The following is a 115,343-nucleotide window of genomic DNA, read 5'->3' as shown; positions in this document are numbered from 1 at the left end:
AGGTCTCCAGCTGGCAGGGGATGAATCTGGAACGTATCGTCGCCCTCAAGCCCGACCTGGTGCTGGCCTGGCGCGGCGGTAACGCTGAGCGGCAGGTCAATCAGCTAAGCTCGCTCGGGATAAAAGTCATCTGGGTCGAAACGTCGACCATTGAAGACATTATCGCGACGCTTCGCCAGCTGGCGCAGTGGAGCCCGCAGCCGGAAAAGGCGCAGCAGGCGGCGCAGAATATGCAAAGTGAGTACCAGAAGCTGAAAGCCCGCTATGCCAACGTGCCGAAAAAACGCGTTTTTTTACAGTTCGGCGCCAACCCTCTCTTTACGACCAGCAAAGGCTCGATTCAGGATCAGGTTCTGACGCTGTGCGGGGGAGAAAACATTTTTGCCGCCAGCCGGGTTCCCTGGCCGCAGGTTAGCCGTGAACAGGTGCTGGCAAGGCAGCCGCAGGCTATCGTTATCGCCGGCGATGCCAGTAAACTTCCCGCCGTTGAGCGCTATTGGCAGAATCAGCTAAAAATTTCTTTTATTGCGCTACATGGCGACTGGTTTGAACGCGCGAGCCCACGTATTATCCTCGCCGCAAAACAACTCTGTACTGCGCTCGAACAGGTAAAATAATCACCTGATAACCCAGGTGCTCAGAACCTATCCCACCAGGCGCTATTGTTGCAGACAGTCTGGAACACAGCGAGGAACAACCGCAGCGTACACGCAGTACGTGAGGTTCGTCAGCGCTGACCAGGGTCAAACTGGCAAATGAAATAGCCTGATGGGGTAGACTATAAGTGGGAACTGACGATGCTTGTCTATTGGCTGGATATTATTGGCACCGCCGTGTTTGCCATCTCTGGCGTCCTGCTGGCTGGAAAGCTGCGCATGGACCCTTTCGGCGTGCTGGTATTAGGCGTGGTGACCGCAGTGGGCGGCGGAACCATTCGTGATATGGCCCTTGCTAACGGCCCGGTATTTTGGGTTAAAGATCCTACCGATCTGGTAGTGGCGATGGTCACCAGCATGCTGACTATCCTGCTGGTGCGCCAGCCGCGTCGGTTACCGAAATGGGTGTTGCCGGTACTGGACGCCGTCGGCCTGGCAGTATTTGTCGGGATCGGCGTCAACAAAGCCTTCCTTGCTCATAGCGGACCGCTGGTGGCCATCTGCATGGGCGTCGTCACCGGCGTCGGTGGAGGGATTATTCGCGACGTGCTGGCGCGCGAAATCCCGATGATTCTGCGTACGGAAATCTACGCGACCGCCTGCATCGTTGGCGGTATCGTACACGCAACGGCGCACTACACCTTCCAGGTTCCGTTAGAAAACGCGGCGATGTCAGGGATGGTGGTTACGCTGGTGATTCGGCTGGCGGCAATCCGCTGGCACCTGAAGCTGCCAACGTTTGCACTTGATGAGAATGGACGGTAATAAAAGCAAAACGGTAACCTTAACGTTACCGTTTTTAATGTTTGCTCCCTCTCCCTGTGGAAGAAGGGGCTCACGATCGCACTATCTTTAGACGCTGAATGAGGAGCCGCAGCCGCAGGTGCTTTTCGCATTCGGGTTGGTCACGATAAAACGCGAACCTTCCAGTCCCTCGGTATAATCGACGGCGCCGCCGACCAGATACTGCAGGCTCATTGGGTCAACCACCAGGCCGACGCCCTGCTTCTCGATAGTCATATCGCCTTCGTTAACCTGATCGTCAAAGGTGAAGCCGTACTGGAAACCGCTGCAGCCACCGCCGGTGATGTACACGCGCAGTTTCAGGTTCGGATTGTCTTCATCCGCAATCAGGTCTTTTACTTTAATCGCTGCGGCTTCGGTAAACTCCAGCGGCAACGCTACGTCATCACTCATTTTATGCTCCCATTGATACTTCTGACCGGTTAAAGAATAACCCGACCTTTTGAGCCATTATCTAATACCCGAGTAAATCGTTCAAGTATTCTCCCCGCCGACAGGCTGCGCCCTGGCTTCCTGTTCCGCTTTTTGTTTTGCGAGAGTACGCTGCAGAATAGTCGAGTATAAAGGCTTACCGCCGAGGAATTGTGCCAATAGTGTTGCGCCGAGGCAGGTAATAATCATTGGCAAAATGAGCTGATAATTATCGGTCATCTCCAGCACCAGCACGATACCGGTCAACGGCGCGCGGACCGAGGCGGCAAGCAGCGCCCCCATACCGGCAATGGCAAAGGTTCCCGCATCCAGATGATACGCAGGAAACAGCGGCGTCGCTGCCATACCAAACGCCGTACCCAGCAGCGTCCCCAGCGCCAGCATCGGGGCAAAAATTCCGCCCGGCGCGCCGGAAGAGAAGCAGAGCAGCGTGGTAATCACCCTCGCGATAAAAATAAACAGCAGCAGGCCAACGGAAAAATTGCCCGCCGCGGCGATGGGGATCAGGTTAAATCCGCCGCCGGACGCTGCCGGCTGAATCAGTCCCAGCACGCCGCAGCTACCGCCGATCAGGCCGCCAATCAGCACCCATTTCTTGATGTTGCCGCCGTGAATCCGCTGGAACATATCCTGGGTACGCAGCACCAGCGTATTAAATAACGGACCCACGCAGCCAAAAATCATCCCAAGGATCAAATACAGCCACAGCGTGTTGACCGGCGCATTGCTGAGCTTACCGACCTCGATAACCGCTTTATCGCCATTGAAGATACGGAAAACGATGGTTGCCATAATCACGCCGGTAAACACGGCTTTAATGGAGATCAGGTTGTAGCGAAACTGCGGGCGCATCTCTTCAATAATAAACAGAATCCCGGCCAGCGGCGCGTTAAAAGCGGCGGAGAGCCCCGCGGCGGCGCCGGTCGCCAGAAGCGTATGACGCGCTTCCGGACTACGCATGCGGAAGACGTCCACCACCATGCGCCCAAGATTGCCCCCAAGCTGCACCATCGGCCCTTCGCGCCCCAGCACCATCCCCGCGCCCAACGTGCCCATGCCGCCGATAAACTTCACCGGCAGCACGCGCCACCAGCGAACGGGACGCAATTCCTCCAGCGCACCTTCAATTTCCGGGATCCCGGAGCCGCCTGCTTCCGGCGCAAAACGACGGACGAGGAAATAGCCCACCATCGCCAGCAAAGCGGAGAGGATAAAAGCCAGCGGCCAGACCAGAAACCAGTGGTCCGCCACCTCTACCAGCGCGCCAATGCGCACGTTTTGCACCCAGTTGACGCTTTTCTCAAACGCGACGCCAACCAGCCCCGCCAGCGTTCCGACAACGGCCGCCATCAATAACACCGCCAGCGGCGTTTTATCACGCTGAATCAACCGACGCACGGCATCGCTGCGGCGAACGCGTACGAACTGATGTGCTGAAAAAGAGGGATTTTCTGCTTTCATGCCATTATCAATGATTAGTAATACAAATAGAAAGAAGGGCATTCTAGCCAACCGGACAGGCTCCGTCGTCAAAAAAATGCGCTGCGCCCCCATTGTTTCAATTGGGCAAAACTTTCATAACCTTCCTGGAATAACTTAGAATAGTCGACAAAACATTTTTCACGAACCAGGACTCCGGTAATGAGCAAATCTGAAAATCTGTATAATGCTGCGCGTGAACTTATCCCCGGCGGCGTGAACTCTCCGGTACGCGCCTTCACCGGCGTCGGCGGCACACCGCTGTTTATTGAGCGCGCCGACGGCGCATATCTCTACGACGTCGATGGTAAAGCGTATATCGATTATGTCGGCTCCTGGGGCCCAATGGTGCTGGGCCATAACCATCCGGCAATCCGCAATGTGGTTATTGAAGCTGCCGAGCGCGGCCTGAGCTTTGGCGCGCCAACGGAGATGGAAGTTAAAATGGCGGCGCTGGTCACCGAACTGGTCCCGACCATGGATATGGTCCGGATGGTGAACTCCGGTACCGAAGCCACTATGAGCGCCATCCGCCTGGCGCGCGGCTTTACCGGTCGCGACAAAATTATCAAGTTCGAAGGCTGCTACCACGGCCACGCCGACTGCCTGCTGGTGAAAGCCGGTTCAGGCGCGCTGACGCTTGGCCAGCCGAACTCGCCGGGCGTGCCAGCGGATTTCGCCAAACATACCCTGACCTGCACCTATAACGATCTGGCCTCGGTCCGCGCTGCGTTCGAACAGTATCCACAGGATATTGCCTGCATCATCGTTGAGCCGGTGGCCGGTAATATGAACTGTATTCCACCGCTGCCGGAGTTTCTGCCGGGCCTGCGCGCGCTGTGCGACGAATTCGGCGCGCTGCTGATTATTGATGAAGTCATGACTGGCTTCCGCGTGGCGCTGGCGGGCGCGCAGGATTACTACGGCGTGGTGCCGGATTTGACCTGCCTTGGCAAGATCATCGGCGGCGGTATGCCGGTTGGCGCATTCGGCGGTCGCCGCGAGGTGATGGATGCCCTTGCTCCGACCGGCCCGGTTTACCAGGCAGGTACCCTCTCCGGCAACCCCATCGCCATGGCGGCAGGTTTCGCCTGCTTAAGCGAAGTGGCGCAGCCCGGCGTACATGAGACCCTAACTGAACTCACCAACCAGCTGGCTCAGGGCCTGCTGGACGCCGCTCGCGATGCCGGTATTCCGCTGGTGGTGAATAACGTCGGCGGCATGTTTGGCATTTTCTTTACCGATGCGCCAAGCGTGACCTGCTACCAGGACGTGGTGAAGTGCGATGTAGAACGGTTTAAACGCTTCTTCCACCTGATGCTGGAAGAGGGCGTCTACCTGGCGCCGTCGGCGTTTGAAGCGGGCTTTATGTCTATCGCTCATAGCGAAGAGGATATCGACAATACCGTCGCCGCAGCGCGTAACGCCTTCGCGAAGCTGTAACCCTGATTGCCGGGACTGCCCAGTCCCGGCAATATCTCTGTCATCTCGCCGCAAAGCCTCAATTTGCGTGGGTTCACGCATAACAATCTGCAAGCGCGATCGCTTCGAAAGATTGTCATCATCCCGCCTCGTAGAACCCAAAATCGTCGGCAGACAATGGGCAGGCAAAAGCAGATTCTCAGCGGAAACTCAGCCGCAAGGATTGCTCAGAATGACAACACAATCGTCCCCTACACCACATGACGCCATTTTTAAACAGCTACTGGTCCATACCAATATGCAGCACCGGCGTATTGCGATCCTGGAGCTCCTGCAGAAGCATATTCGCCAGCGGGATCTCATGTTGCTGCTCGAGCATGCTTAACGCGGGATACACCACCGCCGAGCAGCTAAAAGTGTTTTTTAGCTATATGGGGCAGCGTGGTCGTGACGGAAAACGAATTAGAGCAGTTGCAGAATTCCGCAGTTAGTCCTAACTGAATCCGGGCAAAAAAGGGATAACATCGCGACGCCCGCCGGGCATCGCGATGATGAAAAGCTACCGACTCTGCTTTCTCAACAGATAGATAAAGTACGGCGCGCCGATAAACGTCGACAGCAATCCCGCCGGGATCTGATACGGAAACATCAGCATCCGGCCGCACCAGTCGGCGAACACCAGCAGCACCCCGCCAATCAGGCCGGAAATCGCCATATGCGGCATCGTACGCCGGAATCCCATCATACGCGCAATATGCGGTGCCATTAACCCCACGAAGCTGAGGGGGCCAATCGTTAGCGTTGCGGCCGCGGTCAAACATGCCGCCAGCAGCAGTAGCCCGATACGTGACGGCGTCAGCGCCATGCCGACCGCCCTCGCCGCCTCGCCGCCCAGCGGCAGAATCGTCAGCCAGCGTCGGCAAAATGGCGTCAGCGTAAGCAGAGCAAGCATCACCGCACCGCTGCGCATCACGAGTTCCGGCGTGGCGCTGTAGGTTGAGCCGGAAATCCACGTCAGGATCTGCGCCATTCGCGGATCGCCGCTGGCCTGCAGCATCATCAGCAGCATGGTAAACGCCGTGCTCAGCGCCATCCCTGCCAGCAGCATGCGATGCGGCGAGAACCCGCCGCGCCCGGCGGCAATCAGGATGATCAGCAGCGTCGCCGCCGCTCCGAGGCTACCGGCGGGCAGCAGCCAGCCAAAGGCATTCCCCGGCACAAAGAACAGCATCACCACCACGCCAAACGCCGCGCCTGAGCTGATGCCGAGCACTTCCGGACTGGCCATCGGATTACCGGTCAAACGCTGGATAATGCAGCCCGCTACCGCCAGCATTACGCCAGCGAACAGCGCCGCCAGAATGCGCGGCCAGCGCCAGGGCATTAGCTCATCCAGTAGCGTACCGCTGGCCCAGTGCCAGCCCTGCGCATCGCGGCCGAAAGCCAGCGCAGCGACGATGGCCAGCAGCAGCAGCGCCAGCCCGCCCAGCGCGAACCACAGCACATGTTGCCGTTCAGCCTGCACCCTGGCGCCACCGTTCATCACCGGCGCGCTAATGCTGCGCAGGCGCGGCAGCAGCCATAGCAGCAGCGGCGCGCCAATCAGGGCGGTTACCGAACCGGTGGAGACTTCCATCCACACCCGGGCCAGCCAGAGGATAACCTGATCGGAGAGCCACAGCAGCAGCGCGCCAATCAGCGCCGCCAGCAGCAAGCGCGATAGCAGACGACGAGCGCCCAGCATCTTCGCCAGCAGCGGCGCGAACAGGCCGATAAAGCCAATAATCCCCACCGCATTCACCAACAGGGCGCTGATGACAATCGCCAGGGTCAACGCCCCCAGCCGTGCCAGCGAGAGCGCCAGTCCGAGGTTGCGCGCCACGCCGTCGTCCAGCCCCATCAGGGTCAGCGGACGCAGCAGCAGCAGCGTTAAAATGGCTCCGCCCAGCAGCTGCGGCCACAGTCGCTGCGCCACGCTCCAGTCGGTCTGGGTCAGGGTTCCGGTGCTCCACAGGAACATACTTTGCAGCTGATCGTGATGGAAGATCGCCATCAGTTGATTAAGCGCGCCGCAGTACAGGCTGACTACCAGCCCAGCCAGAATCAACGTCACCGGCGAGAGGCGTTTGCCCCACGACACACCAAACACCAGCGCGCCGACAATGCACGCTCCGGCAAGCGCGGCGAACTGCGACGCCAGCACGCCAGGGATCGCCCACAGCGTGGTGACCGTCATGCCCAGCTGCGCCCCGGTCGCTACGCCGAGCGTCGTCGGTTCCGCCAGCGGGTTACGTAGCACCTGCTGGAACAGCACGCCCACCAGCCCCAGCCCGGCGCCGACGAGCAACGATATAACCAGCCGCGGCAGCAGGCTGTAGTGGAACAGCATCTGAGCGATATTATCGATATTAGGCTGCCACAGCGCCTGCCCCCATTCGCTTCGCGGCAGCACCACGTTGAGGTTGAACAGCGTCAGCGCAGCAGCGACGATAAGCAGAGTTAACAGCAGAGATGTCGCCAAAGGCGAAATACGCGATCTCACACCGGGCCCCCCTGAGCGTCGGCCAGCACGCGGGCAAAATGCATCGCCGATAGCGTCGCGCCATAGAACCATACCGCCGGGACGCGCTGAAAACGCCCTGCGCGAACAAACGGCATCGCTTGCCACAGCGGCGTCGCCGTGAGCTGCGCCATCTCCCGCGCATTGCCGTGATCGAAGCAGATAACGTCGGCATCTCTGTAGGCCGCCAGCCGGTCAATACCGACGGTGACGCTGCCCCAGAAGGTGGTCTCGCCCTGCCAGGCATTTTTGATGGCAAAGCGGTCGAGCACTTCCTGGAACAGACAGTTCTGCGCAAAGACCAGCACGTGGCGGGTATCAAGCAGGGTAATCATCAGCAGCGGGCGATCGCCGCGGCGGGCAAAGCGCGGACGCAGGCTCTCCATCAGCGCGTCAAATTCCGCCAGATGGCGCTTCGCTTCCTGCTGCCTGCCGATCAGGTCAGCCATTTCGCTAAGCGACTGCTGAGCCATCATCAGCGGACGCTTGCCGTCGCTGAAGGTGAATCCTCGTCCGGGCGCAATAAGCGCCAGCTTTTCCGCCGCCGGGCCGTACCCTGCCGACCAGACCAGAAACGACGGCTTCATCTGGGTCAGCAGCTCCAGATTGGGTTCGGTGCGCAGCCCAACATCAATCACCGAATCAGGCAGCGCCGGTTCATTGACCCACAGCCTGTAGTTAGGGATATCGGCAACGCCGTAGGGCGTGACGCCCAGCGCCAGCAGCAGCTCTACCGGCAGCCATTCGAGCGCGACAATACGCTGCGGATCAACTTCCGCCGCCCGCGCGCCGCGCATCTGCCACAGCAGCGGCGACAGCGCCATCGCGGTCAGCAGGCGCCGCCGCGTGATGAGTGTGAGGTTTTCCATCAATAGACAAAACTTACCGGCGCTGCGCCAGCCGGATGCGGCAGGATCCCCATCGGGATACCGTAAATTTGTTCCAGAGTTTCGCTGCGCATCAGCTCCGCGGGCGTTCCCTGAGCGATCATTTCACCGCCGCGCAGCGCAACCAGATAGTCGCAGTAGCGCGCCGCCATATTGATATCATGCAGTACGGCGATCACCGTCAGCCCGCGCTGCTGGCTCAGGCGATGAACCAGCGCCAGCACATCCACCTGGTGGGCGATATCCAGCGCCGAGGTGGGTTCATCGAGCAGCAGGCAGCGGCTATCCTGGGCCACCAGCATGGCAATCCACGCGCGCTGGCGTTCGCCGCCGGAGAGGCTGTCCACCAGCCGATGGGCCAGCGGTTTTAGCCCGACCAGCGCAATCGCCTCTTCCACTTTTTCCCGGTCCGCCGCGCCAAAACGCCCCAGCGCCCCATGCCACGGGTAGCGGCCGATAGCCACCAGTTCACGCACCGTCATGCCTTCCGCCGGGGGCAACTGCTGCGGCAGATAAGCCACCTTGCGGGCAAAGGCTTTACTGCCCCAGCTATCGAGCGGCTGACCGTCAAGCAAAACCTCCCCGTCCGAAGGCGGCTGATGGCGGCCAAGCATTTTCAGCAGCGTCGATTTGCCGGAGCCGTTATGGCCAATCAGGCCCGTAACTTTTCCCGCCGGGAAGGTTAACGACAGAGGATGCAGCAGCGTTCGGCCGGGCACGCGGAAGGTCACGCGGTCCAGTGAAAACGTCGTATCGGAGTGCGGAATGTTTTCCTGCATAACGGAACCTGGTAAGAGGCGCGGCGAACCGCGCCCGTTAAGTGGTTAGAAACGGAAAGTCGCGGTCGCCACAACCTGACGCTCAGCGCCCCAGTAACATGCGTATTCGCTGTAGCAGCTGGAAACGTATTCACGATCGAACAGGTTATTGACGTTGACTCCGATCGACGAGCCCGGCAAACCAAAGCGCGCGAGATCGTATTTCACGGTGGCATCCATTAACGCGTAGCCCGCGACGTTGAAGGAGTCGTCTTTTTTCCCGGTCGAAGTATCGTTTTTGTAATAACTTACCGTTGAACCGACATAGCGAGCACCGGCGCCCACTGTCAGGCCGCTCAGCGCGGTTTCGTGGAAAGTATAATCTGCCCACAGCGAGGCCATATTGCGCGGGACTTCTGCCGGACGCTTGCCGTTAAAGGTGGTGTCGTGCTGGTACTGAGCATCCGTATAGGTGTAAGAAGCCGTCACGTTAATATTGGCATTAACCGCCGCTTTCGCCTCCAGCTCAATCCCGCGAGAGCGGATTTCGCCCGTCTGGATACTGAATGAGGCGTTGTTCGGATCCGCCGTCAGGTTTTTATCTTTGGTCAGCTGATATACTGCGGCGGTCAGCACCACCGGCATATCCTTCGGTACGTACTTCACGCCGGCTTCATACTGCTCGCCGTGGGAAGCATCGAAAGGTTTGCCATCCCGCGACGATCCGGAAACCGGCTCAAAAGACTGGCTGTAGCTGAAGTATGGCGAGATACCATTATCAAACAGATAGTTAATGCCGCCGCGCCAGGTGAATTGCTGATCGTGATTTTTGGCGAGGGTATTCGCAGGGCGCGTCAGGGTTGAAGCCATCGCATAGTCGTAGCGGCCCCCCAGCGTCATCACCCACTTATCCCACGCCATCTGATCCTGGGCATAGAGACCGGTCTGCTCCATACGGTTCAGCACTGAATAGGGGAAGTTAACGCTCACGTTTGCATTGCCATACTGCGGGTTCTGCATATCAATCGCGGAAGCCGTCCCGTAATCCGCGTTCACATCATTGCGCATGCGCGAATAGTCTACGCCGGTTAACAGGGTGTGCCCTACCGCGCCGGTAGCGAAATCAGACTGCAGCTGGGTATCAACGGTAAACGTATTAAGGTTCTCATCGGAGCGAACATACGCACGGTTTATTTTGCCTGTCGGCGTATATCCGTTGCCATAGACTGAACGATACAGAGTATGGACGTTGGCATAACGCAGGTTCTGACGCACGGTGAAAGTGTCATCGAACTGATGCGAGAAGCTGTAGCCAACCATCTGCTGACGGCGAGACATCTTATTATTCGCTTCGCCTTCGTTAAAGTCCGTCGGCAGCTTATGCGCCTTACCGTTGGCGTCGTAATAGGGTACTACCGTCCCTTCACGCGGCAGCCAGCCGTAATACCCGGCATACGGATCGCTCTGGAAATTACTCAGGAAAGTGAAGTCCGTTTTGTCATCCGGACGCCAGCTAAAGGAAGGAGCGACCGCATAGCGGGTTGATTTCGCCATCTGCTGCTGGGCATCCTGGCTGCGGCCTAAACCGGTCAGACGATATGACCACACGCCGTCTTCATCAATGGCATCGCTGAAATCAAAGCCCGTCTGCCACAGGTTATCGGTACCCATTTTAAATTGGATTTCTTTCAGCGGTTCAGTCGTCGGACGCTTGCTGACCATGCTGACGATGCCGCCAGGGTTGCTGTTGCCGTACAGCACCGACGTTGGCCCGCGCATCACTTCCACGCGTTCGAGGAAATAAGGGTCCATTGAGACTTCAGAATAGTTATTGCCCTGCAGCTTCATCCCATCCAGATACTGGTTGGTATTCACCGTCGTTGAGGTGGTGAAACCACGAATCGTCACCACATCATAGGTGGTTGAGCTGCCGCGGGTCGAGAATACGCCAGGGGTATAGGCCAGCGCTTCTTTGACCGTCGTCGGCTGCTTCATCTCCATTTCCTGGCGGGTCACCACGGAAATAGACTGCGGCGTTTTTTCGATGGGTGTATCGGTTTTTGTTGCGGTAGCCGAATGTTTCGCCGCGATGGTCGCTGCCGGTCCCCAGGCGCTCTCCTGCGGAGCCGGAGCGGCGGTTACGGTAATGGTTTCTTCTTTCGGTTCAACTGCCGCCTGTGCATAAACAGACATGCCGCTAACCGCCGTGGCTACTACAGCTGCGATTTTACGCAGCGAGTGATTTGGCTGAGCAGTTTTAAGACGCGCCATGGGTATATCTCTGATAGAAGTGAATGATAACGTAAACGAGAATTATTATTATAACGGCTGACATAATAGGCGAAACGAGCGCGGCAAGGCAAGAAATATGCCCCCTGCGGGCTATCAAAGGATGAATAAATAACCAGACGGTAATTGTGGGGTTATAAGGCTGTTAATTAATTTACAGATATAAAAAGGCCCTCTAATACTGAGGTATTAGAGGGCCACTATTCCTGCACCCATTCAACCAACAAGGCGCCGGCTTTCAGGATGCAACGACGAGTTAATTACCGCCGAACATATCTTTAATCCAGCCCGCTACGCCATCGCTCTTCTCCTGCTTCGGCGGTTGCTGCTGATTTTGCTGCTGTTGCCCGGACTGATTGAACGGATTATTCGCCTGCTGCTGCTGGAGCTGCTGCTGTTGAATCAGTTCGCCCTGGCGGCAAAGCGCGTCCGGCGAGGTCGTCCATACCGGAAGCGAACGCATGCCGCCGCTGCAGACAAAGTTACCGCTGCTATCGACGCCCATATCCACCACATCTTCCGGCGGAGTCAGGACCAGCGGAGTCGGCGTCTGGTTAGCCAGATAGCGCTGGTAAATCGACATTGCGCCGCTGGCGCCGTACAGCTTAGTCGGCTGGTTATTATCGCGTCCCACCCAGGTAATGGTCACCTGACCGCCGTCAATACCGGCAAACCAGGTATCAACGTTGTTGTTGGTGGTCCCGGTTTTACCCGCCAGATGCAGGCCCGGATACTTCGCGCCCAGCTGACGACCGGTACCGCGCTGCACCACCTGCTGCATAGTCCAGAGCGTCATATAAGCTGCCTGCGCCGGTACCGCCCGTTCCGCCTGCGGATAGCTTTGATAGAGTACGGTACCATCTTCAGCGATCACCGAACGCAGCGCTGACAGCGGCGCGCGGTTGCCACCGCTGGCAATGGTCTGGAACGCCTGCGCCACTTCAATCGGCGTCAGGTTCAGCGCCCCCAGCAGCATAGAAGGAACCGCATTCAGCTGATTCCTGGGCGCGCCCAGCTTAGTCCAGGTATCAACCACCGCCGGCAGGCCCAGCGCCATCCCGAGATTCACCGTCGGCACGTTCATTGAACGCGTCAGCGCGTCAACCAGCATTACCTTCCCGCTCTCGCTGTAGCGACGATCGTCGTTCTGCGGCGACCACGTCTGACCGTTAGACAGACGAATCGAGATAGGCGCATCGGCGATCCAGGTATTGAGACGATACTGATTCGGCTGACTTAGCGCGGTCAGATAGGTCGCCGGTTTTGCCAGCGAGCCAATCGAACGGCGCGCCTGCATTGCGCGGTTATAGCCAGCAAACTGCGGCTCCGCCCCGCCGACCATCGCCCGTACTTCGCCGGTGAAGCGGTCGACAACCACCATCGCGGTTTCCAGATCCGGTAGCTTACGCTGTTTCTTCAGCGCCGGAATACCCTCTATCGCCGCTTTTTCCGCCGCATCCTGCGCCACGGAATCGAAGGTGGTAAAGATCTTCACGCCGGAGAGATCTTTGACTTTATCGCCCAGTTTCGCCTGCAGCTCCTGACGCACCATCTGCATAAACGCCGGCTGCGGAGAGATCACCCCACCGCGCGGCTGTACGCCCAGCGGACGCGCGCTGAGCATGTCATACAGCTCCTGATCGATAACCTGCTGCTGCTGCAGAAGACGCAGCACGAGGTTGCGTCGCTCCAGCGCCAGCTTCGGGTTACGCCACGGGTTGTAAACCGACGCGCCTTTTACCATCCCCACCAGCAGCGCCTGCTGATCGAGGCTGAGCTCTTCCACCGGACGACCAAAGTAATAGAGGCTCGCCAGCGGGAAGCCGCGGATCTCGTTATCGCCGCTCTGACCGAGGTACACCTCGTTCATGTACAGCTCAAGGATACGATCCTTGCTGTAGCGGGCATCGACGATCAGCGCCATATAGGCTTCGTTAATCTTGCGCCAGTACGAACGTTCGCTGGAGAGGAACAGGTTCTTCACCAGCTGCTGGGTCAGCGTACTCGCCCCCTGCACCGTACGACCGGCGGTCAGGTTAGCCAGCACCGCACGGCCAATGGAGTAAAGGCTGATGCCGTCGTGTTCGTAGAAATGGCGGTCTTCCGTCGCCAGCAGAGTATCCACCAGCAGATCCGGGAAGCCGTTGCGCTTCACAAACAGACGCTGTTCGCCGTTAGCCGATTGCAGCATGGTGATCAGGCGCGGATCGAGACGGAAGAAACCGAACTGGCGGTTATTATCCATGTTCTCGATGGTGTCGAGACGATCGCCATTAAAGGTCAGACGCGCGCGCACCTGGCCTTCTTTACTGTCCGGGAAATCGAACGGACGGCGGATCATCTCGATACTGTTGGCCTGTACCGTATATTCCCCCGGACGCGTCATCGCGCTCACCTGGCGATACTGCGTCGCGTTAAGCAGGCGCACCATTTCGTTTTTGCTGATCTGCATATCCGGCTCAAGGTTGACCATCCGGCCATAAACCGCCGCGGGCAGATCCCAGACTTTCCCGTCAATGCGGCTGCGGATTTTCTGGTCAAGGTAGACGCCATAGGCGGCAATCAATACCGCACAGACGACCCCAATTTTAATCAGCAGCCACAGCCAGGTGCGTTTACGACGAGGGGGTTTACCGCCTTTGCCTTTTCCTTTCCTCGGCATCGGTTTTTCATCCTCATAGTCATCATCGTAATCGTCGTCGTAGTCCTCTTCCCGAACCCGACGGCGAGTTACCTTTTGTTTTGCCGGGCGCGAGGGTCTCCCCTTACGTCCGATCGGCTCGCGGTCATCTCCCGCCATGCTTTTTCTCCGCAACTTACAGGCGTAAAGGCCTGATTCTCAATGTTTCCCCGGATGGGGGAAAGAAGAAATCTCTCAAATTGCCGCCCGAAGGTGTTGTTTTTCAGGCAACCATTTATGGACTGCGCGACGCATTATCATGTCGCTCGCATGATTTTCACTTTAAAAATTCACCATACAAATCACATTGTTACACGCTTCATCGACAGAATTATTCGGGACACGGAACGGATTGTCCAGGGAATACAGGATAGCACTAAACCGCGACATTCTTAACCAGCATTTTACATCCTAGCCGGGCAACCTCAGGGAAATTGTGATGTTTTTTAACAACATAAAAATGTGCGCCCGTGACGTTCTGCTGGCTGCAGAAAAAAACCGAAGCAGTTAGGCCGGAAAATATTATTTCCGCCGGAAAACAGAAACGACCCAGATGAAAGAAAATGAGATTTAAAAGAGCGCAATGATAAAAACGCGAGCCACTTAACATTTATAATTTGGCAGATTTTCTGATGACTGCCGAAAAATATTTGTTAAACTGTCAGCCAATTAATTTTTCTGCTTAATAGATTATGCGCAACTTTATTATATTTCCGCTTATGGCGGTTGCCCTGCTCTCAGGCTGTCAGCAAAATCGTCAGACAACCCTGAGTCCTGCGGTTAGCGGTGAGGCTCAGCTTGAGCAGCTTGCCTCCGTCGCCGCCGGGGCGCGCTATCTGAAGAATAAATGCAACCGCAGCGATCTGCCTGCCGATGACGCAATTAACCGTGCGGCAATAAACGTCGGTAAAAAACGCGGATGGGCAAATATTGATGATAATCTGCTGAGCCAGCGCAGCGCGCAGCTATATCAACAGCTCCAGCAGGATAGTACCCCGGAAGCCACAAAATGCAGCCAGTTTAATCGCCAGCTGGCGCCATTTATTGATAGCCTGCGCGGCAATAAATAGCGATTATTTTAATTCCGCTCGCGCTATTTTTATTCTCCCTGCGGACTCTCCTCAATCGTCCCGCCCGGCCAGTCATCCAGCGCCGCGAGGGTAAACGTTTTACCGTTGAAGCTAAAGACGGTGAGATCCTGCTGGATCTGCTCGATAACCAGATTCGCCAGCGGCGAGTCGCCCTCCTTCCAGGATTGTCCGTTTAATACAATGCTGCGTTTCTCCGCCAGGGTGGCGTAGACGTGCGCGCTGTAGCGCAGAGGCGGCAGATGATCTTCATCGATCGGCGCCTCCGCAACGGCCTGCGTTTCTGGCCCGGCTTTAACCGGCTTGACGGCAGTTTTGACCGCCGGTTGATTCAGCGGCACTAACGCCGCATGGGCTACCGGCTGCGTTATCGGCTGCGGGACGGGTTTATTCCGCCACTGCTCGCCGCCAAACCAGCCGAGCGCAATCAGCAGCGCGGCATACAGCGGTACGGTCACGCAGGGGATTTGCACCATTTTCCCGCCCCCCGCCGGGGGACTGGACGGCGGGTACGGTTCTTGTTCACGAACAAGCACGGTTTTCTCCTTAATCAGGACACGCCATCCCGGCCCGCGGTTTGTACGCCGCGGGCCGGGAGGTTAAGGTCTTACTTGCTGCTGACCGGCAGCCCCGCGCCCTGAGCATCGCCCTGCGGCATTTCCAGCACCGCCACCGACCATGCCGGCAGGGTGACCGTGCCGTCTGCGGCAATCTGCACGCCGTGAGCCAGCGAATTTTCGCCCGCCGCCTGCTGGATCGCGCTCAGCTGCAGCGTCTCACCGGCAAACTCATTCAGCGTACGGCTTTCCGGCGCAGCGTTGATCGCCACCACCAGGCCGTCAAGACGGCTATCCAGACTGGCGCCCGCTTTCACCCCGTCATCCACGGTCATAATCAGCAGACCGGCCTGCTGGTCTGAACCGGTATTACGGAAATCAACGCGCTTCATCACCGCGCTGCCCTCACCTAAGGTGAACAGCGGCGAGGATTTACGCAGCTCGGTCAGCTCCTGGTAGAAGGCGGTCATCTGCTTAAGCTCCGCTTCGCCCGGAGCGGCAACCATATCTTTGACGCGCGAAATCACGTCATAGTTACTGCCGTCGTCGCTGATGCGCGGCATACCAACGTTGTAGTTATTGTCCTGCAGGGAATAATCCACGCGGTTGAACCAGTCGCCGGAGTCGTAGGAGTCGCGGGTAAAGGATTTCGAGCGCAGCAATTCAGAACCCTGCTGGTCGAAAGCGATCCCCTGCCCGAGCATCACCGTTGCCAGCGAAACGGCCTGCATGCGAACGCGGGTCGCCAGGTCGGCTTCCTGGGACGCTTTATAGCTGATCATATCCCACAGCGTCTGGTTGTCGTGCTTCGAAACATAGTTGACGACTTCCGTCGGATCTGCGGCATAGCCGCCAGGCGCGCCGTTATAGTCAATTTCGCTGCCTTTCTTCACCGCGCCGTCTTTGTCGATCATCACAAAGTCAGCAAGGTTACCGGCCATCCCCAGACGGGTCAGATCGGCCAGATGACGAACCTGATCATCGCTCAGACTGGTGAGCTCGTTTGGTAATACGCCAGCGCCGCTGCCAACGCCCTGGTTTTGACGCAGCGCATCGCCGGAATCAAACGGGCCGCCGCCGCGCACGGAGTCGCGCAGACGATCGGAGAACGTCCCGATACCGGTGCCTTTCAGATTGATCTGCGAGGCGATTTCAAAGCGGTCGCTCTGGTTTGAATCCCAGCCTTCACCAAAGAAGTAGATATCCGGATTCAGGGCTTTAATGCGCTCCCACGCCGAGAGAATTTGCGCTTTCGGGTGATAGCCCATCAGATCGAAGCGGAAACCATCGATTTTATAATCCGTGGTCCACACCGCCAGCGAGTCGGCGATCAGCCTGGCGAACATCCGATGCTCCGGCGCAGAGTCGGAACAGCAGGTGGCGGATTCAACGCTGCCGGTGGTTTCATTCAGACGCTGATAGTACCAGGGCACTATCTTATCCAGCACCGACGTGCGGTCGGTCGGACCCGCGGCATTGGTGTGGTTATATACCACGTCCATGATTACGTTCATCCCCAGATCCTGCTTGATCGCCTGAATCATGGTACGGAACTCTTTGATGCGCGTCGTGCCTTCCGGATCGGTCGCGTAGGATCCTTCCGGAACCGTGTAGTGGAACGGATCGTAGCCCCAGTTATAGGAGTCGGTCTGCGCCACCAGCGTATTCAGCGCCTGTACCTGCGGATTATCCTGGCTATCGCTCTGCCTGAGCTGGTTCAGCACCTCCTCCACGGTGGAGCCGCTGTCGCAGTATCCGGCGAACTCGCTGCTTTTCACCGCGCTGTTCACTTCGCACAGGCGGCTGAACGGCTGCTGAATATCGGCGACTTTGTCACTGAACTCGTTCACCGTCGCCAGATCGAAGACCGGCAGCAGCTCGACGTGCGTGACGCCTGAGGCGGAGAGCTTCTTCAGATGCTGTACCATATTGCTGTCGCCGGCGGTCAGCGCGAGATATTTACCGCGCAGTTCGGCCGGAACGGTCTGGTCCCAGGCGGAGAGATCGCGAATATGCGATTCATGGATCGTCATCTTCGCTAAATCCGCTTTTGTCTTCTGGGCATGCGGCATCGTCAGGCTATCCCAGCCGTCAGGCTTCAGGGCGCTGTCGTTGAGATCGACCACCTGGCTGTACTCCGAGTTGGTCGACAGGCTATGCGCATACGGGTCGGTGACTTCATACTGTTCAACCTTGCGCGACTGCGGGTGATAAACCGTCATCGCATAGCGGTAGAACGCGCCTTTCAGATCGCTGCCCCCCTGCCACGACCACGCGCCGGAAGCGCTGTCGCGGGTCATAGGATGGCTGCCAATCACTTTTTTGTCCGCGCTGTAGACCACCACATCCACCTGCTGAGCAGTCGGCGCCCAGACGCGGAAGGTGACGCCGCCGTCGGTCAACTGCGCGCCGTAGCTCAGCGCTTCCGCCGCTTCGGCATAGGTGTCATCCAGGACGCCCGCCGTCTGCACCTGGGTGGCGGAAATCAGGATCCCGTCCTCTGCGGCGGCAATGGCGACCGTTTCGCCCTGCAGCAGCTCGTCAACGTTCGCATTGTCCGGCAGTTTAAAAGCCGCATAGCTGGAAAGATGCGGGAAACGCATGCTGACCTGCTGATTGACCGTAGTCGGCGTCAGTTTTAGGTAACGGTCGGTAAATTTGCCTTCGCCATCCGCCGCCACTTTACTGCTGTGGCTGTAGTAGAGGCGCACAATGGGCTTGTCCTGTCCGCCCGGCCACAGCAGCGTATTTTTATCGACCCAGTGGGCTTCGGCCAGCGCGACGCCAAAAGCGGCGCGGAAAGCGTCGGCGCGGGAGTCATAGACCGCGCTGTTACCGGCGATCACCGATACCGTACGATCGGTGAAGTCGCCAAACGCCACCCGCAGATCGCTATCGATCAGTTTATTGGTGCCGTCGCGAACGATGACGTTGATACAACCGCTCTCTTTGTTGAGCGGAATCACCCAGTACGGGCCATATTTATCGCTGCCGCTCGGGGTGGTGCTGACGTCATTCCAGTCCGCTACCGGCGCGCTGAGCGCATCGCAGGTTTCGTTATTCCACAGATAGAGGTTTTTGCTGCTGTAGTCCGCCGCGCTGTTGCTGGTGATGCCGGCAATATCCACCAGGTGGATGACCGCCTGGTTTTCTGCCGCCGTGGCCGCTTCGCCGGGTACGGCAACGTCAGGTAAACGTACAACGACATCCTGATTACCAGGAGTGTCGGGATTTCCAGAGGAAGAAGAAGAGGATCCGTTATCGCAGCCGCTAAGTAAAACCAGCGATCCCAGAACCAGGGCATTACGGGTATATCTGAGCATTCGATAGTCCCTATACATGCTGATTAAATTATATGAAGTGATATATACACGAAACTATTCCTGGCGCATTTAAGCACCATAAAAAAATAACGAGCATATCTTTAAAGCGTCGATAATTAGATATTCTTGCTCTCTCCGGTTCAATCATCCGTTCGCTCATTGTGTGGGGGCGTAGGCGGCCGGAGGAGAAAAAATAAAAAGGGAATGACGACCGCAATAGCCAAACTCTTTATCATTCGCAGCGACCTACGCAGATTCCCGCAATAAGCACGCTCACCATAAAAAAAATCCCCACCAATATCGGTAGGGCGGTACCTTTTACTGAGGGAAATAGAATGAGCAAAGGAATAAAAATGCCTAATTCCGTGATGAGATTAACAATATCAAATAAAAAAATAATTAATTACGTACCTCATATTGTGACGTTCATCATATTATTTTTTATCTGCCAGCAGCTCGCCCAATTAACCTGGAAAATAATTCTCCCGGTAAACTTTACGGATAACGCATTAAGCTCTGCCGATACGACGGTGCCCGCCGCGCCCTCCCCGGAAAAGGCACTGCCGCGCTTTACGCTATTTGGCGTGGCGGAGAAAACACCCTCCTCCGCGCACGGCGACAACCTCGAGCAGGCGCCCGTTTCGGCGCTCAAACTGCGCGTAACCGGCCTGCTCGCCAGTACCGATCCCTCTCGCGCCATTGCCATCATGGTGCAGGGTAATCAACAGGTTAGCTTGGGAGTCGGCGATAATACGCCGGGCGGAGAGGCGAAAATTGTCGCCATTTCCCCCGACCGCCTGATTGTTAATTACCGCGGCAGAAATGAGGCTATCCCGCTGTTTAACGACCTGCCCGCCGCCGGCAAAAATAGCGCCGCGCCGCCAGCCGGCCAATTGGCGCAGGAGCTCCGCGCGCAGCCGCAAAATATTCTTCATTACCTCAATATTTCGCCGGTCATGGTCAACGACAAGCTCAGCGGATATCGCCTGAATGCGGGAAAAAAACCGGCGTTATTTCGCCAGGCGGGTCTCAAGGAAAACGATCTGGCGATTGCCCTGAACGGCCTGGATCTCCGCGATAAAGAACAGTCTCGCCAGGCATTAGCTCAGCTACCGGAATTAACCGAAATAACCCTTACCGTTGAACGCGACGGCCAGAACCAAGATATTTCTCTAGATCTGAGGGATGAATAATTGATCATCACCAACGTTACCCGCCCATTTTTCCTGACGCTGCTGATATTCGCCGCGCTGATATTCAAACCGGCCGCGGCGGAAGAGTTTTCCGCCAGCTTTAAGGGCACCGATATTCAGGAATTTATCAATACGGTCAGTAAAAACCTGAATAAAACGGTCATTATCGATCCCAGCGTACGCGGCACCATTACCGTACGTAGCTACGATATGCTCAACGAAGAGCAATATTATCAATTTTTCCTCAGCGTCCTCGATGTCTATGGCTTCGCGGTGATTAATATGAATAACGGCGTCCTGAAAGTCGTTCGTTCGAAGGATGCGAAAACCGCCGCGGTGCCGGTGGCGAGCGATGCCGCACCGGGTACTGGCGATGAGGTCGTCACCCGCGTCGTGCCGCTGACTAACGTCGCCGCCCGCGATCTGGCGCCGCTGCTGCGCCAGCTTAACGATAACGCCGGCGCGGGCAGCGTGGTGCACTATGAACCCTCCAACGTCCTGCTGATGACCGGCCGCGCGGCGGTGATCAAGCGTCTGTTGACCATCGTCGAACGCGTCGATAACGCCGGAGACCGCAGCGTGGTGACAGTTCCCCTCTCATGGGCCTCCGCCGCCGATGTGGTCAAGCTGGTGACTGAACTCAACAAAGATACCAGCAAATCGGCCCTGCCCGGCTCGATGGTCGCCAACGTGGTGGCCGACGAGCGCACCAACGCGGTGCTGGTCAGCGGCGAGCCCAACTCGCGCCAGCGGATCGTCGCCATGATTAAGCAGCTCGATCGCCAACAGGCGACGCAGGGCAACACCAAAGTGATCTATCTGAAATACGCCAAAGCCGCCGACCTGGTCGAAGTGCTGACCGGCATCAGCAGCACGATGCAGAGCGAAAAGCAGGCCGCGAAGCCAGTGGCGGCGCTGGATAAAAATATTATTATCAAAGCGCACGGACAGACCAACGCCCTGATTGTCACCGCCGCCCCTGACGTGATGAACGATCTTGAACGGGTAATCGATCAGTTGGATATCCGCCGTCCACAGGTGCTGGTGGAGGCGATCATCGCCGAAGTGCAGGACGCTGACGGTCTTAACCTCGGCATCCAGTGGGCCAATAAAAACGCCGGGATGACCCAGTTCACCAACAGCGGTCTGCCAATATCTACGGCCATCGCCGGGGCCAACCAGTACAACAAAGACGGCACCGTCAGCAGCTCCCTGGCCAGCGCCCTTAGCTCCTTCAACGGCATTGCCGCCGGCTTCTACCAGGGCAACTGGGCAATGCTGCTCACCGCACTCTCAAGCAGCACCAAGAACGATATTCTCGCCACGCCGAGCATTGTCACCCTCGACAACATGGAGGCCACCTTTAACGTCGGCCAGGAAGTCCCGGTGCTGACCGGCTCGCAAACCACCTCCGGCGATAACATCTTCAATACCGTCGAGCGTAAAACCGTCGGCATCAAGCTGAAGGTAAAGCCGCAAATTAACGAAGGCGATTCGGTCCTGCTGGAGATCGAACAGGAGGTATCGAGCGTGGCGGATGCCGCCTCCAGCACCAGTTCGGATCTCGGCGCGACCTTCAATACCCGTACGGTGAATAACGCCGTACTGGTCGGCAGCGGCGAAACGGTGGTCGTCGGCGGCCTGCTGGATAAAAGCGTCTCCGACACCGCCGATAAAGTCCCTCTGCTCGGCGATATCCCGGTGATTGGCGCGCTGTTCCGCTCCACCAGCAAAAAGGTCTCCAAGCGCAACCTGATGCTGTTCATTCGTCCAACGGTGATCCGCGACCGAGACGAGTACCGTCAGGCTTCATCCGGGCAGTACACCGCGTTTAACGACGCCCAGAGCAAACAGCGCGGCAAAGAGAACAACGACGCGATGCTGAGTAACGATCTGCTGGAGATCTACCCGCGCCAGGATACCGCCGCGTTCCGCCAGGTCAGCGCCGCCATCGACGCGTTCAATCTGGGAGGCAATCTATGATGCCCGCCGCTGAACGACGTCCGCTGCTCCCCTTCAGCTACGCCCGCGCGCACAACGTGATGCTCCTGAGCAACGGCGCAAGCTGCGAGGTTTTCTGCCTTGCCGCCACCGCGCCGCAGACGCTGCTGGAAGCTCGCCGGGTGGCCGGGATGCCGTTCAGCCTGGAACGACTGGAAGCAGAGGCGTTCGAAAAGCTGCTGGTGCTAAGCTATCAGCGCGACTCCGCCGAGGCGCGGCGCATGATGGCGGATATCGGCAACGAGCTGGATCTGTACACCCTTGCCGAAGAGCTGCCGGACACCGACGATCTTCTGGATAGCGAAGACGACGCGCCGATCATCCGCCTGATTAACTCCATGCTCACCGAGGCTATCAAAGAGAAAGCGTCGGATATTCATATCGAAACCTATGAACGCCACCTGCAAATTCGCTTTCGCGTCGACGGCGTACTGCGCGAAATCCTGCGCCCCCAGCGCCGCCTCGCCGCGCTGCTGATCTCGCGCATTAAGGTGATGGCGAGCCTTGATATCGCCGAAAAACGCATTCCTCAGGATGGGCGCATGGCGCTGCGTATTGGCGGACGCGCCGTCGATGTCCGCGTCTCCACCCTGCCGTCGAGCTACGGCGAACGCGTGGTGCTGCGTCTGCTCGATAAAAACAGCGTTAATCTCGATCTGCTGACCCTCGGGATGCCGCCCGCGCTGCTTCAGCAGGTAGATGGACTGATCGCTCGCCCGCACGGCATCGTGCTGGTGACCGGGCCGACCGGCTCGGGAAAAAGCACCACCCTCTACGCCGCGCTAAGCCGCCTCGATGCCCGCGAGCGCAACATCATGACCATTGAAGATCCTATCGAATATGAGCTGGAGGGCATCGGTCAGACTCAGGTTAACGCGAAAGTCGATATGACCTTTGCCCGCGGGCTGCGCGCCATTTTGCGCCAGGACCCTGACGTGGTGCTGGTGGGCGAAATCCGCGACGGCGAAACGGCGCAAATCGCCGTTCAGGCCTCGCTAACCGGCCATCTGGTGCTCTCAACGCTGCATACCAATAGCGCGCTGGGCGCCATCTCGCGCCTGCAGGATATGGGCGTCGAGCCTTTTCTGCTCTCCACCTCGCTGCTGGCGGTGATGTCGCAGCGGCTGGTGCGCCGGCTCTGCCCGCACTGTCGCCAGCAGGAGCCGGCCAATGCCGATACCGCCCGCCAGATGGAGATCGCCCCCGGCACGGCGCTCTGGCAGCCCCGGGGCTGCGCCGAGTGCGGCTTTACCGGCTATCGCGGACGTACCGGCATTCACGAACTATTGCTGGTGGACGATCGCGTGCGCATGGCTATCCACCGCGGCGAAAACGAGGTGACGCTGATCCAACAGCTGGGAGCGGACTATATCACCCTACGCCATGCCGGGCGGGAAAAGGCGCTGGCGGGGATCACCAGCTGGCAAGAGGTCCTGCGGGTCACCGAACAGCAGATCGCGGAGGCCTCCTGACATGGCGCTTTTTCGCTATCAGGCTGTTGATGAAAAGGGTAAAACCCGGCGCGGCATCCAGCAGGCGGACTCCGCCCGCCACGCGCGCCAGCTGCTGCGGGATAAGAACTGGCTGGCCCTGGATATTGCCCCGGCTGCCGGCGGCGGGCAACCGCGCTTTATCCGCCGGACTAACGCCCGCGATCTCGCCCTCGTCACCCGCCAGCTGGCGACGCTGGTCGCCGCCGCCATCCCGCTGGAAAAAGCGCTCGACGCGGTGGCCCAGCAGTGTGAGAAACCGCAGCTGAAAACCCTGATTGCCGGCGTGCGCGGCAAAGTGCTGGAAGGCCACGCGCTGGCGGAAGCGATGCGCGGCTACCCTGGCTGCTTCGACGCGCTCTACTGCGCGATGGTCGCCGCCGGCGAAGCTTCCGGCCATCTTGATGGCGTACTGAACCGGCTGGCGGACTACACCGAACAGCGCCAGCAGCTGCGCGCCCGGCTGCTGCAGGCGATGATTTACCCCATCGTGCTAACCCTGGTGGCGGTCAGCGTGATCGTCATTCTGCTGTCGACGGTGGTGCCGAAGGTTGTCGAGCAGTTTATCCACCTTAAGCAGGCGCTGCCGTTTTCTACCCGTCTGCTGATGGCGATGAGCGATATGCTGCGCGCCGCCGGTCCGTGGCTGCTGCTCGCCGCCATGCTCATGGCTCTGCTGCTGCGCTACCTGCTGCGGCAGCCGGCAAAGCGGCTGGCCTGGCACAGACTGCTGCTGCGCCTGCCGTTGATTGGCCGGGTCGCGCGCAGCGTTAACAGCGCCCGCTACGCCCGTACTCTGAGCATTCTCAACGCCAGCGCCGTTCCGCTGCTGCTGGCGATGCGCATCAGCGCGGAAGTATTAAGCAACGCCTGGGCTAAGCGCCAGCTCGAAGCCGCCAGCGACGCGGTACGCGAAGGCGTCAGCCTGCATCGCGCGCTCGAAATGACCCAGCTTTTCCCGCCGATGATGCGCTATATGGTCGCCAGCGGCGAACAGAGCGGCGAGCTCAACGACATGCTGGCGCGCGCGGCAGATAACCAGGACCGGGATCTGAGCGCGCAAATTCAGCTGGCCCTCAGCCTGTTTGAACCCCTGCTGGTAGTGGCGATGGCCGGCATGGTGCTGTTTATCGTCCTCGCCATTCTGCAACCGATACTGCAACTCAATACCCTGATGAGTATGTAATTGTTCTAATGGAGAAAAATATGCAACGACAGCGCGGCTTCACCTTACTGGAAATCATGGTGGTGATTGTTATCCTCGGCGTACTCGCCAGCCTCGTGGTGCCCAATCTGATGGGCAACAAAGAAAAGGCCGATCGGCAAAAAGTGGTCAGCGATCTTGTGGCGCTCGAGGGGGCGCTGGATATGTACAAACTGGACAACAGCCGCTATCCCACCACCGAGCAGGGGCTGCAGGCGCTGGTCAGCGCGCCATCGGCCGAGCCGCACGCGCGCAACTATCCCGAAGGCGGCTATATTCGCCGTCTGCCGCAGGATCCCTGGGGCAACGATTACCAGCTGCTAAGCCCCGGCCAGCATGGACAGGTCGATATTTTCAGCCTCGGGCCGGACGGCGTGCCGGAGAGCAATGACGATATCGGCAACTGGACGATTGGGAAAAAATAGTGCGACAGCGCGGCTTTACGTTGCTGGAGATGATGCTCATTTTGCTGCTGATGGGGGTCAGCGCAGGCATGGTGCTGCTGGCCTTCCCCTCCTCGCGCGATGATAGCGCGGCGCAAACCCTGGCGCGCTTTGAGGCGCAGCTGCGCTTTGTCCAGCAGCGAGGTCTACAAACCGGTCAATTTTTTGGCGTCTCGGTGCATCCCGATAGATGGCAGTTTCTGGTCCTGCAATCCCGCGAAAGCCATGAGCCCCCCTCTGTCGGCAACGACTGGAACGGCTATCGTTGGCTGCCGCTAAGCGCCGGACGCGTCGCCACTTCGGGTAACGTCGTCGGGGACAAGCTACGCCTCGCTTTTCCGCAGGGCGAGGCCTGGACGCCGGGCGACAACCCCGATGTGCTGATCTTTCCCGGCGGGGAGATGACCCCCTTTCGGCTGACCGTCGGCGAAGCCACGGGTATCGCGTTTAATGCGCGCGGCGAAAGCCAGCCTCAACCGCAGGAGGCGCCATGAAAAAGCAGGCCGGCATGACACTAATAGAAGTGATGGTCGCGCTGGTGGTCTTCGCCCTTGCCGGGCTGGCGGTGGTGCAGGCCACGCTCCAGCAAACCCGCCAGCTGGGGCGAATGGAGGAGAAAATTCTGGCCGGCTGGCTGGCGGACAATCAGCTGGTGCAGCTACGGCTGGAAAATCGCTGGCCCGCGCTGAGCTGGTCGGAAACCACGGTGCAGACGGCGGGCGTCAGCTGGCACATTCGCTGGCAGGGCGTGGAAACCGACCTCCCGCAGCTGCGAGCGCTGGACGTCGAGGTCCGCCATGCCAAAAGCGAAAAGATGCCCGTCTCTTCGCTGCGCACCTACGTGACGCCGCCATGATCCAGCGAGCTCACGGATTTACCCTCGTTGAAATGCTGCTGGCGTTGGCCATCCTCGCCGCGCTCAGCGTCGCTGCGGTCACGGTGCTGCAAAATGTGATGCGCGCCGATACGCTCACCCGCGATAAAGGCGAGCGCATCCAGACGCTGCAGCAAACGTTCAGCCAGATGGCGGCGGACTTTAGCCAAATCATTCCCCGCCGCAGCCGCGACAGCGCGAGCCTGTTTTTTGCCGGACGCTTTCAGCTCGGCAGCGACGACTGGGCGATCGCTTTTAGCCGCAACGGTTGGCCCAACCCTCTGGGGCTTCTGCCGCGTTCGGAAATTCAGAACGTCAGCTACCGCCTGCGCGGCAGCCACCTGGAGCGCCTGAGCTACGACCAGCAGGACCCGCTGCCAGGTAGTCTGCCTACGGTGACCGTTATGCAGCGCAACGTGCAGGCGTTTCGTCTGCGCTTTTACGCCAGCGGCCGCTGGCTGGATGAATGGCAGCAGCCGCAGAGGCTGCCCCAGGGGCTGGAGGTCACCCTGACGCTGGAGCCATACGGCGAGATCCGAAGGCTGTTTCTGCTTACGCCGGGAGGCAGCCAATGAATACCCGCCAGCGCGGCGTCGCCCTGCTTATGGTGCTGCTGATCCTCGCTCTGATGATGGTGCTGGCGAGCGCCATGACCGAGCGCAGCGCGCGGATGTATCAGCAAACCGCGACGACCCTCGATAACCTGCAGGCCAAATGGTACGCGCTGGGGGCGGAAACCCTGACGGCGGCGTTGCTACAACGCGACGCGCTCGACTCGCCGAACCAAACCCATCTGGCGCAGAACTGGGCCCAGCAGGGGCGACGTTTTACGCTCAATGACGGCGAGATCTACGCCACGATTACCGACGCTCAGGCCTGCTTCAACCTCAACGCCATTAACCAGCTCAGCGGCGACGAAAGCGTTGAAATCCCTTATCCCGCACAGGTTTTTACCCGACTGCTGGAGAATCTCGGCAGCGAGCCGCTGCGCGCCTTACAGCTGACCGCCGCCCTGCGCGACTGGGTGGACAGCGATCGCCAGCCGCTGCTGAACGGCGCGGAAGATGAAGTCTATATGGCGCAATCCCCCGGCTATCTGAGCGGCAATCAGCCGCTGCAGGATGTCAGCGAACTGCGCCTGCTGGCCGGGATGGACGCGACGCTCTATCAGCGTCTGCTGCCCTACGTCTGCGCGCCTCCGGACGATGCGCTGCAGGTGAACGTCAATACCCTGCAGCCCGCTCAGGCCGCGCTACTGTCGGCGCTCTTCCCGGCTGAACTCACCCTTGCCGAAGCCCGGCAGCTGCTGCAGGCGCGCGCGGCCACCGGCTGGAGCAGCGTCGCCGCTTTCCTGTCGCAGCCGATACTACAAAAAACCGATACCGCCGCCGCGCGTCCGTGGCTGACGGTGCGCAGCGAGCGTTTTATCGCCACCTTCAGCGTAGTGATGGGCAGCGCCCGCTATCAGCAACGTAGCCTCCTGCAAAAGCAGGGGCGAACCTTCGGCGTCGTCCAGCGGCGCTATGGAATCTATTGGGTAGCCGATGAATAACCACCATACCTCTTCCGCCACCGTGCTGATTATTCGCCTCAATCCTGATGCCGCGACGGCGATATGGCGGCTGGCCGCGCCGGGCGACGAGGCGCAGAGCGGAGAATGGCATCCTGACGCTGGCGATCCGACGCTCAACCTGCTGGCGCAACATTATCCGGCCTGGGTGCTGGTGCCCGCCAGCGACTGCGCGTTTCATCGCGTTACTCTGCCCGCCGGCGTGCGCCGAAATGCGCAGCAGGCCCTGGCGTTTTTACTCGAAGAACAGCTGGCAACAGAGGTCGAGGAGAGCCATTTTGCCCTGCTCCACCGGGATAAAAGCGATTGTGCCGTGGCGGTGGTCGGGCGGGAGAAGATGCGCGCCTGGCAGGCCTGGTGCGAACAACTCGGACTCAACGTGCTGGCACTGACGCCGGATGCCCTAACCCTGCCGCACAACCCAACCGGCTGGAGCGCCGTACGCTGCGGCGAGCAGTGGCTGTTTCGCCACGATTCGGAGAGCGGTATGGCGGTGGAAACCTCATGGCTCGGCGAACTGCTGGTTCACTGGCCTGACCTCGCGCCCATCGCCTGCTACTCGCCGCCGCCGGATATTGCCGCACCGTGGCAACCTCTGCCGACGCAGGATTTGCTGGAGCTGGCGGCGAGCAACCCGCAGGCGCGTAAAACCTGCTTATGCCAGGGCGATTTTGCCCCTGAACGCCGCCGGGCGCCGACGCCCCGACGCTGGCGCCCGGCTCTCGCCGCTGCGCTGGCGCTACTGCTGCTGTGGAGCGGGAATCGCCTCCACGACCATCTCGCGCTGGCGCGCCAGGCCGACGCCGCGGTACAGGCCAGCCGTGACTTTTACCGCCAGTGGTTCAAAAGCGAAAAAAACCTCGTCAATCCACGTCTGCAAATGCAGCAGCATCTGCGTCGGCTGGCAAGCACAAGCGCCCGGCCGGCGATCATCTCGCAGCTCGGCGCTCTGCAGCAAATCATTGCTGAAACGCCGGGCATTCGCCTGCGAACCCTGAGCTATGATGCCGGGCGCAACGCGCTGCAGCTGGAGATATCCGCCGTCTCATCGCAGGCTCTGGAGCAGTTCAGCCAGCGGGCGCGGGCCGGCTTCCGCGTGCAGAGCGGGGAAATGAAACCGCACGCCGACGGTATTGAAGGGCGTCTGACGCTGGAGGATAACGATGCATAACCTGATGACCTTATGGCAACAGCGTACGCGCCGCGAACGGCATCTGCTGCTGGGCATGGGCGTGATGCTGATTATCGGCCTGGTCTATTACGCTTTATGGCAGCCCTGGCAAAGTCGCGAGACGCAGTGGCGGCAAACGCTGACCCGAGAGCAGGCCAGTCTGCAGTGGATGCGCCAGCAGACTCCCCTTCTGCAGCAGCTTCGCCAGCAGAAATCGCCTGCCGCGCCGCAAGAGCCATCAACGGTGATTATGCGCGAAGCCGCCCGCCACGGGATCGCCATCGTTCGCCTGCAGCCGCAGGGAGCTCGCCTGGGCCTTAGCGTGCAGCCCGCCGATTTTCAGGCGCTGATGGCATGGCTCGACGCGCTGGGGCAGGTGGGGATGACCACCGTTACGCTGACGGTGGCCGCCGTGGCGCAGCAGCCCGGCCGGGTCACCGTCACTACGCTGGTGCTGGAGCGCAGCGATGAAAAATAAAATCACTATCGGCCTGCTGCTGGCGGCGGTCTATCTCTTCTGGCTGCTGCTTAGCGCGCCAGCGAGACTGCTGGCCCTGGCGCTGCCGGAAGGCGCGCGGCTCGGCGAAACCACGGGCACCCTGTGGCAAGGAGAAGCCCGTCAGGCCAGCTGGCGCGGTTTTGACATCGCCCATTTACGCTGGGAGTTTGGCTTTTCGTCGTGGCTTCCCGGCTGGCATATCGCGTTTAGCGCCCCCTCCGGCCTGCGCGGCCAGACCTGGCTGCACGGCCTGAACGAGTTTGTGGTGCTCGAGGGCCGACTCGTGATTCCGGCCCGGACGATCGGCCAGCGGCTGGCGCTCGGGATACCGCTGGAAGCTCGTGGCCAGGTGATGCTGACGCTACCGGAAGCCCGTTTTAACGCTGGCGGCTGCCGACAGATAAGCGCGGGCGCCGTGCAGTGGCAGGATGCGGCGCTCACCTCCCCCGCCGGTTCGCTCGAACTGGCCCAGGTTAGCGGCAAACTAAGCTGCACCCCGGCGGGCGCGCTGGCTATCGCCCTGACCCAGGATTCCCATCAGCTTAGCCTCACCGGACAGGGCGTTCTGACGCCCGACGGGCGCTATACGTTTAACGGCATGCTGCAAACCCGTCAGGCGGCTCCGGCGCTGCTGACGCTGCTGGTTGCGCAAACCGGCCGTAAAGATAAGCAGGGGCGCACGCCGTGGCAGTGGCAGGGACAGTGGCTATCCGAGGAGAAAAAATAGCCGTGGAAAACATCGCATTGTTACCCGAGTTCGCCGCGCAATTCCCGTTAATCTGGAGCGGTTTTTTATTCTTGTCCGGACTGGCGTTCGGCAGCTTTTTTAACGTCGTTATCCATCGTTTACCGCTGATGATGGAGTACGCAGGGGGAGTGAATCTCTGCTTCCCCGCATCGTTCTGTCCGCAGTGCCGTCAGCCCATCGCCTGGCGGGACAATATCCCGCTGCTGAGCTTTTTATGGCTCAAGGGGCGTTCGCGCTGCTGCAGGCGACCGATTTCACGTCGCTATCCGCTGATGGAGCTGGCGACCGGCGCGCTGTTTATGCTGGTCGGGTACCTGATCCCTGCGGGCATGACGCTGCTGGGCGGGTTAATTTTATTGTCGCTGCTGCTAATCCTCGCCGCCATCGACGCACAAACGCAGCTGCTGCCTGACAGGCTGACTCTGCCGCTGCTGTGGGCCGGGCTGCTGTTCAATCTTACCGATCTCTTCGCGCCGCTGGCGGAGGCGGTCGTTGGCGCGATGGCCGGGTATCTATCGCTGTGGTCAGTGTACTGGGTGTTCCGTCTGCTGACCGGTAAAGAGGCGCTGGGCTACGGTGATTTCAAGCTGCTGGCGGCGCTCGGCGCGTGGCTCGGCTGGCAGGCGCTGCCGCATACGCTGCTGCTGGCTTCCGCCAGCGGCCTGATCTGGACGCTGCTGCAGCGCCTGGTAACCCGTCGTTCGCTCGAACAGCCTCTGGCCTTCGGCCCCTGGCTGGCGCTGGCGGGCGGCGGCATCTTTTTGTGGGGCCAGGTATAAAATATCCCCTGCTCGCGCTGCGCTTAGCAGGGCTACGGGCGGTGCTGGTCGGGTAGCCGGGTAAGGCGTTTACGCCGCAACCCGGGAACTCTCCGGCTACGAATACTTTTTGGTGCGGCGGGTCGGGGCGGTATTGGCCGGATCGTCGGGCCAGACGTGCTTCGGATAGCGCCCTTTCATCTCTTTTTGTACCTCGCGGTAGCTCCCCTGCCAGAACGCGCCTAAATCACGGGTGATCTGCAGCGGGCGCTGCGCCGGCGAAAGCAGCTCCAGCACCAGCGGCACCCGCCCCTGGGCGATAGTCGGAGTGGTCGCCTCGCCAAACATCTCCTGCATTCGCACCGCCAGCGCCGGCGGGTTTTCATCGTGATAGCGAATCGCAATGCGGCTACCGGTCGGCACCGTATAATGCGTGGGCAGCTCGCTGTCCAGCTTCTGGCGCAGCGGCCACGGTAGCCAGTTTTGCAGCGCCTGACGCACGTCCAGCGCCTTCAGAGCCCGCAGCGAATGGACGCCCGCCATCTGCGGCAGCAGCCACTGTTCAAGCGAGGCCAGCAGCGACGCCTCATCAACGGCCGGCCACGCCTCCTCCGGCAGCCACTGCGCCGCGCAGTGCAGCCGCAGACGCAGCTGCTCCGCCTCCGGCGTCCAGTTGAGCACGTTCAGTCCCTTCTCGCGGATCCCGTTAAGCATCGCCTGATGCAGCTCCTCTTCCGCTGGCTTCGCCAGCGGCTGGGTCTTGATGACCAGGCGTCCGATACAGGTGCGCCGCCAGGCCTTCAGCGTGCCTGGCGCCTCATCCCACTCGACGATATCGGAACGCCGGACCAGCGCCGGACACTGCTCAATCAGCGCGTGAATATCGACCGGCAGCGCCAGCAGGATCCGCGCATCTGGCGATGCGCTCCCCTGCAGCAGCAGCGGCGCAATCAGCCATTCGTGGCGGCTCAGGGCATCATCGGCGTCAAGCATCGCCCCCATCCCGTTAGCCAGCTGGTAGCGCCCCTCCTGACCGCGACGATGGGCGATACGGTCGGCAAAAGCGGAGGCCAGCAGCGCCGCGATGCTGTCGGCGTCGGGCTGACCGCCGCGAACCGCCAGCCTTTTCATCAGCTGCTGCGCCCGCTGCTGCCAGTTGCCCTGCTGACGGGCAAACGCCGCGCTGAGATCGCTATTGCCGCCGCGCGGCGGCTCTTCAAGGATCGCCGCCAGCTTAGCCGCCGTGGCGGCGCCATCGGCATCCTCCGCGGCCGTCAGCATTGCCGCCAGACGCGGATCGTTACCTAACGCCGCCATTTTGCGCCCGTGCGCCGACAGCCGGTCACCTTCCAGCGCAAAAAGGTCAGTGAGCAGACGCCGGGCCGCCGCCAGGTTGGTCGCAGGCGGCAGATCCAGCCAGCTGAGCTGGGCCGGGTCCTGACATCCCCACTGCAATAGCTCCAGCAGTAGCGACGACAAATCGCTTTGCAGGATTTCCGGGTCGCCCTGCGCCGCCGCGCGCTCGGCCTGCTCCTTTGCCAGCAGATGCAGGCAGATACCCGGCTCCAGACGCCCGGCTCGACCGGCGCGCTGGGTCATTGAGGCCTGGCTGATGCGCTGCGTCACCAGGCGAGTGAGCCCGGTCCGGGCGTCAAAGCGCGCGACTCGCTCCTGAGCGCTATCCACCACCAGCCGAATCCCCTCGATGGTCAGACTGGTTTCGGCGATGTTGGTTGCCAGCACCACTTTGCGCATCCCTGCTGGCGCAGGCAGTATCGCCTTACGCTGCTCGCTCAACGGCAACGCGCCGTACAGCGGGCACAGCACAACATCGCTCGCCACCCGCTCCGCCAGCCGCTCCTGCACGCGCTGAATTTCTCCTACCCCGGGCAGAAATAGCAGCATTGAGCCGTTCTCGCTACGCAGCAGCTCTGCGGCGGCTATCGCCACCGCCTCGTCAAAACGCTGATGAGTCGGCAACGGCAAAAAACGCCGTTCAACCGGAAACGCGCGCCCTTCGGAAACGATAACCGGCGCCTCCGGCAGCAGCTTCTGCAGGCGTTCATTATCCAGCGTCGCCGACATAATCAGCAGCTTAAGATCGTCGCGCAATCCCTGCTGGACGTCGAGCAGCAGCGCCAGCGCCAGATCCGCCTGCAGGCTGCGTTCGTGGAATTCATCAAGGATCGCCAGCCCCACGCCGCTCAGCTCAGGATCGCGCTGGATCATCCGCGTTAAAATACCTTCGGTCACCACTTCGAGGCGCGTGTTCGGCCCGACGCAGCTCTCCGCGCGCATGCGATAGCCCACCGTCTCGCCGGGCTTTTCTCCCAGCAGTTCCGCCAGCCGCTGCGCCACGTTACGCGCGGCCAGCCGCCGCGGCTCCAGCAGGATTATGCGTCCGTTGATTTTACCTTCGGCGAGAATTTGCAGCGGCAGCCAGGTGGATTTCCCGGCGCCGGTTGGCGCGTTAAGCAAAACCTGCGGCGCATGCTGCAGGGCAGAGAGAAGTTCAGGGAGGACGGCGGCAACCGGCAATGAGGACACGAAGCGCTCCGGGGGTTAACATGTGAGGGCAAGCATTGTAGCATCCCGATAATTCATTACCGAGTCTCTATCATGTCCGAGCCGAAAAGGCTGTTTTTCGCCATTGAACTTCCTGGAGAAGTTCAGCAGCAGATCGTTCACTGGCGCGCCGCCAGCTTTCCCGAGGATGCGGGTCGACCGGTGGCGGCGGCTAACCTCCATCTGACGCTGGCCTTTCTTGGCGAAGTGAGCGCGGACAAGCAGCGGGCGCTGTCTGCAATGGCCGGACGGATCCGCCAGCCGGGCTTTACCCTGACGCTTGACGATGCCGGGCAGTGGCTACGTTCGCGGGTGGTGTGGCTGGGTACTCGTCAGCCGCCGCGCGGGGTTTTGCAATTAGCGAATATGCTGCGCGCCCAGGCCGCCCGCAGCGGCTGCTATCAAAGCCCGCAGCCGTTTCATCCGCACATCACCCTGCTGCGCGACGCGCGCCACGCGGTGCCTATTCCGCCGCCCGGATTTAGCTGGGCGTTTGCGGTCAACGAATTTGTTCTCTACCAATCCAGCTTTAGCCGCGGACGCACGCGCTATCAGGCGCTGGAACGTTACCCTTTCGACAAGGAAAGCTGATGCTGTTCACTCCTCCCCTGCAGTCCGCCATCCTGATTAAACGTTACAAACGGTTTCTCGCCGACGTCATGACCCCGGATGGACGCGAGCTGACCCTGCACTGCCCCAATACCGGCGCCATGACCGGCTGCGCCGCGCCGGGCGACACCGTCTGGTATTCCACCTCAGATAATCCTAAACGCAAATATGCTCACACATGGGAATTAACTGAAACCGTCGAGGGCGCGACAATTTGTGTTAATACTCTACGTGCTAATACGTTGGCGAAAGAGGCGATTCTGGCAGGTAAAATTCCCGAGCTTGTAGGCTACAACACGCTGAAAAGCGAAGTGAAGTATGGTGATGAAAGCAGCCGTATTGATATTCTGTTACAAGCAGATGACCGACAAAACTGCTATATTGAAGTGAAATCGGTTACGTTGGCGGAAAAGGAATACGGTTATTTCCCCGATGCGGTCACCGAGCGCGGCCAGAAGCACCTGCGGGAGCTGATGAGCGTGGCGACGGCGGGCGATCGGGCGGTGATACTGTTCGCGGTGCTTCATTCCGCGATCGACCGTTTCTCTCCCGCGCATCACATTGATGCCAGATACGCACAGCTATTGATTGAGGCGCAAAACAAGGGGGTGGAAATTCTCGCGTACAAGGCGGAACTTTCTACCGAGATGATGACTCTGAATAAGCCAATTACCGTGGTGTTAACCCCCGGTAAATAAACGGCTAAATAGTATTCGGGTCGCGAGCGCAAATACGCTTTTCCTCACAGGGTTGTCAAGTGTAACGTTTAGATAATTGCTATCCGGAAAAGCATCTGCTATTTATAGCGGCCTGATTTTTCCCCCAACACGGGGATCGATAGTGCGTGTTAAGGAGAAGCAACATGCAAGAAGGGCAAAACCGTAAAACATCGTCCCTGAGTATTCTCTCCATCGCTGGGGTGGAGCCGTACCAAGTGAAGCCGGGCGAAGAGTATATGAACGAAGCCCAGCTGGCGCACTTCAAGCGCATTCTTGAAGCGTGGCGTAATCAACTTAGGGATGAAGTGGATCGCACCGTAACGCATATGCAGGATGAAGCTGCTAACTTCCCGGACCCGGTAGACCGTGCCGCTCAGGAAGAAGAGTTCAGCCTGGAGCTGCGTAACCGCGACCGCGAACGTAAACTGATCAAAAAGATCGAGAAAACGCTGAAAAAAGTCGAAGACGAAGATTTCGGCTTCTGTGAATCTTGTGGCGTCGAGATTGGTATCCGTCGTCTGGAAGCGCGCCCGACCGCCGACCTGTGCATTGATTGCAAAACGCTGGCGGAAATTCGCGAAAAACAGATGGCAGGCTAATCACTTCGCTGATGCATCTCTGGCGGGAGCTTTCTCCCGCCCTGATGCTTTAGTCATATCATGAAAGATTCACACTATATCGGGCGCTTTGCCCCCTCACCCTCCGGTGAACTCCACTTCGGCTCATTAATCGCCGCGCTTGGCAGCTATCTGCAGGCTCGGGCGCAGAACGGTATCTGGCGCGTGCGCATTGAAGATATCGATCCGCCGCGTGAAGTCCCCGGCGCCGCTGAAACTATCCTTCGTCAATTAGACCACTACGGCCTGCACTGGGACGGAGAGGTACTCTGGCAGTCAAAACGTCACGAAGCCTATCGCGAGCGCCTGGCCTGGCTGCGCGAGCAGGGCCTCTGCTACTACTGCACCTGCACCCGCGCGCGTATCCACGGTATGGGCGGCATCTACGACGGTCACTGCCGGGATTTACGCCTCGGCGCGGAAAACGCCGCTCTGCGTCTGCGGCAAACTCGTCCAGTCCTTGAATTTTATGACCAGCTGCGCGGCACCATCGTTGCCGACGAGCCGCTGGCGCGCGAAGATTTTATTATCCATCGCCGCGATGGGCTGTTCGCCTATAATCTGGCGGTGGTGGTGGACGATCATTTTCAGGGCGTCAGCGAAATCGTCCGCGGCGCCGATCTTATCGAACCAACGGTACGGCAGATTTCTCTCTATCAGCATTTTGGCTGGCAGGCGCCGGATTATATCCATTTACCGCTGGCCCTCAACGCGCAGGGCAATAAACTGTCGAAGCAAAACCACGCTCCGGCACTGTCTGAAGGCGACCCGCGGCCAGAAATTGTGCGGGCGCTAACGTTTCTTAATCAGGATGTCATTCAGGAATGGCAGACGCTGAGCATTGAGGATTTACTCCAGTACGCGATAGCGAACTGGCGGCCGGAGCAAATCCAGCATTCTCAAATGCGTTCCGCTGAGCTATGATTAGCCGCTATTTTTTTGTCCTGAAGTCCGTCTGACACTACGAGGTGTACCATTTTTACCCGAGTCGCTAATTTTTGCCGTAAGGTGCTAAGCCGTGAAGAGCGCGAGGCAGAAGCCGCCGTCGAACAACTACATATGACGGTTATCCCGCGTGAGCAGCATGCAATTTCCCGCAAAGATATCAGTGAAAATGCCCTCAAGGTCATGTACAGACTCAACAAGGCGGGCTACGAATCATGGCTGGTCGGCGGCGGCGTACGCGACCTGCTGCTGGGCAAAAAACCCAAAGATTTTGACGTCACCACCAACGCGACCCCGGAACAGGTGCGTAAGCTGTTCCGCAACTGCCGTCTGGTCGGCCGTCGCTTCCGCCTGGCGCACGTGATGTTCGGGCCGGAAATTATCGAAGTCGCGACCTTCCGCGGCCATCATGAAGGCCACACCACCGATCGCATCACCTCCCAGCGCGGCCAGAACGGCATGCTGCTGCGCGACAACATCTTCGGTTCGATTGAAGAAGACGCCCAGCGTCGCGACTTTACCATCAACAGCCTCTATTACAGCGTGGCGGATTTTACCGTCCGCGACTACGTCGGCGGCATGAAAGATCTGCAGGATGGCGTTATCCGCCTGATCGGCGATCCGGAGACCCGCTATCGTGAAGATCCGGTGCGGATGCTGCGCGCGGTACGTTTTGCGGCGAAGCTCGGCATGAGCATCAGCGAAGAGACCGCCGAGCCGATCCCACGCCTGGCGACGCTGCTGCACGATGTGCCGCCGGCGCGTCTGTTTGAAGAAGTCCTGAAGCTGCTGCAGGCCGGCGACGGATATCAAACCTATATCCTGCTGCGCGAATATAATCTGTTCCAGCCGCTGTTCCCGACCATTACCCGCTACTTCACCGAGCGCGGCGATAGTCCGATGGAGCGTATCATCAGCCAGGTGCTGAAGAATACCGATAACCGTATTCGCAACGACATGCGCGTTAATCCGGCGTTCCTGTTCGCGGTGATGTTCTGGTACCCGCTGCTGGAAACCGCGCAGAAAATCGCTCAGGAGAGCGGGCTGGCCTACTACGATGCCTTCGCGCTGGCGATGAACGACGTGCTGGACGAAGCCTGCCGTACGCTGGCGATCCCGAAACGCATCACCACTCTGGTGCGCGATATCTGGCAGCTTCAGCTGCGGATGTCCCGCCGTCAGGGCAAACGCGCGTGGAAGCTGATGGAGCATCCAAAATTCCGCGCCGCCTACGATCTGCTGGAGCTGCGCGCCGGCGCCGAGAACAATGGCGAACTGCAGCGCCTGACCAAATGGTGGGGCGAGTTCCAGGTCGCCGCGCCGCCGGCTCAGAAAAATATGCTGGATGATTTGGGTGACGATCCGGCTCCACGTCGTCGCAACCGCCGTCCGCGTAAACGCGCGCCGCGTCGCGAAGGTAGCGCATGACGCTTGCTTATATCGCCATCGGCAGCAATCTGGCCTCTCCGCTGGAGCAGGTTAACGCTGCCGTCAACGCGCTGGCGGAGATTCCTGACAGCCGGGTGATAAGCGTTTCCTCTTTCTACCGTACACCGCCGCTGGGGCCGCAGGATCAGCCTGACTACCTCAACGCCGCCGTGGCGCTGGAAACCTCTCTCGCCCCAGAGGCGCTGCTCGACCACACTCAGCGCATCGAGCTGCAGCAGGGCCGTACCCGTAAAGCTGAACGCTGGGGCCCCCGCACGCTGGATCTCGATATCATGCTGTTCGGCGAGGAAGTGTTGAATACTCCGCGCCTGACCGTGCCGCACTACGATATGAAAAACCGCGGCTTTATGCTGTGGCCGCTGTTTGAAATTGCGCCTGAGCTACGTTTCCCCGACGGTTTGGCATTGCGCGATGTTCTGGCCACTCTCGGCGCAGAAAAACCCGCTAGCTGGTAATACCCCTTCATTTTTTAGCAATTACGGCGATCGTGGTAATCGGTTGCCTAAAACCATTGCCCCCCTGAATGCGGCTGCTAGAATGCCGGTTAAAATGACTTTCATCATCAGGAAACGTTATGAAACCGACCACTATCGCCCTGCTGCAGAAATGCAAACAGGAGAAGAAACGCTTCGCCACTATCACCGCCTATGACTACAGCTTTGCAAAGCTGTTTGCCGATGAGGGTATCAACGTGATGCTGGTCGGCGATTCGCTGGGCATGACGGTACAGGGCCACGACTCCACCCTGCCGGTGACCGTAGACGATATCGCCTACCATACCCGCGCGGTGCGCCGGGGCGCGCCAAACTGCCTGCTGCTCGCCGATCTGCCGTTTATGGCTTACGCCACGCCGGAACAAACCTTCGAGAACGCCGCCATCGTGATGCGCGCGGGGGCCAATATGGTCAAAATCGAGGGCGGCGCATGGCTGGCGGATACAGTGAAAATGCTCGCCGAGCGCGCGGTACCCGTGTGCGGACACCTCGGGCTGACTCCCCAGTCGGTGAACGTCTTCGGCGGTTATAAAATTCAGGGGCGCGGCGATGCCGGGCAAGTTCTGCTGGATGATGCGCTGGCGTTAGAAGCGGCGGGCGCACAGCTGCTGGTCCTGGAGTGCGTGCCGGTCGAGCTGGCGAAACGCGTCACCGAGGCGCTCACCATCCCGGTAATCGGCATCGGCGCGGGCAACGTCACCGATGGACAGATCCTCGTGATGCATGATGCCTTTGGTATCACCGGTGGTCACATTCCCAAATTTGCCAAAAATTTCCTGAGCACAGCGGGCGACATGCGCGCCGCGGTACGGCAATATGTTGCCGAAGTGGAGTCCGGTGAATATCCGGGCGAAGAACACAGTTTCCATTAAGGAGTATTGTTGTGCTGATTATTGAAACCCTGCCGCTGCTGCGCCAGCATATCCGCCGTTTACGTCAGGAAGGCAAGCGTATTGCGCTGGTTCCCACCATGGGCAACCTGCACGATGGTCATATGAAGCTGGTCGATGCGGCAAAAGCCAGTGCGGATGTGGTGGTAGCCAGTATTTTCGTCAATCCGATGCAGTTTGACCGCCCGGACGATCTGGCGCGCTATCCGCGAACCCTGCAGGACGATTGCGAGAAGCTGAACAAACGCAAAGTCGATTTAGTTTTTGCCCCTGCGGCGGCGGAAATTTATCCGCACGGCATCGAAAATCAGACTTACGTCGATGTTCCAGGATTGTCGACGATGCTCGAAGGCGCCAGCCGTCCTGGTCACTTCCGCGGCGTTTCGACCATCGTCAGCAAGCTGTTTAACCTGGTACAGCCGGATGTCGCCTGCTTCGGCGAAAAAGATTTCCAGCAGCTGGCGCTCATCCGCAAGATGGTGGCCGATATGGGCTATGACATCGAGATTATCGGCGTGCCGATTATGCGCGCTAAAGATGGGCTGGCGCTGAGCTCGCGCAACGGTTATCTCAGCGCTGAGCAGCGCAAAATTGCGCCGGGACTGCATAAGGTGATGAATAGCGTGGCGGAGAAACTGGCGGCCGGCGAACGTAATCTTGACGAGGTTATCGCGATTGCCGCTCAGGAGCTGAACGAAAAAGGCTTCCGCGCCGATGATATTCAGATCCGCGATGCCGATACGCTGCTCGACCTGACGGAAACCAGTAAGCGAGCGGTGATCCTGATGGCGGCCTGGCTCGGCGAAGCGCGTTTGATCGACAATCAGATCGTCGCACTCGCTGGCTAGACACGGGTTAAAAATCAGGCAATACTGCCAGGAATTTCCTCAAGGCGGACGTCATGTCCGCTTTGTTATCGTTAAGCTTTAAAGGTAGACGTTATGATTCGTAATATGCTGCAGGGCAAACTCCACCGCGTTAAAGTCACGCAGGCCGACCTGCACTATGAAGGCTCCTGCGCTATTGATCAGGATTTCCTCGATGCGTCCGGCATCCTTGAAAACGAGGCTATTCATATCTGGAACGTGACCAACGGTAATCGTTTCACCACCTACGCCATCGCCGCAGAGCGCGGGTCGCGAATTATCTCCGTTAACGGCGCGGCGGCACACTGCGCCAACGTCGGCGATATTTTGATTATCGCCAGTTTCGTCACTATGCCTGACGAAGAAGCCCGCACCTGGCAGCCGAAAGTCGCCTATTTCGAGGGCGAAAACGAAATGAAGCGCCAGGCAAAAGCCATTCCGGTACAGGTTGCCTGATCTACCCCTGCGGCTGATTGCTTATCAGCCGCGACATCGTCTCCAGCGAATCCGTTCTGAGAATATATAGCCTTTTTAATAAGAACGGATTGTCGCCCGGCTTTACCTTACCTCTCACGGTAGTCACCGCCAGATGAAAACCGGCGTCGTTCGCCGCCTGAACCGCCTTAGCGTTATAGCCGCCAAACGGATAAGAAAGATACAGCACGTGGGGATTAAACTGCGCCAGCGCCCGCCGCGAGTGTTCAAAATCAAACAGAATATTGTGATAGCTGCGGCTGAGCAGAATCGGATGACGCCGGGCATCAACCCGATGCAGGAAATGGGTATGTGACTGCACGTCGAAGACATCCTGAATCTGTTTTAACTCGGAAATGCTCATAAACTGCAGCGAGTTCGGCGCCCATTTCTGCGGATGGCGCTTGATGCGCGATGAAATAATAAAAGCCGTAGCGTGAAAGCCATATTGCTTAAGAATCGGGTACGCATAGCGGTTGACCGATTTCAGACCATCGTCAAAAGTGATCACCACCGAACGCGCCGGAAGATTCACTTTATTACGCAGATAACCTTCCAGTTGATACATGCTCAGCGTGGCATAGCCCTGGTCGCGTAGCCAGGTCATTTGGTTGCTGAAGGCGCGAACGGAAGTCGTGGTCGAGGTATGACGAAACCGGGTGTTTTCTTCGTCACGCAGAATATGGTGATAAGTGAGTATGGGGATGCCGTTATCTTCCTGCGCATCCAGACTGCTCACCCACGCCAGGCGGTTACCGATGCGTATCTGAAACCAGGTTTGATTCAACCGATCCCGGAGCTTGCTGATAATCGGATAGCGCAAATTATTCGCCAGGGTGCCGAACGGCGCGCTGCCAGCAGAGGGGCCATCATAGACGGGCGTATCTTTCCAGGTAATGAGATTCTGGTTGCTCAGAGGCTTATGCAGGTCGCCGAGGCTATCCTCAACCCGCTGCTTGCCCTGCACCGGCCCAAGGTGGCCTTTATCGATAAAGCCGGTCGCAAAGCCAAAATTAAACTCGTAGTAATCGGCTGCGGTCGGCACTACCGCCAGTATTTGCCCTGCCCGTACGTTGCCGACGCTCACCACCTGGTTGCCAACCTGCGCCCAGATATCCGCATCTTCGGTCGTTTGCATATAGCGCGCGGGGGTGCCCTGCTGGCTTAACAGGCTGGCGGAAGCGCTGCACGCCGTAAGCAGAAGGAGTAAAACAAACATTCGGGCAAGCATGCGCATCGAACCGGTAGATAAAAACTGCCGTCATTGTAACAAAAGCGCGATCAATACCAATGCTTAATTCCCGTACGGCTCATACAGCAGCCGGAAGGGTGGATTCTTTTGCTGCTGATGCCAGAGACTGCTCACCGCCGGGCCTCCGGCGCTGACAATGGCGTGTCGGAAGGCTTCGCTGCTCAGGCTCTGGCGCAGCAAATACATACTTTCCAGTAATGAATAGTCGATCCCGGAAATCACTTCACAGTGGGTGTGCTTATGGCTCATCAGCGCCGCCACGCAATAAGGCGCCGCGCCGGATTTATCGGTCAGGAAAATAACGCCTTCGCCGCTGTCCGTCTCATGTAGCGCATCGCACATCATACGGCTCAGCATGTTGCTGCTGAGATTGCGCCAGTAGTTGACCGCCCGGCACTGCGTCAACGGCCCAAACTTTTTCTCCAGACGATCCAGCATCTCCTGCGCCAGCTCATCATGACAGGTAATCACCCAACCTAACATCGCCTACCTCCTTAGCAGGCAAACAATTTAGCAAGGCAAATGATGAATATCGGTGATGGCAATCAAATTGTTGGCTGGCGCTTTGCCTCAGTGAGCAGCAAAGCGCCATCGGTGGTTAAATTAGCTGCGCAGCCCGCGTCCGCGCTGGATCAGATACCAGCACAGGAGATAAAACGCGACGATAAACACGACCAGCACGCCGAAGGTCGTCGCCAGCGGAACATCGTTAATTCCGAGGAAGCCGTAGCGGAAGCCGCTGATCATATAGACGATCGGATTGAGATGCGACAGCCCTTGCCAGAAGGGCGGCAGCAGGGTCAGGGAATAAAAAACCCCGCCGAGGTAGGTCAAGGGCGTCAGCACGAAGGTCGGAATAAGGCTGATATCGTCAAAGGTTTTAGCAAACACCGCGTTCAGCAGGCCGGCCAGCGAGAATAGCACGGCGGTCAGTATCAGGGTCAGAGCGACAAATACCCACGAGTGGACCTGGAACGGAACGAAAAATAGCGAAATCGCCGTCACCAGAATCCCGACGCACAGACCGCGGGCAACTCCGCCGCCCACATAGCCGGCGATCACCACGTGCGTGGGGACCGGCGCGACCAGCAGTTCTTCAATATTGCGCTGGAATTTGGCGCTGAAGAAAGAGGACGCCACGTTGGCATAGGCGTTGGTGATCACCGCCATCATGATCAGACCCGGCACGATAAACTGCATATAGGTAAAACCGTGCATCTCACCGATGCGCGAACCGATCAGATTGCCAAAAATGACAAAGTAGAGGGTCATGGTTATCACCGGCGGCACCAGCGTCTGGACCCAGATACGCATAAACCGATGGATCTCTTTGGTCCAGATGCTTTTCAGCGCGACCCAATAAAGCTGCATCATGCTGATTCTCCTTTCCGGTCATGCACCAGCGTGACAAACAGCTCTTCAAGCCGGTTTGCTTTGTTACGCATACTTAATACCTGTATTCCCTGCGCGCTCAGCTGAGTGAACACGCTGTTAATCCCCTGCTCGCGCAGCACTTCTACCTCCAGAGTCGACGTATCGACCAGACGATACTGATAGCCTTCCAGCACCGGCAGCGGGCTTTTGGGAGCCAGGTCGAGAATAAAAGTTTCTGATTTCAGCTTGGCCAGCAGCGCTTTCATCGATGTGTTTTCCACCAGCTCGCCGCGCTGAATAATGCCGATATTGCGGCACAGCATTTCGGCCTCTTCCAGATAGTGGGTGGTCAGGATAATCGTCGTGCCTTTATCGTTGAGATCTTTCAAAAATCCCCACATCGAGCGACGAAGCTCAATATCCACTCCCGCCGTGGGCTCATCGAGGATCAGCAGCTTCGGTTCATGCATCAATGCGCGGGCGATCATCAGGCGGCGCTTCATGCCGCCGGAGAGCATCCGCGCGCGCTCGTTGCGCTTTTCCCATAGGTCGAGCTGTTTGAGGTACTTTTCACTGCGGACGATCGCTTCTTTGCGCTCAACGCCGTAGTAGCCCGCCTGGTTGACCACAATCTGCTGCACGGTTTCAAACGGGTTGAAGTTGAACTCCTGCGGCACCAGACCGAGCTGGCGTTTGGCGTTCACCACATCCTTTTGCAGATCGTAGCCAAAAACATTCACCTCGCCGGAGGTTTTATTTACCAGCGAACTGATAATGCCGATAGTGGTCGATTTCCCCGCGCCGTTAGGCCCCAGGAGCGCGTAAAAATCGCCCGCTTCGACCTGCAGATCGATTCCGCGCAGCGCCTGAACTCCACCGGGGTAGGTTTTCTTGAGCTGTTTTAGTTCCAGAGCAATGGTCATTAAAGGTCTCTTCTCGTGTCGCGACACGCGATGGGTTGTTTTAAAAAATGTGAGGTTACCCTATATTAGCGCAACGCACTTACTTGGTTACAGGCCCGTAAACATCCATGAACGATATAGATACACTCATCAGCAACAATGCACTATGGTCAAAAATGCTGGTGGAGGAAGACCCCGGTTTCTTTGAGAAGCTGGCACAGGCGCAGAAACCGCGCTTTCTGTGGATTGGATGTTCCGATAGCCGCGTCCCCGCCGAACGTTTGACCGGCCTGGAACCCGGCGAGCTGTTTGTACACCGTAACGTTGCAAACCTGGTGATTCATACCGACCTGAACTGTCTTTCCGTGGTGCAGTACGCGGTTGATGTACTGGAAGTCGAGCACATCATCATCTGCGGCCACTACGGCTGCGGCGGCGTGCAGGCAGCAATTGAAAATACCGAGCTTGGCCTGATCGACAACTGGCTGCTACATATCCGCGATATCTGGTTTAAGCACAGCTCATTACTGGGTGAGATGCCCGAAGAGCGTCGCCTTGATACGCTGTGTGAATTGAATGTGATGGAGCAGGTTTACAACCTGGGTCACTCAACGATTATGCAGTCGGCGTGGAAGCGCGGACAGAAAGTGACCATCCACGGCTGGGCTTACGGCATTCACGACGGCATGTTACGCGACCTTGACGTGACCGCCGTCAGCCGCGAAACGCTGGAACAGCGCTATCGCCAGGGTATTTCCAACCTTAAAAGCAAGCACGTCAATCACAAGTAATTCACGCGCTCCTCTTAATTATTATCCCGGGCCGCCGGGATAGATAATCCGCTTTATTCGTCGAGCAGGGTCACTTTGCCGATATAGGGCAGGTGACGGTAGCGCTGAGCATAGTCAATGCCGTAGCCCACGACGAATTCATCCGGGATCGCAAAACCGACGAACTCTACCGGCACGTTAACTTCACGACGGCTTGGCTTATCGAGCAGGGTACAAATCGCCAGGGATTGAGGTTCACGCAGGCTAAGAATTTCACGCACTTTTGACAGCGTGTTGCCGGAGTCAATGATGTCTTCCACGATCAGCACATCTTTACCGCGGATGTCTTCATCCAGATCTTTGAGGATTTTGACGTCGCGGGTGGTGGACATGCCGCTGCCGTAGCTGGATGCGGTCATGAAATCGACTTCATGGGGTACCTGAACTTCACGGCACAGGTCGGCCATAAACATAAATGAACCGCGTAATAGCCCCACCAGCACCATTTCGCTGCCGCTATCCTGGTAATGTTCATTAATTTGACGACCGAGCTCAGCAATACGGGCTTTGATCTCAGTTTCCGGGATCATCACTTCTACAGTATGTTTCATAAAACTAACCATTTGATTCTTAATGTAAATCATCAATGCCGCTGCGATTGCACCGACGTTGACCGGCAAGCCACGCAGTATACCAGCAAAAAGAAATATGCGATGCAGTGATTAATAAAGCCCATTTTGTGATTCCGATCACACTTGTTAAATCCTATAATTAATTGCAGGTAAAAAATTAACAATCAAACGAGTGTCTTTCTATGGCAGAAACAAAATCTCAACAATCACGGCTACTCGTGACGCTGACGGCTCTTTTTGCAGCGTTCTGTGGCCTCTATCTTTTAGCGGGCGGAGCCTGGCTGGTCGCCCTCGGCGGCTCCTGGTACTACCCTATCGCAGGTCTGGTGATGCTGGGCGTCACCGTCCTCCTGTTCCGCGGTAAGCGCTCTGCGCTTTGGCTTTACGCCGCGCTGCTGCTTGCCACGATGATTTGGGGCGTCTGGGAGGTTGGTTTTGACTTCTGGGCGCTGACCCCACGCAGCGACATTCTGGTCTTCTTCGGCATCTGGCTGATTCTTCCTTTTGTCTGGCGTCGCCTGCCGATTCCCTCCGCTGGCGCCGTTGCCGGGCTGGTCGTCGCCCTGCTGATTAGCGGCGGCATCCTCACCTGGGCCGGCTTCAACGACCCGCAGGAAGTCAACGGTACGCTGAGAGCGGATGCAACGCCAGCAGCGCCTATTTCCGACGTTGCCGATGGCGACTGGTCAGCGTATGGCCGTAATCAGGAAGGACAGCGTTACTCGCCGCTGAAGCAGATCAACGCCGATAACGTGAAGAATCTGAAAGAAGCCTGGGTCTTCCGTACGGGCGATCTCAAGCAGCCTAACGATCCGGGCGAAATTACCAACGAAGTTACGCCGATTAAAGTGGGCGACACGCTCTATCTGTGTACTGCCCACCAGCGCCTGTTCGCGCTTGATGCGGCCACCGGTAAAGAAAAATGGCATTTCGATCCGCAGCTCAACGCAGATCCCTCTTTCCAGCACGTGACCTGCCGCGGCGTTTCATATCATGAAGCGAGAGCGGACAATGCGCCGGCAGATGTGGTTGCCGACTGCCCGCGTCGTATCATTCTACCGGTCAACGATGGCCGCCTGTTCGCCATCAATGCCGAAACCGGTAAGCTGTGTGAATCCTTTGCTAATAAAGGCATTCTCAATCTGCAAACCAACATGCCTGTCACTACGCCGGGTATGTACGAACCGACTTCACCGCCGATTATTACTGATAAAACGATCGTTATCGCCGGCGCCGTGACCGATAACTTCTCGACCCGCGAGCCGTCTGGCGTTATCCGCGGCTTTGATGTGAATACCGGTAAGCTGCTGTGGGCCTTTGATCCGGGTGCGAAAGATCCCAACGCGATTCCGAGTGATGAACATCATTTCACACTGAATTCACCTAACTCCTGGGCGCCAGCCGCCTATGATGCGAAGCTGGATTTGGTCTACCTGCCTATGGGCGTGACCACCCCGGATATCTGGGGCGGCAACCGTACGCCAGAACAGGAACGCTATGCCAGCTCCATCGTGGCGCTAAACGCCACCACCGGTAAACTGGCGTGGAGCTACCAGACCGTGCACCACGATCTGTGGGATATGGATATGCCGTCGCAGCCGACGCTGGCGGACATCGACGTCAACGGTAAAACCGTACCGGTAATTTACGCTCCGGCAAAAACCGGTAATATTTTTGTCCTCGATCGCCGTAACGGTGAGCTGGTTGTCCCGGCACCGGAAAAACCGGTTCCGCAAGGGGCGGCGAAAGGTGACTACGTCTCAAAAACTCAGCCTTTCTCCGATCTGAGCTTCCGCCCGAAAAAAGACCTGAGCGGCGCGGATATGTGGGGCGCCACCATGTTTGACCAGCTGGTGTGCCGGGTTATCTTCCATCAGCTGCGCTATGAAGGCATCTTCACCCCGCCGTCAGAACAAGGAACTTTGGTGTTCCCGGGTAACCTGGGGATGTTCGAATGGGGCGGTATCTCCGTCGATCCGAACCGCCAGGTGGCGATTGCTAACCCAATGGCGCTGCCGTTTGTGTCAAAACTGATCCCGCGCGGCCCCGGCAACCCGATGGAGCAGCCGAAAGACGCCAAAGGTTCCGGTACTGAAGCAGGTATTCAGCCACAGTACGGCGTTCCCTACGGCGTTACGCTAAACCCGTTCCTGTCACCGTTTGGTCTGCCTTGCAAACAGCCGGCCTGGGGCTATATCTCCGCGCTGGATTTAAAAACCAACGAAGTGGTGTGGAAAAAACGTATCGGTACCCCGCAGGATAGCCTGCCGTTCCCGATGCCGATTAAACTTCCGTTCACCATGGGTATGCCGATGCTGGGCGGCCCTATTTCTACGGCAGGCAATGTGCTGTTTATCGGCGCGACCGCAGATAACTACCTGCGCGCGTACAATATGAGCAACGGTGAAAAATTATGGCAGGCCCGTCTGCCGGCGGGCGGCCAGGCGACGCCGATGACCTATGAAGTGAATGGCAAGCAGTACGTTGTCATCTCTGCGGGCGGTCACGGTTCGTTTGGCACGAAGATGGGCGACTATATCGTCGCTTACGCTCTGCCGGACGACGCGAAGTAATTCCGCTTTGCCTTCTGAGCCCCTTCCCTTGTCTTAGAGACAGGAAATAAAAAAACGCCCTTTACGGGCGTTTTTTTCAGTCGAGACCAGAGTTACTTCGCGAACTGCAGGGAAAGCAAAGAGGCTTTTGCCGCTTCCTGATACTGTTCAACTAAATCTTTGGTCATATTAAACGTCATCTGCACCGCCTTATTATCCTGCGATGTGATTAACATCATATTGAGAATTTCAGTATCCGCAGCATGCGAATAGAAGGTGAGTAACCACCCCTTATGACCATCAACGGTAACGGCCTCGGCCTGCGGTTTTAAACTCTCCAGCATCTTAAGCATCATCTCTTTAAATGCATCGAGCTTCTCCGCTGGTAACGGATTGCGCCCTGCGGTAACCCCCAGCGATGCTTTGCCTTTCTCATCGCCATAAATGACCTGTGGACGGTTTTCGGAAGGGTATTTGAGCTTTGCCATCTCTTCAGACATTGGCGTCAGCCCCTCGGGGATTTCAACACTAAGCTTTAAATCGGGTATGTCCTTGCGTTCCATCGTCATCCCGGCATGTGCGGAAAGCGTAACAAATAGCGCCAGCGATGCGGCAATCACTTTGCGGTAAATATCCATTTCAACCTCGTTGATTATTAAGCAATCGCGACAGTATATGCGTGATTTTATTAATCAACACCCTCGGTAAGGACTTTAAGAAAAGTGCCCGCCCGCCGCGCAGGGCGAACGAGCAGGAAACGTCCTCAGGCAGTCGTAAAGGCCAACATCATTCCCGTATCTTCATGTTCCAGCAGATGGCAGTGCGCCATATAGGCAAACTCCTTCGGGGCATCATGGTCAAATTTCACCAGTACTTCACTCACTGCGCCTTCCACCCGAACGGTGTCTTTCCAGCCGCTGCGATGCGCTGCAGGCGCCTTGCCGTTTTCAGATAAAATACGGAACTGGGTACCGTGGATATGAAACGGATGCAGCATCATGTCGCCCTTACCGGAAATCACCCACCGCTCATACTGCCCTTTCGCCGCCGCAAACATGGGGACATTCATATCAAATGCTTTCCCGTTGATGCGGTTAGCGTTATGGAAATCAAAATCCTTATTACCGTGCTTCATCTGCGTCATGCCGCCATGATTCATATGTTCCATGTCGCCGTGGTTCATAGTGTTCATATTCCCCATCTCGCCATGGTTCATCATCGCGCCGTGGTCCATTCCGGACATCGCCTGATCGCCGTATTTTTGCATCAGCGCCTGCATGCCCATCATATCAAGCATCGGATCCATAGAGAGCTGCAGCGTACGCTGGGTTAGCCCTTGTAAGGAAGGTAGCGCTGGCATGGCGGCAAGGACATCCGGCAGCTTACCGGAAGCCGGAATCGTTAGCGGCTGAACGCGTAATACTGGCTGCGGTTTATCGAATGGCGTAATAGCCATACCCATCTGACTCACCGGCAGCGTTATCAGATCAAAGGGTTTACCGTCCGTCGTATCCACCAGCACTTCAAACCGTTCCCCCATCAGCACCGGCAGCTCGTTAACTTTTACCGGCTCAGCAAGCAGACCGCCATCGCTTGCCACGACGTACATGGGCCGCTTATCGCTGGTAGAGAAATTTAAAGAACGCGCGTTGCAGCCGTTAAGCAGACGCAAACGCAGCCAGCCGCGAGGAGCGGCATGCTCCGGATAAAGCGCGCCGTTGGTCAGCAGCGTATCGCCAAACCAGCCAACGGCGGCGCTCATGATATCGAGCTGGTAGTCAATCTGGCCTTCCGGGGTGAATTTCTTATCCTGCACGATCACCGGCACATCATCGATTCCCCACTGCTTTGGCAAGAGCAGCTTTTCACTTTCTGCATCAGAAATGAGCACCAGACCGGCCAGCCCCATCGCCACCTGTCTGCCGGTTTTACCGTGTTGGTGAGGGTGGAACCAACAGGTCGCCGCCCGCTGCGTTGGCGTAAACGTCACGGTACGGGAACCTCCTGCGGGAATCACCCCCTGAGGGCCACCGTCAACGACGCCGGAAACCTCCAGACCGTGCCAGTGCACGGTAGTCTCCTCCGCCAGACGATTATGAATATCGATGGTTGCCGCCTCGCCTTGCTTAAGCTGCAGGGCCGGCCCCAGCAGGCTACCGTTGTAGCCCCAGGTCGTCGCCAGGTGAGAGCCGAACTGCGTTTTTCCGGCCTGAATGGTTAAGGAGATGCGATTGCGCGCGTCAGCCATCAGCAGTTCCGGCACGGGCAAAGAGGGACGACCGGCAGCCAAAACCGCGCGGCTCCAGAGCGGCAATGCGCTGGCTACGCTGACCGCAGCGGTTAATTTAAGAAATTCACGACGTTGCATTTTTCACATCCTTTTATTCTGCAGGTGAATAAATGAGCTTAAACCCTCCACCAACGGGAAGGTCAAGCGGAAGAGTAAGAATAAAGCTCAGCGTAGTGTAAAGAAGTATGCTAACTTTGTTTGTCAGTGATTCAATGGTAGAAAAAATGAAGACGCTTTTCAGAACAATAGTGCTTGGCAGCCTGCTTACTCTCTCCGCCAATAGCTATGCATTAAGCGAGTCCGAAGCGGAAGATATGGCTGATTTGACGGCGGTATTCGTCTTTCTGAAGAACGATTGCGGTTATCAAAATCTGCCTAACACGCAGATTCGTCGCGCTCTGGTGTTTTTTGCTCAGCAGAACCAGTGGGATTTAAGCAACTACGACAGCTTCAATATGAAAGCGCTGGGCGAGGATAGCTATCGGGATCTCAGCGGAATCAAAATTCCTACCACCAAAAAATGTAAAGCGCTGGCTCGCGACTCGCTAAGCCTGCTCGCCTACGTGAAATAATCACGCTTCTGATTTAACAAGTTTAATAGCCGTTTAAATACGGCTATTGCGTTATTAGTAATAGCAATTCACTTTACAGCGACGACTAATTCATATCTCAATTCAAAAACCTCACCGATAATTCATTAAGTGTTTAACTAATTAATAAAACTAATACTAATAAACTCTAAAAAAACAGCAGCCATATTATTGCAATCTCCTTTTTTGCACATTATTATCGCCCGATAACGACCCTTTTTATCAATGGAATGAAACCTTGAACATATCCTTATTTACCCGCATAGCACCTCTGGCCGTCATTTTATTAGTAGGTTGTCAATCAACACAATCCCGACAATCCGCCAGATTAATGAAACCTTTACCTGACGCGACATTAAATCAACAGCAAACTGAACAGCAGAGAATTGCCGAGGAGCAAGCGCGCATTGAGACTTGCCGTAAAGCGCTGGAGTCACTGAAAGAGGTGAATCCAAAGCAGGCAGCTAAATTAGGGAATGAGTTCACCGCCCTGCTCAACGCCGCATCTCAATATAATTCTGTGCGCAGCAAAGTTGCAGCGCCAACTAAACAGGGTATCGACTCCATGTACCAGTTCAAATCAATCAAGCTATGCGCGGATATTGAAAAGGAACTGATCGATAGTCTGGTTAAACGCGGTGAAAATGTTCAGCCATGAACGGAAAAATAGCTATTAACTTCAATTCGATATCGCTGGCAGCAGCGCTTGTGCTGGCGCTGTCGCCATCACCCGACGCTCGCGCGGAAAAAGAGGCGCTGATACATGTTACGGCAAATTCGAATAGTGACGCTTCAGGGCCGGCATTTTTAAATTACGCTAAAGAGCAGCAGACTCAGAAAGATCGCGAGCCTGCAAAGTCCGTTGAAGAAAAAAACGCTATTACGCAAACAACGAATAAAAAAAACGAGCAGAAAATCACTGAACTTTCACGCCAGGCTGCAATAATTGCTCAAAAAGATAAAATCATCCGGCAACTTCGGCAACAGCTTTCAGCAAAGCCAGATACGGTTTATGCCATACAGGACAATCAAAAAGATCTGACGGATAAAATTCGCCAGCTTGAGAAAGCATTAACGGTTGCCGTAGCAGAAAAACAACGCTTAATAGACAAAGAGCTCTCCGCCGCCGCTGAAATGAAACAGAACCAGGGGCAGCTCAATGCCACGGAAAATAAAATTCTGCTACAGGAAAAAAAGCTAGCTTCTGCGGAATCAGCGAAACAAAAGCTTGAATCACTGCTAACGGAAGCCACCGCTGAAAAGCAAACGCTGTTAAAGAAACTCGCGGCTGAGGAAAAACAACAGCAAGATATCGCCTCTAAGCTTGCTGCCGCTGCATCAGACAAGCAAGCGCTCGCTGCAAAGCTCGTCGCCGCAGAAACCGCACAGCGGGAACTCAAAACAAAACTGGATGCGGGAGAAACCGGCCGGCAAGCGCTGGCGGCGAAACTTGCTGCCGCAGTAGCGGAAAAGCAGGATTTGGCGGTAAAACTGGCGGCCACGGGGGTAGAAAACCGGGCGCTCACGGCAAAACTGGACTCCTTCACCATCAGCAGGCAGCAGCCAGCGCCTCAGGAAAATGCGGTCAGCCCGCAGGCAGATGAAAACAACGCCCTGCTGCAGGCCAGCGCTGATGAGATAAGCCAGCTAAAGGCCCGGCTTGCTGATGCCGAGACGAAATCAGGTAAAAACCCGGCGGCTATCGATCTTACCAGAGAGCCTCAGCAGCAGGCTTACTCTGTCGGCGTATCGATGGGCGAGGAGGCGCTAAAAGTGTTGTCCACCCGCAGTTCACAGGGCATAAAAATCAGTAAAGATACCGTTCTGCAGGGCATTCTGGATTCCTTTTCAGGGAAAATCGCCCTCGACGAGAAAGCGCGCAATAAGGCTCTGTTCGATGTGTCGAAAAAGGTCTTTCAGCATCTGCATAAGATAGAACAGCAGATGGTTAACGAAGGGAAAAAATACCAACAAAAATTCGCGAAACAAAAAGGTGTGGTATTTAAAGATGGGGTATACAGCCGTATCGACTATGCCGGCGAAGGTAAGATCCTCGACAGCGATACCGTCACCGTAACCATCAAGGAGACGCTAATCGATGGAACCGTTATTAACGACATGGAAGCGGAAGGCAAAGTCTGGTCTCAGACCCTAAAATCCTATCCTCCTGTCTTCCTCGGGCCAATAAAGCGCCTGGGGAACCACGGTTCTATTACGGTGGTTATCCCTCCTGAACTCGCCTATGGTAGCGAAGGCCGGCCACCCAAAATCCCGCCCGGAGCGACCATGGTGTATTCAGTCAGAATCGTAGACGCCACGGCGGCACAGCCCCAGGCTAAAAACCCCTGATCCTCACGCCTCCTGACAGGGAGGCGTGTTTCCCTTTTCTTGAAAGGTTATGCCCCACGCTTCATTTGCTGAAATATCCACCGTGCATCATCTTCTATAGTTGGCTATGATGTTGCGCTCATTTTTAATGGGTGTAACAGGTGTTAACAAAGGAGGATCTGCCCGTGGCCGATAGCAATCTGTGGCATGAAACGCTGCACGACCATTTTGGTCAGTATTTCAGCGTTGATAACGTACTGTATCATGAGAAAACCGATCATCAGGATTTAATCATATTCGAAAACGCTGCCTTTGGCCGCGTGATGGCGCTGGATGGCGTAGTGCAAACCACCGAACGTGATGAGTTTATCTATCATGAAATGATGACCCATGTTCCTTTGATGGCCCACGGCCAGGCGAAACATGTATTAATCATCGGCGGCGGCGATGGCGCAATGCTGCGCGAAGTCTCCCGTCATCGCAACATCGAAACCATCACTATGGTTGAAATTGACGCGGGCGTAGTTTCATTCTGCCGCCAGTATCTCCCTAATCATAATGCTGGCGCGTACGATGACCCGCGCTTTACGCTGGTTATTGGCGATGGCGTCAATTTTGTTAATCAAACCGCGCAAACGTTTGACGTCATTATCTCCGACTGCACCGATCCTATCGGTCCCGGCGAGAGCCTGTTCACTTCCGCCTTTTACGAAGGCTGCAAACGCTGCCTCAATCCAGGAGGAATCTTCGTTGCTCAGAACGGCGTTAGTTTCCTGCAGCAGGATGAAGCCGTCGATAGCCATCGTAAGCTCAGCCATTACTTTGGTGATGTAAGCTTCTATCAGGCGGCGATCCCAACCTATTACGGCGGCATCATGACCTTCGCGTGGGCCACGGACAATGAAGCCCTGCGCCATCTTTCCAGTGAAATCATCCAGGCCCGATTTCACAAGTCAAACCTGAAGTGTCGCTATTACAACCCGGCAATTCACGCGGCGGCATTTGCTTTACCGCAATATTTACTGGATGCGCTATCCACCGTTAAGTAAGGGGGTGATCTAAATTGAAAAAATTGAAGCTGCACGGCTTTAACAATCTGACCAAAAGCCTGAGTTTTTGCATTTATGATATCTGCTACGCAAAAACGGCAGAGGAGCGCGATGGCTACATCGCCTATATTGATGAACTCTATAACGCCAACCGCCTGACGGAAATTTTGTCGGAGACCTGTTCGATTATCGGCGCCAATATTCTTAACATTGCCCGTCAGGATTATGAACCTCAGGGCGCCAGCGTGACTATTCTGGTCAGCGAAGAGCCGATCGACCCGCAGCTCATCGATCAGACGGAACACCCGGGTCCACTACCGGAAACCGTCGTGGCGCATCTCGATAAAAGCCATATTTGCGTTCACACCTACCCGGAAAGCCATCCTGAAGGCGGGCTGTGCACCTTCCGCGCCGATATTGAAGTCTCAACCTGCGGAGTCATTTCGCCGCTGAAAGCCCTGAACTATCTGATTCACCAGCTTGAATCCGATATCGTCACCATCGATTACCGCGTTCGCGGCTTCACCCGTGATGTGAACGGTATGAAGCACTTCATCGATCATGAAATCAACTCCATTCAAAACTTCATGTCCGAGGATATTAAATCTTTGTATGACATGGTGGACGTGAACGTTTATCAGGAAAATATTTTCCATACCAAGATGTTGCTGAAGGAGTTCGACCTTAAGCACTACATGTTTCACACCAGGCCGGAAGATTTAACGGAAGAAGAGCGCAGGGTCATCACCGATCGGCTCTGGAAAGAGATGCGCGAAATTTACTACGCAAGAAATATTCCGGCGGTGTAACGCCCGGCGGAGCACGGAGGCTCCGCCAGACTTAGCGCTGCTGCATAAACTCCCGGTAGGCAGCAACGACCTGCAAAAAATCTTCAACGCCGCAGAGCGAGAGGCTTTCTTCGTCATAATAGCTCATCCCCTCTTCTATCTCATCGCCGGAAAAATCCAGCTGATTAGCGCGGATCATCACTTCTTCACCATCCAGCCATAGCGTGTATTCATGGCCGGCACGTTGCCAAGAACGTTCGCTGCCTTTAATGGTACGCGCAGCCTGCTCTACTTCATCCAGCAGGGCAAGGTTGCCTTTAACCTCCTCGTTGAACCAGTGGCCGAGCGCCTCATGGTCCATCGACATTCGCACCTTTACCACTCCGGTAATATCGCGCAGAAATTCGTAATCCATAGTCTTTTCCTCTGCAAGGGCAGTGCGTCACCGCTGCACTGTACCCATAACGTCATTATCGCAGCAGTCAGAGAGAAAAAAAGCGTCGCTGACGGAGGGATTGGAAATAAAAATGCCCGGTGATGCAATGTTCACCGGGCATTGAAGGGATTATGTACAACGCTGACTTATTGCGTTATACCGCGGTCTGGAAAATCACCCCATCAGCCTTCTCAGTATACTGACCCAGCTGATCGAAGTTCAGGTAGCGGTAGGTATCCGCCGCGGTTTTATCCACCTGAGCAACGTAGGTCTGATACTCTTCCGGTGTCGGTAGCTTACCAATCAGCGCCGCAACGGCCGCCAGCTCCGCAGAAGCCAGGAAGACGTTAGCGCCGGTACCTAAACGGTTCGGGAAGTTACGGGTTGAGGTTGAAACCACCGTCGCACCGTCGGCAACGCGCGCCTGGTTACCCATACACAGGGAGCAGCCAGGAATTTCAATACGCGCACCGCTCTTACCGAACACGCTGTAGTAGCCTTCTTCAGTCAGCTGCGCAGCATCCATACGGGTTGGCGGCGCCACCCACAGGCGAGTCGGCAGTTGGCCTTTGTGGCTGTCCAGCAGCTTACCGGCCGCGCGGAAGTGGCCAATGTTGGTCATGCAGGAACCGATAAAGACTTCATCGATCTTCTCACCCTGCACGTCGGACAGCAGACGCGCATCGTCCGGATCGTTCGGCGCGCAGAGGATAGGCTCTTTGATATCGGCCAGATCGATCTCGATCACCGCCGCATATTCTGCATCCGCATCGCCTTCCAGCAGCTGCGGATCGGCCAGCCATTTTTCCATGCCCTGAACGCGACGCTCCAGCGTACGACGATCGCCGTAACCTTCGGCGATCATCCACTTCAGCAGGACGATATTGGAGGTCAGATATTCAACAATCGGCTCTTTGTTCAGCTTGATGGTACAGCCGGCAGCAGAACGCTCGGCGGAGGCATCGGTCAGCTCAAACGCCTGCTCGACCTTCAGATCCGGCAGACCTTCAATTTCCAGAATGCGGCCAGAGAAGATGTTTTTCTTCCCTTTCTTCTCAACGGTCAGCAGACCTTGTTTGATTGCGTACAGCGGGATCGCATGCACCAGATCGCGCAGAGTGATACCCGGCTGCATTTTGCCTTTAAAGCGAACCAGTACTGATTCCGGCATATCCAGCGGCATAACGCCGGTTGCTGCGGCAAACGCCACCAGACCGGAGCCCGCCGGGAAAGAGATACCAATCGGGAAACGGGTATGCGAGTCACCGCCGGTGCCCACGGTATCCGGCAGCAGCATACGGTTCAGCCAGGAGTGGATAACGCCATCGCCCGGACGCAGCGATACGCCGCCGCGGTTCATAATGAAGTCCGGCAGCGTATGGTGCGTTGTCACGTCAACCGGCTTCGGATACGCAGCGGTGTGGCAGAAGGACTGCATCACCAGGTCGGCAGAGAAGCCCAGACAGGCCAGGTCTTTCAGCTCATCACGGGTCATTGGGCCAGTGGTGTCCTGAGAGCCTACGGAGGTCATCTTCGGTTCGCAATAAGCGCCCGGACGGACGCCGGCAACGCCGCAGGCGCGGCCAACCATTTTCTGCGCCAGCGAGTATCCGCGGCTGCTTTCCGCTACATCTTTCGCCTGACGGAAAACATCGCTGTGCGGCAGACCCAGCGCTTCACGCGCTTTGGTGGTCAGGCCGCGACCGATAATCAGCGGAATACGGCCACCGGCGCGGACTTCGTCGATCAGCACGTCGGTTTTCAGCTCGAAGTTCGCCAGCAGCTCGCCGGTTTCGTGGTTACGCACTTCGCCTTTGAACGGATAAACGTCGATGACGTCGCCCATATTCAGACGGTTTACGTCAACTTCAATCGGCAGCGCGCCAGCATCTTCCATGGTGTTGAAGAAGATAGGCGCAATTTTGCCGCCGAGAACCAGACCGCCGCCGCGTTTGTTCGGCACGTTCGGAATATCGTCGCCCATAAACCACAGCACCGAGTTGGTGGCGGATTTACGCGATGAACCGGTACCGACGACATCACCAACGTAGGCCAGCGGGAAGCCTTTTTGCTGCAGGGCTTCAATTTGCTTAATCGGGCCAACGACGCCAGGCTGATCCGGGTCGATACCTTCACGGGCGTTTTTCAGCATCGCCAGCGCGTGCAGCGGGATATCCGGACGGGACCAGGCATCAGGAGCCGGAGACAGGTCATCAGTATTGGTTTCACCGGTCACTTTAAAAACGGTCACGGTGATTTTATCGGCCAGCTGAGGACGGCTCAGGAACCACTCAGCATCTGCCCAGGATTGCATCACCTGTTTGGCATATGCGTTGCCCGCTTTGGCTTTCTCTTCTACGTCGTAGAAATTATCGAACATCAGCAGGGTGTGGGACAGCGCTTTGGCGGCAATCGGCGCCAGCTTTGCGTCGTCGAGCGCGTCAATCAGGGGATGAATATTGTAACCGCCCTGCATGGTGCCCAGCAGTTCGATAGCTTTTTCAGGGGTAACCAGTGGGGAGGTCGCTTCGCCTTTAGCGATCGCGGCAAGGAATCCGGCTTTAACATAGGCGGCTTCGTCGACGCCTGGCGGTACGCGGTTAATTAACAGGTCTAACAGGAATTCTTCTTCACCCGCAGGCGGGTTTTTCAGCAGTTCTACCAGCGCGGCCATTTGGGTTGCATCTAAGGGTTTGGCAACAATCCCCTCGGCGGCACGCTCAGCTACGTGCTTACGGTATTCTTCTAGCACGACGGTTCTCCTCGCTCTCATTGTAAAATGCGGTAGGCGATTCTCTTCACGCTCCTGTGAGACAGCAGTTTGTAGGGTAAATGCCCGATACCGCGTCGGCAGCATAGCAGGATTTTGGCGGGGTGTTAATCTGTTTACAAAAAAGCAACATTAAAAATTAGCTGAATCGTTAAGGGCAGAATATTGCAGGTTTTATGTCAGTTTAGCGGAAGATAAAATTAATTCTGTTACACATAACTGACCACAATCCCAACAAAAATCAAAAACGCAAATGCGCCCTCCTTAATACTCAGGCACTTCTCCGTCGTTCGACAATAGTCAGTCGAAACGGGCCAACTTTTGTGTCGGGAGTACTCATGACGCTGCCTTTCAAACCCCACGTGCTCGCCCTGCTTTGCAGCGCCGGGCTACTCGCCGCCGCGGGTACGCTGTATGTAAAAAGCCGGGAACCGCAAACCGCTGCCGAGCCCCCTGCCGTTACGCAGACGGCTCAGGCAACCGCCGCCGCTCAGCCGGTGACTACCGCCTTAACTCCCGCGCAGATAGATCAGTGGGTCGCGCCGATTGCGCTCTATCCCGACAATCTACTGTCACAGGTGCTAATGGCTTCGACTTATCCGGGCAACGTCGTGCAGGCGGTGCAGTGGTCGCAGGATCATCCGACGATGAAAGGCGATTCGGCGGTACAGGCGGTGGCAAATCAGCCCTGGGATCCCAGCGTAAAATCGCTGGTCGCCTTCCCCGCTCTGCTGGCGTTAATGGGGGAAAACCCGCCATGGGTGGAAAACCTGGGGAACGCATTTCTTGCCCAACCTCAGGACGTAATGGACTCGGTGCAGCGCTTACGCGCCATTGCCCGGCAAACCGGAACGTTAAAATCCACGCCGCAGCAGAAAATCATTACCGCCACCAGCTCCGCGGTTCCGTCAACGTCAACGACCACCGCTTCCCGCAGTAGCAGCGCCGTCACCTCCTCCGCCCCGGCGCCAGTGATTATTAAGATCGAATCCACCGATCCGAATGTCGTGTATGTGCCGGCCTATAATCCCTCGGTGGTTTATGGCGCCTGGCCTGACGCGGCCTATCCACCGGTCTACCTGCCGCCGCCTCCCGGCGAGCAGTTCACCAATAGCTTTGTAAAAGGTTTTGGTTTTAGCCTCGGCGTCGCCACCACCTACGCCTTATTCAGCAATATCGACTGGGATGACAATGACCATCATCATGATGACGATCATCACCATCACGATGATGATCATCACGGCGACTACTCGCACAACGGCGATAACATCCATATCAACGTGAATAATTTCAACCATATCACCGGGCAAAACCTGCCGGGGAATCATGCCAGCTGGCAGCATAATCCCACCTGGCGCGGTAATATTCCGTACCCAAACGACAACATTGCGCAGCAATTCCATCAGACCACTGTTCCCGGTGGGCTGAGCGCGACCCGACATCAGCCAGTCGATCGCAACGCACAGCGTCAGGCTGCAATGACTCAGCTGCAGCAGCGTACCGGCCCGGCGTCAGCAGCAGGTCACTCGAACGCACATGCGCCTTACCGCGATGCCCAGCGTCAGGCCGCATCGCAGCAGCTGCATCTGCTGACCCAGCGCAATAACTATCGCGGCTATGACCAGGCGCAGGCGGTTAATCATAGCGCCGTACAACCGCAACATCGGGAAGCGCTAAAAACGCAAATCCAGACTTCCACAGGGCAGCAGCAGCGCCGCGAACAGTTGCGGACCGCAACGCCCGAGCAACACCAGCAGAAGCTAAATGACCTCCACGTCAATGCACTCAGCGGTAACGACATCCGCTCTCCCGACTGGCAGTTGCAGCGGGAACGCGGCCTGCAGAGCCGTCATATCTCAGGTTTAAACAGCGAGCAGCGCAGCGCGGTCAGAGAGCACTTATCCGCCCATCGTGAACTGCGCCATCGCTGAGGATACGCAAATGAAAAAATTATTAAAAATGACGCTGCTGGCCCTGGCCCTGGCGCCCGGCATGGCGCTAGCTCAGCAGCAGTTTTCCTCCCCTGATGAGGCCGCAAGCGCGCTGGCTGAGGCAATCGGCAGGCATGATGAATCTGCTCTTAACGAGCTGCTCGGCGATAGCTGGCAGCAATTTTTACCGCCGGATGGCATCGACCCTGACGCCGTCGCTCGCTTTCAGCGTGACTGGAAGGTTGGCCACCGTATCGTTCTGCAGGAAAATACCGCCTGGCTGGAGGTAGGCCGGACAGAGTGGCGTCTGCCGATACCCATCATCAAAGATAACGATGGCTGGCATTTTGATATGGCCGCGGCTGAAGATGAGATTCTCACGCGCGCAATTGGTCGTAATGAACTGTCAGCCATTCAGGCTATGCACGCTTACGTTGACGCTCAGCAGGATTTTTATCAATTAAACCACGCCTGGGCGCAGAAGATTATCAGCAGCGACGGCAAGAAAGATGGGCTCTACTGGCCCGTCGCGCCGGGAGAGGCATCCAGCCCGTTAGGGCCAGCCTTTAGCCCCGTTGAACCCGGTGAGGGCTATCATGGCTATCGTTTCCGTATTATCAAAGATGGGGGCAATCATGGCGTCGCCCTGCTGGCATGGCCCGCGACATGGGGGAAAACCGGCATCATGAGCTTTATGGTCAACCAGGATGATTGCGTTTATCAGGCTAATTTAGGTGAAGAAACGCCGAACAAGGCGCAGGCCATTTCTCAGTTTTCACCTGATAATGGCTGGCAGGCCATCGATCAGTAAAAAAGCCCGGCGCGCGATAACGCCGCCGGGCCATATCGCCGTGATGAGTTAGCCCTGATGGGGCATCAGAGACGGGTCGCCCGCAAAAGCCGGTTTAGTGCTGCTCAGCGCCGCTTCGTCAGCGCTGATGCTACCGGAATTGGCCGCCCACACGCCTTCGCGAGTCTTCGTAATCTGCTGATGCTGCATATTTAAATCCTGGCCCATAGCCGCAATATGCGTACTTTCAGTACCGCCGCTGTTATCAGCCCAGGGGATAACGGCATCAGCTGCGCAGGCCATGCCCGAAACTAAGGTTACGGCCAACAGCGTCGTCGTTAAAAATCTTTTCATCACACACCTCACATATAGTTAATTAGCTATAAGTTTACAGAGTTACTATTTTTCAAGGATTAATAAGGTATGCAATTTTATTAACAGCGACACAGTTCTAAACATCAGGCATAAAAAAAGCGGCTCACTGAGCCGCTTCTTCATTTTGCCTGAAAGAAAAACTTACTTTTTCTTCGCTTTCGCGTTCGGCAGGTCGGTGATGCTACCTTCAAAGACTTCCGCAGCCAGGCCAACGGACTCGTGCAGAGTCGGGTGAGCATGGATAGTCAGCGCGATGTCTTCAGCGTCACAGCCCATTTCAATCGCCAGACCGATTTCACCCAGCAGCTCGCCGCCGTTGGTGCCGACAATCGCCCCGCCGATAACGCGATGAGATTCTTTGTCGAAAATCAGTTTAGTCATACCGTCAGCGCAGTCAGAAGCGATAGCGCGGCCAGAAGCCGCCCACGGGAAGGTGGCGGTTTCATAGCTGATACCTTTCTCTTTCGCTTCTTTCTCTGTCAGACCAACCCATGCAACTTCTGGTTCGGTATAAGCGATAGACGGGATAACTTTCGGGTCGAAGTAGTGCTTCATACCGGCGATAACTTCTGCGGCAACGTGGCCTTCGTGAACGCCTTTGTGCGCCAGCATCGGCTGACCAACGATATCGCCGATCGCGAAGATGTGCGGCACGTTAGTGCGCAGCTGTTTGTCGACGCGGATAAAGCCACGCTCGTCAACTTCAACGCCTGCTTTACCGGCATCGAGGTTTTTACCGTTCGGCACGCGGCCGATAGCGACCAGAACGGCATCGTAGCGCTGCGCTTCAGCCGGGGCTTTTTTGCCTTCCATGGAAACGTAGATACCGTCTTCTTTCGCTTCAACGGCGGTCACTTTAGTTTCCAGCATCAGGTTGAATTTCTTGCTGATGCGCTTGGTGAAGACTTTCACCACGTCTTTATCGGCAGCCGGGATAACCTGGTCGAACATTTCAACCACGTCAATCTCTGAACCCAGCGCGTGATATACGGTGCCCATTTCCAGACCGATGATACCGCCGCCCATAACCAGCAGACGTTTTGGTACGGTTTTCAGCTCCAGCGCATCGGTGGAGTCCCATACGCGCGGATCTTCATGCGGAATGAACGGCAGTTCAATCGGACGGGAACCCGCCGCGATGATAGCGTTGTCGAAGTTGATCACGGTTTTGCCGTTTTCGCCTTCCACTTCCAGGGTGTTAGCGCCGGTAAATTTACCCAGACCGTTAACCACCTTCACTTTACGACCTTTGGCCATGCCAGCCAGACCACCGGTCAGCTGAGTGATGACTTTTTCTTTCCAGGTGCGAATCTTGTCAATGTCGGTTTTCGGCTCACCGAAAACGATGCCGTGTTCGGCCAGCGCTTTCGCTTCTTCGATAACTTTTGCAACGTGCAGCAGTGCTTTAGAAGGGATACAGCCGACGTTCAGGCAAACACCGCCGAGGGTGCTGTAACGTTCTACGATGACGGTTTCCAGACCTAAATCAGCGCAACGGAAGGCAGCAGAATAACCTGCGGGACCTGCCCCAAGTACCACGACCTGAGTTTTGATTTCAGTACTCATCATGACCTCTGTAATTTGTATCCGGCGGGTCTGACGCTATAGTTTTTACGCCCATGTCCACCGGGACGTTCTATCCGCAAGCATTTTACAAAATTGTTAACAATTTTGAAACAACAAACGGCAAACGATTTTGTCCTTTATTGCTGGTAACTTCAAAACGCAGAAGAGATTACCAGAAAAAAGCCGGCCGTCAGGCCGGCTTTTCGCTTACATCACCAGGCGGCGAATGTCGCTCAGCATATTGTTGATGATGGTGATAAAGCGCGCACCATCAGCACCGTCGATCACGCGGTGGTCGAAGGACAGAGAGATCGGCATCATCAGACGCGGAACAAACTCTTTACCATTCCACACCGGCTCCATCGCGGACTTGGACACGCCGAGGATAGCCACTTCCGGCGCGTTAACGATCGGCGCGAAGTGGGTGGTACCCAGGCCGCCGATGCTGGAGATAGTGAAGCAACCGCCCTGCATTTCGCCAGCGGTCAGCTTACCATCACGCGCTTTCTTAGAAATCACGGTCAGTTCACGAGACAGCTCGGTTACGCTCTTCTTGTTCACATCTTTAAAGACCGGAACCACCAGACCATTCGGGGTATCAACCGCCACACCGATGTTGATATATTTCTTCAGCGTCAGACGCTGGCCATCTTCAGAGAGCGAGCTGTTGAAGCGCGGCATTTGCTCAAGCGCAGCGGCAACGGCTTTCATGATGAAGACAACCGGAGTGAATTTCACGTCCAGTTTACGCTTCTCAGCTTCGGCGTTCTGCTGTTTACGGAACGCTTCCAGATCGGTGATATCGGTTTTGTCGAAGTGAGTAACGTGCGGGATCATCACCCAGTTACGGCTCAGGTTAGCACCAGAGATTTTCTGAATGCGGCCCAGTTCAACTTCTTCCACTTCACCAAACTTGCTGAAGTCCACTTTCGGCCACGGCAGCATGCCCGGGATACCGCCACCGGTTGCCGCAGGCGCAGCTTCAGCGCGTTTAACCGCTTCTTTCACGTAAGCCTGAACGTCTTCGCGCAGGATACGGCCTTTGCGACCCGTACCTTTCACTTTCGCCAGGTTGACGCCGAACTCGCGCGCCAGGCGACGAATCAGCGGCGTTGCATGAACGTACGCGTCGTTTTCAGCGAACTCAGATTTGCCTTCCGCTTTAGCAGCAGGAGCTGCAGCAGGTTTCGCCGCCTGAGCCGGAGCTGCCGCAGGTGCAGCGGCTTCTTGCTTAGCCGGAGCCGCTGCAGGCGCTGCGCCTTCCACTTCGAAGACCATAATCAGGGAGCCGGTTGAGACTTTGTCGCCGGTGCTGATTTTGATCTCTTTCACGGTGCCCGCAAACGGCGCCGGAACTTCCATAGAGGCTTTATCGCCTTCTACGGTGATCAGCGACTGTTCAGCGGCAATCTTATCGCCCACTTTAACCATCACTTCAGTGACTTCAACTTCATCACCGCCGATATCCGGAACGTGAACTTCTTTAGAACCCGAAGCTGCCGGTGCAGCAGCAGCCGGAGCGGCTTCCGCTTTTGCCGGAGCTGCGGCAGGCGCTGCGCCCGCTACTTCGAAGATCATGATCAGAGAGCCGGTTGAGACTTTATCGCCGGTGTTAATCTTGATCTCTTTCACGGTACCCGCGAACGGCGCCGGAACTTCCATAGAGGCTTTATCGCCTTCTACGGTGATCAGCGACTGTTCAGCGGCGATGGTGTCGCCCACTTTAACCATGATTTCAGTGACTTCAACTTCATCACCGCCGATATCCGGTACGTGAACTTCTTTTGCGCTCGCGGCTGCAGGCGCAGCGGCGGCCGGAGCGGCTTCTTTCTTCTCTTCCTGCGCAGGTGCAGCGGCTGCTGCACCATCGGCGGAATCGAAAATCATGATCAGTTTACCGGTCTCGGTTTTGTCGCCGACGGAGACTTTAATCTCTTTAACAACGCCAGCCTGCGGAGACGGGACTTCCATAGAGGCTTTGTCGCCTTCTACGGTGATCAGCGACTGTTCAGCTTTAACTTTGTCGCCAACTTTGACCAGAATCTCGGTGATTTCAACTTCATCAGCCCCGATGTCCGGTACTTTGATTTCGATAGCCATTATTCTTTTACCTCTTACGCCAGACGCGGGTTAACTTTATCTGCATCGATGTTGAATTTAGTGATGGCTTCCGCAACCACTTTCTTATCGATTTCGCCACGTTTAGCCAGTTCGCCCAGCGCTGCTACCACCACGTAGGAAGCATCAACTTCGAAGTGGTGACGCAGGTTTTCACGGCTGTCAGAGCGACCGAAGCCGTCGGTACCTAGTACGCGGTAATCATCAGCCGGTACGTAAGTACGAACCTGCTCAGCGAACAGTTTCATATAGTCAGTAGACGCAACTGCCGGAGCGTCGTTCATCACCTGAGCAATGTACGGAACGCGCGGAGTTTCCAGCGGGTGCAGCATGTTCCAGCGTTCACAGTCCTGGCCATCGCGCGCCAGTTCGGTGAAGGAGGTAACGCTGTACACGTCAGAGCCTACGCCGTAGTCGTTGGCCAGGATCTGCGCTGCTTCACGCACGTGACGCAGGATAGAACCGGAGCCCAGCAGCTGAACTTTACCTTTGCTACCTGCAACGGTTTCGAGTTTATAGATACCTTTACGGATACCTTCCTCGGCACCTTCCGGCATCGCCGGCATATGGTAGTTTTCGTTCAGCGTGGTGATGTAGTAGTAAACGTTCTCTTGCGCTTCACCGTACATACGTTCCAGACCATCCTGCATGATGACCGCAACTTCGTACGCGTAAGACGGATCGTAAGAGATACAGTTCGGGATAGTCAGAGACTGAATGTGGCTGTGGCCATCTTCGTGCTGCAGACCTTCGCCGTTCAGCGTGGTACGACCGGAAGTCCCGCCGATCAGGAAGCCGCGAGCCTGCTGGTCGCCAGCCTGCCAGCACAGATCGCCGATACGCTGGAACCCGAACATGGAGTAGTAGATGTAGAACGGGATCATCGGCAGGTTGTTGGTGCTGTAAGAAGTCGCAGCAGCCAGCCAGGAGGCGCCGGCACCCAGTTCGTTGATACCTTCCTGCAGAATCTGGCCTTTTTCGTCTTCTTTGTAGTAAGCAACCTGCTCACGGTCCTGCGGAGTGTACTGCTGGCCGTTCGGGCTGTAGATACCAATCTGACGGAACAGACCTTCCATACCAAAGGTACGCGCTTCATCGGCGATGATCGGCACGAGGCGGTCTTTGATGGATTTGTTCTTCAGCATCACGTTCAGGGCACGTACGAACGCGATAGTGGTCGAGATCTCTTTGTTCTGCTCTTCCAGCAGCGGACGGAAATCTTCCAGGGTCGGCAGCTCCAGCTTCTCAGTGAAGTGGGTCTGACGGCTCGGCAGATAGCCGTGCAGTTTCTGACGCTGGGCGTGCAGATAAGTGTGCTCTTCGGAACCTTCCGGGAAGGTTACATACGGCAGTTTTTCGATATCAGCATCGGCAACCGGCACATTGAAACGATCGCGGACGTAGCGTACGCCGTCCATGTTCATTTTCTTAACCTGGTGAGCGATGTTTTTACCTTCGGCGGTGTCACCCATGCCGTAACCTTTGATGGTATGGGCAAGGATTACGGTAGCTTTGCCTTTGGTTTCCTGCGCTTTTTTCAGTGCAGCATAGACTTTCTTCGGATCGTGACCGCCGCGGTTCAGGGCCCAGATTTGCTCGTCAGTCCAGTCGGCAACCAGCGCTGCGGTCTCCGGATATTTACCGAAGAAGTGCTCACGCACGTAAGCGCCGTCTTTGGATTTGAAGGTCTGGTAATCGCCGTCAACGGTTTCTTCCATCAGCTGGATCAGTTTACCGCTGGTATCTTTACGCAGCAGCTCATCCCAGCGACCGCCCCAGATAACCTTGATAACGTTCCAGCCAGCACCGCCAAAGATGCCTTCCAGTTCGTTAATGATCTTGCCATTACCGGTAACCGGACCGTCGAGGCGCTGCAGGTTACAGTTGATTACGAAGACCAGGTTGTCCAGCTTCTCACGGGTTGCGATGGTGATCGCGCCTTTAGATTCCGGCTCGTCCATCTCACCGTCGCCGAGGAAAGCGTAAACGGTCTGTTTAGAGGTGTCTTTCAGGCCGCGGTGTTCCAGATATTTCAGGAATTTAGCCTGATAAATCGCACCGATTGGGCCCAGACCCATAGAGACGGTCGGGAACTGCCAGAATTCAGGCATCAGTTTCGGGTGCGGATAAGAGGACAGACCTTTACCGTGAACTTCCTGACGGAAGTTGTTCATCTGCTCTTCAGTCAGACGACCTTCCAGGAAAGCACGCGCATAGACGCCCGGAGAGATGTGGCCCTGGAAGTAAACCAGGTCGCCGCCGTCCTGCTCGTTGCGTGCGCGGAAGAAGTGGTTAAAGCACACTTCGTAGAAGGTTGCGGAAGACTGGAAAGAAGCCATGTGGCCGCCCAGTTCGAGATCTTTTTTCGATGCGCGCAGAACGGTCATGATGGCGTTCCAGCGGATCGCAGAACGGATACGACGTTCCAGATCCAGATTACCCGGGTATTCCGGCTCATCTTCAACGGCAATAGTGTTCACGTAGCCGCCGGTCGATGCGCCAGCAGCCACTTTCACCCCGCCTTTGCGGGCTTCAGAAAGGAGTTGGTCAATAAGATACTGAGCGCGCTCAACACCTTCTTCACGGATGACCGATTCGATCGCCTGTAGCCAGTCGCGAGTTTCGATCGGATCCACGTCATTTGGTAAACGTTCTGACATGGGGGGTATTCCTTATCTATCTAATCGTTGATTAATCTGGAACCTGTCCCATTGCGCTCTTTGTTCTTCATGCTTCTGGCTGTCTCTTTGTTGGCTTCGCTACCTCACTCCAGTCGCATAGTTCACTATGCTCCCGGGGATTCGCGCGCTTGCCGCCGCGATACACCCAAAATTATTTTGAACAACTAAAAGTGCAATAAGACAGGTTCTGCGTTTAGTTGCCGCGCTCTAAAAATGGCGCTTAAGAACCGGAGTTCTCATCCTTTCGTTGCTGTAAACGACGCAGTGAGCGTTCACGACGGCTCTGCTCACGGCTACGATCCAGCAAAATTTCCTCTATGAACGCCAGGTGACGATGCGAGGCTTCACGCGCCTGCTCCGGCTCCCCGGCGATTATCGCCTCAAAAATTCGAGTGCGATGATTGCTGACCTGCGGGAGCATTTCCCGGCGGGCGTACAACAATTCAAAATTCTGGCGAACGTTCTGAGCCAGCATTGGCTCCATACAGCGTAGTAGATGGAGCAGCACAACATTGTGCGCCGCTTCGGTGACGGCTATTTGATACTGGACGACGGCATCGGATTCAGCATCAAGATCGCCCGACTGCTGAGCCCGCTCGATAGCCTGATGCAGCTCGCGAATGCGTTCACGATCTTCATCATTGCTGCGCAGCGCTGCGTAATATGCGGCAATGCCTTCAAGCGCGTGACGGGTTTCCAGCAGATCAAATTGGGATTCAGGGTGGTCGGACAGTAGCTCTACCAGCGGGTCGCTGAAGCTCTGCCACAGGCGGCTTTGTACAAACGTTCCGCCCCCCTGGCGACGAAGCAACAACCCCTTAGCTTCGAGGCGTTGAATAGCCTCACGTAGCGAGGGTCGGGAAACGTCGAACTGTTTTGCCAGTTCACGTTCAGGCGGGAGCTTTTCACCGGGGCGCAACGTCCCCTCAAGGATTAAAAACTCCAGCTGCTGCTCTATCACATCGGATAGTTTTGGTTGGCGGATCTTGCTGTAGGCCATATTCCCTGTCTCTGCCATTAGCCCGGAGTCAATTGGTCTTACCAATTCATAGTTCGTATCGCTAAAGTAACAAAGTATTCACCTTCTGTCCATACAGGTTTTGATTGAAATCATTAAACCCGGCACGTTTTAACAACCTTACAGAAATAACATTTCATAAATGTAACTTTGCACAAATGTTGTGTTTACTCACAAGGAGGTAGCATTAACTAAATGGAAACGAAAAATTACGCTATCTGAACCGATTCAACGCCTTTTTTAATGAATATAAATTCACTTAACATGAATAACAGAGAAGAAAGGAGTAGATGCGGAGTATGCTGGCATAATTTACAAATGGTTTCTTTTTGCTCGCTTCGTCATCATCCCTTCATAAAGCAGGTGCATTCAGCGGCGCTTATCACTATTCTCCATGTTACGAAAGGCCTTTTCATGAATTACCCTCTCTGCCTTGCGTAAACAAATAAGTACACATACGGAATTTGATAATTACACACATACAATAATATGTGCGCTACATCACTCGGGGCAAAACGGGGCGCAGGCTCAGTGAAACTTCGCTGACTATGCTATCAGGCAGGGATGGACAGCGAAGAAGTCACCTGATGGATGACGCATACAAACATAATAACCATAACCACACACGAGGTTTCATGATGGAAGGTCAACAGCATGGCGATCGGCTAAAGCGCGGCCTTAAAAACCGCCACATTCAGCTTATTGCGCTGGGAGGCGCTATCGGTACCGGTTTGTTTCTGGGTAGTGCATCCGTCATCCAAAATGCAGGTCCCGGAATTATTCTGGGCTACGCAATTGCCGGTTTCATTGCCTTCCTGATCATGCGTCAGCTGGGCGAGATGGTGGTAGAAGAGCCGGTAGCCGGTTCATTTAGTCATTTCGCCTATAAATACTGGGGCGGCTTTGCGGGCTTTGCTTCCGGATGGAACTACTGGGTTCTCTACGTTCTGGTGGCCATGGCCGAGCTGACCGCGGTCGGGAAATACGTTCAGTTCTGGTGGCCGGAAATTCCCACCTGGGTTTCTGCGGCTATTTTCTTTATCGCCATCAATGCTATCAACCTGACTAACGTCAAGGTGTTTGGCGAAATGGAGTTCTGGTTCGCGATCATTAAAGTTGTCGCCGTTGTGGCGATGATCCTGTTCGGCGGCTGGCTGTTATTCAGCGGCAACGGCGGTCCGCAGGCTACCGTACGCAACCTGTGGGAGCAAGGCGGGTTCCTGCCGCACGGCTTCACCGGGCTGGTGATGATGATGGCAATTATTATGTTCTCCTTCGGCGGCCTTGAGCTGGTGGGTATTACCGCCGCAGAAGCAGATAACCCGGAGCAAAGTATCCCGAAAGCGACCAACCAGGTTATCTACCGCATTCTGATTTTCTATGTAGGATCGCTGGCCGTTCTGCTCTCTCTGCTGCCGTGGAGCCGCGTGACCGCCGATACCAGTCCGTTCGTCCTTATCTTCCACGAACTGGGCGATACCTTCGTCGCTAATGCCCTGAATATTGTGGTATTAACCGCAGCGCTTTCCGTTTACAACAGCTGCGTATACTGCAACAGCCGTATGCTGTTCGGTCTGGCCCAGCAGGGGAACGCGCCAAAAGCGCTGATGAGCGTCGATAAACGCGGCGTGCCGGTTAATACGATCCTCGTTTCCGCGCTGGTCACCGCGCTGTGCGTACTGATTAACTACTTCGCGCCGGAATCCGCGTTTGGTCTGCTGATGGCGCTGGTGGTTTCTGCGCTGGTGATCAACTGGGCGATGATTAGCCTGGCGCACATTAAATTCCGCCGCGCTAAGCAGCAACAGGGCGTGGTCACCCGCTTCCCGGCACTGTTTTATCCGTTAGGCAACTGGATCTGCCTGCTATTTATGGTCGGGGTGCTGGTTATTATGCTGATGACTCCGGGGATGGCGATTTCCGTCTATCTGATCCCGGTGTGGATTGCCGTTCTCGGCGTCGGTTATCTGTTCAAGCAGAAAACCGCCAGCGCCGTTAAAGCATAATCATACATCACCTGAATCTGTGCCCGCCCGCCGCTGGCGGGCACAGCGCATTGTTATCTGCTTCACACTTTCCTCGTCATAACCCATTTATCCATATCGTCGACCCTATCCTGCAACGCAATCATCTCTTACCCGACTAATAATCCTCTCCATACCGCAACGGGGAGATCGTCGCTATGAATGGCAATAAGCTTTCAGTTAAAGAGAAAATAGGCTACGGAATGGGCGATGCCGGATGTAATATTATCTTCGGCGCCATCATGTTGTTTGTTAACTATTTTTATACGGATATTTTTGGTCTCGCACCGGCGCTGGTCGGGGTGCTTCTGCTTTCCGTACGCGTTATTGATGCCGTGACCGACCCGATTATGGGGGCAATGGCAGACCGTACCCGCAGCAAATATGGCCGTTTTCGCCCGTGGCTCCTGTGGATCGCCTTCCCGTACGCGCTGTTCAGCGTCCTGATGTTTACCACACCGGAATGGACGTACAATAGCAAGGTTATCTATGCTTTCGTCACCTACTTCCTGCTCTCTCTGACCTACACCGCGATCAACATCCCCTACTGCTCATTGGGTAGCGTGATTACGAACGACCCGCAGGAACGCGTGGCCTGCCAGTCATATCGTTTCGTATTGGTCGGCATCGCTACCCTGTTGCTCTCCCTGACGCTGCTGCCGATGGCGGACTGGTTCGGCGGCGAGGATAAAGCCAAAGGCTATCAGATGGCGATGACCGTGCTGGCGATTATCGGTATGTGCATGTTCCTGTTCTGCTTCGCCACCGTCCGTGAACGCGTAAAACCCGCAGTCCAGACCAACGACGAGCTGAAAAAAGATCTAAAAGACGTCTGGAAAAACGACCAGTGGGTTCGCATCCTGCTGTTAACGCTGTGCAACGTCTGTCCGGGCTTTATCCGTATGGCTGCGACCATGTACTACGTCACCTGGGTTATGCAGCAAAGCACCCACTTCGCCACGCTGTTTATCAGCCTCGGGGTTGTCGGAATGATGATCGGCAGTATGCTGGCTAAAGTCCTGACCGACCGCTGGTGCAAACTGCAGGTGTTTTTCTGGACCAATATCGTCCTGGCGATTTTCTCCTGCGCGTTCTATTTCTTCGACCCGCACGCCACCATGATGATTATGGTGCTCTACTTCCTGCTGAACATTCTGCACCAGATCCCGTCGCCGCTGCACTGGTCGCTGATGGCCGACGTTGATGACTACGGCGAATGGAAGACCGGTAAGCGCATCACCGGCATCAGCTTCTCCGGCAATCTGTTCTTCCTGAAAGTCGGCCTGGCCATCGCCGGCGCGATGGTTGGCTTCCTGCTATCCTGGTACGGTTACGATGCCGGCGCGAAGCAGCAAAGCGCTTCCGCGATTAACGGTATCGTATTGCTGTTCAGCGTTATCCCCGGCGTCGGCTATCTGATTACCGCCGGCGTGGTGCGTATGCTGAAGGTAAACCGCGAATTTATGCGGCAAATTCAGTCCGACCTCGAAAAACGTCGGATTAACTACAGCGAGCTCAACGACTATCAGGAACTGAAAACCGGCGAACATGTAAGGAAAGCATAATGAAAAACTGGCCGAACCCATTTATTGAACAACGCGCGGACCCCTATATTCTGCGCCATCAGGATAGCTACTACTTTATCGCCTCGGTACCGGAGTATGACCGTCTGGAAATCCGTCGCTCAGCCACCCTTGAAGGCTTGCGCGACGCGCAGCCGGTGATCGTCTGGCGTAAGCCGGACAACGGCCCAATGAGCCAGCTCATATGGGCCCCGGAGCTGCATAAAATTAACGGCAAATGGTATATCTACTTTGCCGCCAGCCACACGCACGATCTGGATGCGCTGGGTATGTTCCAGCACCGAATGTTCGCCCTGGAATGCGCGGACAGCGACCCATTAACCGATAAATGGCAGGAAAAAGGGCAGATTAAAACGCCGCTTGATACCTTTGCGCTGGATGCCACGACTTTCCGCCATCAGGGTAAGCAGTGGTATCTGTGGGCGCAAAAAGATCCTGAAATTAAAGGCAATACCAACCTCTATCTGGCTGAACTGGAAAATCCGTGGACGCTAAAAGGTCAGCCGGTCATGCTGAGTCAACCCGAGTTTGACTGGGAGTGCCGAGGTTTTCTGGTGAACGAAGGCCCGGCGGTACTGTTACATGGCGACAAGCTGTTCGTCAGCTATTCCGCCAGCGCCACCGACGAAAACTACTGCATGGGCCTACTGTGGATAGACGTCAGCGCCGACCCTCTCCGCCCGGAAAACTGGCATAAAGCGCCGCAGCCGGTATTTCGTACCAGCTATGAGAATCGTCAGTATGGGCCAGGCCACAATAGCTTTACGCAAACGCCGGAGGGAGAAGATGTGCTGGTGTACCATGCGCGCAACTACACCGAAATCGAAGGCGACCCGCTGTATGATCCGAATCGCCATACGCGCCTGAAGCTGATTCGCTGGCAAGAAAACGGGATGCCTGATTTTGGCATCCCGGCAGCAGACACGAATTAAAAGCGGAACCTGCCCGCCAGCGGGCAGGTGCTTAAATCAGCGTACCGTAAATCGTCAGCAGCGCCATAATCACGACCACCACCAGCGATGTTTTTTTCGCCATTGAGACCGCCGCCTTCGGCGTTGCCACTTTATCCACATGCGGCTCGCGCGCCAGCGAATACTGCGCCAGGCGCGTCAGCACCTGATACTGCGAAGAGTGGCGGTCGCCCAGCGAAGCAAACCACGCAGGCAAAGCCTTTTCCCCGTGTCCAATCAGCGCGTAGACCACGCCGACCAGACGTACCGGAACCCAGTCGACTACGTGCAAAATGCCGTCAATCCCCGACTGTAAGCGATGACGCGGCGTCTGATAACGCGCCAGCCAGGTCTGCCAGGCCCGCAGCGTACAATAGGCCACCAGAGTTAGCGGCCCCCACGGTCCGCCGACAACGAACCAGAACAGCGGAGCGAGATAGTAGCGGTAGTTAATCCACAGCAGCGCGTTTTGCAGCTCGCTCAGATATTCACGCTGGTCGCAGCCGGGCGGCACGCCGTGGATCAGGGTGAGCTCGCTGGCCATCGCATCGCAGGCGCGGCTATCGTCGCGCGCCGCGGCTTTCAGATAGGCGTGATAGTGCAAACGCACTTTACCTGCGCCAATACACAGCAAACCAAGCAGGATCCAGAACACCAGCAAAGGAACGTTAAACAGCTGCCCTTGCAGCAGGCGCTGAATAACATACACGACCGCCGCCGCCGCTGCCGTCATCAGTACGGTGGTCAGCAGGGAATAATGCTTAACCCGGCGAAACAGCACTTCCAGTCGGTGATCGAGCTGCCAGTGCTCGCCAAGCTTAAACAAACGCTCGGCTATAAGTACTAACAGCGTAGTGAACAACGTCATGGCATCTCCTTATTCTGACGACGGGGTTAACAGACTGCGAAATTTAGCCCAGTCAAAGGCCGGACCGGGATCCGTTTTACGCACGGGCGCAATATCGCAATGGCCGGTGATATGGTCAGCTATCGCCGGATAAAGCAAGATAAGCTGACGGGTAACCGCAACCAGTTGCTGATACTGCGCGTCGGTATAGGCCAGCGTATCGGTCCCTTCCAGCTCAATACCGATGGAAAAATCGTTGCAACGTTCTCGGCCGCGGTAGCTGGAAACGCCCGCGTGCCAGGCACGCTTATCAAAAGGGACATACTGCACGATTTCACCATCGCGGCGAATCAGACAGTGTGCCGAAACGCGAAGTTGAGCTATTTCAGCAAAAAAAGGGTGCGCATTCGGATCGAGCGTCCCGCTGAACAGGGCATCAATCCATGGCCCGCCAAACTCACCTGGCGGCAGGCTAATATTATGCACCACCAGCAACGAAGGGGTTTCATTATCCGGGCGGCTATCGTAGTGCGGCGAAGGAACCCGACGCGCTTCTACCAGCCATCCCCCGTTCAATTGCATGTTGATCTCCTTATTACTAGCTTATGCATTCGCGGCACCGTGGCCATCGCATCCCCGGCATCATTTGCGCTCTTCTTCAGTTGGCTAACGCCAAAAACTCAACGCTGAAAACCACCGGCGAAATGAAGCGGATGTGGTACGGAAACGTTGTTCAGGTTAGCATGTTTCCCACTTCTGAATCTTATCTATCTGGAGCTTTCTCATGACGCCTCGTCGCTACAATCCCGACCGCCGCCGTGACGCGCTGCTGGAGCGTATTAATCTTGATATTACCGATGCCGTGGCCCAATCCCTGCGGGAAGATTTAGGCGGCGAAGTGGATGCCAATAATGACATTAGCGCCCAATTATTGCCGCAGGACGCACGCTCGCACGCGGTAGTGATCACCCGTGAAGACGGCGTATTTTGTGGCAAACGCTGGGTGGAAGAGGTCTTTATTCAGCTTGCGGGCGATGATGTTAACTTCACCTGGCATGTTGCCGATGGCGATGCGGTAAAAGCCAATCAGCCGCTGTTCGAGCTGGAAGGCCCTTCGCGTATTTTGCTTACCGGCGAACGTACCGCGCTTAATTTCGTGCAGACACTCTCCGGTGTGGCAAGCGAAGTTCGTCGCTATGTCGACCTGCTGGCCGGTACTAAAACTCAGCTGCTCGATACGCGCAAAACGCTGCCTGGACTGCGCACGGCGCTAAAATATGCCGTTCTTTGCGGCGGCGGCGCCAACCATCGTCTGGGTCTCTCCGATGCCTTTCTGATTAAAGAGAACCATATTATCGCTTCCGGCTCGGTACGGCAGGCGGTAGAAAAAGCGTTCTGGCTGCACCCGGATGTTCCGGTAGAAGTCGAAGTTGAAAACCTTGAAGAGCTGGATGAAGCGCTGAAAGCCGGTGCCGACATTATTATGCTCGATAACTTCACTACCGATATGATGCGCGAGGCGGTCAAACTCACCAATGGCCAGGCAGCGCTGGAAGTCTCCGGCAACGTCACATTCGACACCATTCGTGAATTCGCTGAAACCGGCGTCGATTACATTTCCGTAGGCGCATTGACCAAGCACGTCCGCGCTCTTGATCTCTCTATGCGTTTCCGCTAATTCCCTCGCCCCGGTTTGCACTTCATGCCGGGGCGCACTTTTGCGAACCGACTCGCACGCCAGTAATCTCTCGCTGCAACCCGCAAAAAAAGCCTGGAAGCCTGCTTCCTTAGGCGCGATCCGCTGCTCGTATCGCAGAATAAACCCCGGCAAAGTGCTCCCGAAGATAACAAGGAGCAACTTATGGACAAACAACGTGGTTTTACTTTAATCGAACTGATGGTGGTCATCGGAATCATCGCGATACTCAGCGCAATCGGCATTCCGGCTTATCAGAACTACCTACGAAAAGCAGCGCTTACCGATATGCTGCAAACCTTCGTCCCTTTCCGCACCGCCATTGAGCTTTGCGCGCTTGAGCACGGCGGCATAACCACCTGCGATGGCGGCAGCAACAGTATCCCTTCGCCCGCGACTACTCGCTATGTCTCGGCCATGACCGTGGCAGCAGGCGTTGTCACGCTCACCGGACAGGAAAGTCTCAATGGCTTAAGCGTCACGATGACGCCGAACTGGGATAACGCTAACGGCATTACCGGCTGGCAGCGCGTGTGCAATATTACCGCTGATAGCGCACTCAAGCAGGCCTGTGAAGACGTGTTCCGTTTTAACTGAGGCCGCAGCAATGAAAACTGAACAATTAATACCTCTCTGCCAGCGCTATCACGCCTTGCTGCTTGACAGCAATGAACACACTATCGCTATCGCCGTGGTTGATGCCCCTGCCCCGGAGCTGCTGGAGGCGCTACGTTTTGCGACTCAGAAAAGGATTGATATCGAATGCTGGAGCCAGGATCGGATGGACAAGCGGCTGCAGGCACCGGGAATAGCAACGCTTGCCCCGCCTGTCGAAGCGTCAGCCAGCATCGTTGAACAGGTCAATAATCTTCTGGAACAAGCTCTGCGCCAGCGCGCATCGGATATTCATATCGAGCCAGGCGAACAGCAACTGAGAATTCGCCTGCGGGTAGATGGCGTACTACATTCTCTGACGCCGCTGGCCCCGGAACTTGCCGCACCTATTACCGCCCGGCTTAAGGTGCTCGGCAATCTGGATATTGCCGAACATCGAACGCCGCAGGACGGCCAGTTCACCCTTACGCTCTCAGATCGTCCGATCTCGTTTCGGATCGCTACGCTTCCCTGCCGTGGAGGAGAAAAAATCGTTCTGCGCCTGTTACACCAGGTCGAGCAGACGCTGGACCTCGAAGCGCTGGGGCTCTCTTCACAACAGCTTGCCGCCTTTCGCTCGGCGCTTAACCAACCTCAGGGACTGATACTGGTCACCGGTCCGACGGGAAGCGGAAAAACCGTCACTCTTTATAGCGCGCTGCAGGCGCGAAATCGTGATGAGGTCAACATCTGTAGCGTGGAAGATCCGCTGGAGATCCCCATCGTGGGAATGAATCAAACGCAGATTAACCCACGCGCGGGGCTCACCTTTCACAGCGTGCTGCGCGCCCTGCTACGTCAGGATCCCGATATCGTTATGGTGGGAGAGATACGCGATGCTGAAACCGCGGAAATTGCGATAAAAGCAGCGCAAACCGGGCATCTGGTACTCTCAACGTTGCACACCAATTCAACGTGTGAAACGCTGGTTCGCCTGCAGCAGATGGGCGTTGCGCGCTGGATGGTCTCATCCGCGCTCTCGCTGGTTGTCGCTCAACGCCTGGTACGGAAACTGTGCCCGCACTGCCGCCGTGAAACCGGCAGTTCGACCAACGTCCCGCATAGCCTGTGGCCGCGATCGCTTCCTCAGTGGCAGGCTCCGGGCTGCCAGCACTGCTATCACGGCTACTACGGTCGCCTGGCACTCTTCGAACTGCTGCCGGTTAATACCGCACTGCGGCAGGCGATTACCCAGGGCCTTAGCGCTGAGGAAATCGAAACGCTGGCGCGGGAATCCGGCATGATGACGCTATTTGAAAGCGGCTGTCTGGCTGTAGAGCGTGGGATGACAAGTCTGGAAGAAGTGGTACGCGTTTTAGGGATCCCGCATGGCGACTAAACGACTCTGGCGCTGGCACGGTATCGATGGTCAGGGGATGCCCTGTCAGGGAACGCTCTGGCAGGATAATCGCCCTGAGGCATTGCAAAGCCTGGAGCGAGAGCGAATCATCCCGCTTACGCTGCGCCGCTGTAGTGTGCAAAAGTCCCTCTGGCATCCACGCTACAGCGGTGAGGTTATTCGCCAACTGGCCGCCCTTCTCCAGGCCGGTCTTCCCCTTGCTGAGGGGCTTGGACTGCTGGCGCAGCAGCAGCCTAACGCGCAGTGGCAGGCATTGCTGCAAACCCTGGCTGAAGATCTGGCGCAAGGCATTTCGCTTTCAGGCTCCCTTGAAAAATGGCCCGAAGCTTTTCCTCCGCTCTATCTGGCAATGATCCGCACCGGAGAACTTACCGGTAAACTGGAGCTATGCTGCGCGCAGTTAGCTCATCAGCAGCGAGAACAGCTACTGCTTAGTGAAAAAGTCAAAAAGGCCCTGCGCTATCCTCTGATTATTTTGTCCCTGGCGCTACTGGTGGTGATGGGAATGCTGTGCTTTGTTTTGCCAGAGTTTGCTGCCATTTATCAAACCTTCAATACCCCGCTACCGCTGCTGACCCGCGCGGTCATGGGCATTGGCGAAGGGTTAACTCACTATTGGCCATTGCTCGCTGCGCTGCTCGTTTTACCTGCGATACTCAACCGACTGATTTGCCAGAGGCCCGACTGGCTGCTGTATCGTCAGAAACTTCTCCATAAGCTGCCGGTGTTTGGCAAACTGCTGTGCGGTCAGCGGCTTAGCCAGATATTTACCGTACTCGCATTGACGCAAAGCGCCGGTATCAGCTTTCTGCAGGGCCTGCAAAGCGTGGAAGAAACCCTGAGCTGTCCGCTATGGCGACAAAGGCTGCAGCAGGTTTCCCGGCAAATCACTCACGGCGCGCCCATCTGGCAGGCGCTCACTGACAGCGGAGGATTCACGCCGCTCTGTTTGCAACTGATACGTACCGGTGAAGCTTCGGGTTCGCTGGATACCATGCTGGAAAATCTGGCTCGCCATCACAGTGAGCAGACGCAACAGCAGGCGGATAACCTGGCCACCTTACTGGAACCGATGATGCTGGTCGTTACCGGAACGATTGTCGGCGTGCTGGTAGTCGCGATGTATTTACCCATTTTTCATCTGGGCGACGCCATTAGCGGGATGGGGGGATAGCGCTGGCGCAGTCGCGCCAGCGAGTTGCGTTACAGGCTGTTGAACACGCGGTTCTCTTGTTCCTGTACGCGAATAAAAGTCGTGCGTTTAGTCAATTCTTTCAGGCGTGAAGCACCAACGTAGGTACATGCGGAACGCAGGCCGCCAAGGATATCGCGCGCGGTATTTTCAACCGGGCCGCGCAGAGGCAGCTTAACGGTTTTGCCTTCAGCCGCACGATACTGCGCTACGCCGCCAACGTGACGGGTCATCGCCGACTCGGAGCTCATACCGTAGAACAGCATAAATTTTTCGCCGTTCTCTTCAACTACGGTACCGCCGCTTTCTTCGTGACCGGCCAGCATACCGCCAAGCATCACGAAATCCGCGCCGCCGCCGAATGCTTTAGCCACATCGCCCGGCATAGTACAACCGCCGTCGCTGATAATCTGTCCGCCCAGGCCGTGCGCCGCGTCGGCGCATTCAATTACGGCGGAAAGCTGCGGGTATCCGACGCCAGTTTTTACGCGAGTCGTACATACGGACCCCGGACCAATGCCAACCTTCACAATATCGGCGCCAGAAAGAACCAGCTCTTCACACATTTCACCGGTCACAACGTTACCCGCAATAATAGTTTTCTGCGGCCAGGCTTCGCGAGCTTTGGCCACAAACTGCACGAAGTGCTCGGAGTAACCATTCGCCACATCAATGCACACAAAGCTAAGCTGCGGGTTCTGCAGCAGTATCTGCTTCGTTTTTTCGAAATCCGCATCGGAAGTGCCGGTTGAGACCATGACATGCTGCAGGACATCCGCAGAAACGCCCTGAACAAACGCCTGCCACTGTTCAACGCTGTAATGCTTATGAACTGCAGTCAGAACGCCAAAAGAAGCCAGCGCTTTGGCCATAGCAAACGTGCCCACCGTATCCATGTTGGCGGCAATGATCGGCACACCAGACCAGGTCTGGCCAGAATGTTTGAAAGTGAATTCACGTTCCAGCTGTACATCAGAACGGCTTTTGAGGGTAGAGCGTTTCGGGCGGATAAGAACGTCTTTAAAACCAAGCTTCAGATCTTCTTCAATACGCATGTGCGAATTCCTGGGGTTAATTGCATTATTGTGAGAGCACAACTCCAGTGACGTTATCATACGCACGAATCATGGCCGCGCAAGACTGCGATTTTCACTTTTTTTACGCTACAATCGTATAAATTTACCTGGTGAATAGACAAAAGCGAACCCGCGATATTTAATCGCCAGCGTATCATTTTCAACCACTTGATTTACATGTGTAAAAAGAATCAGAATGCGTGGTGACAGCAGATTATCGGTTCGATATTACGTCGATAAAACAGCTGCGGCGTCGCTGTCATGTCGTAAATAACGGCGCTGTTTATTGAAAATATGCATGTAGTCAGTTTCAGGATCGAGGTGTATGACGTACACGGTGGCGTTAACAGGCGGCATTGGCAGTGGTAAAAGTACCGTAGCCGATGCGTTCGCACAGCTCGGCGTTAACGTTATTGATGCTGACATTATCGCGCGCCAGGTGGTGGAGCCCGGTACACCGGGGCTAAGCGCTATTGCTCAACGCTTTGGTGCGCAGATGCTCAACGAAGATGGTACCCTGAACCGTCGTGCTCTGCGCGAGCATATTTTTGCTCATGACGAGGATAAGCGCTGGCTAAACGCGCTGCTGCACCCGCAAATTCAGCAGGAAACGCGTCGGCAGATACAGCTTGCCACCTCGCCTTATATTCTCTGGGTTGTACCTCTACTGGTCGAAAATGGTTTGTCCGCCAAAGCCGACCGCGTACTGGTTGTCGATGTGCCAAAAGAGACGCAAATTGAGCGTACGATGCTTCGCGATCGGGTCAGTCGGCAACATGCGGAACATATTCTTGCCGCTCAGGCGACGCGCGAGCAGCGCCTTGCCGTAGCGGATGATGTTATTGAAAATATGGGTTCACCTGATGTCATAGCATCAGCTGTCGCCCGCCTGCATGCAAAGTATCAACGTCTGGCATCGCAGGCCGCCTCACAGGAAAAACCGTAATGCATACCCCTGTTCTTTTTGAACATCCGCTTAATGAAAAGATGCGCACCTGGCTACGCATTGAATTTTTACTTCAGCAGTTATCCGTTCATCCGGCGATTACCACTCATGCGGATGCGCTGCATTTCTTCCGCAATATCGGCGATCTTTTAGATGTTTTAGAACGCGGTGAAGTCCGTACCGATCTGATGAAAGAGCTGGATCGCCAACAGAGGAAACTGCAATCTTGGGCAGAAGTACCTGGGGTCGATCAGGATCGCATCAATGAATTACGCCAGCAGCTAAAACAATCCGGCAGCACATTAATGTCCGCCCCGCGGATCGGCCAGTATCTGCGAGAAGACCGTCTGATCGCCCTGGTGCGCCAGCGCTTAAGCATCCCAGGTGGCTGCTGTAGCTTTGACCTCCCGACGCTGCATATCTGGCTGCATATGCCGCAGGCATACCGCGATGAGCAGGTCGGTAAGTGGCTGACCAGCCTTGAACCTTTAACGCAATCCTTGCTGCTTGTTCTCGATCTCATCCGCAACTCGGCACCTTTCCGTAAGCAGACCAGCCTGAACGGTTTTTATCAGGACAACGGCGAGGACGCCGACCTGCTGCGTCTGCGCCTGGATCTTGCCAGCCAGCTCTACCCGCAAATTTCAGGTCATAAGAGCCGTTTTGCCATCCGCTTTATGCCGCTGGACAGCGAGCACGGTATTGTGCCGGAACGTTTTGATTTTGAACTGGCCTGCTGTTAAGGAGCGAAAATGTCAGAAGAGATAACCGTTAATTGCCCAACCTGCGGCAAAATTGTGATCTGGAATGAGCAGAGTCCACATCGTCCGTTCTGCTCCAAACGCTGTCAGCTCATTGATTTAGGCGAATGGGCGGCGGAAGAGAAACGCATCCCGAGCAGCAGCGATCTATCAGATAGCGATGGCTGGAGTGAGGATAAAGAGTAAAACCGGGCTAGCCCAAAGATACCTTGCCGGATCGCGGTCTCGCCCGGTCCGGCTTACCTCCCGCCCGCTAGTTTTGTTATCACGGGTTCATTTGCCGGAGGAAAATCTTCGGCGACGAGCGCGCTTTGCGCTATCCAGCGCCCTGGCTGCCCCTCTTTCCCCCACGGCTCGCCATCCCAGCTTTCCACCAGCCAGAACCACAGCGTTATATGACGGTCGGGAAACTGATACTCCAGCTTATCGAACAGGCTGGAAGCTCTCACTGTAATACCCACTTCTTCCTGTAGTTCACGCACTAAGGCCTGCTCTGACGACTCGCCCTCTTCAATTTTCCCACCAGGAAATTCAAGCTTATTCGCCATATGCGCGTCGGCAGCTCGCTGGGTGATGAAAATTTCGCCTCGCGCATTGCGGATAATACCGACGGAAATCTGTAGTGTTTTCATTGTGCTTCTTCCATAAAAAAGGCGCAGATATCTGCGCCCTTGTATTCAACGTTGTTGAGCTTAGCTCAGACGACCGTGGCACTGCTTATATTTTTTACCAGAGCCGCACGGACAAGGATCGTTACGGCCCACTTTACGCTCGCCGGTTTGTTCAGCCAGCGCGGCCGCAGCTGCGCTCTCATCGTCCTGATGGCTCAGCTGTTGCATCTGCGCCAGACGCTCAGCGTCTTCACGACGCTGCTGCTCCATCGCCTCCACCTCTTCCGGCATCCGCACCTGAACTTTGCTCAGCGTGCTGATCACTTCGTATTTTAGTGATTCCAGCATTGCAGCAAACATAGAGAAGGATTCACGCTTATATTCCTGCTTCGGATCTTTCTGCGCATAGCCGCGCAGATGGATACCCTGACGCAGGTAGTCCATCGCCGCCAGATGCTCTTTCCACAGTGAGTCCAGCGTTTGCAGCATGACGCCTTTTTCGAAGTGACGCATCATCTCAGCGCCAACCACTTCTTCCTTACGCTGATAGGTTTCAATGGCGCTCTGCAGAATGCGCTCGCGCAGCGTTTCTTCATGCAGCTCCGGTTCTTTATCCAGCCACTCTTTGAGCGGTAGATCGAGGTCGAAGTCATTTTTCAGACGTTCCTGCAATCCTTCCACATCCCACATTTCTTCCAGCGACTGCGGAGGAATATGGGCATCGATAGTGGCTTTAAATACGTCTTCACGAATGCTGTTAATCGTTTCGCTCACGTCGGTCACGTCGAGCAGTTCATTACGCTGGGTGTAAATAGCGCGACGCTGGTCGTTGGCCACGTCATCATATTCCAGCAGCTGCTTACGGATATCGAAGTTGCGGCTCTCGACTTTACGCTGGGCATTGGCAATCGCCTTGGTCACCCAAGGATGCTCGATAGCCTCACCCGGCTTCATGCCCAGTTTACGCATCATGCCGGACACGCGGTCAGATGCGAAGATACGCATCAGGGCATCTTCCATCGACAGATAGAAACGGGAAGAACCCGCATCCCCCTGACGACCTGAACGGCCGCGCAGCTGGTTATCGATACGGCGAGATTCATGGCGCTCGGTCCCGATGATATGCAGGCCGCCGGCGGCCAACACCGCATCGTGGCGAACCTGCCAGTCGGCTTTGATCTGAGCAATCTGTTCCGGCGTCGGGTCTTCCAGCTGGGCGACTTCCGCCTGCCAGCTACCGCCGAGCATGATATCAGTACCACGGCCCGCCATGTTGGTCGCAATGGTCACTGCTGATGGGTAGCCCGCCTGAGCAACGATGTCCGCTTCGCTGGCGTGGAATTTCGCATTCAGCACGTTGTGCTTGATGCCCGCTTTCGTCAATTCTTTGGAGACCACTTCTGATTTTTCGATTGAAATGGTACCCACCAGCACCGGCTGACCCGCAGCGGTACGCTCTTTAATATCTTCGATAATGGCCTGAATTTTTTCCGCTTCGGTCATATAAACCAGGTCCGCCATGTCTTTACGAATCATCGGGCGGTTGGTCGGAACCACAACGGTATCCAGCTTGTAGATCGAGCTAAATTCAAACGCTTCGGTATCGGCGGTACCGGTCATCCCTGCCAGCTTCTCGTACAGGCGGAAATAGTTCTGGAAGGTAATTGAAGCCAGCGTCTGGTTCTCGTTTTGAATCTCAACGCCTTCTTTCGCTTCAACCGCCTGGTGCAGGCCATCAGACCAGCGACGTCCCTGCATCGTACGGCCGGTATGCTCGTCGACGATGATAACTTCGCCATCTTTAACGATATAGTCAACATCACGGGTAAACAGCACGTGCGCGCGCAGCGCCGCGGTCACGTGGTGCATCAGCATGATATTGGTCGGAGAGTACAGCGACTCGCCTTCATCCATAATGCCTTCATTGACCAGCAGCTCTTCAATCAGCACCAGGCCGCGTTCGGTCAGGTTGACCTGGCGCGCTTTCTCATCAACGGAGAAATGCCCTTCGCCGGTAAAGGTCTCGGAGTCTTCTTTTTCCTGGCGGATCAGATGCGGGATGATTTTGTTCACTTTCTTATACATTTCCGAACTGTCTTCAGCCGGGCCGGAAATGATAAGCGGAGTACGTGCTTCATCGATGAGGATGGAGTCGACTTCATCCACCAGCGCATAGTGCAGTTTGCGCTGTACGCGTTCTTCAGGGCTGAACGCCATGTTATCGCGCAGATAGTCAAAGCCATATTCGTTGTTGGTGCCGTAAGTAATATCGGCGGCGTAGGCTTCGCGCTTGGCTGGCGCAGGCAGGCCAGACATGTTAATCCCAACGCTCATACCGAGGAACTCAAACAGCGGACGGTTGTTCTCTGCATCACGCTGCGCCAGATAGTCGTTGACGGTGACCACGTGAACACCTTTGCCGGTCAGCGCATTAAGATATGCTGGTAAGGTGGCGGTCAGGGTTTTACCTTCACCAGTGCGCATTTCCGCAATGCAGCGCTCGTTGAGGACCATGCCGCCCAGCAGCTGAACGTCAAAGTGACGCATGCCGAAGACGCGCTTACTGGCCTCACGTACAACGGCAAAGGCTTCCGGGATCAGGCTCTCAAGGCTTTCACCTTTTTCCAGACGCGCGCGGAACTCAGCGGTTTTCGCTTTCAGTTCGTCATCGGAAAGTTTTTCCATGGCCGGTTCCATGGCATTGATAACGTTGACGGCTTTGCGCATACGACGCAGCGTACGGTCGTTACGGCTACCGAATACTTTAGTTAATAATTTGATTAGCATAATAAAATCTCAAACGCCCCGCTGTGCGGAGTCACAAAAAAATGGAATGGTCCGTATTTGTTTCAGCTGAGACGTTGAGGCCCGGCGCGTATGCCCGTAACCTGGCTTATCCAGGTACAGACGCGAAACGCACATTGGGAGAAGGTGGGATTGTATGCCACCAGGTGAACGATGACCGGAGGTTTACTCTCCTGCGTCAACAGCGCGCTAAGCGTATCGAGGAGCGCGAGATGCTGCGCCTGGAGCGGTGAAGACTCCTCAGCTACCGGCAGCGCCTGCGGTACCATCGCAAAAGAGAGATGGCGGATGACCGTACGAATGGCATGCTGATGCCAGTAATCAACGGTAAAATTTGGCCGACGACTGGAAGATTCCAGTAGCGCGAGCTGAGAAAAATTGACTTTAGCAGGGTTGTGGTTGCTGGAAGTTGTTTTTGCCGGCGACGCGGTCTCATGCTCATGGCCGTTGCTAAGCGCAGGCAGGCCAAGGCTAGCCGCGACCATCCCCAACAGGAGATGCGGCCAGAAATACCTTATGCCAAACTGTCGCCAGCGCGTCAGCAATCCACTCACTTAACTTACCTTTTGTTGGTAACAACCCTGAGAAATATTTTGCATCCAAATACTAACATTAATACGCCATCACGGCAGCAGGAATGAGGGCTCGGGCGGGGTAAAAACGTCTAAAAAAGGAACGAACGCGCAGTAAAGACGGGTAAAACTGGAAGCTGGATGCAGCGGAAACGCAAAAAGAAAACGACTGGTTCCCTGGCCGGAGAGAGTACCAGGTTACCAGTCGAATTTACTACAGGATCTGGCTTATGCCAGAACCAGTGTCGGCGCGCGGAACGCCAGCGGCATCTCTGCGTCGTCCTCGAAGGTCACATACTCCCAGGCTTCCTGTTTTGCCAGAACAGCCTGCAGCAGTTTGTTATTCAACGCATGACCGGACTTGTACGCCGTAAATGCACCGATAATATTGTGACCGCACATAAACAGGTCGCCAATCGCATCCAGCATTTTATGACGGACAAATTCGTCTTCAAAGCGCAAACCGTCTTCGTTCAGTACGCGATAATCGTCAACAACGATGGCACAATCGAAGCTGCCGCCCAGGCACAGGCCGCGGGACTGCAGATATTCGATATCGCGCATGAAACCAAAGGTACGCGCACGGCTAATCTGGCGCATAAACGCATCGGCCGAGAAGTTCATTGCGTAGCGCTGGCTGCTGGAGTCAATCGCCGGATGGTTAAAATCAATGGTGAAGTCCAGTGAAAAACCATTATACGGTTTGAATTCAGCCCATTTATCGCCATCTTCGACGCGAACGGTCTCTTTGATACGCACAAATTTCTTAGCGCAGTTCAGTTCATCGATGCCGGCATCCAGCAACAGATAAACGAACGGAGCCGCACTACCGTCCATAATCGGGACTTCCGGGGCATCGACTTCAATAATAATGTTGTCGATACCTAAGCCAGCCAGGGCAGCATTAAGGTGCTCAACCGTCGATATCCGCACGTCATGCTCGTTGACCAGGCAAGTACAGAGCATGGTATCACGCACAGATTTGGCATCAGCCGGAAAATCAACCGGTGGATTCAAGTCGGTGCGACGATAGATGACCCCGGTATTTGCCGGCGCAGGGCGTAACGTCAGGGTGACTTTCTTGCCGGTATGCAAACCGACGCCAGTCGCCTGAACGATACGTTTAAGAGTCCTTTGTTTGATCATCGTATAATCTCGCCAAGTTACCTATCCAACCGAAGTGTACTATACATTCGGCAGGCCAGTTTAGCACAAAGAGCGCAGATGCCCAACTTCCAGCCAATTCTTAATCGGCTTGCTTACGCAGGAAGGCTGGAATATCCAGATAATCCGGCTCTTTTGCGGTTTGCGGCGTATTGTCGTTTACCACTTTCGAAACCGGTTTCTGCTCTTGATTCAGTGGGGACATACCGTGCTGCTGGTAACGATCCATCACCGGCTGCTGAACCTGCTTGTTGGTGACCAGGGTAATTTCCGGACGTTTGTCCATACCGATACCGGTGGCAACCACGGTTACGCGCAGTTCGTCGTTCATATCCGGGTCCAGAGAGGTACCGATAACCACGGTCGCGTTATCCGAAGCAAATGCACGGATCGTGTTACCCACGGTTTCGAACTCATCGAGACGCAGATCGAAGCCAGCGGTGATGTTAACCAGGACGCCGCGGGCACCGGACAGATCGATATCTTCCAGCAGCGGGGAAGAGATAGCCATTTCAGCCGCTTCTTCCGCACGGTCTTCACCGCTCGCTACGCCGGAGCCCATCATCGCATAGCCCATTTCAGACATCACGGTACGTACGTCCGCAAAGTCGACGTTCATCAGGCCTGGGCGCGTAATCAGTTCAGCGATACCCTGCACCGCGCCTTTCAACACGTCGTTAGCCGCACCGAAAGCGTCGAGCAGCGAAATACCGCGACCCAGAACTTTCAGCAGCTTATCGTTCGGGATGGTGATCAGAGAATCCACGTGCTTGGACAGCTCGGTGATACCCTGCTCGGCGAATGCCATACGCTTCTTGCCTTCAAAATTGAACGGCTTAGTCACGACGGCAACGGTCAGGATGCCTAAATCTTTGGCGACTTCAGCAACCACGGGCGCAGCACCGGTTCCGGTCCCGCCGCCCATACCTGCTGCGATAAACACCATGTCGGCGCCATCAAGAGCGGCACGCAGCGCTTCACGGTCTTCATCCGCTGCGTTACGGCCCACTTCCGGGTTTGCGCCTGCGCCCAGCCCCTTGGTAATACCGCTGCCGATCTGGATAGTCTGGCCAACAGCCGTTTTGCGCAGTGCCTGCGCGTCGGTGTTCACCGCGAAAAATTCAACACCCTCAATGCGCTCGCGCACCATGTGCTCAACGGCGTTACCGCCGCCGCCACCGACGCCGATGACTTTAATCACCGCGTCGTTGGTCAGTTCCATAGGTTCAAACATAATTTCTCTCTCCGTTGTGCCTGTCGCCTGAGAACGCTAATTTTCTGCGTTCTCTTAAAAAATTAAAACTCTTTTCGCAACCAACTGTTGAGTCGTTTGATCCACGACCCGACCGTTACGCGTTTTTCCACTTCTGCTTCACCACTGAGATGAGATTCCTTCCCGTAATGCAGCAGCCCAACCGCCGTCGAGTAATACGGTTCCTGGGCATAATCCGTTAATCCGGTAATGTTCAGCGGCGCGCCAATTCGCACCTGCGTGTGAAACACGCGCTGCGCACAGGCGGCAAGCCCTTCAATTTGCGCCGCACCGCCGGTTAATACAATCCCTGCCGCCAGATGATGCTTGACGCCCTGCTGACGAAGCTGTTCCTGCAGTTGCAGAATCTCTTCATTCACGAGGTTGAGCAATTCGGTATAACGCGGCTCAATAACCTCTGCCAGAGTCTGACGCTGCAGGCTGCGGGGTGGACGCCCACCCACGCTCGGCACTTCGACGTTTTCATCTTTACCAACGATGGAGCCCAGCGCGCAGCCGTGGCGCACTTTAATGGCTTCGGCATCGCTCGGCGGCGTACCGAAAGCGTAAGCAATATCGCTGGTCACAACGTTCCCCGCATAAGGGATCACTTTGGTATGACGCAGCGCGCCGCCGGTATACACCGCGATATCCATTGTACCACCGCCGATATCCACCACGCAGACACCCAGTTCACGTTCATCTTCCGTTAATACGGAATAGCTGGCGGCTAAACCGGCGAAAATGAGCTGGTCGACTTTCAGACCGCAGCGCTCCACCGCTTTGACAATATTTTTCGCCATATCGTTATGGCAGGTAATCAAATGCACTTTTGCCTGCATACGTACGCCAGACAGGCCGACGGGGTTTTTTATCCCCTCCTGGTAGTCAATAGCGTACTCTTGCGGAATAACGTGCAGAACGCGGTGTTCATCGCGCACGCGAACCGATTTGGCGGTATGCACCACGTTCTCGACGTCATCCTGAGTGACTTCTTCTTCAGAAATCGGCACCATACCAATTTCATTTTGACAGCTGATATGCTTGCCTGAAAGCGCCAGATAGACTGACGAGATCTGGCAATCCGCCATCAGTTCGGCCTGGTCAATGGCGCGCTGTACGCATTTCACCACGGATTCCAGGTCGTTCACTCCGCCTTTATCCATACCACGCGATGGGCAACTGCCCACGCCAATGATATTAATCATACCGTCGGGCAGAACTTCCCCTACTAAAGCGGCAACCTTAGCGGTGCCAATCTCCAGTCCAACTACCAGTTTTCTGTCCGTCGCCTTGATCATTGTTGTTCTGCCTGTGCCTGATTCTGTTGTTGATTAGTTTCCTCTGCGGGAACCGGTACCCAACCGACTGCCGCTCCCGAGTCATAACGCAAATCAACGTAGCTTATCCGTTTGCCGTCGGTCTGCGCCTGCTGCTGAAGAACCGGGTAGAGTTCCATAAAGCGCTGAAGCCGTTTCATGGTGTCGCCTCGGCCAAGATTGAGCTTAATATCGTTATTAAGCGTCAATTGCCAGGAGCGACGCGCGGTCATTGCCGCCACTTTCAACGTGAATTTATCCTTTGCCAGCACCTGCCCCATGTCACGGTACCCCTGAAGAACTTCGTTCTCACTACCTTCCGGGCCGTATAACATCGGTAAATTCTGTTTACTGGTGCGATCTGACGGCACGCTGAAAGAATTGCCTTCGACGTCTACCATATGCTGATCATTCCAGCGCGCAATCGGCACATATTCAACCAGATGAATCTTCAATTCGTCCGGCCATTGCTTTCTGACGCTCGCCTGCTTAATCCACGGCAGGCGTTCAATCTGGCTTTGAATAATATTGACGTCCTGAGTCATAAAGGTGCCCGGCGACCCCAATGCCAGTATCGCCTGACGGATATCATCGTTGCGCGTGTAGTGACGCTCTCCGGTGACGACCATCTTCGACAGCGGTAATCGCTGTGCATCTTCCATCCAGCCCAGAACCATCCAGCCGCTGACCAGCACGGTACAGAGCACCGCCAGCAGGAAGAAAATACCTGCCAGACGAGAGCCATTACTTCGACGCGAAGAAGATTCTTCTTCCTCTTCGTGGTTCCGCGTATTCAGCGCAGCCTGCGACATATCACCCCGCCAGGTCCAGAATTCGTACAACAAGCTGCGAGAAGCTCATCCCTGCCTGACGCGCCGCCATCGGCACCAGGCTGTGGCTGGTCATGCCAGGAGAGGTGTTAGCTTCCAGCAGATAAAACTGGCCATCGCTGTCCAGCATCACGTCAATTCTTCCCCATCCCTTGCAGCCAAGGCTATCCCAGGCTTTTTGCACCAGAGCCTGGATTTCTGACTCACGCGCTGGATCTTCGAAGCCTGGGCAGAAATATTGCGTCTCATCAGAGAGATACTTTGCTTCATAATCATAGAAGGTTCCAGCCGCCTGGATACGTATTGACGGCAAAATTTCTTCTCCAACCATAGCGACGGTAAATTCCGGGCCACTGAGCCATTTTTCAATCAGAACTTCATCATCATGCTGAAAAGCCAGCGCCAATGCATTTTGTAATGCGCAACTTTCGCTGACTTTTGACATACCGACGCTGGAGCCTTCCCGGCTCGGCTTAACAATCAGCGGCAGTCCGAGGGCCAGGAGTTGCTGTTCAACGTCAGCAGAAAGCCCTGCCTCGAACTGTTTACGGGTTAGCGCAACCCACGGCGCAACCGGCAGTCCGGCGCCCTGCCACAGTAATTTGCTGCGCAGCTTATCCATTGAGATCGCTGAAGCCATCACCCCGCTACCGGTGTAGGGAAGCTGAATCAGCTCCAGCAGCCCCTGCAACGTACCATCTTCACCGCCGCGACCATGCAAGGCAATAAACGCTTTCTTAAAGCCCATATTTTTCAATTGGGTAATATCAACGTCGCGCGGGTCGACCGGGTGCGCATCAACGCCGGCTTCACGCAGGCCGGCGAGCACCGCAGAACCTGAATTGAGAGAGACTTCACGTTCAGCGGAGGTTCCGCCAAAGAGGACCGCGATTTTATCAGCCATGGCGCTCCTCCTGCGTTTTTTGCGGTTGCAATTTGATTTCCGCCAGGTGACGGGCGATTTTACCGATATTTCCCGCCCCCTGCACCAGCACCAGATCGTTGCCGGTCAATACTGATGCCAGCATCTCTGCCGCTTGCGCCGGATCGGAAACCAGAATCGGGTCCACTTTCCCGCGGCCGCGAATCGTACGGCACAGCGAGCGGCTATCAGCGCCAGGAATGGCGGCTTCGCCAGCAGAATAAACGTCCAGCATCAGCAGAGCGTCAACCTGGGTCAGTACGTTGGCAAAATCGTCATACAGATCGCGCGTACGGGTAAAACGGTGCGGCTGAAACAACATCACCAGATTTTTATCCGGCCAGCCCGCTCGCGCCGCTTTGATAGTGGCATCCACTTCCGTAGGATGGTGGCCATAATCATCGATCAGCATCGCGGTTCCCGTTTTACCGTTAACCTCAGCTAACGGATATTCGCCGAGGAAATCAAAACGACGCCCGGTACCCTGGAAGCTTTCCAGCGCGCGCAGGATCGCTTCATCATCAATGCCCTCTTCCGTCGCAACGGCCACCGCTGCCGCTGCGTTAAGCGCGTTGTGGCGACCCGGTGCGTTCAGCGTCACCTGAATGACGTCTTTATCCTGACGGACCAGGCGGAAATGCCCCTGAGCGCCGACCTGACGATACTCTTCCACGCGAACGTCAGCATCATCGCTAAAACCGTAGGTGGTGAGCTGGCGACCAACGCGCGGCAGCAGCTCGCGAATCACCGGATCGTCCACGCACATCACCGCGCGTCCATAGAACGGCAGGTTATGCAGGAAGTTGATAAACGTCTGCTTCAGGTTTTCGAAGTCGCCGTGGTAGGTATCCATATGATCGGCTTCGATATTGGTCACGATAGCAACCATCGGCTGTAAATGCAGGAACGAGGCGTCGCTTTCATCCGCTTCGGCAATCAGGTAACGGCTGTGTCCAAGGCGCGCATGCACGCCAGCGGCTTTCACCAGACCACCGTTCACGAAGGTCGGATCAAGTCCAGCCTCTGCATAAATACTTGAGACCATCGCCGTAGTTGTGGTTTTGCCGTGCGTGCCGGCAATGGCAATGCCGTGGCGAAAACGCATCAGTTCCGCCAGCATTTCAGCGCGACGAATAACTGGAATACGCGCTTCGTGAGCGGCGACGATTTCCGGGTTATCCGCAGAAATCGCGCTGGAAACCACGACAACGCTCGCATCGCGCACGTTTTCAGGGCGATGATTGAAATAAATCGTGGCGCCAAGCTGAGTCAACTGTTGGGTCACCGGATTCGGCGCCAGGTCGGAGCCGCTAATCTGATAACCTTCATTGGCCAGAACTTCGGCAATACCGCCCATGCCGGCACCGCCAATGCCAACAAAGTGAATGTGCCGGACGCGACGCATCTCGGGCACTATGGAACGCAGTTTTGCCAGATCTTGTGTATTCATTCTTTACGCCATCAACTTCTTTATTCGGACGGTGATCATCACCGCGATTAGCGCGCCAGTGCTGCGGCGCTCACTTCTTCCGCTACCCGTTCGGTAGCATCCGGAATCGAGGCTCTACGCGCTCGCTCCGCCATATCCAGCAGCGTTTCGCGATCCCAGCCCGCCAGGGTTTGCGCGACGGCATCCACGGTAAACTGCGGCTGCTCGAGGATCTTCGCTGCACCTGCCTTCTCTAACGGCAGGGCATTCCAGTACTGCTGACGATCTTTGTGCTGGAAAGGCACAAACAGCGCCGGTAAACCCGCGGCGGCAATTTCGCTCACCGTCAGCGCCCCGGAACGACACACGACAACATCGGCCCAGGCGTAAGCCGCCGCCATGTCGTCAATAAATTCGGTCACTTTGTGCTGCGGCTGCCCGGCATCGGAATAGGCCCGCTGTACGGTTCCCTGCCCACCTTTACCGCTCTGGTGCCAGATGGTGACAGTAGAGCCCAGCTTCGCCGCCACCTGCGGCATCGTCTGATTGAGCACGCGAGCGCCCTGCGAACCGCCGACGACCAATACGCGAATTGGCCCCTGACGCCCGACTAAGCGCTGTTCCGGCAGCGGGAGCGCCAGCACATCGGTGCGAACCGGGTTGCCCACAACATCGGCATGCGGGAAAGCGCCGGGGAATGCCTGCATCACTTTTTTGGCAATTTTCGCCAGCCACTTATTCGTCAGACCGGCAATTCCGTTCTGTTCATGCAGGACCACCGGGATCCCCAGCGACCATGCCGCCAGTCCGCCGGGGCCGGACACATAGCCGCCCATTCCCAGCACCACGTCCGGTTGAAAACGCTGCATAATCGCCCGCGCCTGGCGCCAGGCGTTGAATATCCTAACCGGCGCCAGCAGCTGCGCCTTCAGGCCTTTGCCGCGCAGGCCGGAAATCTGAATGAAGTCAATTTCAATGCCGTTCTTCGGCACTAAATCCGCTTCCATACGATCCGCGGTACCCAGCCAGCGAACCTGCCAGCCCTGGTCCATTAAATGGTGCGCAACCGCCAGCCCCGGGAACACGTGTCCTCCGGTACCGCCCGCCATCACCATTAACCGCTTTTCCTGACCGCTCATCGAACACCCCGTGTAAACGCCTGGGCTTTTTCCAGACGCGTTTCATAATCAATTCGTAACAGCAACATGATGGCCGTCGACATAATCAGCAGGCTCGAGCCACCGTAGCTGATCAGCGGCAGCGTCAGGCCTTTAGTTGGCAGCATTCCCGCTGCCGCGCCGACGTTAACCAGCGCCTGAAAGCTGAACCAGATCCCAATGGCGCAGGCCAGAAAACCGGAGAAACGGTGGTCAATCTCCAGCGCTTTGCGGCCAATGGACATGGCGCGAAAAGCGACGAAGAATACCATTAAAAGTGCGAGTACCACACCGATATAACCGAGTTCTTCACCGATAATGGCGAAGATGAAATCGGTGTGCGCCTCGGGCAAATATTCGAGCTTCTGGACTGAGTTACCCAGGCCCTGCCCCCACATTTCACCGCGGCCAAAGGCCATCAGCGACTGGGTGAGCTGGTAGCCGCTGCCGAATGGATCTTCCCACGGGTTCCAGAAAGAGGTCACGCGGCGAATACGGTACGGTTCAGCCAGAATCAGCAGTACGACTGCCGAAAGCCCCATCCCGATAATCGCGATAAACTGCCACAGCTTGGCCCCCGCAAGGAACAGCATGGCCAGAGTCGTGACAAACAGCACCACAACGGTACCGAGGTCAGGCTGCGCCAGCAGTAAAATCGCCAGCACGAAAATCACGCCCATCGGCTTTAAGAAGCCGCGCAGGTTGTTACGCACTTCGTCGCCTTTACGCACAAGGTAGTTGGCGATATAGCAGAACAGCGACAGCTTGGTGAACTCCGCAGGCTGGATACGCAGCGGCCCCAGCGCAATCCAGCGCGAGGCCCCGTTAACCGAGCTGCCGACCACCAGAACAATCAGCAGCATGACGATAGAAGCAATCAGCATTGCAGTACTGTGGCGCTGCCAGAACTCCATTGGCAGGCGCAGCGTCACCATCGCCAGCCCTAGCGCCAGCAGAATGTATAAGCCATCGCGCTTGGCAAACAGAAACGGATCGTTCGCCAGACGCTGGCCTACCGGCATTGACGCCGAGGTCACCATGATGAAGCCGATTGCGGCCAGGCCAAAAGTCAGCCACAGCAGCATCCGGTCATACATTACCAGGCTATCGGTATCTTTTTGCCGCGAGCCCATCACCCAGCCTTTCAGCGCGGCGAACAGCCATGCGAAAATAAGCATTCCCGGCAGACGCGGCAGTCTTAGCCGTGGCATTTTCAGGCGCGGGAGTGATAAACGCATCAACCTAACTCCTTCGCGAGGCGAGCAAAGATGTCGCCGCGTTGTTCAAAGTTTTTAAACTGATCGAGGCTGGCGCACGCGGGAGACAGCAGCACCATATCGCCCGGGACAACCTGCGGCGCAATCTGGCGCATCGCCTGCTCCATCGTTTCCGTTTGCACAGCGACATCCGGGCGCAGCGCCGCCAGCTGCGCGCCGTCGCGTCCGAAGCAGTACAGGCGAATGTTGTCGCCGGTCAGGTAACGGCTTAACGGCGTGAAATCAGCGGATTTACCGTCTCCGCCCAGCAGCAGATAGAGCGTTCCATCAAGATGCAGCCCATTGAGCGCCGCTTCGGTACTGCCGACGTTGGTGGCTTTAGAATCGTTGATCCAGCGCACGCCGTTGTGCTCCAGCACCAGTTGGAAACGATGCGCCAGCCCGGTGAATGTGGTTAGCGCTTTCAGGCTGCTGGCGCGCGGCAAACCCGCGGCGTCAGCCAGGGCCAGGGCCGCAAGAGCGTTACTGTAGTTGTGCTGGCCGCTAATCTTCATCTCTTTGACGTTAAGCACTTTTTCGCCTTTGACGCGCAGCCAGGTTTCGCCCTGCTGGCGGTTCAGGTGATAGTCGCCAACGTCAACGCCGAAGCTGATGCAGCGCTCGTCCGCGCCGCGTACCGGCATGGTTAACGCATCGTCGGCATTGACGATACAGGCCCGCGCATTCTCGTAAATTCGCAGTTTGGCGGCGCGGTACTGCTGAAGCCCCAGCGGATAGCGGTCCATATGATCTTCGGTGACGTTCAGGATCGTCGCCGCAACCGCCCGCAGGCTGGAGGTAGTTTCCAGCTGGAAGCTTGAAAGCTCCAGAACATAGAGTTCGCGTTCAGGATCCAGCAGCATCAGCGCCGGCAGGCCAATATTGCCCCCAACGCCAACGTTCATACCCGCTGCTTTCGCCATTTCTCCCACGAGGGAAGTCACGGTGCTTTTACCGTTAGAGCCGGTGATCGCAACGACAGGCGCCTGCGCCTCGCGGCAAAACAGTTCGATATCACCGACAATTTCCACCCCTGCATCCGCCGCGGCGCTCAGGGAAGGATGCGCCAGAGCGATACCCGGACTGGCGACAATCAGGTCTGCCGTCAACAGCCAGTCTTCATTAAGACCGCCAACATAGCGCTCAACAGCTTCCGGCAGTTTATCCAGCCCCGCCGGCGCAACGCGGGTATCCATCACCCGCGGCGTCACGCCGCGAGCCATGAAAAAGTCCACGCATGACAGGCCGGTCATACCCAGCCCAATAATGACGACTTTTTTACCCTGATAATCTGCCATGATTAACGTACCTTCAGCGTCGCCAGGCCAATCAGCACCAGCATCAGCGAAATAATCCAGAAACGCACGATAACGCGCGGTTCCGGCCAGCCTTTCAGTTCATAGTGATGGTGAATCGGCGCCATGCGGAAAATGCGCTGACCGCGCAGCTTGAAGGAACCGACCTGCAGAATCACCGAGAGCGTTTCCACCACAAATACGCCACCCATAATCACCAGCAGGAATTCCTGGCGCAGCAGCACGGCGATAATACCCAGCGCGCCGCCGAGTGCCAGCGAACCCACATCGCCCATAAAAACCTGTGCCGGATAGGTGTTAAACCACAGGAAGCCCAGACCCGCGCCAACAATCGCGGTACAGACGATCACCAGTTCACCAGCGTGACGCAAATAAGGGATATGCAGGTAGTTGGCGAAGTTCATGTTACCGGTCGCCCAGGCCACCAGCGCGAAGCCGGCGGCAACGAATACGGTTGGCATAATCGCCAGCCCATCGAGGCCGTCGGTCAGGTTGACCGCATTACCGGTCCCAACGATAACAAAATAGGCCAGCAGGACGTAGAACAGGCCCAGCTGCGGCATCACGTCTTTAAAGAACGGCACCACCAGCTGAGTCGCCGGCGTATCTTTACCCGCCATATACAGCGCAAAGGCAACGCCCAGCGCAATCACCGACATCCAGAAGTACTTCCAGCGAGCAATCAGACCTTTGGTATCTTTTCGCACCACTTTGCGATAGTCATCGACAAAGCCGATGATGCCGTAGCCGACGAGAACCGTCAGTACGCACCAGACGTAGGGGTTGGATGGGTAAGCCCACAGCAGAACGGAGACAACAATGGCGGTCAGGATCATGATCCCGCCCATGGTTGGCGTACCGCGCTTACTAAAGTGAGATTCCGGGCCATCGTTACGTACAACCTGGCCAAAGGAGAGTTTTTGCAGACGGGCGATCATGCGCGGGCCCATCCACAGGGAGATGAACAGCGCGGTCAGCAGGCTGACAATGGCGCGAAACGTCAGGTAGGAAAAGACGTTAAAGCCTGAATAATATTTGACCAAATGTTCGGCCAGCCATACTAACATGTTCCGTTCTCCTGTAATGCGCGTACTACCACTTCCATGGCGGCACTACGTGAACCTTTCACTAAAATGGTCATAATTTTATGTTCTGCGGTAAGCTCGCGCAGGCGAGTCACCAGCGCGGCCTTCTCGCTAAAATGTTCGCCAACTCCGCTGGCGCCGCTGATTTCTGCGCTCAGCGTACCGACGCTCAGTACGCGATCGAGCCCGGCCGCTTTTGCCGCTTCGCCCACCTGACGATGGCACGCCTGGCTTTCCGCGCCGAGTTCAGCCATATCGCCGACGACCAGTACCCGATAGCCCGGCATCTCAGACAGCACCTGTACCGCGGCGGTTAGCGAGCCAACGTTGGCGTTATAGGAATCATCCAGCAGGAGCTGGCTGTCGGTCAGTTGGATCGGGAATAAACGCCCTGGTACTGCTTGCAGATCTTTCAGACCCACTTTGATCGCCTCATGCGTCGCACCAACCGCCATTGACAGCGCCGCTGCGGCCAGCGCATTAGCGATGTTATGGCGCCCCGGGAGCGGTAGCAGGACATCAACGCTGCCCGATGGGGTTTGCAGGGTAAATTCAGTCCCATGCGACGTCACGTGTACGTTGGTTGCCGTGAAATCGCTGTTGGCGGCATTCGGCGAAAAACGCCAGGTTTTACGCTCGCCAATTACGCTTTGCCAGTTCAGCCAGTCATTATTGTCGGCGTTCATAATCGCGATGCCGTTGAGCGGCAGGCCGGTGTAAATTTCGCCTTTAGCTTTCGCCACGCCTTCCAGAGAGCCAAAACCTTCCAGGTGGGCAGCGGCCAGGTTATTCACTAACGCGGCTTCGGGGCGGGTCAGACTAACGGTCCAGGCAATTTCGCCCTGATGATTAGCGCCTAACTCGATGACCGCGTAGTCATGTTCCTGGGTGAGGCGCAGCAGCGTCATCGGCACGCCGATATCGTTGTTCAGGTTACCTGCGGTATACAGCGTATTCCCGCACTGGCTCAGAATCGCCGCGGTCATCTCTTTGACCGAGGTTTTTCCGGAAGATCCGGTCAGCGCGACTACGCGCGCCGGAACCTGCTGACGCACCCATGCGGCCAGTTCGCCGAACGCGAGGCGCGTATCCTTCACCACTACCTGCGGTAAATCGCAGGCAAGCTGACGACTGACCAGCAGCGCGCCCGCGCCGGCAGCTTTCGCCTGTTCGGCAAAATCGTGAGCATCAAAACGCTCGCCTTTTAGCGCCACGAACAGGCAGCCCGCCGTGACTTTACGGGTATCGGAGGTGACGTCATCAATCGCCACATCGCGGCCGTGCAGCTCGCCGCGCGTGATGTCGGCGAGCTGGCTGAGAGTCAAGCGAATCATGCTACCGTCCCCAGCAAACGCGCCACGGTGACGCGGTCAGAATAATCGAGCCGGCGATTGCCGACGATTTGATAGTCCTCGTGGCCTTTGCCCGCCACCAGAACGACGTCGTTTTCTTTCGCCTGCATCACTGCATTCGTCACCGCTTCCGCACGCCCCTCCACCGCTCTGGCATGGCCCGCGTCCAGCATGCCGGCCAGAATATCGTTAATAATCGCCCGCGGCTCTTCAGTGCGCGGGTTGTCGTCGGTGACAACCACAATATCGGCAAACTCTTCGGCGATAGCGCCCATTAGCGGACGCTTGCCTTTGTCGCGATCCCCACCGCAGCCGAATACGCACCACAGTTTACCGCTGCAGTGCAAACGCGCCGCCTGCAGCGCCTTTTCCAGCGCATCGGGCGTGTGGGCATAATCAACGACCACGGTCGGTTTACCCGGCGCGGCGAACACTTCCATACGCCCGCATACCGGCTGCAGGCGCGCGGCGGTTTTCAGCAGATCGGCAAGCGGATAACCCAGCGCCAGCAGGGTGGCTAACGCCAGCAGCAGATTGCTGACATTAAAGGCGCCCATCAAGCGGCTTTCTATCTCGCCGTTACCCCAGCTGGAAGCAAACTGAACGGTTGCGCCGCTGTCGTGATAGTTCACGGCAGTGGCTTTGAGCCAGCGGCCATGGCAGTTCGGGTTAATGTGATCTTCCATTGATACGGCAACCGCATCCGGCAGTTTCGCCAGCCAGCGGCGACCGACTTCATCGTCCGCATTAACAATCGCCTGACCGCAATGGTGAGTTGAGTAGAGCAGCCATTTTGCCGCTTCGTAATGCTCCATATCACCGTGGTAATCAAGGTGATCGCGGCTCAGGTTGGTGAAGACCGACGCGGCAAACTGCAGCGCGGCGACGCGGTGCTGCACCAGGCCGTGAGAGGAAACTTCCATCGCGGCGAACGTTGCCCCCTGCCCTGCCAGGCCAGAAAGGACGTGCTGAACGTCAACAGCCGAACCGGTGGTGTTTTCCGTTGGGATAACTTTCCCCAGCAGGCCATTGCCTACGGTTCCCATTACCGCACTGGTTTCGCCAAGCAGCTGCGCCCATTGCGCCAGCAGTTGCGTCGTGGTGGTCTTACCGTTAGTTCCGGTGACGCCCACCAGGCGCAGTTGTTCTGAAGGCTGATGATAAAAACGCCCGGCCAGCGCGGATAAGCGCTCGTTGAGTTGGCTGAGATAGATAACCGGCACCCCATGCATTTCACGGATCTCGCCGTCATGGGCCTCATCTTTGGCCTCAGCAATAATGGCAGCAACACCTTGCGCTATCGCCTGCGGGATATAACGACGCCCGTCCGCCTGATGACCTAAAACCGCGACAAAAAGATCGCCAGAAGCAGCCACCCGGCTGTCCAGCGTCATTTCTCGCAGAATTCGCTCCGGCGCATTTGGCACCCACGGAGCGAGAAGGTCGCGCAAATTACGATCTGCCACCTGTTCCCTCGCCTTGATTAATCACTAATTCACTTTTTTCAGCCGTTGCCAGCGCATCCGGTTCAATGTTCATGGTACGCAGCACGCCGCCCATGATGGCACCGAAGACCGGCGCGGAAACGGCGCCGCCGTAGTATTTGCCCGCCTGCGGATCGTTGATCACCACCACCAGCGCAAAGCGCGGATGGCTGGCGGGCGCAACGCCTGCGGTGTAAGCAATATATTTGTTGATGTAGCGGCCATCCGGCCCTACTTTTTTCGCCGTACCGGTTTTAATGGCGATGCGATAGCCTTTGATCGCCGCCTTCACGCCGCCGCCGCCGGGCAACGCCACGCTTTCCATCATGTGAACAACGGTACGAACGAGTGATTCCGGGAAGACGCGCTCGCCCGGAACCGGTGGATCAACTTTGGTAATCGACAGCGGGCGATAGATGCCGTAGCTGCCGATCGTTGCGTAGACTCGCGCTAACTGTAACGGGGTTACCATTAGCCCATAGCCGAAAGAAAAGGTGGCCCTCTCTATGTCAGACCACCGTTGTTTTTGAGGGTATAAGCCACTGCGTTCTCCGACCAACCCCAAATTGGTCGCTTTTCCAAGCCCAAAACGTGAGTAAGTATCTACTAACGCTGAGGACGGCATCGCTAACGCCAGCTTAGAAACACCGACGTTACTCGACTTCTGTAGCACCCCGGTCAGGGTCAATTCGCTGTAGCGCGCCACGTCTTTGATTTCGTGGCCGTTAATTCGGTAAGGAATGGTATTCAGCACGGTATTTTCGTTAACAATGCCGCGCTGAAGGGCCGTCATCACCACCATCGGCTTCACCGTTGAACCCGGCTCAAACACGTCGGTAATGGCGCGGTTACGCATGGTATCTTTAGACGTGCCGGCGAAATTATTCGGGTTGTACGAAGGACTGTTAGCCATTGCCAGCACTTCGCCGGTGTTGACGTCGACCAGAACCGCTGTGCCTGACTCCGCCTTGTTGAACGCCACTGCATTGTTCAGTTCGCGATAAACCAGCGCCTGGAGGCGTTCATCGATGCTCAGCGCCAGGTTATGCGCGGCCTGGCTATCGGTGGACGAAATATCTTCTATTACCCGGCCATAGCGGTCTTTACGTACGATACGCTCGCCGGGCTGGCCGGTGAGCCACTTATCGAAGCTCTTCTCAACGCCCTCAATCCCCTGGCTATCAACGTTAGTGAAGCCAATGAGGTGAGCGGTTACTTCGCCCGACGGATAGTAGCGGCGGGACTCTTCCCGCAGGTGAATCCCCGGCAGCTTCAATTTACGGATGTAGTCGGCCATATCAGGGTTCACCTGACGCGCCAGGTAGATGAAACGCATCCGTGGGTTGGTATTTATGCGCGATGCCAGCTGATCCAGCGGCATATTCAGTGCATCGGCCAGCGCCTTCCAGCGGTTGTCCAGGGTGACGCCGCCCGCTTCATGCAGCTCTTTCGGGTCAGCCCAGATCGCTTTTACCGGTACGCTCACCGCCAGCGGACGGCCGGAACGATCGGTTATCATTCCGCGCGCGGTAGAAACCTCCTGCACACGCAGAGAACGCATATCGCCCTGGCGTACCAGCATGTCCGGGCTAATCACCTGTAGCCAGGCCACGCGGCCCAGCAGGAAGCCCAGCGCCAGCAGAATACAGCCGCACAGCAACGCAAAACGCCAACTGATAAAGTTGGCCTGTTCTTCCTGACGTTTTGCTTTTGGCGTTTTCGGCGCTGCTTTCATGCGTCGCAATAATCCTTATTTCTGTACAACGATATTTTCTTGTGATGGATCGACGTGCTGCATCTGCAGCTTCTCGGTCGCGATCCGCTCAACCCGACTGTGATCGCCGAGAGCATTTTCTTCGAGGATCAGGTTGCGCCATTCAATATCCAGCGCGTCGCGTTCCAGAACCAGTTGTTCGCGCTGCGCCGTTAAGAGGCGAGTATGGTGCGCCGTTGTCACCACCGTAATCGCCGTAATAATGATGCAAATGAACAGGCAGAGTGGCAGCTTCCCGAACCGCAGAAGGTCGTCTCCGATCACGCCAGGCAAAGCATGGCGCTCGTTGCTTCCTATCGACCCTTTAACCTTGCTTAGGGCTTCTGTCACTCTGCCGATCATGCGTTCGTCCTCTCTGCAATACGCAGAACTGAACTACGGGCACGAGGATTTTCAGCTACCTCTTTTTCACCCGGCATCAACTTGCCTAATGCTCTTAGCTCACGGCCGCCCAGTTTTTTAAGCTGCTCTTCGGTCATCGGTAACCCAGCCGGAACCTGCGGACCGCGGCTTTGCTCGCGCATAAAACGCTTCACAATACGGTCTTCCAGCGAGTGGAAACTAATAATTGAGAGCCGCCCGCCCGGGGCAAGCACGCTGAGCGAGCTTTTTAGCGCCTGCTCTATCTCCTCCAGTTCACTGTTTACCCAAATGCGCACCGCCTGGAAGGTACGGGTCGCGGGATGTTTGAATTTGTCTTTCACCGGCGTTGCCGCCGCAACGACCTCCGCCAGCTCTTTGGTGCGCGTCATCGGTTCGATGCGGTTACGTTCGACGATGGCGCGGGCAATACGTTTACCAAAACGCTCTTCACCAAAAGTTTTGATGACCCAGGCGATATCGGCTTCGTCGGCGGTTTGTAGCCATTCAGCGGCAGATTGGCCGCGCGTCGGATCCATACGCATATCCAGCGGGCCATCACGCATAAAAGAAAAGCCGCGTTCAGCGTCATCCAGCTGCGGCGAGGAGACGCCAAGATCGAGCAAAATACCGTCGATCTTGCCGGTCAGGTTGCGCTCGCCTACATAGTCGGCCAGCTGAGAAAATGGACCATGAACGATGGAAAAGCGGGGATCATCGATAGTTTTCGCGACGGCGATAGCCTGTGGGTCACGATCGATCGCCAGCAGGCGTCCCTCCGCACCCAGTTGGGAGAGGATCAGACGTGAGTGACCGCCGCGGCCGAAGGTACCATCAATGTAGATACCGTCAGGACGAATATTCAGGCCGTTAACGGCTTCATCCAGAAGTACCGTAGTGTGTTTATAATTTTCCATCATTTTACAAAGACAAATCCTGCAGGCGCTCCGACAGTTCCCCGGAAGCGGACTGCTCAGCGTCGATATCTTCCTTGACCCGTTGATACCAGGTCGTTTCATCCCACAGCTCAAACTTATTGAACTGCCCGACCAGCATCACTTCTTTTGTCAGCCCGGCATGTTGCCGCAGCACCGGGGCTATTAATAGCCTCCCGGCGCTATCCATCTGACATTCGCTGGCATGTCCCAAAAGCAAACGCTGTACGCGCCGCTCGGTGGGGTTCATGCTCGATAAACGCGATAATTTTTGCTCGATGATTTCCCACTCAGGCAAAGGGTAAAGCAGCAGGCATGGGTGATGGATGTCAATGGTGCACACCAATTGACCGGAAGCGTCCTCGATCAGCCCGTCGCGGTAGCGAGTCGGCACGGCCAAACGGCCTTTACTGTCAAGATTGACTAACGTTGCCCCACGGAACATGCCAGCCTCACCCCTTTTCGCCACTTTACCCCACAAATTCCCACAAGAAGGAGTTTACGGAGCGGAGGAAAAGCTTGTCAAGCCAGCACGAATCCCAACAGAGCTCAAAAACCCATTATTTACAGCCGATATTCGCCCTGAGGAAAAATCAACCAACAAACGAGGCAAATTAACGTTATGAATATCGGTAAGAAAACAACCAACAAACTTGTAACAGTTAAAAGCAGCAAAATATCTTCTGAGGGAAAATATAAAGTGTCAGTTTGCGACGCGAGCGGCATTTTAGGCCATTCTGATGACCGTTAACAGCACCAGTTTTCATTGGGGAGGCTCTCTTACTGCGGGGTACAGCGCTTTTGGCGAGCATAAGCGTGAGGAAATGAGTGTTAATTCAGCAACTCATCCGCCGAATGTAACAAAATAATACAAATAAATACGCTAATCCTTTTATCGGTTAATTAAACCGCTAAATAAATGGCGCTAAGAATAGAATTAAAAGAGATGTCAGGAAGATTAAGGATTTGTCTGAAAGATCCTTAACCCTGCAATTTTTACGTCATTTATCCAGATTATCGCCAGACGCGTCTCCGTCTGGCGAATTTTCTACGAATAATCCTGGTATTGCGCTCAGCGACGGTTCAGGCTGCCGCGACGATAAAGGTTGCGCCGTATGCGGCTTAAACCCGGTTTGGGCTTCCGCGGTTCATCAAGGCTGGCAAGCACGATCTCCAGCACGCGTTCCGCGACATCGCGGTGGCGCTGAGCCACGGCCAAAACGGGGCACTGGAGGAAATCCAGCAGCTCGTTATCGCCAAAAGTGGCAATGGCCAGTTCAGAAGGCAGCTTCCCTTCCCGGCGCAGCGTGACGTCCATCACCCCCTGCAGTAACGGAAATGAAGTTGTAAACAGCGCCTGAGGCATCGGATGAGTTTCCAGCCACTTTTCGAAAAGCTGGGCCGCGGCTTCTCGCTCATAGCTATTTGCATAGAGGAAATGTACCTCTCGGGGATCGTCCTTCCACGCCGTACGGAATCCCTGCTCGCGCAGGAAGCTCACGGAAAGCTCCGGCAAAGCGCCGAGATACAGCACCGTTTCAGCGGGAAACTTACGCAGCTCCGCACCAAGCATTTCGGCATCATCCTGATCGGCGCCAACTACGCTGGTGAAGTGTTCTCGATCGAGAGCGCGGTCGAGGGCGACAATCGGGAAAGGATCGTTAGCCCAGCGCTGATAGAACGGATGTTCAGGCGGTAATGAGGTGGAAACGATAATCGCGTCGACCTGTCGCTGCAGCAGATGCTCAATACAGCGCATTTCGTTATCCGGCTGATCCTCGGAGCAAGCGATCAATAGCTGATAGCCGCGCTGGCGCGCCTGACGCTCCAGGTAATTAGCGATGCGCGTATAGCTGGTGTTTTCCAGGTCCGGGATAACCAAACCGATAGAACGCGTACGTCCTGCACGCAAGCCTGCAGCAACCGCGTTGGGGTGATAGTTGTGCTCACGAACGACCGCCATCACCTTCTCAACAGTTTTATCGCTAACGCGATACTGCTTCGCTTTACCATTAATCACATAGCTAGCGGTCGTTCGCGAGACGCCGGCCAGCCGGGCGATTTCATCCAGTTTCACAATTGCCCCTTGGGTAATAAGTACAGAACATAACCATTCTTCAGGTACGAGCTCGTTTTTATAACATCTAAGCGCAGAAAAGTAAGCGCAGCAACCGCTTTAGTCCACAGTTCCCACCGAATTCGCAAAAAAATAGCCCGTCACGCTGTGTCGGGCTATTTTTACGTCAGTTTCAGGGTTCAACGCATGATTTTGTCACCGCGAGATAAACCAACCACGCCCGAGCGGGCGACTTCAACAATTCGCGCCACGTCGCGCAGAGAAGCCAAAAACGCATCCAGCTTGTCGCTGGTTCCCGCCAGTTGAACAGTATAGATAGATGGCGTGACATCGATAATTTGCCCGCGGAAGATTTCCGTATTGCGCTTCACCTCATCGCGTCCATAGCCGCTCGCCTGCACTTTCACCAGCATAATTTCACGCTCTACGTGCGCGCCTTGCCCAAGCTCGTTAACGCGCAGAACGTCGACCAGCTTATGCAGCTGCTTTTCGATCTGCTCAATGGCTTTCTCATCACCAACGGTTTGAATCGTCATGCGGGATAGCGTCGGATCGTCCGTCGGCGCTACCGTCAGACTTTCAATATTATAACCACGCTGGGAAAAGAGGCCGATCACGCGGGATAAAGCACCCGATTCATTCTCCAGTAATACTGATAATATCCGGCGCATAATCAGGTCCTCTCCGTTTTGCTCAGCCACATCTCGTCCATACCGCCGCCGCGGATCTGCATAGGGTATACATGCTCACTGCCATCAACCGTCACATCGACAAAAACCAGTCGATTGTTGCGCACCTGCGCCAGCGCCTCAGCGAGTTTCGCTTCCAGTTCCTGCGGGTCGCTAATACGAATGCCCACATGGCCATAGGCTTCCGCTACGCGGGCAAAATCAGGCAGTGACTCCATATAGGATTGCGAATGGCGGCCCGAATAGAGCATATCCTGCCACTGCTTCACCATCCCGAGGTAGCGGTTATTCAGGTTCAGCACGAGCACCGGCAGCTCGTACTGCAGCGCGGTGGAGAGCTCCTGGATATTCATCTGGATACTGCCATCGCCGGTGACGCAAATGACCGTCTCTTCCGGCAGCGCCATCTTCACGCCAAGCGCAGCAGGAAGGCCGAACCCCATGGTTCCCAGACCACCCGAGTTGATCCAGCGCCGCGGTTTATCGAAAGGATAATAGAGAGCGGCGAACATCTGATGCTGACCGACGTCGGACGTTACGTACGCATCGCCGTTAGTCAGCCGCCAGATCGTTTCAATAACCGCCTGCGGTTTAATCTTGCCGCTTTGCGTGTCGTATTGCAGGCAGTGACGCGCGCGCCACTGTTCAATTTGCTGCCACCAGTCGCGAATTTCATCGAGTGGCTGCTGTGTCTCCTCGTGTTCGAGCAGCTCCAGCATCTGTTCCAGCACCAGGCGAGCGTCACCCACAATAGGCACGTCGGCAGGAACGGTTTTGGATATCGAAGTCGGATCGATATCAATATGCAGCACCGTAGCGTTCGGACAGTAGCGGGCCAGGTTATTCGTCGTACGATCGTCAAAGCGCACGCCAACGGCGAAAATCACGTCGGAATTGTGCATGGTCATATTGGCTTCATAGGTCCCATGCATGCCCAGCATCCCTAATGCCTGCTGGTGCGACGCAGGGAAAGCGCCCAGCCCCATCAGCGATGAAGCTACCGGTAACTTCAGTTTCTCAACCAGCGCGTATAGCTGCGGTTCACATTGCGCATTGATCGCCCCGCCCCCTACATAAACGACCGGTTTTTTTGCCGCTATCAGCGTCTGCAGCGCTCGCTTAATCTGCCCTTTATGACCGGACGTCGTCGGATTATAAGAACGCATGCTAACCGTATCCGGCCAGCTGTAGGGCAGTTTTTTAGCCGGGTTGAGAATATCTTTCGGTAAATCCACGACGACCGGACCAGGGCGCCCGCTGGCGGCCAGCCAAAACGCTTTTTTCAGTACGCCGGGAATATCTTCGGTTTGCTTAACCAGAAAGCTGTGCTTTACCACCGGTCGGGAGATGCCAACCATGTCGCACTCCTGGAAAGCATCGTAACCGATTAAGGAGGTCGCGACCTGGCCGGAAAGAATCACCAGCGGGATGGAATCCATATAAGCCGTCGCAATGCCGGTGATGGCGTTGGTCGCCCCCGGGCCCGAGGTCACCAGTACCACTCCGACTTCGCCCGTTGCGCGAGCAAGACCATCCGCCATATGAACGGCCGCTTGCTCATGACGGACCAGAACGTGATCGATTCCGCCAAGGGTGTGTAACGCATCATAGATATCGAGGACCGCGCCCCCGGGATAACCGAACACCTGCTTGACGCCCTGATCGACCAGCGACTGGACGACCATTTCGGCTCCTGACAACATCTCCATGGTTTGCCTCCCGGCTTATTGTTTTTAACGACAGCGGAATCCGATTTCCGCGCGCTCGCACAAGACGAAGCGCAATAGCTTCGCATTGAGATGAATAGACTGCATGCCGTTACCATAACTGCTCGCTTACGGGCAGGCAATTGGCGAGCGTCGGCGCTTGACCGGCATTAAAAGAATAAAAGAAAGATTCGCAGGTAAAACACGGTGAAAAACTTCGGCGATAAGAAAATATGATAGTCAATGCTCGGGGAAAATAACCAACAGCAGCAAATCATCCATTTTTTATCTGACCGCGTTGGTTACCGAACAATGCAAACAGAATAAAATTCTGCATTTAGTGATTTTTGTCACACAAAGCAGGAGCCGAAGCCCCCGTTTGTATTGCGACAGTTTAGCGCTGGCAGATACTCACCAGCAATTCTTCCATCCACTGATGGCCTTTATCGCGGCCTGCCGCTTCATGCCAGGAGAGATAGCAGGTACGGCTATTGACCTTCAACGGTAGAGGTAATATTTGCAAATCCAGCTTATCGGCGAACTCGCTGGCCAGCCAGCGCGGCGCGATAGCGACCATATTGGTTTGGGAAACAACGTTTAATACGCTAACCATTGCGTTGCCTTGATAGGCAATACGAGACTGTTTATCCGCAGTGTCATACCATGGCTGACTAAATGATGCGTAACGATCAAGAGCAACAACGGCGTGCTCCTCCTGATAAATATCATTTTCCATCAGCGGACCGGAAATACGCGGATGCTTGCGACTTGCCACCAGTACCATTTCATCTTTAAATAAAGGTACGCAGGCAAACTCAGGACGACGAAACTCTTCATAACCAATAACGAATTCAATTTCCTGATAGCGTAATTGATGTTCCGTGTTTTGATTCAATGCCGATTTAAAGACCAAATGAATGTTGGGCGCAATCTCGCCAACTTTGTTGAAAATAACCGAAGTTAAAGCGTTATCCAGCGGGCTGCACACGCATAAATTAAAGACCCGCTCGCTGCTGAGCGGCTCAAAGCCCGAGCCCGGTAATTCGTTTTGCACCAGCTGCAGAGCCTGCCGTACGGAACCAAATAGCTGGAAAGCCCGCGCCGTAGGCTGGATGCCGCGCCCATAACGAACAAACAGCTCATCATTAAACATCACTTTCAGGCGCGAGACCGCATTGCTGACCGCCGGCTGGGACATTCCCAAAGAGTGCGCCGCACGGGTGATATTTTGCTCCTGCATTACCGCATCAAATACGGTTAGCAGATTGAGGTCGACCATCCGCAGCTGGGGTTTTGTGTTTTCTACCTCAGAGGTCGACTTATATTCAGTACCTTCATTTAACATATTTAACTCCACTGTCACGCTAAATTCCCTTTGCCAAAGTGCAGTAATTAATTCTCAGAATATCATTTATCATGCATATGACATTTACAAAAGGGCAAAGATGAATTTTAGGAATATATCAAGGTTATGAGTGGCGACGAAAAGTCTGCATTTGAAAGTACCCGCGACCACTTAAACCATATTGTTTACTTGATAAAATCAAGTGTACCCATAAATATCAAAAATAAACAATAACAGCAGTGGTTAACTTTAACTTAAGCATTATTAAAATATCAGCTTAAGCCATCCTTAAACTTCACATTTTATTATCATTGATAATGAACCATCATATTCACAAACACATTCACAAAACAAATAAGTTTATAATTTTCATCAGGATATCATCCTGCGCGACAGCGATATCCATGAAGATTCGATTGAAAATAAAAATTATCAAATGGTGAAAATAACTCAACATGAAGTGATGTCCAAAAAAGGATAATCGGCCAAAAAGCGCGATCGTCAGCACAATTAGCTAATGCGCCTGTTAGGTAAAAAGACGTTTTCTACGTCCGGGGGTTGACATCAAAACCCATATCCAGTAACTCTAAAAGCATAACGATTTCATCTGGAGCATGACGCAATGATTCGCAGCATTCGCTTTCTCAGCCTACTACTACTAAACGCATCCATTTTGCGCGGTAGGCTGTTGGGCGACGTTCATCGTTAAGTCATCTTCCAGCAAGACTATAAAACCCGCGCCAATGCGCGGGTTTTTTTATGCTCGCTAGCAAGGCGCCAGGACACAGACCAAGGATCTAAACCATGAGCCAGCAAGTCATTATTTTCGATACGACCTTACGCGACGGTGAACAAGCGTTACAAGCCAGCCTGAGTGTGAAAGAGAAACTGCAGATTGCTATGGCCCTGGAGCGGATGGGCGTTGACGTGATGGAAGTCGGTTTTCCGGTTTCATCCCCGGGCGATTTTGAATCCGTGCAAACCATCGCACGCACCATCAAAAACAGCCGCGTTTGCGCGCTGGCCCGCTGCGTTGAAAAAGATATCGACGTTGCGGCGGAATCGCTGAAGGTCGCGGAAGCCTTCCGTATTCATACCTTTATCGCCACCTCACCGATGCACATCGCGACCAAGCTGCGCAGTAATCTGGATGAAGTGATTGAACGCGCCATCTATATGGTTAAGCGCGCCCGCAACTACACTGACGACGTTGAGTTTTCCTGTGAAGATGCTGGCCGTACGCCGATTGCGGATCTGGCCCGCGTCGTCGAAGCCGCGATAAATGCCGGCGCAACGACCATCAATATCCCTGATACCGTTGGCTACACCATGCCGTTCGAATTCGCCAATATCATAACCGGCCTGTACGAACACGTTCCCAATATCGATAAAGCCATTATCTCCGTCCATACCCATGACGATTTGGGTATCGCGGTGGGTAACGCCCTCGCCGCGGTCCATGCCGGCGCTCGCCAGGTTGAAGGCGCAATGAACGGCATCGGCGAGCGCGCGGGTAACTGCTCGCTGGAAGAAGTGATTATGGCGATTAAAGTGCGCAAAGACATTATGAATGTGCACACCCGCATTAATCACCAGGAAATCTGGCGTACCAGCCAGACCGTCAGCCAGATCTGTAATATGCCGATTCCTGCCAACAAAGCGATCGTCGGTACCGGGGCCTTCGCCCACTCTTCCGGTATTCACCAGGATGGCGTGCTGAAGAATCGCGAAAACTACGAAATCATGACGCCAGAATCTATCGGTCTGAACCAGGTACAGCTGAACCTGACTTCCCGCTCCGGCCGCGCGGCGGTGAAACACCGTATGGAAGAGATGGGCTATAAGGACAGCGACTACAACATGGATCACCTGTATGAAGCGTTCCTGAAGCTGGCGGATAAAAAGGGTCAGGTATTTGACTATGACCTGGAAGCGTTAGCCTTTATTAACAAACAGCAGGAAGAACCGGAGCATTTCCGTCTGGATTACTTCAGCGTGCAGTCCGGTTCCAGCGACATCGCAACCGCCTCCGTGAAGCTGGTCTGCGGCGAAGAAACCAAAGCTGAGGCCGCCAACGGCAACGGACCGGTTGACGCCATCTACCAGGCGATTAACCGCATCACCGGCTATGAGGTTGAGCTGGTCAAATATGACCTGAACGCCAAGGGTCAGGGCAAGGATGCGCTGGGCCAGGTGGACATCGTGGCAAACTACAACGGCCGCCGCTTCCACGGCGTTGGCCTGGCGACGGACATCGTGGAATCCTCCGCGAAAGCGATGGTTCACGTCCTGAACAATATCTGGCGCGCCGCTGAAGTCGAAAAAGAATTGCAACGCAAAGCTCAGAATAAAGAGAACAATAAGGAAACCGTGTAATGTCGAAGAATTACCATATTGCTGTTTTACCAGGTGATGGTATTGGCCCGGAAGTCATGAACCAGGCAATGAAAGTACTGGAAGCCGTTCGCAACCGTTTTGATATGCGCATTACCACCAGCCAGCATGACGTTGGCGGTATCGCCATCGATCGTCAGGGCACTCCGCTGCCTCAGTCTACCGTTGAAGGCTGCGAGCAGGCTGACGCAATTCTGTTCGGCTCCGTTGGCGGACCGAAATGGGAGCATCTGCCGCCCGCTGAGCAGCCGGAGCGCGGTGCGCTGCTGCCCCTGCGGAAACACTTTAAATTGTTCAGCAACCTGCGTCCGGCTAAGCTGTATCAGGGGCTGGAAGAGTTTTGCCCGCTGCGCGCCGATATCGCCGCCAACGGCTTCGACATTTTATGCGTGCGTGAACTGACCGGCGGCATTTACTTTGGCCAGCCGAAGGGTCGCGAAGGTAGCGGTCAGCATGAAAAAGCATTTGATACCGAGGTATACCACCGCTTCGAGATTGAGCGTATCGCGCACATTGCCTTCGAATCCGCCCGTAAACGTCGTCACAAAGTGACTTCTATTGATAAGGCTAACGTCCTGCAGTCCTCTATTTTATGGCGTGAAATCGTTAGTGAAATCAGTAAGCAGTATCCTGACGTTGAGCTGTCGCATATGTACATCGACAACGCCACCATGCAGCTGATTAAAGATCCGTCTCAGTTCGACGTTCTGCTGTGTTCCAACCTTTTCGGCGACATCCTTTCTGACGAATGCGCCATGATTACCGGTTCGATGGGCATGCTGCCGTCAGCCAGCCTCAACGAGCAAGGCTTTGGTTTATATGAACCAGCAGGTGGCTCCGCGCCGGATATCGCCGGCAAAAACATCGCTAACCCTATCGCGCAGATCCTCTCGCTGGCGCTGCTGCTGCGCTACAGCCTGGATGCCGACAACGCGGCCACTGCGATTGAGAACGCGATCAACCGCGCATTAGAAGAAGGCGTACGTACCGGCGATTTAGCGCGCGGTGCGGCGGCGGTAAGTACCGATGAAATGGGCGATATCATTGCCCGCTATGTCGCTGAAGGGGTGTAATCATGGCGAAGACGTTATACGAAAAATTGTTTGATGCTCACGTCGTTTATGAAGCGCAAAACGAAACCCCGCTGCTGTACATTGACCGTCATCTGGTTCACGAGGTGACCTCGCCGCAGGCGTTTGACGGCCTGCGCGCCCATAAACGTCCGGTACGCCAGCCGGGTAAAACCTTCGCCACGATGGATCACAACGTATCGACGCAAACTAAAGACATTAATGCGTCCGGCGAAATGGCGCGTATCCAGATGCAGGAGTTGATTAAAAACTGCAAAGAGTTCGGCGTTGAACTGTATGACCTGAATCACCCTTACCAGGGCATCGTGCACGTGATGGGGCCGGAACAGGGTGTGACCCTGCCGGGCATGACCATCGTCTGCGGCGACTCCCATACGGCAACCCATGGCGCATTCGGCGCGCTGGCATTCGGTATCGGCACCTCCGAAGTCGAGCACGTTCTGGCAACGCAGACGCTGAAGCAGGGCCGCGCCAAAACCATGAAGATTGAGGTCAAGGGTAAAGCAGCCCCGGGCATCACCGCCAAAGATATCGTTCTGGCGATTATCGGTAAAACCGGCAGCGCCGGCGGCACCGGTCATGTTGTCGAATTTTGCGGCGAAGCCATCCGTGATTTAAGCATGGAAGGCCGTATGACTCTGTGCAATATGGCGATCGAAATGGGCGCGAAAGCGGGCCTGGTGGCGCCTGACCAAACCACCTTCGATTACGTGAAAGGCCGTCTGCACGCGCCGAAGGGCCAGGATTTTGACGAAGCCGTCGCCTGGTGGAAGACCCTGACTACCGATGATGGCGCGACGTTTGACAGCGTTGTCACGCTGCAGGCGGAAGATATTGCTCCACAGGTCACCTGGGGCACCAACCCAGGGCAAGTGATATCCGTCACCGACATCATCCCGGATCCGGCATCGTTCAACGACCCGGTAGAGCGCGCAAGCGCGGAAAAAGCGCTGGCCTATATGGGGCTGAAATCTGGCGTACCGTTAACCGAAGTAGCGATTGATAAAGTCTTTATCGGTTCCTGCACCAACTCGCGCATCGAAGACTTACGCGCGGCCGCCGAGATCGCTAAAGGCCGTAAAGTGGCGCCGGGCGTTCAGGCGCTGGTCGTTCCTGGTTCCGGCCCGGTGAAAGCGCAGGCCGAAGCGGAAGGTCTGGATAAAATCTTTATTGAAGCCGGTTTTGAGTGGCGTTTACCCGGCTGCTCTATGTGCCTGGCGATGAACAACGACCGCCTGAATCCGGGCGAGCGCTGCGCTTCCACCAGCAACCGTAACTTTGAAGGCCGTCAGGGCCGCGGCGGGCGCACCCATCTGGTTAGCCCGGCCATGGCAGCCGCGGCGGCCGTTACCGGTCATTTCGCCGATATCCGTAGCTTGAAATAAGGAAACCCTCATGGCAGAGAAATTTATCAAACATACCGGCCTGGTGGTTCCGCTGGATGCCGCGAACGTCGATACTGATGCAATCATTCCAAAACAGTTTCTGCAGAAAGTCACGCGTACCGGTTTTGGCGCCCATCTGTTTAACGACTGGCGCTTCCTGGACGATAAAGGCGAACAGCCTAACCCGGAATTCGTGCTGAACTTTCCGGAGTATAAAGGCGCCTCTATCCTGCTGGCGCGAGAAAACTTCGGCTGCGGCTCCTCCCGCGAGCATGCGCCGTGGGCGCTGACCGATTACGGTTTTAAAGTCGTCATCGCGCCCAGCTTCGCCGATATCTTCTATGGCAACAGCTTTAACAATCAGCTGCTGCCGGTCACGCTGAGCGAAGAACAGGTTGATGAGCTCTTTAAGCTGGTCCAGTCTCAGCCCGGCATTAAGTTTGAAGTCGATCTGCAAGCCGAGGTCGTGAAAGCTGGCGATAAATCATGGAGCTTTAAAATTGACGCTTTCCGCCGCCACTGCATGCTTAACGGACTGGACAGCATCGGTCTGACCCTGCAGCACGAAGAGGCCATCTCGGCCTATGAGAAAAAACTGCCGGCTTTTATGAATTAAGGCGAACCGCCATTGCTATCTCAGCCCGGACGAACATCCGGGCTTTTTTCTGCCGATGAAAATGAGATCTAGCGCACATATATAATATCCAGACTGATTTGATAGATAGAAAATTTTGCCGATAAAAAAATAAATCATTATCAATTGGGCATCTATTCAATCATTCCCCTACTTTTTTTGTGTCATTCCACAAGTACAAGTAAAAATTCGATTGAAATATTTAAGATAAAAACATGAATATGTGAATCGAATGTTAATCCCATAGAGTCCCCCTATAGCTCCACGCAAAAAAAAGCATTATTTTTCTATTGGACGCCTCGTTATCTTTCCCCACAGAGAAATATTAACTTTGGACCGGCCAGGATCGCCCAATAGCGGCCATCAGGCATCCAGTGGAGAGAGCATATGAGCCACTACCCCCATCTTTTTTCCCCGTTGACCATTAACGGGATGACAATAAAAAACCGCATCATTATGCCGCCAATGGGGACCAACCTGGCGAGCCTGAACGGTGAAGTCACTCAGGAACAGATTGACTACTATGAGCTACGCGCGCGGGGCGGCACAGGACTCATCACTATCGAGAATATTTGTATCGATTT

General features: G+C 55.9%; 100 protein-coding genes and 1 pseudogene (2 of these 101 cut by a window edge). 51 read left to right on the top strand and 50 right to left on the bottom strand.

Annotation, left to right across the window (positions count from 1 at the left end; all coding sequences use genetic code 11):
• Both btuF and ABLV12_RS05790 read left to right on the top strand, forming a co-directional pair.
• Positions 1 to 617 carry the 3' portion of a vitamin B12 ABC transporter substrate-binding protein BtuF gene (gene btuF, locus ABLV12_RS05795; RefSeq protein WP_017144950.1) on the top strand. The gene continues 184 nt to the left of window position 1, outside the view, so only the last 617 of its 801 coding nucleotides appear in the window; its start codon lies beyond the left edge, outside the window; the stop codon is at positions 615 to 617.
• Positions 618 to 797: 180 nt separating this feature from the next.
• Positions 798 to 1,421 carry a TRIC cation channel family protein gene (locus ABLV12_RS05790; protein WP_004107962.1) on the top strand — a complete coding sequence of 208 codons (624 nt, stop codon included), beginning with the start codon at positions 798 to 800 and terminating at the stop codon, positions 1,419 to 1,421.
• 87 nt (positions 1,422 to 1,508) lie between these two features.
• On the opposite strand, the gene erpA is transcribed toward ABLV12_RS05790, so the two are convergent.
• Together erpA and clcA are read right to left on the bottom strand one after the other, a co-directional pair.
• Complete coding sequence (gene erpA / locus ABLV12_RS05785) at positions 1,509 to 1,853, bottom strand: iron-sulfur cluster insertion protein ErpA (protein WP_004098733.1); 345 nt, start codon at positions 1,851 to 1,853, stop codon at positions 1,509 to 1,511.
• A gap of 81 nt (positions 1,854 to 1,934) precedes the next feature.
• Entirely contained in the window at positions 1,935 to 3,353 is a 1,419-nt protein-coding gene (gene clcA, locus ABLV12_RS05780; protein ID WP_148720834.1) for a H(+)/Cl(-) exchange transporter ClcA, read from the bottom strand.
• A gap of 180 nt (positions 3,354 to 3,533) precedes the next feature.
• Here clcA and hemL point away from each other — a divergent pair, with 180 nt between their 5' ends.
• Together hemL and ABLV12_RS05770 are read left to right on the top strand one after the other, a co-directional pair.
• Positions 3,534 to 4,814 carry a glutamate-1-semialdehyde 2,1-aminomutase gene (gene hemL, locus ABLV12_RS05775; protein ID WP_348866900.1) on the top strand — a complete coding sequence of 427 codons (1,281 nt, stop codon included), beginning with the start codon at positions 3,534 to 3,536 and terminating at the stop codon, positions 4,812 to 4,814.
• Positions 4,815 to 5,091: 277 nt separating this feature from the next.
• Positions 5,092 to 5,239, top strand: a pseudogene (locus ABLV12_RS05770) (Rpn family recombination-promoting nuclease/putative transposase); the annotation flags it as partial.
• Positions 5,240 to 5,352: 113 nt separating this feature from the next.
• Here ABLV12_RS05770 and fhuB read toward each other — a convergent pair.
• The 5 genes from fhuB to mrcB all read right to left on the bottom strand — a co-directional run bounded on the left by fhuB (position 5,353) and on the right by mrcB (position 14,087).
• Positions 5,353 to 7,335, bottom strand: coding sequence for a Fe(3+)-hydroxamate ABC transporter permease FhuB (gene fhuB / locus ABLV12_RS05765; protein WP_325906094.1), 1,983 nt, complete (start codon positions 7,333 to 7,335; stop codon positions 5,353 to 5,355).
• Entirely contained in the window at positions 7,332 to 8,222 is an 891-nt protein-coding gene (gene fhuD / locus ABLV12_RS05760; protein ID WP_195440235.1) for a Fe(3+)-hydroxamate ABC transporter substrate-binding protein FhuD, read from the bottom strand. The genes fhuB and fhuD overlap by 4 nt, the downstream gene beginning before the upstream one ends.
• Positions 8,222 to 9,019 (bottom strand): Fe3+-hydroxamate ABC transporter ATP-binding protein FhuC, encoded by a 798-nt coding sequence (gene fhuC, locus ABLV12_RS05755; RefSeq protein ID WP_004107972.1) that lies wholly within the window; start codon positions 9,017 to 9,019, stop codon positions 8,222 to 8,224. Before fhuC ends, fhuD begins: the two co-directional genes overlap by 1 nt.
• Positions 9,020 to 9,064: 45 nt before the next feature.
• On the bottom strand, positions 9,065 to 11,269 hold the full coding sequence (fhuA, locus tag ABLV12_RS05750) for a ferrichrome porin FhuA (RefSeq protein ID WP_049129074.1): 2,205 nt from the start codon (positions 11,267 to 11,269) through the stop codon (positions 9,065 to 9,067).
• A gap of 274 nt (positions 11,270 to 11,543) precedes the next feature.
• Entirely contained in the window at positions 11,544 to 14,087 is a 2,544-nt protein-coding gene (gene mrcB, locus ABLV12_RS05745) for a bifunctional glycosyl transferase/transpeptidase (protein WP_348866898.1), read from the bottom strand.
• A gap of 572 nt (positions 14,088 to 14,659) precedes the next feature.
• Between mrcB and pulS the strand changes: the two genes are divergently transcribed.
• Complete coding sequence (gene pulS, locus ABLV12_RS05740; protein WP_004107976.1) at positions 14,660 to 15,037, top strand: GspS family T2SS pilot lipoprotein variant PulS; 378 nt, start codon at positions 14,660 to 14,662, stop codon at positions 15,035 to 15,037.
• Between the two features lie 29 nt (positions 15,038 to 15,066).
• Here pulS and gspB read toward each other — a convergent pair whose 3' ends face one another.
• Both gspB and pulA read right to left on the bottom strand, forming a co-directional pair.
• Positions 15,067 to 15,591, bottom strand: coding sequence for a type II secretion system assembly factor GspB (gene gspB / locus ABLV12_RS05735; protein ID WP_160886599.1), 525 nt, complete (start codon positions 15,589 to 15,591; stop codon positions 15,067 to 15,069).
• 71 nt (positions 15,592 to 15,662) lie between these two features.
• The gene (gene pulA, locus ABLV12_RS05730) at positions 15,663 to 18,935 is read right to left on the bottom strand and encodes a pullulanase-type alpha-1,6-glucosidase (RefSeq protein ID WP_325906091.1); all 3,273 of its coding nucleotides are present in this window, start codon (positions 18,933 to 18,935) and stop codon (positions 15,663 to 15,665) included.
• Positions 18,936 to 19,288: 353 nt separating this feature from the next.
• On the opposite strand from pulA, the gene gspC reads away from it, so the two are divergent.
• Genes gspC through ABLV12_RS05665 form a run of 13 tightly spaced genes read left to right on the top strand, consistent with a single transcriptional unit; the run spans position 19,289 to position 30,907 of the window.
• Positions 19,289 to 20,128, top strand: a complete 840-nt coding sequence (gene gspC / locus ABLV12_RS05725) for a type II secretion system protein GspC (RefSeq protein ID WP_348866895.1) — start codon at positions 19,289 to 19,291, stop codon at positions 20,126 to 20,128.
• Positions 20,129 to 22,111, top strand: a complete 1,983-nt coding sequence (pulD, locus tag ABLV12_RS05720) for a GspD family T2SS secretin variant PulD (protein WP_004107980.1) — start codon at positions 20,129 to 20,131, stop codon at positions 22,109 to 22,111.
• The gene (gene gspE / locus ABLV12_RS05715; RefSeq protein WP_160886603.1) at positions 22,108 to 23,601 is read left to right on the top strand and encodes a type II secretion system ATPase GspE; all 1,494 of its coding nucleotides are present in this window, start codon (positions 22,108 to 22,110) and stop codon (positions 23,599 to 23,601) included. Before pulD ends, gspE (ABLV12_RS05715) begins: the two co-directional genes overlap by 4 nt.
• Position 23,602: 1 nt before the next feature.
• Complete coding sequence (gspF, locus tag ABLV12_RS05710) at positions 23,603 to 24,805, top strand: type II secretion system inner membrane protein GspF (protein WP_017144958.1); 1,203 nt, start codon at positions 23,603 to 23,605, stop codon at positions 24,803 to 24,805.
• Positions 24,806 to 24,825: 20 nt separating this feature from the next.
• Positions 24,826 to 25,248 (top strand): type II secretion system major pseudopilin GspG, encoded by a 423-nt coding sequence (gene gspG, locus ABLV12_RS05705; RefSeq protein ID WP_004110681.1) that lies wholly within the window; start codon positions 24,826 to 24,828, stop codon positions 25,246 to 25,248.
• Positions 25,248 to 25,760 (top strand): type II secretion system minor pseudopilin GspH, encoded by a 513-nt coding sequence (gene gspH / locus ABLV12_RS05700; protein WP_325906086.1) that lies wholly within the window; start codon positions 25,248 to 25,250, stop codon positions 25,758 to 25,760. Before gspG ends, gspH begins: the two co-directional genes overlap by 1 nt.
• Positions 25,757 to 26,122, top strand: a complete 366-nt coding sequence (gene gspI / locus ABLV12_RS05695) for a type II secretion system minor pseudopilin GspI (protein WP_004110668.1) — start codon at positions 25,757 to 25,759, stop codon at positions 26,120 to 26,122. Before gspH ends, gspI begins: the two co-directional genes overlap by 4 nt.
• Positions 26,119 to 26,715, top strand: a complete 597-nt coding sequence (gene gspJ, locus ABLV12_RS05690) for a type II secretion system minor pseudopilin GspJ (RefSeq protein WP_064398262.1) — start codon at positions 26,119 to 26,121, stop codon at positions 26,713 to 26,715. The genes gspI and gspJ overlap by 4 nt, the downstream gene beginning before the upstream one ends.
• On the top strand, positions 26,712 to 27,692 hold the full coding sequence (gene gspK, locus ABLV12_RS05685) for a type II secretion system minor pseudopilin GspK (RefSeq protein ID WP_064398264.1): 981 nt from the start codon (positions 26,712 to 26,714) through the stop codon (positions 27,690 to 27,692). Before gspJ ends, gspK begins: the two co-directional genes overlap by 4 nt.
• Positions 27,685 to 28,881, top strand: a complete 1,197-nt coding sequence (gene gspL / locus ABLV12_RS05680) for a type II secretion system protein GspL (protein WP_064398266.1) — start codon at positions 27,685 to 27,687, stop codon at positions 28,879 to 28,881. The genes gspK and gspL overlap by 8 nt, the downstream gene beginning before the upstream one ends.
• Entirely contained in the window at positions 28,874 to 29,359 is a 486-nt protein-coding gene (locus ABLV12_RS05675) for a type II secretion system protein M (protein WP_064398268.1), read from the top strand. Before gspL ends, ABLV12_RS05675 begins: the two co-directional genes overlap by 8 nt.
• Complete coding sequence (locus ABLV12_RS05670) at positions 29,349 to 30,107, top strand: type II secretion system protein N (RefSeq protein ID WP_335269793.1); 759 nt, start codon at positions 29,349 to 29,351, stop codon at positions 30,105 to 30,107. The genes ABLV12_RS05675 and ABLV12_RS05670 overlap by 11 nt, the downstream gene beginning before the upstream one ends.
• 2 nt (positions 30,108 to 30,109) lie before the next feature.
• The gene (locus tag ABLV12_RS05665) at positions 30,110 to 30,907 is read left to right on the top strand and encodes an A24 family peptidase (protein ID WP_160886609.1); all 798 of its coding nucleotides are present in this window, start codon (positions 30,110 to 30,112) and stop codon (positions 30,905 to 30,907) included.
• A 96-nt stretch (positions 30,908 to 31,003) separates the two neighbouring features.
• On the opposite strand, the gene hrpB is transcribed toward ABLV12_RS05665, so the two are convergent.
• A complete protein-coding gene (hrpB, locus tag ABLV12_RS05660) occupies positions 31,004 to 33,433 on the bottom strand; it encodes an ATP-dependent helicase HrpB (protein WP_265782681.1) in 2,430 nt (809 codons plus the stop codon).
• A gap of 72 nt (positions 33,434 to 33,505) precedes the next feature.
• On the opposite strand from hrpB, the gene thpR reads away from it, so the two are divergent.
• The 9 genes from thpR (at position 33,506) to panD (ending at position 40,496) form a co-directional block, all read left to right on the top strand.
• Complete coding sequence (gene thpR / locus ABLV12_RS05655; RefSeq protein WP_004108002.1) at positions 33,506 to 34,042, top strand: RNA 2',3'-cyclic phosphodiesterase; 537 nt, start codon at positions 33,506 to 33,508, stop codon at positions 34,040 to 34,042.
• Positions 34,042 to 34,758 (top strand): DNA/RNA nuclease SfsA, encoded by a 717-nt coding sequence (sfsA, locus tag ABLV12_RS05650; RefSeq protein WP_064398274.1) that lies wholly within the window; start codon positions 34,042 to 34,044, stop codon positions 34,756 to 34,758. The genes thpR and sfsA overlap by 1 nt, the downstream gene beginning before the upstream one ends.
• Before the next feature lie 164 nt (positions 34,759 to 34,922).
• Positions 34,923 to 35,378: an RNA polymerase-binding protein DksA gene (gene dksA / locus ABLV12_RS05645; protein WP_004098689.1), complete on the top strand. Its 456-nt coding sequence runs from the start codon at positions 34,923 to 34,925 to the stop codon at positions 35,376 to 35,378.
• 60 nt (positions 35,379 to 35,438) lie between these two features.
• Positions 35,439 to 36,320, top strand: a complete 882-nt coding sequence (gene gluQRS, locus ABLV12_RS05640) for a tRNA glutamyl-Q(34) synthetase GluQRS (protein ID WP_064398276.1) — start codon at positions 35,439 to 35,441, stop codon at positions 36,318 to 36,320.
• 51 nt (positions 36,321 to 36,371) lie between these two features.
• Positions 36,372 to 37,769, top strand: a complete 1,398-nt coding sequence (gene pcnB, locus ABLV12_RS05635) for a polynucleotide adenylyltransferase PcnB (RefSeq protein ID WP_071787138.1) — start codon at positions 36,372 to 36,374, stop codon at positions 37,767 to 37,769.
• The gene (gene folK / locus ABLV12_RS05630; protein ID WP_004108010.1) at positions 37,766 to 38,245 is read left to right on the top strand and encodes a 2-amino-4-hydroxy-6-hydroxymethyldihydropteridine diphosphokinase; all 480 of its coding nucleotides are present in this window, start codon (positions 37,766 to 37,768) and stop codon (positions 38,243 to 38,245) included. Before pcnB ends, folK begins: the two co-directional genes overlap by 4 nt.
• A 119-nt stretch (positions 38,246 to 38,364) precedes the next feature.
• Positions 38,365 to 39,156 carry a 3-methyl-2-oxobutanoate hydroxymethyltransferase gene (panB, locus tag ABLV12_RS05625; protein ID WP_049593860.1) on the top strand — a complete coding sequence of 264 codons (792 nt, stop codon included), beginning with the start codon at positions 38,365 to 38,367 and terminating at the stop codon, positions 39,154 to 39,156.
• An 11-nt stretch (positions 39,157 to 39,167) separates the two neighbouring features.
• Complete coding sequence (panC, locus tag ABLV12_RS05620; protein ID WP_016809933.1) at positions 39,168 to 40,022, top strand: pantoate--beta-alanine ligase; 855 nt, start codon at positions 39,168 to 39,170, stop codon at positions 40,020 to 40,022.
• A gap of 93 nt (positions 40,023 to 40,115) precedes the next feature.
• Positions 40,116 to 40,496: an aspartate 1-decarboxylase gene (panD, locus tag ABLV12_RS05615; RefSeq protein WP_004108014.1), complete on the top strand. Its 381-nt coding sequence runs from the start codon at positions 40,116 to 40,118 to the stop codon at positions 40,494 to 40,496.
• 1 nt (position 40,497) lies between these two features.
• Here panD and ABLV12_RS05610 read toward each other — a convergent pair whose 3' ends face one another.
• The 4 genes from ABLV12_RS05610 to ABLV12_RS05595 form a co-directional block, all read right to left on the bottom strand.
• Entirely contained in the window at positions 40,498 to 41,751 is a 1,254-nt protein-coding gene (locus ABLV12_RS05610; protein ID WP_004108028.1) for a polysaccharide deacetylase family protein, read from the bottom strand.
• A gap of 57 nt (positions 41,752 to 41,808) precedes the next feature.
• On the bottom strand, positions 41,809 to 42,249 hold the full coding sequence (locus ABLV12_RS05605) for a PTS sugar transporter subunit IIA (protein WP_348866894.1): 441 nt from the start codon (positions 42,247 to 42,249) through the stop codon (positions 41,809 to 41,811).
• Between the two features lie 120 nt (positions 42,250 to 42,369).
• Complete coding sequence (locus ABLV12_RS05600; protein WP_004108033.1) at positions 42,370 to 43,140, bottom strand: ABC transporter permease; 771 nt, start codon at positions 43,138 to 43,140, stop codon at positions 42,370 to 42,372.
• Complete coding sequence (locus tag ABLV12_RS05595; protein WP_004108035.1) at positions 43,137 to 44,063, bottom strand: ABC transporter ATP-binding protein; 927 nt, start codon at positions 44,061 to 44,063, stop codon at positions 43,137 to 43,139. The genes ABLV12_RS05600 and ABLV12_RS05595 overlap by 4 nt, the downstream gene beginning before the upstream one ends.
• A gap of 107 nt (positions 44,064 to 44,170) precedes the next feature.
• Between ABLV12_RS05595 and can the strand changes: the two genes are divergently transcribed.
• Entirely contained in the window at positions 44,171 to 44,833 is a 663-nt protein-coding gene (gene can / locus ABLV12_RS05590; protein WP_004108036.1) for a carbonate dehydratase, read from the top strand.
• Between the two features lie 53 nt (positions 44,834 to 44,886).
• On the opposite strand, the gene hpt is transcribed toward can, so the two are convergent.
• Entirely contained in the window at positions 44,887 to 45,423 is a 537-nt protein-coding gene (gene hpt / locus ABLV12_RS05585; RefSeq protein ID WP_348866893.1) for a hypoxanthine phosphoribosyltransferase, read from the bottom strand.
• A gap of 203 nt (positions 45,424 to 45,626) precedes the next feature.
• Between hpt and ABLV12_RS05580 the strand changes: the two genes are divergently transcribed.
• Positions 45,627 to 48,017, top strand: coding sequence for a glucose/quinate/shikimate family membrane-bound PQQ-dependent dehydrogenase (locus ABLV12_RS05580; protein WP_004108050.1), 2,391 nt, complete (start codon positions 45,627 to 45,629; stop codon positions 48,015 to 48,017).
• Positions 48,018 to 48,109: 92 nt separating this feature from the next.
• Here the strand turns inward: ABLV12_RS05580 and ABLV12_RS05575 are convergent, their stop codons facing one another.
• Together ABLV12_RS05575 and cueO are read right to left on the bottom strand one after the other, a co-directional pair.
• Positions 48,110 to 48,634 carry a hypothetical protein gene (locus ABLV12_RS05575; protein ID WP_064398283.1) on the bottom strand — a complete coding sequence of 175 codons (525 nt, stop codon included), beginning with the start codon at positions 48,632 to 48,634 and terminating at the stop codon, positions 48,110 to 48,112.
• A 125-nt stretch (positions 48,635 to 48,759) separates the two neighbouring features.
• Positions 48,760 to 50,364, bottom strand: coding sequence for a multicopper oxidase CueO (gene cueO, locus ABLV12_RS05570; protein WP_004110613.1), 1,605 nt, complete (start codon positions 50,362 to 50,364; stop codon positions 48,760 to 48,762).
• A gap of 146 nt (positions 50,365 to 50,510) precedes the next feature.
• On the opposite strand from cueO, the gene ABLV12_RS05565 reads away from it, so the two are divergent.
• The 5 genes from ABLV12_RS05565 to speD all read left to right on the top strand — a co-directional run bounded on the left by ABLV12_RS05565 (position 50,511) and on the right by speD (position 55,062).
• Positions 50,511 to 50,858, top strand: a complete 348-nt coding sequence (locus ABLV12_RS05565; protein WP_004872121.1) for a YacC family pilotin-like protein — start codon at positions 50,511 to 50,513, stop codon at positions 50,856 to 50,858.
• 256 nt (positions 50,859 to 51,114) lie between these two features.
• Positions 51,115 to 51,534: a permease gene (locus ABLV12_RS05560; RefSeq protein ID WP_348866892.1), complete on the top strand. Its 420-nt coding sequence runs from the start codon at positions 51,115 to 51,117 to the stop codon at positions 51,532 to 51,534.
• The gene (locus ABLV12_RS05555) at positions 51,531 to 53,225 is read left to right on the top strand and encodes an FKBP-type peptidyl-prolyl cis-trans isomerase N-terminal domain-containing protein (RefSeq protein ID WP_325906078.1); all 1,695 of its coding nucleotides are present in this window, start codon (positions 51,531 to 51,533) and stop codon (positions 53,223 to 53,225) included. The genes ABLV12_RS05560 and ABLV12_RS05555 overlap by 4 nt, the downstream gene beginning before the upstream one ends.
• A 164-nt stretch (positions 53,226 to 53,389) precedes the next feature.
• The gene (gene speE, locus ABLV12_RS05550) at positions 53,390 to 54,253 is read left to right on the top strand and encodes a polyamine aminopropyltransferase (RefSeq protein ID WP_064398287.1); all 864 of its coding nucleotides are present in this window, start codon (positions 53,390 to 53,392) and stop codon (positions 54,251 to 54,253) included.
• 14 nt (positions 54,254 to 54,267) lie between these two features.
• Positions 54,268 to 55,062: an adenosylmethionine decarboxylase gene (gene speD, locus ABLV12_RS05545; protein WP_004108061.1), complete on the top strand. Its 795-nt coding sequence runs from the start codon at positions 54,268 to 54,270 to the stop codon at positions 55,060 to 55,062.
• Positions 55,063 to 55,093: 31 nt separating this feature from the next.
• On the opposite strand, the gene yacL is transcribed toward speD, so the two are convergent.
• Positions 55,094 to 55,456, bottom strand: coding sequence for a protein YacL (gene yacL, locus ABLV12_RS05540; RefSeq protein ID WP_004108063.1), 363 nt, complete (start codon positions 55,454 to 55,456; stop codon positions 55,094 to 55,096).
• 175 nt (positions 55,457 to 55,631) lie between these two features.
• Positions 55,632 to 58,229, bottom strand: coding sequence for a bifunctional aconitate hydratase 2/2-methylisocitrate dehydratase (acnB, locus tag ABLV12_RS05535; protein WP_004108065.1), 2,598 nt, complete (start codon positions 58,227 to 58,229; stop codon positions 55,632 to 55,634).
• 356 nt (positions 58,230 to 58,585) lie between these two features.
• Here acnB and ABLV12_RS05530 point away from each other — a divergent pair, with 356 nt between their 5' ends.
• Together ABLV12_RS05530 and ABLV12_RS05525 are read left to right on the top strand one after the other, a co-directional pair.
• A complete protein-coding gene (locus ABLV12_RS05530) occupies positions 58,586 to 60,178 on the top strand; it encodes a DUF3300 domain-containing protein (protein ID WP_348866891.1) in 1,593 nt (530 codons plus the stop codon).
• 10 nt (positions 60,179 to 60,188) lie between these two features.
• Entirely contained in the window at positions 60,189 to 60,989 is an 801-nt protein-coding gene (locus ABLV12_RS05525; RefSeq protein WP_348866890.1) for a DUF2950 family protein, read from the top strand.
• A gap of 48 nt (positions 60,990 to 61,037) precedes the next feature.
• Here the strand turns inward: ABLV12_RS05525 and ABLV12_RS05520 are convergent, their stop codons facing one another.
• From ABLV12_RS05520 to pdhR, 5 genes are all read right to left on the bottom strand, one after another.
• Positions 61,038 to 61,322, bottom strand: a complete 285-nt coding sequence (locus ABLV12_RS05520) for a hypothetical protein (protein WP_348866889.1) — start codon at positions 61,320 to 61,322, stop codon at positions 61,038 to 61,040.
• A 162-nt stretch (positions 61,323 to 61,484) separates the two neighbouring features.
• The gene (gene lpdA, locus ABLV12_RS05515) at positions 61,485 to 62,909 is read right to left on the bottom strand and encodes a dihydrolipoyl dehydrogenase (protein WP_004098637.1); all 1,425 of its coding nucleotides are present in this window, start codon (positions 62,907 to 62,909) and stop codon (positions 61,485 to 61,487) included.
• Positions 62,910 to 63,116: 207 nt separating this feature from the next.
• Positions 63,117 to 65,009 (bottom strand): pyruvate dehydrogenase complex dihydrolipoyllysine-residue acetyltransferase, encoded by a 1,893-nt coding sequence (gene aceF, locus ABLV12_RS05510; protein WP_348866887.1) that lies wholly within the window; start codon positions 65,007 to 65,009, stop codon positions 63,117 to 63,119.
• Between the two features lie 14 nt (positions 65,010 to 65,023).
• Positions 65,024 to 67,687, bottom strand: coding sequence for a pyruvate dehydrogenase (acetyl-transferring), homodimeric type (aceE, locus tag ABLV12_RS05505; RefSeq protein ID WP_004108078.1), 2,664 nt, complete (start codon positions 67,685 to 67,687; stop codon positions 65,024 to 65,026).
• Between the two features lie 241 nt (positions 67,688 to 67,928).
• The gene (pdhR, locus tag ABLV12_RS05500) at positions 67,929 to 68,708 is read right to left on the bottom strand and encodes a pyruvate dehydrogenase complex transcriptional repressor PdhR (protein ID WP_004098632.1); all 780 of its coding nucleotides are present in this window, start codon (positions 68,706 to 68,708) and stop codon (positions 67,929 to 67,931) included.
• 653 nt (positions 68,709 to 69,361) lie between these two features.
• Between pdhR and aroP the strand changes: the two genes are divergently transcribed.
• From aroP to ABLV12_RS05485, 3 genes are all read left to right on the top strand, one after another.
• Positions 69,362 to 70,732, top strand: coding sequence for an aromatic amino acid transporter AroP (gene aroP, locus ABLV12_RS05495; protein ID WP_160886621.1), 1,371 nt, complete (start codon positions 69,362 to 69,364; stop codon positions 70,730 to 70,732).
• A 176-nt stretch (positions 70,733 to 70,908) separates the two neighbouring features.
• Positions 70,909 to 72,315, top strand: a complete 1,407-nt coding sequence (locus ABLV12_RS05490) for an MFS transporter (RefSeq protein ID WP_004108084.1) — start codon at positions 70,909 to 70,911, stop codon at positions 72,313 to 72,315.
• Positions 72,315 to 73,265: a family 43 glycosylhydrolase gene (locus ABLV12_RS05485; RefSeq protein WP_064398292.1), complete on the top strand. Its 951-nt coding sequence runs from the start codon at positions 72,315 to 72,317 to the stop codon at positions 73,263 to 73,265. The genes ABLV12_RS05490 and ABLV12_RS05485 overlap by 1 nt, the downstream gene beginning before the upstream one ends.
• Positions 73,266 to 73,296: 31 nt before the next feature.
• Here the strand turns inward: ABLV12_RS05485 and ampE are convergent, their stop codons facing one another.
• Both ampE and ampD read right to left on the bottom strand, forming a co-directional pair.
• Complete coding sequence (gene ampE / locus ABLV12_RS05480; RefSeq protein WP_004108089.1) at positions 73,297 to 74,151, bottom strand: beta-lactamase regulator AmpE; 855 nt, start codon at positions 74,149 to 74,151, stop codon at positions 73,297 to 73,299.
• 9 nt (positions 74,152 to 74,160) lie between these two features.
• Positions 74,161 to 74,712, bottom strand: coding sequence for a 1,6-anhydro-N-acetylmuramyl-L-alanine amidase AmpD (gene ampD / locus ABLV12_RS05475; RefSeq protein ID WP_064398294.1), 552 nt, complete (start codon positions 74,710 to 74,712; stop codon positions 74,161 to 74,163).
• A 202-nt stretch (positions 74,713 to 74,914) separates the two neighbouring features.
• Between ampD and nadC the strand changes: the two genes are divergently transcribed.
• The 4 genes from nadC to hofC all read left to right on the top strand — a co-directional run bounded on the left by nadC (position 74,915) and on the right by hofC (position 79,014).
• Complete coding sequence (nadC, locus tag ABLV12_RS05470; RefSeq protein WP_004108093.1) at positions 74,915 to 75,808, top strand: carboxylating nicotinate-nucleotide diphosphorylase; 894 nt, start codon at positions 74,915 to 74,917, stop codon at positions 75,806 to 75,808.
• 183 nt (positions 75,809 to 75,991) lie between these two features.
• Positions 75,992 to 76,423: a prepilin peptidase-dependent pilin gene (gene ppdD, locus ABLV12_RS05465; protein WP_160886627.1), complete on the top strand. Its 432-nt coding sequence runs from the start codon at positions 75,992 to 75,994 to the stop codon at positions 76,421 to 76,423.
• A gap of 10 nt (positions 76,424 to 76,433) precedes the next feature.
• Positions 76,434 to 77,819 (top strand): type II secretion system protein GspE, encoded by a 1,386-nt coding sequence (gene gspE, locus ABLV12_RS05460; RefSeq protein ID WP_023320328.1) that lies wholly within the window; start codon positions 76,434 to 76,436, stop codon positions 77,817 to 77,819.
• Positions 77,809 to 79,014: a protein transport protein HofC gene (hofC, locus tag ABLV12_RS05455; protein WP_049095954.1), complete on the top strand. Its 1,206-nt coding sequence runs from the start codon at positions 77,809 to 77,811 to the stop codon at positions 79,012 to 79,014. Before gspE (ABLV12_RS05460) ends, hofC begins: the two co-directional genes overlap by 11 nt.
• 29 nt (positions 79,015 to 79,043) lie before the next feature.
• On the opposite strand, the gene ABLV12_RS05450 is transcribed toward hofC, so the two are convergent.
• Positions 79,044 to 80,087: a GMP reductase gene (locus tag ABLV12_RS05450; protein WP_004108101.1), complete on the bottom strand. Its 1,044-nt coding sequence runs from the start codon at positions 80,085 to 80,087 to the stop codon at positions 79,044 to 79,046.
• Between the two features lie 346 nt (positions 80,088 to 80,433).
• Between ABLV12_RS05450 and coaE the strand changes: the two genes are divergently transcribed.
• Genes coaE through yacG form a run of 3 tightly spaced genes read left to right on the top strand, consistent with a single transcriptional unit; the run spans position 80,434 to position 82,001 of the window.
• Positions 80,434 to 81,054 (top strand): dephospho-CoA kinase, encoded by a 621-nt coding sequence (gene coaE / locus ABLV12_RS05445; protein WP_024273729.1) that lies wholly within the window; start codon positions 80,434 to 80,436, stop codon positions 81,052 to 81,054.
• The gene (gene zapD, locus ABLV12_RS05440) at positions 81,054 to 81,797 is read left to right on the top strand and encodes a cell division protein ZapD (protein ID WP_004108104.1); all 744 of its coding nucleotides are present in this window, start codon (positions 81,054 to 81,056) and stop codon (positions 81,795 to 81,797) included. Before coaE ends, zapD begins: the two co-directional genes overlap by 1 nt.
• Positions 81,798 to 81,806: 9 nt before the next feature.
• Complete coding sequence (yacG, locus tag ABLV12_RS05435) at positions 81,807 to 82,001, top strand: DNA gyrase inhibitor YacG (RefSeq protein WP_004108106.1); 195 nt, start codon at positions 81,807 to 81,809, stop codon at positions 81,999 to 82,001.
• Between the two features lie 53 nt (positions 82,002 to 82,054).
• On the opposite strand, the gene mutT is transcribed toward yacG, so the two are convergent.
• The 23 genes from mutT to leuO all read right to left on the bottom strand — a co-directional run bounded on the left by mutT (position 82,055) and on the right by leuO (position 109,273).
• Positions 82,055 to 82,447 (bottom strand): 8-oxo-dGTP diphosphatase MutT, encoded by a 393-nt coding sequence (mutT, locus tag ABLV12_RS05430; RefSeq protein ID WP_348866885.1) that lies wholly within the window; start codon positions 82,445 to 82,447, stop codon positions 82,055 to 82,057.
• 60 nt (positions 82,448 to 82,507) lie between these two features.
• On the bottom strand, positions 82,508 to 85,213 hold the full coding sequence (gene secA / locus ABLV12_RS05425) for a preprotein translocase subunit SecA (RefSeq protein ID WP_004108109.1): 2,706 nt from the start codon (positions 85,211 to 85,213) through the stop codon (positions 82,508 to 82,510).
• 62 nt (positions 85,214 to 85,275) lie between these two features.
• The gene (secM, locus tag ABLV12_RS05420; protein WP_348866884.1) at positions 85,276 to 85,785 is read right to left on the bottom strand and encodes a secA translation cis-regulator SecM; all 510 of its coding nucleotides are present in this window, start codon (positions 85,783 to 85,785) and stop codon (positions 85,276 to 85,278) included.
• 246 nt (positions 85,786 to 86,031) lie between these two features.
• The gene (gene lpxC, locus ABLV12_RS05415; RefSeq protein ID WP_004098599.1) at positions 86,032 to 86,949 is read right to left on the bottom strand and encodes a UDP-3-O-acyl-N-acetylglucosamine deacetylase; all 918 of its coding nucleotides are present in this window, start codon (positions 86,947 to 86,949) and stop codon (positions 86,032 to 86,034) included.
• A gap of 100 nt (positions 86,950 to 87,049) precedes the next feature.
• Positions 87,050 to 88,201: a cell division protein FtsZ gene (gene ftsZ / locus ABLV12_RS05410; protein ID WP_004108111.1), complete on the bottom strand. Its 1,152-nt coding sequence runs from the start codon at positions 88,199 to 88,201 to the stop codon at positions 87,050 to 87,052.
• A gap of 62 nt (positions 88,202 to 88,263) precedes the next feature.
• Positions 88,264 to 89,520, bottom strand: a complete 1,257-nt coding sequence (ftsA, locus tag ABLV12_RS05405; RefSeq protein WP_004098594.1) for a cell division protein FtsA — start codon at positions 89,518 to 89,520, stop codon at positions 88,264 to 88,266.
• Positions 89,517 to 90,350 (bottom strand): cell division protein FtsQ, encoded by an 834-nt coding sequence (gene ftsQ, locus ABLV12_RS05400; RefSeq protein WP_004108112.1) that lies wholly within the window; start codon positions 90,348 to 90,350, stop codon positions 89,517 to 89,519. The genes ftsA and ftsQ overlap by 4 nt, the downstream gene beginning before the upstream one ends.
• A gap of 1 nt (position 90,351) precedes the next feature.
• Positions 90,352 to 91,272, bottom strand: coding sequence for a D-alanine--D-alanine ligase (locus tag ABLV12_RS05395; protein WP_004108113.1), 921 nt, complete (start codon positions 91,270 to 91,272; stop codon positions 90,352 to 90,354).
• A complete protein-coding gene (murC, locus tag ABLV12_RS05390; protein WP_004108115.1) occupies positions 91,265 to 92,740 on the bottom strand; it encodes a UDP-N-acetylmuramate--L-alanine ligase in 1,476 nt (491 codons plus the stop codon). The genes ABLV12_RS05395 and murC overlap by 8 nt, the downstream gene beginning before the upstream one ends.
• A gap of 47 nt (positions 92,741 to 92,787) precedes the next feature.
• Positions 92,788 to 93,858 (bottom strand): undecaprenyldiphospho-muramoylpentapeptide beta-N-acetylglucosaminyltransferase, encoded by a 1,071-nt coding sequence (gene murG / locus ABLV12_RS05385; protein ID WP_016807523.1) that lies wholly within the window; start codon positions 93,856 to 93,858, stop codon positions 92,788 to 92,790.
• Positions 93,855 to 95,114: a cell division protein FtsW gene (gene ftsW / locus ABLV12_RS05380; RefSeq protein WP_064398303.1), complete on the bottom strand. Its 1,260-nt coding sequence runs from the start codon at positions 95,112 to 95,114 to the stop codon at positions 93,855 to 93,857. Before ftsW ends, murG begins: the two co-directional genes overlap by 4 nt.
• The gene (murD, locus tag ABLV12_RS05375; protein WP_004108118.1) at positions 95,114 to 96,430 is read right to left on the bottom strand and encodes a UDP-N-acetylmuramoyl-L-alanine--D-glutamate ligase; all 1,317 of its coding nucleotides are present in this window, start codon (positions 96,428 to 96,430) and stop codon (positions 95,114 to 95,116) included. Before murD ends, ftsW begins: the two co-directional genes overlap by 1 nt.
• A gap of 2 nt (positions 96,431 to 96,432) precedes the next feature.
• The gene (gene mraY, locus ABLV12_RS05370; protein WP_004098585.1) at positions 96,433 to 97,515 is read right to left on the bottom strand and encodes a phospho-N-acetylmuramoyl-pentapeptide-transferase; all 1,083 of its coding nucleotides are present in this window, start codon (positions 97,513 to 97,515) and stop codon (positions 96,433 to 96,435) included.
• Positions 97,509 to 98,867 carry a UDP-N-acetylmuramoyl-tripeptide--D-alanyl-D-alanine ligase gene (murF, locus tag ABLV12_RS05365; protein ID WP_064398304.1) on the bottom strand — a complete coding sequence of 453 codons (1,359 nt, stop codon included), beginning with the start codon at positions 98,865 to 98,867 and terminating at the stop codon, positions 97,509 to 97,511. The genes mraY and murF overlap by 7 nt, the downstream gene beginning before the upstream one ends.
• Positions 98,864 to 100,351, bottom strand: a complete 1,488-nt coding sequence (murE, locus tag ABLV12_RS05360) for a UDP-N-acetylmuramoyl-L-alanyl-D-glutamate--2,6-diaminopimelate ligase (protein WP_335269777.1) — start codon at positions 100,349 to 100,351, stop codon at positions 98,864 to 98,866. Before murE ends, murF begins: the two co-directional genes overlap by 4 nt.
• A complete protein-coding gene (locus ABLV12_RS05355) occupies positions 100,338 to 102,104 on the bottom strand; it encodes a peptidoglycan glycosyltransferase FtsI (RefSeq protein WP_004098582.1) in 1,767 nt (588 codons plus the stop codon). Before ABLV12_RS05355 ends, murE begins: the two co-directional genes overlap by 14 nt.
• 15 nt (positions 102,105 to 102,119) lie before the next feature.
• Positions 102,120 to 102,485 carry a cell division protein FtsL gene (ftsL, locus tag ABLV12_RS05350; protein ID WP_002888550.1) on the bottom strand — a complete coding sequence of 122 codons (366 nt, stop codon included), beginning with the start codon at positions 102,483 to 102,485 and terminating at the stop codon, positions 102,120 to 102,122.
• On the bottom strand, positions 102,482 to 103,423 hold the full coding sequence (rsmH, locus tag ABLV12_RS05345) for a 16S rRNA (cytosine(1402)-N(4))-methyltransferase RsmH (protein WP_004108121.1): 942 nt from the start codon (positions 103,421 to 103,423) through the stop codon (positions 102,482 to 102,484). The genes ftsL and rsmH overlap by 4 nt, the downstream gene beginning before the upstream one ends.
• Before the next feature lies 1 nt (position 103,424).
• Positions 103,425 to 103,883, bottom strand: a complete 459-nt coding sequence (gene mraZ / locus ABLV12_RS05340) for a division/cell wall cluster transcriptional repressor MraZ (protein WP_004108122.1) — start codon at positions 103,881 to 103,883, stop codon at positions 103,425 to 103,427.
• A 627-nt stretch (positions 103,884 to 104,510) separates the two neighbouring features.
• Positions 104,511 to 105,515, bottom strand: coding sequence for a catabolite repressor/activator (gene cra, locus ABLV12_RS05335; protein WP_004098577.1), 1,005 nt, complete (start codon positions 105,513 to 105,515; stop codon positions 104,511 to 104,513).
• 179 nt (positions 105,516 to 105,694) lie between these two features.
• Positions 105,695 to 106,186 (bottom strand): acetolactate synthase small subunit, encoded by a 492-nt coding sequence (gene ilvN / locus ABLV12_RS05330; protein ID WP_004098573.1) that lies wholly within the window; start codon positions 106,184 to 106,186, stop codon positions 105,695 to 105,697.
• A gap of 2 nt (positions 106,187 to 106,188) precedes the next feature.
• Entirely contained in the window at positions 106,189 to 107,913 is a 1,725-nt protein-coding gene (gene ilvI / locus ABLV12_RS05325; protein WP_004108124.1) for an acetolactate synthase 3 large subunit, read from the bottom strand.
• A 391-nt stretch (positions 107,914 to 108,304) separates the two neighbouring features.
• The gene (gene leuO / locus ABLV12_RS05320; RefSeq protein ID WP_097365569.1) at positions 108,305 to 109,273 is read right to left on the bottom strand and encodes a transcriptional regulator LeuO; all 969 of its coding nucleotides are present in this window, start codon (positions 109,271 to 109,273) and stop codon (positions 108,305 to 108,307) included.
• A 786-nt stretch (positions 109,274 to 110,059) separates the two neighbouring features.
• On the opposite strand from leuO, the gene leuA reads away from it, so the two are divergent.
• The 5 genes from leuA to ABLV12_RS05295 all read left to right on the top strand — a co-directional run.
• Positions 110,060 to 111,631, top strand: a complete 1,572-nt coding sequence (gene leuA / locus ABLV12_RS05315; RefSeq protein ID WP_004108142.1) for a 2-isopropylmalate synthase — start codon at positions 110,060 to 110,062, stop codon at positions 111,629 to 111,631.
• Positions 111,631 to 112,722, top strand: coding sequence for a 3-isopropylmalate dehydrogenase (gene leuB, locus ABLV12_RS05310; RefSeq protein ID WP_004108145.1), 1,092 nt, complete (start codon positions 111,631 to 111,633; stop codon positions 112,720 to 112,722). Before leuA ends, leuB begins: the two co-directional genes overlap by 1 nt.
• Before the next feature lie 2 nt (positions 112,723 to 112,724).
• Positions 112,725 to 114,125 carry a 3-isopropylmalate dehydratase large subunit gene (gene leuC / locus ABLV12_RS05305; RefSeq protein ID WP_004108147.1) on the top strand — a complete coding sequence of 467 codons (1,401 nt, stop codon included), beginning with the start codon at positions 112,725 to 112,727 and terminating at the stop codon, positions 114,123 to 114,125.
• Between the two features lie 10 nt (positions 114,126 to 114,135).
• A complete protein-coding gene (gene leuD, locus ABLV12_RS05300; protein ID WP_049094813.1) occupies positions 114,136 to 114,741 on the top strand; it encodes a 3-isopropylmalate dehydratase small subunit in 606 nt (201 codons plus the stop codon).
• A 405-nt stretch (positions 114,742 to 115,146) separates the two neighbouring features.
• Positions 115,147 to 115,343, top strand: partial view of an FAD-dependent oxidoreductase gene (locus tag ABLV12_RS05295; RefSeq protein WP_004108151.1) — the beginning only. Its footprint extends 1,837 nt past the window's final position; 197 of the gene's 2,034 nt are visible here — the first part of the coding sequence; the start codon lies at positions 115,147 to 115,149; the stop codon falls past the right edge of the window.

Origin of the sequence: Klebsiella sp. CN_Kp100, assembly GCF_040065315.1 — a bacterium.
GTDB lineage: Bacteria > Pseudomonadota > Gammaproteobacteria > Enterobacterales > Enterobacteriaceae > Klebsiella > Klebsiella oxytoca.
Note: the sequence above shows the minus strand (reverse complement) of the source record. Positions and strands in the feature narration are given on the sequence as shown.

Coding starts and splice junctions, on each gene's coding strand:
- thpR (WP_004108002.1), top strand. CDS start 33,506: ATGTCCGAGCCGAAAAGGCTGTTTTTCGCCATTGAACTTCCTGGAGAA.
- mraZ (WP_004108122.1), bottom strand. CDS start 103,883: ATGTTCCGTGGGGCAACGTTAGTCAATCTTGACAGTAAAGGCCGTTTG.
- ABLV12_RS05790 (WP_004107962.1), top strand. CDS start 798: ATGCTTGTCTATTGGCTGGATATTATTGGCACCGCCGTGTTTGCCATC.
- dksA (WP_004098689.1), top strand. CDS start 34,923: ATGCAAGAAGGGCAAAACCGTAAAACATCGTCCCTGAGTATTCTCTCC.
- ABLV12_RS05355 (WP_004098582.1), bottom strand. CDS start 102,104: ATGAAAGCAGCGCCGAAAACGCCAAAAGCAAAACGTCAGGAAGAACAG.
- erpA (WP_004098733.1), bottom strand. CDS start 1,853: ATGAGTGATGACGTAGCGTTGCCGCTGGAGTTTACCGAAGCCGCAGCG.
- gspI (WP_004110668.1), top strand. CDS start 25,757: ATGAAAAAGCAGGCCGGCATGACACTAATAGAAGTGATGGTCGCGCTG.
- ABLV12_RS05610 (WP_004108028.1), bottom strand. CDS start 41,751: ATGCGCATGCTTGCCCGAATGTTTGTTTTACTCCTTCTGCTTACGGCG.
- ppdD (WP_160886627.1), top strand. CDS start 75,992: ATGGACAAACAACGTGGTTTTACTTTAATCGAACTGATGGTGGTCATC.
- ampE (WP_004108089.1), bottom strand. CDS start 74,151: ATGACGTTGTTCACTACGCTGTTAGTACTTATAGCCGAGCGTTTGTTT.
- gspE (WP_160886603.1), top strand. CDS start 22,108: ATGATGCCCGCCGCTGAACGACGTCCGCTGCTCCCCTTCAGCTACGCC.
- folK (WP_004108010.1), top strand. CDS start 37,766: ATGACGCTTGCTTATATCGCCATCGGCAGCAATCTGGCCTCTCCGCTG.
- ABLV12_RS05450 (WP_004108101.1), bottom strand. CDS start 80,087: ATGCGTATTGAAGAAGATCTGAAGCTTGGTTTTAAAGACGTTCTTATC.
- panB (WP_049593860.1), top strand. CDS start 38,365: ATGAAACCGACCACTATCGCCCTGCTGCAGAAATGCAAACAGGAGAAG.
- pulS (WP_004107976.1), top strand. CDS start 14,660: ATGCGCAACTTTATTATATTTCCGCTTATGGCGGTTGCCCTGCTCTCA.
- ABLV12_RS05580 (WP_004108050.1), top strand. CDS start 45,627: ATGGCAGAAACAAAATCTCAACAATCACGGCTACTCGTGACGCTGACG.
- mraY (WP_004098585.1), bottom strand. CDS start 97,515: ATGTTAGTATGGCTGGCCGAACATTTGGTCAAATATTATTCAGGCTTT.
- ilvN (WP_004098573.1), bottom strand. CDS start 106,186: ATGCGCCGGATATTATCAGTATTACTGGAGAATGAATCGGGTGCTTTA.
- murD (WP_004108118.1), bottom strand. CDS start 96,430: ATGGCAGATTATCAGGGTAAAAAAGTCGTCATTATTGGGCTGGGTATG.
- aceF (WP_348866887.1), bottom strand. CDS start 65,009: ATGGCTATCGAAATCAAAGTACCGGACATCGGGGCTGATGAAGTTGAA.
- ftsA (WP_004098594.1), bottom strand. CDS start 89,520: ATGATCAAGGCGACGGACAGAAAACTGGTAGTTGGACTGGAGATTGGC.
- ABLV12_RS05600 (WP_004108033.1), bottom strand. CDS start 43,140: ATGATGCAGCTTTATTGGGTCGCGCTGAAAAGCATCTGGACCAAAGAG.
- hofC (WP_049095954.1), top strand. CDS start 77,809: ATGGCGACTAAACGACTCTGGCGCTGGCACGGTATCGATGGTCAGGGG.
- ABLV12_RS05485 (WP_064398292.1), top strand. CDS start 72,315: ATGAAAAACTGGCCGAACCCATTTATTGAACAACGCGCGGACCCCTAT.
- lpdA (WP_004098637.1), bottom strand. CDS start 62,909: ATGAGTACTGAAATCAAAACTCAGGTCGTGGTACTTGGGGCAGGTCCC.
- gspK (WP_064398264.1), top strand. CDS start 26,712: ATGAATACCCGCCAGCGCGGCGTCGCCCTGCTTATGGTGCTGCTGATC.
- ABLV12_RS05530 (WP_348866891.1), top strand. CDS start 58,586: ATGACGCTGCCTTTCAAACCCCACGTGCTCGCCCTGCTTTGCAGCGCC.
- ABLV12_RS05575 (WP_064398283.1), bottom strand. CDS start 48,634: ATGGATATTTACCGCAAAGTGATTGCCGCATCGCTGGCGCTATTTGTT.
- lpxC (WP_004098599.1), bottom strand. CDS start 86,949: ATGATCAAACAAAGGACTCTTAAACGTATCGTTCAGGCGACTGGCGTC.
- ftsZ (WP_004108111.1), bottom strand. CDS start 88,201: ATGTTTGAACCTATGGAACTGACCAACGACGCGGTGATTAAAGTCATC.
- clcA (WP_148720834.1), bottom strand. CDS start 3,353: ATGAAAGCAGAAAATCCCTCTTTTTCAGCACATCAGTTCGTACGCGTT.
- mutT (WP_348866885.1), bottom strand. CDS start 82,447: ATGAAAACACTACAGATTTCCGTCGGTATTATCCGCAATGCGCGAGGC.
- cueO (WP_004110613.1), bottom strand. CDS start 50,364: ATGCAACGTCGTGAATTTCTTAAATTAACCGCTGCGGTCAGCGTAGCC.
- leuC (WP_004108147.1), top strand. CDS start 112,725: ATGGCGAAGACGTTATACGAAAAATTGTTTGATGCTCACGTCGTTTAT.
- ABLV12_RS05670 (WP_335269793.1), top strand. CDS start 29,349: ATGAAAAATAAAATCACTATCGGCCTGCTGCTGGCGGCGGTCTATCTC.
- fhuA (WP_049129074.1), bottom strand. CDS start 11,269: ATGGCGCGTCTTAAAACTGCTCAGCCAAATCACTCGCTGCGTAAAATC.
- fhuC (WP_004107972.1), bottom strand. CDS start 9,019: ATGCAGGAAAACATTCCGCACTCCGATACGACGTTTTCACTGGACCGC.
- zapD (WP_004108104.1), top strand. CDS start 81,054: ATGCATACCCCTGTTCTTTTTGAACATCCGCTTAATGAAAAGATGCGC.
- ABLV12_RS05565 (WP_004872121.1), top strand. CDS start 50,511: ATGAAGACGCTTTTCAGAACAATAGTGCTTGGCAGCCTGCTTACTCTC.
- ABLV12_RS05595 (WP_004108035.1), bottom strand. CDS start 44,063: ATGACCATTGCTCTGGAACTAAAACAGCTCAAGAAAACCTACCCCGGT.
- panD (WP_004108014.1), top strand. CDS start 40,116: ATGATTCGTAATATGCTGCAGGGCAAACTCCACCGCGTTAAAGTCACG.
- ABLV12_RS05490 (WP_004108084.1), top strand. CDS start 70,909: ATGAATGGCAATAAGCTTTCAGTTAAAGAGAAAATAGGCTACGGAATG.
- hemL (WP_348866900.1), top strand. CDS start 3,534: ATGAGCAAATCTGAAAATCTGTATAATGCTGCGCGTGAACTTATCCCC.
- murF (WP_064398304.1), bottom strand. CDS start 98,867: ATGATTCGCTTGACTCTCAGCCAGCTCGCCGACATCACGCGCGGCGAG.
- pulA (WP_325906091.1), bottom strand. CDS start 18,935: ATGCTCAGATATACCCGTAATGCCCTGGTTCTGGGATCGCTGGTTTTA.
- leuD (WP_049094813.1), top strand. CDS start 114,136: ATGGCAGAGAAATTTATCAAACATACCGGCCTGGTGGTTCCGCTGGAT.
- murG (WP_016807523.1), bottom strand. CDS start 93,858: ATGAGCGGTCAGGAAAAGCGGTTAATGGTGATGGCGGGCGGTACCGGA.
- ABLV12_RS05395 (WP_004108113.1), bottom strand. CDS start 91,272: ATGGCTGATAAAATCGCGGTCCTCTTTGGCGGAACCTCCGCTGAACGT.
- ftsQ (WP_004108112.1), bottom strand. CDS start 90,350: ATGTCGCAGGCTGCGCTGAATACGCGGAACCACGAAGAGGAAGAAGAA.
- ABLV12_RS05525 (WP_348866890.1), top strand. CDS start 60,189: ATGAAAAAATTATTAAAAATGACGCTGCTGGCCCTGGCCCTGGCGCCC.
- ftsL (WP_002888550.1), bottom strand. CDS start 102,485: ATGATCGGCAGAGTGACAGAAGCCCTAAGCAAGGTTAAAGGGTCGATA.
- aceE (WP_004108078.1), bottom strand. CDS start 67,687: ATGTCAGAACGTTTACCAAATGACGTGGATCCGATCGAAACTCGCGAC.
- ABLV12_RS05555 (WP_325906078.1), top strand. CDS start 51,531: ATGAACGGAAAAATAGCTATTAACTTCAATTCGATATCGCTGGCAGCA.
- murC (WP_004108115.1), bottom strand. CDS start 92,740: ATGAATACACAAGATCTGGCAAAACTGCGTTCCATAGTGCCCGAGATG.
- coaE (WP_024273729.1), top strand. CDS start 80,434: ATGACGTACACGGTGGCGTTAACAGGCGGCATTGGCAGTGGTAAAAGT.
- gspJ (WP_064398262.1), top strand. CDS start 26,119: ATGATCCAGCGAGCTCACGGATTTACCCTCGTTGAAATGCTGCTGGCG.
- nadC (WP_004108093.1), top strand. CDS start 74,915: ATGACGCCTCGTCGCTACAATCCCGACCGCCGCCGTGACGCGCTGCTG.
- ilvI (WP_004108124.1), bottom strand. CDS start 107,913: ATGGAGATGTTGTCAGGAGCCGAAATGGTCGTCCAGTCGCTGGTCGAT.
- gspF (WP_017144958.1), top strand. CDS start 23,603: ATGGCGCTTTTTCGCTATCAGGCTGTTGATGAAAAGGGTAAAACCCGG.
- gspC (WP_348866895.1), top strand. CDS start 19,289: ATGCCTAATTCCGTGATGAGATTAACAATATCAAATAAAAAAATAATT.
- gspL (WP_064398266.1), top strand. CDS start 27,685: ATGAATAACCACCATACCTCTTCCGCCACCGTGCTGATTATTCGCCTC.
- gspG (WP_004110681.1), top strand. CDS start 24,826: ATGCAACGACAGCGCGGCTTCACCTTACTGGAAATCATGGTGGTGATT.
- mrcB (WP_348866898.1), bottom strand. CDS start 14,087: ATGGCGGGAGATGACCGCGAGCCGATCGGACGTAAGGGGAGACCCTCG.
- pdhR (WP_004098632.1), bottom strand. CDS start 68,708: ATGGCCTACAGCAAGATCCGCCAACCAAAACTATCCGATGTGATAGAG.
- gspE (WP_023320328.1), top strand. CDS start 76,434: ATGAAAACTGAACAATTAATACCTCTCTGCCAGCGCTATCACGCCTTG.
- ABLV12_RS05520 (WP_348866889.1), bottom strand. CDS start 61,322: ATGAAAAGATTTTTAACGACGACGCTGTTGGCCGTAACCTTAGTTTCG.
- yacG (WP_004108106.1), top strand. CDS start 81,807: ATGTCAGAAGAGATAACCGTTAATTGCCCAACCTGCGGCAAAATTGTG.
- yacL (WP_004108063.1), bottom strand. CDS start 55,456: ATGGATTACGAATTTCTGCGCGATATTACCGGAGTGGTAAAGGTGCGA.
- hpt (WP_348866893.1), bottom strand. CDS start 45,423: ATGAAACATACTGTAGAAGTGATGATCCCGGAAACTGAGATCAAAGCC.
- leuA (WP_004108142.1), top strand. CDS start 110,060: ATGAGCCAGCAAGTCATTATTTTCGATACGACCTTACGCGACGGTGAA.
- ABLV12_RS05605 (WP_348866894.1), bottom strand. CDS start 42,249: ATGTTAGGTTGGGTGATTACCTGTCATGATGAGCTGGCGCAGGAGATG.
- fhuD (WP_195440235.1), bottom strand. CDS start 8,222: ATGGAAAACCTCACACTCATCACGCGGCGGCGCCTGCTGACCGCGATG.
- secA (WP_004108109.1), bottom strand. CDS start 85,213: ATGCTAATCAAATTATTAACTAAAGTATTCGGTAGCCGTAACGACCGT.
- ampD (WP_064398294.1), bottom strand. CDS start 74,712: ATGCAATTGAACGGGGGATGGCTGGTAGAAGCGCGTCGGGTTCCTTCG.
- gluQRS (WP_064398276.1), top strand. CDS start 35,439: ATGAAAGATTCACACTATATCGGGCGCTTTGCCCCCTCACCCTCCGGT.
- can (WP_004108036.1), top strand. CDS start 44,171: ATGAACGATATAGATACACTCATCAGCAACAATGCACTATGGTCAAAA.
- sfsA (WP_064398274.1), top strand. CDS start 34,042: ATGCTGTTCACTCCTCCCCTGCAGTCCGCCATCCTGATTAAACGTTAC.
- ABLV12_RS05675 (WP_064398268.1), top strand. CDS start 28,874: ATGCATAACCTGATGACCTTATGGCAACAGCGTACGCGCCGCGAACGG.
- ftsW (WP_064398303.1), bottom strand. CDS start 95,114: ATGCGTTTATCACTCCCGCGCCTGAAAATGCCACGGCTAAGACTGCCG.
- aroP (WP_160886621.1), top strand. CDS start 69,362: ATGATGGAAGGTCAACAGCATGGCGATCGGCTAAAGCGCGGCCTTAAA.
- rsmH (WP_004108121.1), bottom strand. CDS start 103,423: ATGATGGAAAATTATAAACACACTACGGTACTTCTGGATGAAGCCGTT.
- leuB (WP_004108145.1), top strand. CDS start 111,631: ATGTCGAAGAATTACCATATTGCTGTTTTACCAGGTGATGGTATTGGC.